The 115,343-nt window shown below is 57.1% G+C and carries 109 protein-coding genes, 1 tRNA gene and 1 pseudogene (1 of these 111 running past the window's edge); 50 read left to right on the forward strand and 61 right to left on the reverse strand.

The window, feature by feature from the left end; all coding sequences use genetic code 11:
* Positions 1-296: 296 nt before the first annotated feature.
* The 10 genes from LF252_RS15800 to rpmH all read right to left on the reverse strand — a co-directional run bounded on the left by LF252_RS15800 (position 297) and on the right by rpmH (position 9,731).
* Complete coding sequence (locus LF252_RS15800; RefSeq protein ID WP_226270555.1) at positions 297-1,586, reverse strand: serine hydrolase; 1,290 nt, start codon at positions 1,584-1,586, stop codon at positions 297-299.
* 107 nt (positions 1,587-1,693) lie between these two features.
* Complete coding sequence (locus tag LF252_RS15805; RefSeq protein ID WP_226270556.1) at positions 1,694-2,986, reverse strand: hypothetical protein; 1,293 nt, start codon at positions 2,984-2,986, stop codon at positions 1,694-1,696.
* Between the two features lie 57 nt (positions 2,987-3,043).
* Positions 3,044-3,877 carry an ion transporter gene (locus tag LF252_RS15810; protein ID WP_226270988.1) on the reverse strand — a complete coding sequence of 278 codons (834 nt, stop codon included), beginning with the start codon at positions 3,875-3,877 and terminating at the stop codon, positions 3,044-3,046.
* 25 nt (positions 3,878-3,902) lie between these two features.
* Entirely contained in the window at positions 3,903-5,219 is a 1,317-nt protein-coding gene (locus LF252_RS15815; RefSeq protein ID WP_226270557.1) for an APC family permease, read from the reverse strand.
* Positions 5,220-5,367: 148 nt separating this feature from the next.
* Positions 5,368-5,886, reverse strand: a complete 519-nt coding sequence (locus tag LF252_RS15820; RefSeq protein ID WP_226270558.1) for a DUF2480 family protein — start codon at positions 5,884-5,886, stop codon at positions 5,368-5,370.
* A gap of 55 nt (positions 5,887-5,941) precedes the next feature.
* Positions 5,942-6,643, reverse strand: coding sequence for a tRNA (adenosine(37)-N6)-threonylcarbamoyltransferase complex dimerization subunit type 1 TsaB (gene tsaB / locus LF252_RS15825; protein ID WP_226270559.1), 702 nt, complete (start codon positions 6,641-6,643; stop codon positions 5,942-5,944).
* 40 nt (positions 6,644-6,683) lie between these two features.
* The gene (locus LF252_RS15830; protein ID WP_226270560.1) at positions 6,684-7,157 is read right to left on the reverse strand and encodes a hypothetical protein; all 474 of its coding nucleotides are present in this window, start codon (positions 7,155-7,157) and stop codon (positions 6,684-6,686) included.
* Positions 7,158-7,292: 135 nt separating this feature from the next.
* Positions 7,293-9,005: a S41 family peptidase gene (locus LF252_RS15835; RefSeq protein WP_226270561.1), complete on the reverse strand. Its 1,713-nt coding sequence runs from the start codon at positions 9,003-9,005 to the stop codon at positions 7,293-7,295.
* Between the two features lie 95 nt (positions 9,006-9,100).
* Positions 9,101-9,535, reverse strand: coding sequence for a ribonuclease P protein component (locus tag LF252_RS15840; RefSeq protein WP_226270562.1), 435 nt, complete (start codon positions 9,533-9,535; stop codon positions 9,101-9,103).
* A gap of 37 nt (positions 9,536-9,572) precedes the next feature.
* Positions 9,573-9,731: a 50S ribosomal protein L34 gene (rpmH, locus tag LF252_RS15845; protein ID WP_045689549.1), complete on the reverse strand. Its 159-nt coding sequence runs from the start codon at positions 9,729-9,731 to the stop codon at positions 9,573-9,575.
* Between the two features lie 233 nt (positions 9,732-9,964).
* On the opposite strand from rpmH, the gene LF252_RS15850 reads away from it, so the two are divergent.
* Complete coding sequence (locus tag LF252_RS15850; RefSeq protein ID WP_226270563.1) at positions 9,965-11,698, forward strand: M61 family metallopeptidase; 1,734 nt, start codon at positions 9,965-9,967, stop codon at positions 11,696-11,698.
* Between the two features lie 197 nt (positions 11,699-11,895).
* Positions 11,896-12,702 carry a hypothetical protein gene (locus tag LF252_RS15855; RefSeq protein WP_226270564.1) on the forward strand — a complete coding sequence of 269 codons (807 nt, stop codon included), beginning with the start codon at positions 11,896-11,898 and terminating at the stop codon, positions 12,700-12,702.
* 61 nt (positions 12,703-12,763) lie between these two features.
* On the opposite strand, the gene LF252_RS15860 is transcribed toward LF252_RS15855, so the two are convergent.
* The 4 genes from LF252_RS15860 to LF252_RS15875 all read right to left on the reverse strand — a co-directional run bounded on the left by LF252_RS15860 (position 12,764) and on the right by LF252_RS15875 (position 14,818).
* Entirely contained in the window at positions 12,764-13,075 is a 312-nt protein-coding gene (locus tag LF252_RS15860) for a hypothetical protein (protein WP_226270565.1), read from the reverse strand.
* A gap of 186 nt (positions 13,076-13,261) precedes the next feature.
* On the reverse strand, positions 13,262-13,504 hold the full coding sequence (locus LF252_RS15865; protein ID WP_226270566.1) for a hypothetical protein: 243 nt from the start codon (positions 13,502-13,504) through the stop codon (positions 13,262-13,264).
* Positions 13,505-13,639: 135 nt separating this feature from the next.
* Positions 13,640-14,572, reverse strand: a complete 933-nt coding sequence (locus LF252_RS15870; protein ID WP_226270567.1) for a PfkB family carbohydrate kinase — start codon at positions 14,570-14,572, stop codon at positions 13,640-13,642.
* A 172-nt stretch (positions 14,573-14,744) separates the two neighbouring features.
* Positions 14,745-14,818 (reverse strand) — tRNA-His (locus LF252_RS15875).
* 219 nt (positions 14,819-15,037) lie between these two features.
* Between LF252_RS15875 and LF252_RS15880 the strand changes: the two genes are divergently transcribed.
* Positions 15,038-16,468, forward strand: coding sequence for a DEAD/DEAH box helicase (locus LF252_RS15880; RefSeq protein ID WP_226270568.1), 1,431 nt, complete (start codon positions 15,038-15,040; stop codon positions 16,466-16,468).
* Positions 16,469-16,555: 87 nt separating this feature from the next.
* Here LF252_RS15880 and LF252_RS15885 read toward each other — a convergent pair whose 3' ends face one another.
* The 3 genes from LF252_RS15885 to LF252_RS15895 all read right to left on the reverse strand — a co-directional run bounded on the left by LF252_RS15885 (position 16,556) and on the right by LF252_RS15895 (position 18,774).
* A complete protein-coding gene (locus LF252_RS15885; protein ID WP_226270569.1) occupies positions 16,556-17,014 on the reverse strand; it encodes a hypothetical protein in 459 nt (152 codons plus the stop codon).
* Positions 17,015-17,146: 132 nt separating this feature from the next.
* Positions 17,147-17,863: a uracil phosphoribosyltransferase gene (gene upp, locus LF252_RS15890; RefSeq protein ID WP_317197865.1), complete on the reverse strand. Its 717-nt coding sequence runs from the start codon at positions 17,861-17,863 to the stop codon at positions 17,147-17,149.
* On the reverse strand, positions 17,839-18,774 hold the full coding sequence (locus LF252_RS15895) for a GNAT family N-acetyltransferase (RefSeq protein WP_226270570.1): 936 nt from the start codon (positions 18,772-18,774) through the stop codon (positions 17,839-17,841). Before LF252_RS15895 ends, upp begins: the two co-directional genes overlap by 25 nt.
* Before the next feature lie 112 nt (positions 18,775-18,886).
* On the opposite strand from LF252_RS15895, the gene LF252_RS15900 reads away from it, so the two are divergent.
* The 11 genes from LF252_RS15900 to LF252_RS15950 all read left to right on the forward strand — a co-directional run bounded on the left by LF252_RS15900 (position 18,887) and on the right by LF252_RS15950 (position 30,002).
* Positions 18,887-20,794, forward strand: a complete 1,908-nt coding sequence (locus LF252_RS15900) for a hypothetical protein (RefSeq protein ID WP_226270571.1) — start codon at positions 18,887-18,889, stop codon at positions 20,792-20,794.
* A gap of 11 nt (positions 20,795-20,805) precedes the next feature.
* On the forward strand, positions 20,806-21,162 hold the full coding sequence (locus LF252_RS15905; RefSeq protein ID WP_226270572.1) for a hypothetical protein: 357 nt from the start codon (positions 20,806-20,808) through the stop codon (positions 21,160-21,162).
* Positions 21,163-21,592: 430 nt separating this feature from the next.
* Positions 21,593-21,955, forward strand: coding sequence for a hypothetical protein (locus tag LF252_RS15910; protein ID WP_226270573.1), 363 nt, complete (start codon positions 21,593-21,595; stop codon positions 21,953-21,955).
* Positions 21,956-22,552, forward strand: a complete 597-nt coding sequence (locus LF252_RS15915; protein WP_226270574.1) for a YceI family protein — start codon at positions 21,956-21,958, stop codon at positions 22,550-22,552. It begins immediately after the preceding gene.
* A gap of 35 nt (positions 22,553-22,587) precedes the next feature.
* Positions 22,588-23,511 (forward strand): DUF5777 family beta-barrel protein, encoded by a 924-nt coding sequence (locus tag LF252_RS15920; protein WP_226270575.1) that lies wholly within the window; start codon positions 22,588-22,590, stop codon positions 23,509-23,511.
* Between the two features lie 45 nt (positions 23,512-23,556).
* Positions 23,557-24,000: a CHRD domain-containing protein gene (locus tag LF252_RS15925; protein ID WP_226270576.1), complete on the forward strand. Its 444-nt coding sequence runs from the start codon at positions 23,557-23,559 to the stop codon at positions 23,998-24,000.
* Between the two features lie 139 nt (positions 24,001-24,139).
* Complete coding sequence (locus tag LF252_RS15930) at positions 24,140-25,984, forward strand: ABC transporter ATP-binding protein (RefSeq protein WP_226270577.1); 1,845 nt, start codon at positions 24,140-24,142, stop codon at positions 25,982-25,984.
* Positions 25,985-26,109: 125 nt separating this feature from the next.
* On the forward strand, positions 26,110-26,553 hold the full coding sequence (locus tag LF252_RS15935; protein WP_226270578.1) for a hypothetical protein: 444 nt from the start codon (positions 26,110-26,112) through the stop codon (positions 26,551-26,553).
* A 12-nt stretch (positions 26,554-26,565) separates the two neighbouring features.
* Entirely contained in the window at positions 26,566-27,156 is a 591-nt protein-coding gene (lpcA, locus tag LF252_RS15940) for a D-sedoheptulose 7-phosphate isomerase (protein WP_226270579.1), read from the forward strand.
* Positions 27,157-27,344: 188 nt separating this feature from the next.
* The gene (locus tag LF252_RS15945; RefSeq protein ID WP_226270580.1) at positions 27,345-28,883 is read left to right on the forward strand and encodes a YifB family Mg chelatase-like AAA ATPase; all 1,539 of its coding nucleotides are present in this window, start codon (positions 27,345-27,347) and stop codon (positions 28,881-28,883) included.
* A gap of 33 nt (positions 28,884-28,916) precedes the next feature.
* A complete protein-coding gene (locus tag LF252_RS15950; RefSeq protein ID WP_226270581.1) occupies positions 28,917-30,002 on the forward strand; it encodes a quinone-dependent dihydroorotate dehydrogenase in 1,086 nt (361 codons plus the stop codon).
* Positions 30,003-30,011: 9 nt separating this feature from the next.
* On the opposite strand, the gene LF252_RS15955 is transcribed toward LF252_RS15950, so the two are convergent.
* Complete coding sequence (locus LF252_RS15955; protein WP_226270582.1) at positions 30,012-30,677, reverse strand: DUF2306 domain-containing protein; 666 nt, start codon at positions 30,675-30,677, stop codon at positions 30,012-30,014.
* Positions 30,678-30,798: 121 nt separating this feature from the next.
* Positions 30,799-31,899, reverse strand: a complete 1,101-nt coding sequence (locus LF252_RS15960) for an acyloxyacyl hydrolase (protein ID WP_226270583.1) — start codon at positions 31,897-31,899, stop codon at positions 30,799-30,801.
* Between the two features lie 272 nt (positions 31,900-32,171).
* Between LF252_RS15960 and LF252_RS15965 the strand changes: the two genes are divergently transcribed.
* The 3 genes from LF252_RS15965 to LF252_RS15975 all read left to right on the forward strand — a co-directional run bounded on the left by LF252_RS15965 (position 32,172) and on the right by LF252_RS15975 (position 34,474).
* Positions 32,172-32,915: a porin family protein gene (locus LF252_RS15965; RefSeq protein ID WP_226270584.1), complete on the forward strand. Its 744-nt coding sequence runs from the start codon at positions 32,172-32,174 to the stop codon at positions 32,913-32,915.
* 173 nt (positions 32,916-33,088) lie between these two features.
* Positions 33,089-33,748, forward strand: a complete 660-nt coding sequence (locus tag LF252_RS15970; RefSeq protein ID WP_226270585.1) for a porin family protein — start codon at positions 33,089-33,091, stop codon at positions 33,746-33,748.
* A 129-nt stretch (positions 33,749-33,877) separates the two neighbouring features.
* The gene (locus LF252_RS15975) at positions 33,878-34,474 is read left to right on the forward strand and encodes a porin family protein (RefSeq protein WP_226270586.1); all 597 of its coding nucleotides are present in this window, start codon (positions 33,878-33,880) and stop codon (positions 34,472-34,474) included.
* 192 nt (positions 34,475-34,666) lie between these two features.
* Here LF252_RS15975 and LF252_RS15980 read toward each other — a convergent pair whose 3' ends face one another.
* From LF252_RS15980 to uvrA, 10 genes are all read right to left on the reverse strand, one after another.
* Positions 34,667-36,031, reverse strand: a complete 1,365-nt coding sequence (locus tag LF252_RS15980) for a dipeptidase (RefSeq protein ID WP_226270587.1) — start codon at positions 36,029-36,031, stop codon at positions 34,667-34,669.
* A gap of 79 nt (positions 36,032-36,110) precedes the next feature.
* Positions 36,111-36,533: a hypothetical protein gene (locus tag LF252_RS15985; RefSeq protein WP_226270588.1), complete on the reverse strand. Its 423-nt coding sequence runs from the start codon at positions 36,531-36,533 to the stop codon at positions 36,111-36,113.
* Between the two features lie 35 nt (positions 36,534-36,568).
* Positions 36,569-37,210 carry a glycerol-3-phosphate 1-O-acyltransferase PlsY gene (gene plsY / locus LF252_RS15990; protein WP_125433779.1) on the reverse strand — a complete coding sequence of 214 codons (642 nt, stop codon included), beginning with the start codon at positions 37,208-37,210 and terminating at the stop codon, positions 36,569-36,571.
* 163 nt (positions 37,211-37,373) lie between these two features.
* Entirely contained in the window at positions 37,374-42,491 is a 5,118-nt protein-coding gene (locus LF252_RS15995; protein ID WP_226270589.1) for a hypothetical protein, read from the reverse strand.
* Between the two features lie 335 nt (positions 42,492-42,826).
* The gene (gene prmA / locus LF252_RS16000) at positions 42,827-43,663 is read right to left on the reverse strand and encodes a 50S ribosomal protein L11 methyltransferase (RefSeq protein WP_226270590.1); all 837 of its coding nucleotides are present in this window, start codon (positions 43,661-43,663) and stop codon (positions 42,827-42,829) included.
* A 93-nt stretch (positions 43,664-43,756) separates the two neighbouring features.
* Positions 43,757-44,140, reverse strand: a complete 384-nt coding sequence (locus LF252_RS16005; protein ID WP_226270591.1) for a DUF6150 family protein — start codon at positions 44,138-44,140, stop codon at positions 43,757-43,759.
* 147 nt (positions 44,141-44,287) lie between these two features.
* Entirely contained in the window at positions 44,288-45,052 is a 765-nt protein-coding gene (tpiA, locus tag LF252_RS16010; protein ID WP_226270592.1) for a triose-phosphate isomerase, read from the reverse strand.
* 160 nt (positions 45,053-45,212) lie between these two features.
* The gene (locus LF252_RS16015; protein WP_226270593.1) at positions 45,213-46,043 is read right to left on the reverse strand and encodes a hypothetical protein; all 831 of its coding nucleotides are present in this window, start codon (positions 46,041-46,043) and stop codon (positions 45,213-45,215) included.
* A 44-nt stretch (positions 46,044-46,087) separates the two neighbouring features.
* A complete protein-coding gene (locus tag LF252_RS16020) occupies positions 46,088-46,549 on the reverse strand; it encodes a hypothetical protein (protein ID WP_226270594.1) in 462 nt (153 codons plus the stop codon).
* A gap of 137 nt (positions 46,550-46,686) precedes the next feature.
* Positions 46,687-49,578: an excinuclease ABC subunit UvrA gene (gene uvrA / locus LF252_RS16025; RefSeq protein ID WP_226270595.1), complete on the reverse strand. Its 2,892-nt coding sequence runs from the start codon at positions 49,576-49,578 to the stop codon at positions 46,687-46,689.
* A 224-nt stretch (positions 49,579-49,802) separates the two neighbouring features.
* Between uvrA and LF252_RS16030 the strand changes: the two genes are divergently transcribed.
* From LF252_RS16030 to LF252_RS16045, 4 genes are all read left to right on the forward strand, one after another.
* The gene (locus LF252_RS16030) at positions 49,803-50,198 is read left to right on the forward strand and encodes a hypothetical protein (RefSeq protein WP_226270596.1); all 396 of its coding nucleotides are present in this window, start codon (positions 49,803-49,805) and stop codon (positions 50,196-50,198) included.
* A 641-nt stretch (positions 50,199-50,839) separates the two neighbouring features.
* Positions 50,840-51,532, forward strand: a complete 693-nt coding sequence (locus LF252_RS16035; RefSeq protein ID WP_226270597.1) for a hypothetical protein — start codon at positions 50,840-50,842, stop codon at positions 51,530-51,532.
* Between the two features lie 142 nt (positions 51,533-51,674).
* Positions 51,675-52,103, forward strand: a complete 429-nt coding sequence (locus LF252_RS16040) for a hypothetical protein (RefSeq protein ID WP_226270598.1) — start codon at positions 51,675-51,677, stop codon at positions 52,101-52,103.
* 157 nt (positions 52,104-52,260) lie between these two features.
* The gene (locus tag LF252_RS16045; protein WP_226270599.1) at positions 52,261-52,884 is read left to right on the forward strand and encodes a hypothetical protein; all 624 of its coding nucleotides are present in this window, start codon (positions 52,261-52,263) and stop codon (positions 52,882-52,884) included.
* 13 nt (positions 52,885-52,897) lie between these two features.
* Here the strand turns inward: LF252_RS16045 and LF252_RS16050 are convergent, their stop codons facing one another.
* Entirely contained in the window at positions 52,898-53,590 is a 693-nt protein-coding gene (locus tag LF252_RS16050) for an SGNH/GDSL hydrolase family protein (protein ID WP_226270600.1), read from the reverse strand.
* A gap of 321 nt (positions 53,591-53,911) precedes the next feature.
* On the opposite strand from LF252_RS16050, the gene LF252_RS16055 reads away from it, so the two are divergent.
* From LF252_RS16055 to LF252_RS16065, 3 genes are all read left to right on the forward strand, one after another.
* Complete coding sequence (locus tag LF252_RS16055) at positions 53,912-55,399, forward strand: alpha/beta hydrolase family protein (RefSeq protein WP_226270601.1); 1,488 nt, start codon at positions 53,912-53,914, stop codon at positions 55,397-55,399.
* A 117-nt stretch (positions 55,400-55,516) separates the two neighbouring features.
* Positions 55,517-56,125: a hypothetical protein gene (locus LF252_RS16060; protein WP_226270602.1), complete on the forward strand. Its 609-nt coding sequence runs from the start codon at positions 55,517-55,519 to the stop codon at positions 56,123-56,125.
* Positions 56,126-56,212: 87 nt separating this feature from the next.
* On the forward strand, positions 56,213-56,947 hold the full coding sequence (locus LF252_RS16065) for a copper resistance protein NlpE N-terminal domain-containing protein (protein WP_226270603.1): 735 nt from the start codon (positions 56,213-56,215) through the stop codon (positions 56,945-56,947).
* A 220-nt stretch (positions 56,948-57,167) separates the two neighbouring features.
* Here LF252_RS16065 and LF252_RS16070 read toward each other — a convergent pair whose 3' ends face one another.
* Positions 57,168-58,460, reverse strand: coding sequence for an MFS transporter (locus LF252_RS16070; protein WP_226270604.1), 1,293 nt, complete (start codon positions 58,458-58,460; stop codon positions 57,168-57,170).
* A 212-nt stretch (positions 58,461-58,672) separates the two neighbouring features.
* On the opposite strand from LF252_RS16070, the gene LF252_RS16075 reads away from it, so the two are divergent.
* From LF252_RS16075 to nth, 5 genes are all read left to right on the forward strand, one after another.
* Positions 58,673-59,080: a hypothetical protein gene (locus LF252_RS16075; protein ID WP_226270605.1), complete on the forward strand. Its 408-nt coding sequence runs from the start codon at positions 58,673-58,675 to the stop codon at positions 59,078-59,080.
* Between the two features lie 48 nt (positions 59,081-59,128).
* Positions 59,129-59,713 (forward strand): DUF6799 domain-containing protein, encoded by a 585-nt coding sequence (locus tag LF252_RS16080; protein WP_226270606.1) that lies wholly within the window; start codon positions 59,129-59,131, stop codon positions 59,711-59,713.
* Between the two features lie 326 nt (positions 59,714-60,039).
* Positions 60,040-60,675 (forward strand): RNA polymerase sigma factor, encoded by a 636-nt coding sequence (locus LF252_RS16085; RefSeq protein WP_226270607.1) that lies wholly within the window; start codon positions 60,040-60,042, stop codon positions 60,673-60,675.
* Entirely contained in the window at positions 60,614-60,844 is a 231-nt protein-coding gene (locus LF252_RS16090) for an anti-sigma factor (RefSeq protein WP_226270608.1), read from the forward strand. The genes LF252_RS16085 and LF252_RS16090 overlap by 62 nt, the downstream gene beginning before the upstream one ends.
* A 111-nt stretch (positions 60,845-60,955) precedes the next feature.
* Positions 60,956-61,654 (forward strand): endonuclease III, encoded by a 699-nt coding sequence (nth, locus tag LF252_RS16095; RefSeq protein WP_226270609.1) that lies wholly within the window; start codon positions 60,956-60,958, stop codon positions 61,652-61,654.
* 43 nt (positions 61,655-61,697) lie between these two features.
* Here the strand turns inward: nth and LF252_RS16100 are convergent, their stop codons facing one another.
* Together LF252_RS16100 and gldB are read right to left on the reverse strand one after the other, a co-directional pair.
* The gene (locus tag LF252_RS16100) at positions 61,698-62,936 is read right to left on the reverse strand and encodes a glycosyltransferase family 4 protein (protein ID WP_226270610.1); all 1,239 of its coding nucleotides are present in this window, start codon (positions 62,934-62,936) and stop codon (positions 61,698-61,700) included.
* A 29-nt stretch (positions 62,937-62,965) separates the two neighbouring features.
* Positions 62,966-63,973, reverse strand: coding sequence for a gliding motility lipoprotein GldB (gene gldB / locus LF252_RS16105; protein ID WP_226270611.1), 1,008 nt, complete (start codon positions 63,971-63,973; stop codon positions 62,966-62,968).
* Between the two features lie 109 nt (positions 63,974-64,082).
* Between gldB and LF252_RS16110 the strand changes: the two genes are divergently transcribed.
* On the forward strand, positions 64,083-64,763 hold the full coding sequence (locus tag LF252_RS16110) for a porin family protein (protein ID WP_226270612.1): 681 nt from the start codon (positions 64,083-64,085) through the stop codon (positions 64,761-64,763).
* Between the two features lie 253 nt (positions 64,764-65,016).
* Here LF252_RS16110 and LF252_RS16115 read toward each other — a convergent pair whose 3' ends face one another.
* Together LF252_RS16115 and LF252_RS16120 are read right to left on the reverse strand one after the other, a co-directional pair.
* Positions 65,017-65,463, reverse strand: coding sequence for a carboxypeptidase-like regulatory domain-containing protein (locus LF252_RS16115; protein WP_226270613.1), 447 nt, complete (start codon positions 65,461-65,463; stop codon positions 65,017-65,019).
* Between the two features lie 35 nt (positions 65,464-65,498).
* Positions 65,499-65,903: a hypothetical protein gene (locus tag LF252_RS16120; RefSeq protein ID WP_226270614.1), complete on the reverse strand. Its 405-nt coding sequence runs from the start codon at positions 65,901-65,903 to the stop codon at positions 65,499-65,501.
* A 360-nt stretch (positions 65,904-66,263) separates the two neighbouring features.
* Here LF252_RS16120 and LF252_RS16125 point away from each other — a divergent pair, with 360 nt between their 5' ends.
* A complete protein-coding gene (locus LF252_RS16125; RefSeq protein ID WP_226270615.1) occupies positions 66,264-66,989 on the forward strand; it encodes a LytR/AlgR family response regulator transcription factor in 726 nt (241 codons plus the stop codon).
* Positions 66,990-67,013: 24 nt separating this feature from the next.
* Here the strand turns inward: LF252_RS16125 and LF252_RS16130 are convergent, their stop codons facing one another.
* The 4 genes from LF252_RS16130 to LF252_RS16145 all read right to left on the reverse strand — a co-directional run bounded on the left by LF252_RS16130 (position 67,014) and on the right by LF252_RS16145 (position 72,877).
* Positions 67,014-69,308 carry an ATP-binding protein gene (locus tag LF252_RS16130; protein WP_226270616.1) on the reverse strand — a complete coding sequence of 765 codons (2,295 nt, stop codon included), beginning with the start codon at positions 69,306-69,308 and terminating at the stop codon, positions 67,014-67,016.
* Positions 69,309-69,546: 238 nt separating this feature from the next.
* The gene (locus LF252_RS16135; RefSeq protein WP_226270617.1) at positions 69,547-71,154 is read right to left on the reverse strand and encodes an Rne/Rng family ribonuclease; all 1,608 of its coding nucleotides are present in this window, start codon (positions 71,152-71,154) and stop codon (positions 69,547-69,549) included.
* Between the two features lie 418 nt (positions 71,155-71,572).
* Positions 71,573-72,490 carry a tetratricopeptide repeat protein gene (locus tag LF252_RS16140; RefSeq protein ID WP_226270618.1) on the reverse strand — a complete coding sequence of 306 codons (918 nt, stop codon included), beginning with the start codon at positions 72,488-72,490 and terminating at the stop codon, positions 71,573-71,575.
* Positions 72,491-72,574: 84 nt separating this feature from the next.
* Positions 72,575-72,877, reverse strand: a complete 303-nt coding sequence (locus LF252_RS16145; protein ID WP_226270619.1) for an HU family DNA-binding protein — start codon at positions 72,875-72,877, stop codon at positions 72,575-72,577.
* Positions 72,878-73,078: 201 nt separating this feature from the next.
* Here LF252_RS16145 and mutY point away from each other — a divergent pair, with 201 nt between their 5' ends.
* From mutY to LF252_RS16170, 5 genes are all read left to right on the forward strand, one after another.
* Complete coding sequence (gene mutY, locus LF252_RS16150; protein ID WP_226270620.1) at positions 73,079-74,170, forward strand: A/G-specific adenine glycosylase; 1,092 nt, start codon at positions 73,079-73,081, stop codon at positions 74,168-74,170.
* A gap of 87 nt (positions 74,171-74,257) precedes the next feature.
* A complete protein-coding gene (locus tag LF252_RS16155; protein ID WP_226270621.1) occupies positions 74,258-74,677 on the forward strand; it encodes a single-stranded DNA-binding protein in 420 nt (139 codons plus the stop codon).
* Positions 74,678-74,828: 151 nt separating this feature from the next.
* Positions 74,829-75,425: a gliding motility lipoprotein GldD gene (gene gldD / locus LF252_RS16160; protein WP_226270622.1), complete on the forward strand. Its 597-nt coding sequence runs from the start codon at positions 74,829-74,831 to the stop codon at positions 75,423-75,425.
* Between the two features lie 74 nt (positions 75,426-75,499).
* Entirely contained in the window at positions 75,500-77,599 is a 2,100-nt protein-coding gene (gene recG, locus LF252_RS16165; RefSeq protein WP_226270623.1) for an ATP-dependent DNA helicase RecG, read from the forward strand.
* 781 nt (positions 77,600-78,380) lie between these two features.
* Complete coding sequence (locus LF252_RS16170; protein ID WP_226270624.1) at positions 78,381-79,829, forward strand: hypothetical protein; 1,449 nt, start codon at positions 78,381-78,383, stop codon at positions 79,827-79,829.
* Between the two features lie 120 nt (positions 79,830-79,949).
* Here the strand turns inward: LF252_RS16170 and LF252_RS16175 are convergent, their stop codons facing one another.
* From LF252_RS16175 to LF252_RS16215, 10 genes and pseudogenes are all read right to left on the reverse strand, one after another.
* On the reverse strand, positions 79,950-81,374 hold the full coding sequence (locus tag LF252_RS16175; protein WP_226270625.1) for a Glu/Leu/Phe/Val family dehydrogenase: 1,425 nt from the start codon (positions 81,372-81,374) through the stop codon (positions 79,950-79,952).
* A gap of 240 nt (positions 81,375-81,614) precedes the next feature.
* The gene (locus LF252_RS16180) at positions 81,615-83,402 is read right to left on the reverse strand and encodes an acyl-CoA dehydrogenase family protein (RefSeq protein WP_226270626.1); all 1,788 of its coding nucleotides are present in this window, start codon (positions 83,400-83,402) and stop codon (positions 81,615-81,617) included.
* A gap of 154 nt (positions 83,403-83,556) precedes the next feature.
* Entirely contained in the window at positions 83,557-83,943 is a 387-nt protein-coding gene (locus tag LF252_RS16185; protein WP_226270627.1) for a 50S ribosome-binding protein YggL, read from the reverse strand.
* A gap of 99 nt (positions 83,944-84,042) precedes the next feature.
* A complete protein-coding gene (locus tag LF252_RS16190; protein ID WP_226270628.1) occupies positions 84,043-85,221 on the reverse strand; it encodes an acetyl-CoA C-acyltransferase in 1,179 nt (392 codons plus the stop codon).
* Positions 85,222-85,281: 60 nt separating this feature from the next.
* On the reverse strand, positions 85,282-85,536 hold the full coding sequence (locus LF252_RS16195; RefSeq protein WP_262904997.1) for a four helix bundle protein: 255 nt from the start codon (positions 85,534-85,536) through the stop codon (positions 85,282-85,284).
* A 4-nt stretch (positions 85,537-85,540) separates the two neighbouring features.
* Positions 85,541-85,594 (reverse strand): annotated as a pseudogene (locus tag LF252_RS22880) (four helix bundle protein); the annotation flags it as partial.
* 78 nt (positions 85,595-85,672) lie between these two features.
* On the reverse strand, positions 85,673-88,081 hold the full coding sequence (locus LF252_RS16200; RefSeq protein ID WP_226270629.1) for a 3-hydroxyacyl-CoA dehydrogenase/enoyl-CoA hydratase family protein: 2,409 nt from the start codon (positions 88,079-88,081) through the stop codon (positions 85,673-85,675).
* Positions 88,082-88,225: 144 nt separating this feature from the next.
* Positions 88,226-88,702 (reverse strand): MarR family winged helix-turn-helix transcriptional regulator, encoded by a 477-nt coding sequence (locus LF252_RS16205; protein ID WP_226270630.1) that lies wholly within the window; start codon positions 88,700-88,702, stop codon positions 88,226-88,228.
* Positions 88,703-88,848: 146 nt separating this feature from the next.
* On the reverse strand, positions 88,849-89,490 hold the full coding sequence (locus LF252_RS16210; protein ID WP_226270631.1) for an outer membrane beta-barrel protein: 642 nt from the start codon (positions 89,488-89,490) through the stop codon (positions 88,849-88,851).
* Between the two features lie 170 nt (positions 89,491-89,660).
* Positions 89,661-91,442, reverse strand: coding sequence for an AMP-dependent synthetase/ligase (locus LF252_RS16215; RefSeq protein WP_226270632.1), 1,782 nt, complete (start codon positions 91,440-91,442; stop codon positions 89,661-89,663).
* Between the two features lie 205 nt (positions 91,443-91,647).
* Between LF252_RS16215 and LF252_RS16220 the strand changes: the two genes are divergently transcribed.
* The 4 genes from LF252_RS16220 to LF252_RS16235 all read left to right on the forward strand — a co-directional run bounded on the left by LF252_RS16220 (position 91,648) and on the right by LF252_RS16235 (position 94,762).
* Positions 91,648-92,835, forward strand: coding sequence for a formimidoylglutamase (locus LF252_RS16220; protein WP_226270633.1), 1,188 nt, complete (start codon positions 91,648-91,650; stop codon positions 92,833-92,835).
* 131 nt (positions 92,836-92,966) lie between these two features.
* A complete protein-coding gene (locus LF252_RS16225; RefSeq protein ID WP_226270990.1) occupies positions 92,967-93,227 on the forward strand; it encodes a cytochrome b5 domain-containing protein in 261 nt (86 codons plus the stop codon).
* Between the two features lie 24 nt (positions 93,228-93,251).
* Complete coding sequence (murQ, locus tag LF252_RS16230) at positions 93,252-94,052, forward strand: N-acetylmuramic acid 6-phosphate etherase (RefSeq protein ID WP_226270634.1); 801 nt, start codon at positions 93,252-93,254, stop codon at positions 94,050-94,052.
* 143 nt (positions 94,053-94,195) lie between these two features.
* Positions 94,196-94,762 (forward strand): hypothetical protein, encoded by a 567-nt coding sequence (locus LF252_RS16235; protein ID WP_226270635.1) that lies wholly within the window; start codon positions 94,196-94,198, stop codon positions 94,760-94,762.
* 144 nt (positions 94,763-94,906) lie between these two features.
* On the opposite strand, the gene LF252_RS16240 is transcribed toward LF252_RS16235, so the two are convergent.
* The 4 genes from LF252_RS16240 to era form a co-directional block, all read right to left on the reverse strand.
* Entirely contained in the window at positions 94,907-95,128 is a 222-nt protein-coding gene (locus tag LF252_RS16240; RefSeq protein ID WP_226270636.1) for a hypothetical protein, read from the reverse strand.
* A gap of 236 nt (positions 95,129-95,364) precedes the next feature.
* Complete coding sequence (locus tag LF252_RS16245) at positions 95,365-95,601, reverse strand: hypothetical protein (protein ID WP_125419179.1); 237 nt, start codon at positions 95,599-95,601, stop codon at positions 95,365-95,367.
* A 152-nt stretch (positions 95,602-95,753) separates the two neighbouring features.
* The gene (gene der, locus LF252_RS16250) at positions 95,754-97,076 is read right to left on the reverse strand and encodes a ribosome biogenesis GTPase Der (protein WP_226270637.1); all 1,323 of its coding nucleotides are present in this window, start codon (positions 97,074-97,076) and stop codon (positions 95,754-95,756) included.
* A 179-nt stretch (positions 97,077-97,255) separates the two neighbouring features.
* Positions 97,256-98,155, reverse strand: coding sequence for a GTPase Era (gene era / locus LF252_RS16255; RefSeq protein WP_226270638.1), 900 nt, complete (start codon positions 98,153-98,155; stop codon positions 97,256-97,258).
* A gap of 229 nt (positions 98,156-98,384) precedes the next feature.
* Here era and hemH point away from each other — a divergent pair, with 229 nt between their 5' ends.
* Positions 98,385-99,431 carry a ferrochelatase gene (gene hemH, locus LF252_RS16260; protein WP_226270639.1) on the forward strand — a complete coding sequence of 349 codons (1,047 nt, stop codon included), beginning with the start codon at positions 98,385-98,387 and terminating at the stop codon, positions 99,429-99,431.
* An 81-nt stretch (positions 99,432-99,512) separates the two neighbouring features.
* Here the strand turns inward: hemH and LF252_RS16265 are convergent, their stop codons facing one another.
* The 4 genes from LF252_RS16265 to glmM form a co-directional block, all read right to left on the reverse strand.
* Positions 99,513-99,998: a PRC-barrel domain-containing protein gene (locus LF252_RS16265; protein ID WP_226270640.1), complete on the reverse strand. Its 486-nt coding sequence runs from the start codon at positions 99,996-99,998 to the stop codon at positions 99,513-99,515.
* Positions 99,999-100,041: 43 nt separating this feature from the next.
* Entirely contained in the window at positions 100,042-100,695 is a 654-nt protein-coding gene (locus LF252_RS16270; protein WP_226270641.1) for a hypothetical protein, read from the reverse strand.
* A gap of 150 nt (positions 100,696-100,845) precedes the next feature.
* The gene (locus LF252_RS16275) at positions 100,846-101,985 is read right to left on the reverse strand and encodes a cysteine desulfurase family protein (RefSeq protein WP_226270642.1); all 1,140 of its coding nucleotides are present in this window, start codon (positions 101,983-101,985) and stop codon (positions 100,846-100,848) included.
* Positions 101,986-102,160: 175 nt separating this feature from the next.
* Entirely contained in the window at positions 102,161-103,549 is a 1,389-nt protein-coding gene (glmM, locus tag LF252_RS16280; RefSeq protein WP_226270643.1) for a phosphoglucosamine mutase, read from the reverse strand.
* A 163-nt stretch (positions 103,550-103,712) separates the two neighbouring features.
* Here glmM and mazG point away from each other — a divergent pair, with 163 nt between their 5' ends.
* From mazG to LF252_RS16325, 9 genes are all read left to right on the forward strand, one after another.
* Positions 103,713-104,519 (forward strand): nucleoside triphosphate pyrophosphohydrolase, encoded by an 807-nt coding sequence (gene mazG, locus LF252_RS16285; RefSeq protein WP_226270644.1) that lies wholly within the window; start codon positions 103,713-103,715, stop codon positions 104,517-104,519.
* A 278-nt stretch (positions 104,520-104,797) separates the two neighbouring features.
* Positions 104,798-105,679, forward strand: a complete 882-nt coding sequence (locus LF252_RS16290; protein WP_226270645.1) for a MotA/TolQ/ExbB proton channel family protein — start codon at positions 104,798-104,800, stop codon at positions 105,677-105,679.
* 73 nt (positions 105,680-105,752) lie between these two features.
* Positions 105,753-106,382: an ExbD/TolR family protein gene (locus LF252_RS16295; RefSeq protein WP_226270646.1), complete on the forward strand. Its 630-nt coding sequence runs from the start codon at positions 105,753-105,755 to the stop codon at positions 106,380-106,382.
* Positions 106,383-106,393: 11 nt separating this feature from the next.
* Positions 106,394-106,915: an ExbD/TolR family protein gene (locus tag LF252_RS16300; protein ID WP_226270647.1), complete on the forward strand. Its 522-nt coding sequence runs from the start codon at positions 106,394-106,396 to the stop codon at positions 106,913-106,915.
* Positions 106,912-107,742 (forward strand): energy transducer TonB, encoded by an 831-nt coding sequence (locus LF252_RS16305; RefSeq protein WP_226270648.1) that lies wholly within the window; start codon positions 106,912-106,914, stop codon positions 107,740-107,742. The genes LF252_RS16300 and LF252_RS16305 overlap by 4 nt, the downstream gene beginning before the upstream one ends.
* 231 nt (positions 107,743-107,973) lie before the next feature.
* Positions 107,974-108,795 carry an energy transducer TonB gene (locus LF252_RS16310; protein WP_226270649.1) on the forward strand — a complete coding sequence of 274 codons (822 nt, stop codon included), beginning with the start codon at positions 107,974-107,976 and terminating at the stop codon, positions 108,793-108,795.
* 183 nt (positions 108,796-108,978) lie between these two features.
* Positions 108,979-109,233: a hypothetical protein gene (locus tag LF252_RS16315; RefSeq protein ID WP_226270650.1), complete on the forward strand. Its 255-nt coding sequence runs from the start codon at positions 108,979-108,981 to the stop codon at positions 109,231-109,233.
* The gene (locus LF252_RS16320; protein WP_226270651.1) at positions 109,220-110,182 is read left to right on the forward strand and encodes a PstS family phosphate ABC transporter substrate-binding protein; all 963 of its coding nucleotides are present in this window, start codon (positions 109,220-109,222) and stop codon (positions 110,180-110,182) included. The genes LF252_RS16315 and LF252_RS16320 overlap by 14 nt, the downstream gene beginning before the upstream one ends.
* A gap of 47 nt (positions 110,183-110,229) precedes the next feature.
* Entirely contained in the window at positions 110,230-111,852 is a 1,623-nt protein-coding gene (locus LF252_RS16325; protein ID WP_226270652.1) for a tetratricopeptide repeat protein, read from the forward strand.
* A 77-nt stretch (positions 111,853-111,929) separates the two neighbouring features.
* Here LF252_RS16325 and LF252_RS16330 read toward each other — a convergent pair whose 3' ends face one another.
* The 4 genes from LF252_RS16330 to bamA form a co-directional block, all read right to left on the reverse strand.
* Positions 111,930-113,009 carry an RluA family pseudouridine synthase gene (locus tag LF252_RS16330; RefSeq protein ID WP_226270653.1) on the reverse strand — a complete coding sequence of 360 codons (1,080 nt, stop codon included), beginning with the start codon at positions 113,007-113,009 and terminating at the stop codon, positions 111,930-111,932.
* Positions 113,010-113,124: 115 nt separating this feature from the next.
* The gene (locus tag LF252_RS16335; protein WP_226270654.1) at positions 113,125-113,757 is read right to left on the reverse strand and encodes an OmpH family outer membrane protein; all 633 of its coding nucleotides are present in this window, start codon (positions 113,755-113,757) and stop codon (positions 113,125-113,127) included.
* Positions 113,758-113,802: 45 nt separating this feature from the next.
* Positions 113,803-114,483 (reverse strand): OmpH family outer membrane protein, encoded by a 681-nt coding sequence (locus LF252_RS16340; RefSeq protein ID WP_226270655.1) that lies wholly within the window; start codon positions 114,481-114,483, stop codon positions 113,803-113,805.
* Between the two features lie 36 nt (positions 114,484-114,519).
* Positions 114,520-115,343 carry the end of an outer membrane protein assembly factor BamA gene (gene bamA / locus LF252_RS16345; RefSeq protein WP_226270656.1) on the reverse strand. It continues 1,708 nt past the right edge of the window, so 824 of the gene's 2,532 nt are visible here — the last part of the coding sequence; its start codon lies off the right edge, out of view; its stop codon occupies positions 114,520-114,522.

Consider the following 115,343-nt stretch of genomic DNA (forward strand, 5'->3'; position numbering starts at 1 on the left):
AAGAAAACCGCGCGCTGGTGGCCCCAGTGGTTGGCAGCGGCCCGCTCCGCGTTTCGGATTGGGAGTGCAAAAGTGGCGGGTCGTATCCGCATTTCCAAACCCGCCCAAGAAAAAAACCCGTTTAAGGCTCGCTCTTATTTTTTATTTGCCTGATAATCACCTAGGATAATCTGCGTGACTTATTCTTGGGTTGTGCGGTCTCACTTGCAAGTAGCTCTTCGTCGAGGGTAAGTGACGGCAGATATATGTCATATATAGTGCCTGGGGTAGTTTTTTTACCTAGTAGCCGCGTGCAGCTATCGGATACTTTCTAATGCAAAATCATTGTAGGGGAAATGGGGGCTTCTATGATGTTGAGCCTCGTATTGGTAAATAGTCTGGCCCAAAGCCGCTAAAAAGGGCAGACCGATGGATTCATATTCATAGGCTCCATCATTGATAACGCCATCCTTGTTTACATACACAACTGCGCTAAGCATAAATTCGGTTTGGCGAGTCGAATCGGCGAAATATGCCACGTCGGCCAAGTAGCCGTGCGACATCCCTACTATATTATAGATGCGCAACCCGGATTGGGCCGCTATCTGTGGATTGCGGCCGTAGTACAAGTACTTCTTGTAGGCATCGAAATAACGTGAATGCTTATATGGCCCATAACCGGAGCTATGCGGGGTGTGGTGGAGATAATACCGCAGGAAAGCGTAATCATTGGGGGTTAGCTGAAACCGTTTACTTTCAGGAATATATTCCGGGAATAAGATGGCCTGCAGTACTTCAGTGACAACCTGCAACGGAAGATTATTGGCAGTGGTGAAGTCGTATGGTTGGGGAATGATGCGCTGGCCGGCTTGGTATGCCCGGCCTTTGGTTACGCGTCCGAGCGGAAACGTGTAGGGTTGATTATTAAACGCGGCGGGTTGTTGGTAGCAGAGTTGGCCGGTAACCGGATCTAGAAAATCGATGGGATTGGTGTGCCGGTTGGCGGCAGTGTCGCAGGGGGCGAATCGGCGAACAATGCGGGCATCGGTATATCCTAAATCGGAGAGACGCTGATTGAGATATCGCTGCCCCAAGAACTCGTACAGCCGATTGTAGGCTTGGTTGTCGCTGACCAGCAACATGCGCTTGGTGTAATTACCAACGGTATTGACTTGGTCAGAATCGGGGGATGAGACAAAGGGAGCGGCTGTCTGGCAACGAAATGCGACGCCGGTGCGCATGTGAGAGCGACGCGTAAGCCCCGGGCGGTGTAGTTTGTTTAGCTTTTCGAGGGCTAGCGCCACGGTGGGCAGCTTCACCATGCTAGCTGGGTTGAAGTACTGCCGGGAGTTGAGCCGGTAGGTATGCGGTATAAACGTGGGCCGTAACTGCTCGTCCCGGTTGATTTGAGTATAGATAATCTGCAGTTCATACTCTTCGGCTCGGTTAACTACCGGCACCAGAGCTGGTGAGGCATGAAGCAAGCTATCCAGTAACGGGCTGTCGGGAAATGTAGCCGCAACCGATGAGGAAGGAAGCACGGAGGGACTTAGGGCTGCTGCGGTAGTCAATAGAGTGGCTAGAAGCCCAGAAACAATACGTACCATATAGGAAGGTACAGTGAATTCAGCAGCTATACCCGCAATACTGGCTACAAAACACGAGAGCCACACCCCGTAGTGGGGCGTGGCTCAGTATATACTATATGTATAAGCTATTGCAGAACGGGCTGCCGGTGGCGGGCCAGCAACAGATTGGAATCGTTCTGGCGCCAGTTGTAGCCGGTCCCGAAGGGCAACGGACGAGGCGGGTTGGCTTTATCGGTGTAGGCAGCCGTGAGAGCCGGTTGGTACTGCTTCGCGAACAGATTGATAGGCCGTTTGTAGGTGCCGTAGTAGGTAAACTGCCAGTCCGTGGGCTTGAAGTACTTCATGGCAATACCAGAGTCGTCTTGGAGCACGTAATTACTGCGCTCCAAGATGAGGTTACGCACCTTGCTGAAATAGCTTTTGTGCATGAGGTAGGTGGCCGACTTTACATAGGTAGTAAGCGGGCCGAGGCTGCGCACGTATTTCAGCGCGGCTTCTTTGGTCTGGCCCAACTTCCAGTCGCTAAGGTCGGCGGAGAGGTACACCACGGTTTTCTCCTCGCCGGTTGTAGTCCGCAGTTTCACCTCTACCCCGGTTACTACGTTGGGTCCGGGCTTGCTTATCGTGGTGGAGTCAGCATCGGTAAGCTGGCCCTCAGGCGTGAGCTGCAGGTACCGGATGGATTCGACCTGATGGTTTGTACGAGCGGAGAAGAGCAGTAGCAACGGTACAACACCACCAATATTGAGGCGTTGGTTGTTTCTCTCAGCCGTTTTCAGAATTGAATTGGCCTTACTAAGCGTATTACTATCGGGCTTTTTCGTGTTCAACTCCACCGCCATATCGTTGGTGCGGAAGAAGCTAAAGTTTAGCACTGACCACAGGGAAGCCTTTAACGCTGGGAATAACTTGGGATTTTCGAGCGTAGCCTGATTAGGTACCATACCTACTGGCTCCAAGCCCATCAGCACGTACGTTTTGCTGGAGGGAAACATGGTAGTTACGTTCAGAAAATCGGGGCCGCTGAACGGGTAGAAAATGGTAGGGCTGGCAGTGCGGGCTGAATCTAGCTCTGAAGCGGCCCAGCTTTCAATTTTAGCGGTACGGGTAGTCTGGTAGTTGTTCCAGCTCTTGGTTTGGTCAGCAGCATAGGCTTGCCAGGCAGGCTGGGTCGTGAGACTTTTTAACGCACTGCCTTTACTCACAGGCAGACCCGCCAAATAGGCTGCTACATTATGAATAGTAGCCGTATCGGGGGTAGCCGGCGGAGTTGAGGGAGCCGTTGGGCGCGCGGCGGCAGTATCAGGGGCTGGAGTTGCTGGAGGGGCTTTCTGCTCGGCTGTGTTTTTTTGTTGATCGGAGCAGGCGGTTACTAGAGCTACCAAAACCGGCAGCAGCCGGACAGCGGAAAAACGCATAGCTGGGAATAGTTGAGGGAAGCCGAAAGGTAAGAAAAGCTACTTGATGAGCTTATTTCACAGCTTTTCGCCGCACCGCCAGCAGTATTCGGCCTCTGGCTTGTGGTCGGTAGCCTGACAGACATGGCAAACTACTTGTTTATACTGCGGAGGAGTCGCCGGGGGGCCACTAGCCATCTGGGCGGAAACAATACCTGTAGGTACTGCAATAATTGCGTAGCCCAGAATCATGAGAATGGAAGCCAGCGTTTGCCCCAGAATTGTGACCGGAGAAATGTCGCCGTACCCGACAGTAGTGACGGTTACAATGGCCCAATAGATACTCTTAGGAATACTACTGAAGCCATGTTGCCCACCTTCAACCACATACATCAGGGTGCCAATGACGGTGACGAGGGTGAGTACGGCCGTGAGAAATACCAGAATTTTAAAACGACTGGCTTTGAGGGCCGTCACAATGAACTCGCCCTCCCCTACAAACCGCCCCAACTTAAAAATGCGGAATACCCGCAAGAGCCGCAGCGTGCGAATAACGATGAGGTAGCGGCTCCCTACCATCAGCAAGCTAGCTAGTGTAGGAACAATAGCCAGAAAATCGATGATGCCCAGTAAGCTGAAAGCGTATGCGACGGGCCGCCGTACTACCAGCAGGCGCAGGGTATACTCCAGCAGAAACAGCCCGGTAAAAAACCATTCTACTCCCCGCAAATACTGACCATACCGGGCACTGATGCTGGAAACGCTTTCCAGCATAACGGCTACTACGCTCAGCACAATGGCTACTAGCAGCGCAATATCGAAGTTGCGGCCGGCGCGGGTATCCGACTCAAAGATGACTTGATACGCCCGCTTTTTCCAGGTAGATGCCGTTGCGGATGGACTGATTTCTATACCTAGTTATACTACAGGGAGTGCGCTATGTACGGACGGCAACCCGCCGACTACCCCAGTACACCAATAACCCTACACCCAACGTAGCCAGCCCATAGAGTGTTTCCAGCGGTTTGTCGCGGGCAATAAACCACAGCGTCCAGCCATTGAGCACCAGAAAGACCAATGGCGTAACCGGATAGCCCCACGCTCGGTACGGGCGCGGTAGCTCGGGCTGACGGATTCGCAGCACAAAAAGCCCTAGTACCGTCAGAAACGTGAATAGGTTGAGGATGAAGCCGGCATATACAACCACTTCCGCAAACGAGGATTTCAGCACGAAGACCAGGGTAAGCGCCGATTGAAACAGGGTAGCCCGCAGAGGTACTCCCGCCTCGTTGCGCCGGGCCAACCAATGCAGAGCCGGCAGGTCCTCGCCCATAGCCTGCACAATACGCGGCCCGGCAAAAATCATGGAGCTCACCGTGGAGACCAATAGTGCTGCAATGAGGCCGCCCATCAGCCGGCCACCGCTGGTACCAAACAGTGACGTAGCAGCCACAAACCCTACTTCAACCTGGCCTTTCAGTTGGCTGATGAAAGTGGAATACAGAAAGATAAAATTCAGCCCCACGTACAGTACCAGCACAATGGCCGTGCCTATAAGCAGAATGCGGGGAAGGTTTCGTTGAGGGTCTTGCACTTCACCCGTTAAGTAGGCCGCGGCGTTCCAACCAGAGTAAGCGTACGACACGAAGATTAGGGACACGGCGAAGGCTGGACTGAGCAGCTGTTGCCAATCGGCAGCGCCTTGAGGCAGGAATGCAATGGGTTGTGGTTCTGCTACCCATAGCCCAGCCCCAATAAAACCAACCAGTACTGCCACCTTCAACGCCGTAACGAATACCTGCACCCGGCTACCGGCTTTGCTGCTACTTCCATGTACTGCCGTAAGCAGCACCACTACCCCCACCGCCAACAAACGAGGCGGTAGCGTTGGCCATACACTACCAGCGTACCGCTCCAGGGCCAGAGCCGCTGCCGCCGTGGGGGCCGCAAACCCCACCGTAGCGGATACCCAGCCCGACAGGAAACCTAAAGCCGGATGATAGATGCGCGAGAGGTAGTGATATTCTCCACCCGAGCGGGGCATGGCCGCAGCCAGCTCGCCGTAGCACAGTGCCCCACATAGCGCAATAACGCCGCCCACTGTCCACAGCATCAACAGCGCAAACCCGCTTTGGATACTCTCTACCTGAAACCCCAGACTGGTGAAAACGCCAGTACCGACCATGTTGGCCACCACAATGGCAATGCCGGTTAGTACGCTGATTTTATAGGGAGACGCGGTGGAAGAAGCCATGTAAAACTGCTGTTGTAGGTCAAATATGCAGATGTTATTGACAATCACCCCTGCAGAAAGCCCATAACAAAGCCCCTCTCCCATCTCCAACCGGTATTGCTACAGATTGCTGACGGAAGAGGGGCTTGCCTTTACAAAGGGGGTGCTCCTATGCCTGAACGACTTTCGGGCGCTTGTACAGCGGCACCGTGCTGCACGGCTCCCCATACATGATGCTGCCAGCCACGGGCAGGAATTTCTGCATGATGGCCACATACGCATAGGTAGGCACCGGTTTTTCGCCACAGCCTTTAATTACCAGCTTAGCGTCGCGGAACTGTTCGGCATCAACCCCGGCAATTGCCTCCTGGAACAGCTCCTGCTCCAATGCCTCTAAAGGGCCAAATACGTAGCGGTGGGCGTGGTTCTGGAGCTTGCTGGCCAGCAGCATATAGGCCCAAGTGGGTACAATGGCGTCGGTGGAGCAGATGATGGCCACGTTCTTGCCGTCGTACTGCGCCCAGTCGTGGGTTTTGATGAACTCCCGGAAATCCTTTTCGCGCAGCATCAGTCCGTGAAACAGGTTATCCTTGATATCATACACCACCCGCTCCCCTGGGTGAATAAATTCCTCCAGGTTGAAAGTAATCAGGCCGGAATTGGCCACGCGGTTCACAAAATCTTCCATGGATATTGGTACTTCGTTAGTAGCGCCTAGCTCGCGGGCTGAGAAGCAGCCAGTGCTAAGCTTTGTTCTTGGGAGTAGTGGTGTACACCTCTTTTAAGTAAAAGGGCTCGTAGTAGGCTACACTGCGGAACTCCTGGCGCTGGTAGCCCCCCAGAGCCAACGCCCCAACGGCTACTGCCGATGGCTCGATACCCGCCAGAAAGCCGGCCCGCGGGTTATCGGCTACCAGCGGCAGGAATTTAGCAGCTCCGCTTCCGAAGAATAACAACGAATGCCCGGCTAATTGTTCGACCAGCGTGGTTTCATCGAGCAACAGCGGTGTGGGAGCCAATACCTCAGCGCCATCGGCGCGGTATACGCCGGCGTATACCTCCATTCGTCGGGCATCCAGCATGGGGCAATACAGGTATTGCTCGGGGCGAGCTGTAACAGTTGCCACCTGGTAGGCCAGGCTTTGCAGCGTGCTGATGGCCAGCAGCGGAATATCCAGGGCGTAGCACAAGCCCTTAGCTGCCGCCGCGCCAATACGCAGCCCGGTGTAGGAGCCCGGTCCATCCGAAACCGCCACTGCCGCCACATCTTGCAGCGTGTGCAAGGTGTTTTCCAGTAGTTGGTTGATAAGCACGCTTAGGTGTGAGGAGTGCGACTTTTCCAGCCGCAGTTCCGACTGGCCAACCAACCGGCCGGTTTCAAGATGGTGCAGCGCCACCGAACATACCGGCGACGAGGTTTCGAGGGAGAGCAGCAACTTGGACATAGCGCAAAGGTACAGCCAATAGCAGTACGCTTTATGGTGCTTATTTTTCAGCCCCGAGGTCTGCTACGGCCTTCTTCGTCCACTCCGCGTCCTCTAGCAGCTTATTTAAGCGGGGCTGAATAAACCATACCCCTACTGGCCAGAAAAGGAACAAGAGTAATGTCCCAAAATAGAAACCGAACTCAGGTTTGCGTTTCTTTTCAATAGCAACGAGCACTGCTGCTAAAAACCAGGGACCGTGAAACATTGCGAAAAAGATGTACAGCATGGGTAAAGCAGCTATACCTTCTGCCTGATAAGTTCGGCTATCTACTAGAATTAATAAGGCAGCTAGGCTAGCCGCAACTAAGATTGTATCAATTAGGAACCACGTTAAACTATAATCTGTATCACGCGGCAATAGGGGAAATAGCGTGTTACCTAATACTGCAAACCAAATGAAGTAAAGACAATAGCCTGCGGCCCCCATTATACCGGAAAAAAACACCTGATCTTCAATGGTCAAATGCATCATAGTCAACAGCATTACTGTCAACAGAAAAACTTGCCAATGCTTTGCACGCAATATGAATGTACCCATAATGAGTTTCGTTAAACAAAAAAAGCAGCCCTAATATCGGGCTGCTTTTTTTGTACCTCGTTCATTGGTCTACTGGCGGCCGCCAGCGGTGCTCCGCTTTGCCTCAGGGCGGGTTTTGGCCTCAACGGTGCCGGGCTTGAGCAGTGCTCCGTAGCGGGGCGCATCGTTTAGCACCGTCATGGCCATCAGGATATTGGGGTCGTCATCGAAGCTGGCTTCAATACTGCCCTTCTGGAAGTAGTAGCGCGACACAATTTCCTGCTCCAACAGCTCCTTAATTTCGGGCTTGAAGCGCATCAAGTCATTGGCCTTGTTGGTGGTTACCTTGCGGCGCATGGCTTCCAGTTCCAGCTTCACATCGTCGTAGTGCTTCTCGTCCTTCACCTTTTTGGTTAGGTCGGCCAGGGCTTTTTCGGCGTCGGTGCTGTAGCTGATGTCTTTGCCCTTTAGGTAGTCCACAAACTTCTGATAGTCGGCATCCGTGAGCTTAAACTGACGGGCGGGCGAAATGCTGGCGTGCTCGGCTCGGTAACGGGTAGCGTAATCGAAGAGGTAGCTTTTCTGGAGCAGCACCCGCGTGATGTCGGCAATTTCCCGGTCCACCACTTCCACATCGGGGGCCACGCCGCCGCCGTCGTACACGGTGCGACCGGCCATGGTTTTGAAAGCCGTACGTAGGGAGTCGGGCACTTTGCCCAGCGTGCCATCCTCGGCACGGTGCGAGTAGTCGATTTCCTGAATGCAGCGGCCGCTCGGAATGTAGTACTTGGCGGTCGTCACTTTCAGCTGGGAGTTGTAGCTCAGCGGACGGGTAGCCTGCACGAGGCCTTTGCCAAACGTCCGCTCCCCTACCAGCACTGCCCGGTCGTAGTCCTGCAGCACACCCGACACGATTTCGGAAGCCGAGGCCGAGCGGTTGGAGGTAATCACCACCATCGGAATCTGGGTGTCCAGCGGAGCGTCCAGGGCTTTGTAGGTCTTGTTCCAGTCAGAAACTTTCCCCTTGGTGCTCACGATGTCCTTGCCCTTGTCCACGAACAGGTTAGAGATATTTACCGCCTCATTGAGCAGCCCGCCGGGGTTATCCCGAATATCGAACACCAGCTTTTTGGCACCCTGCTCCTTGAGCTTGGCCACGGCCATGCGCACTTCTTTGCCCGCGTCTACCGTGAAACCCGAAAGCTGGAAGTACCCGATTTCGGGGGTGAGCATGCCATAGTACGGCACGTTGTCCACCTGAATTTTGTCGCGGGTGATATTGATTTCCACCGGGGCGTCCTGGCCGTAGCGAGTTACCATCAGCTTCACCTGGGAGTTGGCCTGGCCCTTCAGCAGCTTGCTGATATCGGCGTTGGACTTCTTCTCCACGTTCACCCCGTTGATGGTCAGGATTTCGTCGCCGGGCAGCAAACCAGCTTTTTGGGCGGGGTAGCCCTCGTAGGCAGCCTGCACCACCGTTTTGCTGTTGCGCTTCACTACTACGGCTCCAATGCCCCCGTACTGCCCGGTGGTCATCGTCCGGAAGTCCTCAATATCGTCTTCGGGGATGTAGTTGGTGTACGGGTCCAACGACTTGAGCATGGCGTCGATGCCCGTTTTCACCAGCTTGGCCGGCGGTACCTCATCCACATAGTACGTATTCACCTCCTTAAATAAGGTGGCGAAGATGTCGAGGTTCTTGGCAATTTCGAAGTACCGCTCATTGTCGGTAGCTGCGCGGAAGGATACGAGTAGGCCGGCACCGCCCAGCAGGGCAGCCACGGCCAAAGATTTTTTGCGCATAAACGGGGCTGAAAGCAACTAAAAGACCCTACGACGTACCGTGCGGCGGGTTTTCCTGCATTTACTAGAAAGCCAGCCCACAGCGCGTTTGTTTCTTACGAACCGGCAGAAGCCCCAGCCGGGGCGCCGGTTTCGGAGAGCAAACGCTCCAGCCCTGAAGTTAATTTCTTTTCGATAACCGACAACGGCTTTTTTTCCTTGCCAGTGTAGATAATGGCTAATTGCGCCACCGAGTGGCCACCTTCCGCTTCCAACAGCCGGTATTTGTTGAGGCGGTAGGCCTCGCGCATCAGGCGCTTGAGGTAGTTGCGGTCCACGGCGCGCTTGAAGTTGCGCTTGCTCACGCTTACCAACACCTGGGGCGGCGCAGTAGTAGGGCCTTCGGTGGGGCGCCACACGAGGCGCAGGGGATATAAACCAAAAGAAGAACCCCGGCCGAAAAGCTCTTCAATGAGCTTTTTGCGACACAAGTGTTCTTCTTTCGGAAACGAGTAGGAGCGCGCGCCCGGCGTTGTAACAGGAGAGTTCATCGGCGGGAGCAGCGGCGTTTCAGCCGCCAGCAGCGGCTTAGCGCTTATGACGACCTTCGTCAGATACGGTCAGGCGCTTGCGGCCTTTGGCACGACGACGAGCGATTACGCTACGGCCGTTAGCGGTTTCCATGCGCGAGCGGAAACCGTGCTTGTTGCGGCGCTTGCGCTGCGAGGGCTGAAAAGTACGTTTCATGGTATGGGTAAGTGACTCTGTTACAAGTAAGGCCGGCAAAGGTAACAGGTTGATTTGGAAAAGGCAATGCTTCACGCAGCTTTTTCCGGCCTTCTACTCTGCTACTTAGCAAAAACCGAGGCGCAAGATACGGTAGTTTCTTGGCTTATATCCGTACACTTTCCTGCATTCACCGCCGGGCAATCCGTACCTTTGCGCCGGGCTTTTCGGCCGTTGCCGTTTCCTCGCTTTCCATGATTCACTACCACGTTTCCTTCGAGAATCCGCTCACGTTTTACCTGCACGTTCAGATGACGTTTGAAGTGCCTGCGGGCACGGAAACGCCGGTAGAGCTGCAATTGCCCGCGTGGCGGCCGGGGCGGTATGAGCTGCAGAATTTCGCGCAGAAGCTGCAGCACGTGGTATTGGAGGATGCGGCTACCGGCGAGGCGCTGACAAGCCGCAAAATCACGAAGGACCGGTGGCAGCTGAGCGGCGCGGCCGGCCGCACGGTGCGGGTGCGCTACAACTTCTACGCCCACCAGATGGACGCCGGTGGCTCCTGGCTGGATGAGACGCAGCTGTACCTGAACCCAGTGCAGGCGCTGATGTATATTGAAGGACGGCAGGAAGAAACCTGCCAGTTGCTGCTGGATGTACCAGAGGGCTGGCAGATTGCCTGTGGCCTCCCCCAGCGCGGCCCTAACCTGCTGGAAGCGCGCAGCTTCGACCACCTGGCCGATTCCCCTCTCATTGCCAGCCCTACCCTGCAGTACCGTAACTATGAGGTAAATGGCCTACCCTTTTACATCTGGATTCAGGGCGAGTGCCCGGTAGACTGGGCCCGGCTGGTGGAGGATTTCCGGGCGTTCAGTGAGGAGCAGTTGAAGCTATTTGGCTCGTTTCCGGCGCAGGATTATCATTTCCTGAACCAGATTCTACCCTACAAGCATTACCACGGCGTGGAGCACCTCAACTCCACGGTGATTGTGCTGGGGCCGGCTGAGCTGCTGATGACCGAAGGGCTGTATAAGGAGCTGCTGGGCGTGAGCTGCCACGAGCTGTTTCACGCCTGGAACATCAAGAGCATCCGGCCGGCCGAAATGCAGCCCTACGACTACGCCCGGGAGAATTACTTCCGCACCTGCTTCATTGCGGAGGGCATTACTACCTACTACGGCGAGTACCTGCTGGCCCGCAGCGGCGTGCGCACCGCTGAGCAGTACTTTGCTGAGTTGAATACCGTACTGCGCAAGCACTACGACGACTACGGCCGCTACCATCTCTCGGTAGCTGATGCCAGCATGGACCTGTGGCTAGATGGCTATAAGCCCGGCGTGCCCGACCGCAAAGTATCGGTGTACCACAAAGGGGCCTTGGTGGCGCTGCTGCTGGACCTCACGCTGCGGCAGCTCTCCGGGCACCAGCGCAGCCTCGACGATGTGATGCGCCGACTGTGGGAGGATTTCGGCAAAACCGGCGTGGGCTACACGGAGGAAGATTATATCCGGGTGGTGAAAGAAGTGGCCGGGCGCGACATGCAGGCCTACTTCGATAAGTTTATCTACGGCACGGCCCCGCTGGAAGAACCCCTGAACCGGGTGCTCGGCTTTGTAGGCTGCCGCCTGCGCATCGACGAAAACCTGTCGGTTTCGGAAGGGGTGTATGGCTTCCGGACGGTGGTGAAGAACGAGCGGACGGAAGTAACCGACATCCTGCCCGACGCTCCCGCCGCCTTGGCCCTGACGGTAGACGACGAAATTGTGGCCATCAACGGCCGCCGCGTGGATATGAATCTGCAGACGCTGCTCAGTGACGGCGTCGACCACCACGAGGTAACCGTATTCCGCCAGAACCGCCTGCTGACAGTGCCGCTGGCTGCCGATGCGGGGCACCGTTTCTGGCAGAAGGTGACCATCGAAAAGCTGGCCTCTACCACCCCCGAACAGCAGACCAGTTTTCAGCAGTGGCTCGGGCAGAAATTTTAACGAAAATCCGGAAGTCTTTTCGGCCCTTTTCCACCCGTAGCCAGTATATAATCTCCACTAGCCTGCTGCGCATTTTATGCTGCCATGCGGGCAACAATTCCACTTACTGCGGAACTCTCCGCGGCCGCTTTTCTTTTCGTTCCCAGTCCGCCGCCCCCCAACGACGCGCCTTTCGACCCAAGCCTACTCTACTCCCCATGTTTCGGTTTCGTACCGTAGCTGCCGCCGCGCTTCCGCTGGTGGTGCTACCGGCCTGCTCGTTGCGTATGCAGCCCACCGAGAAGTCTCGGCCGAGCGTTGCATTGCCTCCCTTACCCCCGCCCAAGCCCCCGCGCATTTACCGCCTTCAGCACCTAGATACGTTGGTGCAGGTGCCGGGCCGGGTACTGCGCATTTACCCGGCGGCCCGGCAGGTGTACAGCCAGCTGCCAAGCCCCGAATGGGTAACGACCAAGCCGGCCTCAGCCGAGGAGGAGGACTCTTTTCTGGATTTTGCGGCCGAGGAAAAGCTGCGGCTGGCTAAATCCGGGCCGCGGGTAACCCGTACTGGTCGGGCATTGCGCCTGCGGCCCACGGCCGCGCCGGAAGTTCGCCTCGTGAACAACCCGGCCGAAGACGAACGGAACGTGGCGTATGAATACTTGGCCACGCTGCCCAGCATTCATCAGTGGCTGGTTTCGGTGCACCTGTATGAAGGTGGCTACTACATGCTGGTAGACCAACGGAGTGGCCGCCGCACCCAACTGATGGCTCCGCCCGTTATTGCCCCCGATGGCCAACACTTTGTGTGCGGTAACTCCGATGTACTGGCCCGGTTTGAGCCCAGCGGCCTGCAACTCTGGAGCCTTGATGATAAAGCGCCGCGCCTGCTCTGGGAACGGCAAACAGAATGGGGCTGCACCCAGCCCCGCTGGCTTGACAACAAGACCATTCTGTTTGAGCAGGACTTTTTCGACAAGGGCGACGTGGATACTCGCGTAGTCCGGCTGAAGGTGGTGCCGTAGCCTTCATACAGCAAAAAGCCCAGTCAGAACACATGGCGGGGCTTTTTACTATTTGTGATTCTTAATCAGCTTTGCGGCCGGGGCCTTTCTGGCTTTTGTCTACTGACATGGGCCAGTTGCCCTGGGGGTTGTTGCGCGGCTTGTTGGTGTTGCCGTGGCGCTGCTCGTAGGCATTCCCACCGGGGGTGTTGTTTTTGATCTGGTTACCAGCCTGCGTGAGGAAGTTCTGGTTCAGGTTCTGAGTTTGGTTGCCGCCGCTGCCAGAGTGGTTGCGCGTATCAGGGTCTACGGGGTTGGTATCGGGCCGGATGGCGTCCGGACCCATGGCCGTGTCGTGTTTCTGAGCCGAGGGCTTATTTTGTTGGTTTTTCATAGCAGTAGGAGCAAAAATGGAGCAGTGAATTATGCTCTTTTTACCCCCCAAGCCCAGTGCAGGGTTTACAAAATAAACAGGCTTTTTTCTAAGCTAAACACTAGATAAGCACAGCATTAGCGCTACGCTTAGCGTGAATTGCTCAGAAAAAAGCCTGCTTGTTATTCAGGAAGCTAGGCTGATAAATTAGTCGCCTTGCTTGCCGGGGCCTTTACCGCCACCTACCGACATCGGGTTGTTGCCATGCGGATTGCTACGGGTATTGTGCACGCCCTCGCCAGCCGAGTTACCATCGGTGGTGTTGCCGCGGGCCGATACGTCCATGGTGTTGGGGCTTTGTACCTGGGTGCTTTTCTTCTTGGTATTGGCAGCCGGGTTTACGGACGTTTTATCGTTGGTCAGGTCGGATTCTTTTTTGCTAATGCTCATGGCCGTGGGATTTACGGGTGGATGATACCTCCTTGTACCGGTTGAGTTACTGCTTGGTTGTGATAAAATTCGGGGCACAAAAAAGGCCCTGTCTACGCATAGACAGGGCCTTTCCAAAGTATATCCGCTGCTAGATTAGCTAGCTACAGTAGCCACAGGCTGCACGGCCACTAGGTCGCCGAACTGCTTCTCGCGGGCTTCAATTTCTTCCTGCGTCAGGTTCAGCAGACGCTCGGTGCCAAACTTCTCCACGCAGAACGAAGCCATAGCCGAACCGTGAATTACCGCACGCTTCATGTTCTCGAAGCTGATGTCGTCGGTGGCGGCCAGGTAGCCGATAAAGCCACCCGCAAAGGTGTCGCCGGCGCCGGTGGGGTCAAATACTTCCTCGAGCGGCAGGGCCGGGGCGAAGAAGATTTGGTTTTTGTGGAACAGCAGGGCGCCGTGCTCCCCCTTCTTGATGATAAGATATTTCGGGCCCATTTCCATGATGATTTTGGCGGCTTTCACCAACGAGTGCTGGCCGGAAAGCTGGCGGGCTTCTTCGTCATTGATGCTGAGCACGTCCACCATTTCAATAGTGGTTTTCAGCTCATCCAGGGCCACATCCATCCAGAAGTTCATCGTATCCATCACAATGAGCTTGGGGCGGTTTACGAGGCGCTGAATTACGAGGCGCTGAATCTGGGGCGTGAGGTTACCCAGCATCAGGTATTTGCAGTCCTGGTACGAGTCGGGCAGAATGGGGTCGAAGTCGGCTAGCACGTTCAGCTCGGTCACCAGCGTTTCGCGCGAGTTCAGGTCGTTGGCATACTTACCCGACCAGAAGAACGACTTCTCGCCCTGCTTGATCTGCAGGCCTTCGGTATCCACGCCATGCTCCTGCAGCATCAGGATATCGGACTGCGGGAAATCGTCGCCCACCACGGCTACAATCTTCACGGGCTTTACCGAGTAGGAAGCCGACAGGCTGATGTAGGTAGCAGCACCACCAACAATTTTGTCGGTTTTGCCGAAAGGCGTTTCCAGGGCGTCGAAGGCCACCGTGCCGATAACAACCAGACTCATAGGTTCAAGAGGGGGAAAAAAGTGGTTCAGGTTTCTACTTAATACAGCGCCCCAACACCGGCCACCGGTAAATCCTTCCCAACAGAGCCGGAAAACGAAGGGGCCGACGGAGTTGCCGGAAACAAAAAAGGTCTCTGCCGCTAAGGAGAGACCTTTTTTGTTCAAAACGGAGGGTAAGTAATGGGGCTCGAACCCACGACCTTCGGAATCACAATCCGACGCTCTAACCAGCTGAGCTATACCTACCGTGTTGGGTATTGGAGCCACAAAAGTAGGGGCCGCAGCCGTATTTGCAAAAAAACCGGTTAGTTTTTTTCTATCCGCTGGCTAACTAGCTGCTACGCAAATGGGTGGCTAAGCAGCGTAAGATGCTGATTTTCGCCGTTTGCTGGCTGAACAGTGCCCGGCAGCGGAGCCCGCCCCCGGATTCCGCGTACCTTTGTGGTTTACAATACGCTTTGCCCCATGTCTGACACGCCGCAGCCGCTTACTTTCGCCGATTTCAAGCTCAACAAGCAACTGCTGACGGCAGTGGAGGAAGCTGGCTTCACGGAGCCCACGCCCGTGCAGCAACAAACCATTCCGCTGCTGCTGGCCGGCCACGACGTGCTGGGCATTGCCCAAACCGGCACCGGCAAAACGGCTGCCTTCGGCCTGCCGCTACTGATGAAGGTGAAGTACGCCCAAGGCATCCATCCACGGGCCCTGGTGCTGGCCCCCACCCGGGAGTTGGCCATGCAGTTGGAAACCCACCTGAAAAAACTGGCCACTTACACGGACCTGCGCATTTTCGCCATTTACGGCGGTCTGGGACCCAAAACCCAGATTGAAACCATTGCCAAGGGTGTGGATATTCTGATTGCCACGCCAGGCCGCCTGATGGAACTGTACCTGAAGGGTGACCTGGTGCTGAAGGAGCTGAAAACCCTGGTGCTGGACGAGGCCGACAAGATGATGGACATGGGCTTCATGCCCCAGATCCGGCGCATCCTGGAGGTGATTCCGCGCAAACGGCAGAACGTGCTGTTCTCGGCTACCATGCCCGAGAAGGTGACCACGCTGAGCGAGGAGTTCCTGGAATTCCCGGTGCGGGTAGAGGTAACACCGGCCGCCACCTCGGCCCAAACGGTGCACCAGACGCTGTACGAGGTACCCAACCTACTCACCAAAATCAACCTGCTGGAGTACCTGTTCCTCGACTGGGACACCTTCCACCGCGTAATGATTTTTACGCGCACCAAGGAACACGCCGATAACGTGGCCAGCTTCCTGCAGCGCAAAGCCCACGGCGAGGTGCGGGCCATTCACGGCAACAAGGGCCAGAACATGCGCATCAACGCCATGGAGGCCTTTAAAGCTGGTGACGTGCGGTTTTTGGTGGCTACCGACGTGGCGGCCCGCGGCATCGATGTACCGCAGGTGTCACACGTAATCAACTTCGACGTGCCGCTGGTGTACGACGACTACGTGCACCGCATTGGCCGCACCGGCCGGGCCCAGCACACGGGGGCGGCCATTACGTTTGCCAACGAGGCTGAGATGTTCCATATGGAGCGCATTGCCGAACTGATTCGGCAGGAAATTCCGCTGGAACCTATTCCGGAGGGCGTGGAAATTGCCAAAACCAGCTTCGATGAGCAGCAGAGTATGGACCGGGAAAAGGACGAGCGGCGCAAGCGCGAAGACCCCACCTTCCAGGGGGCTTTCCACGAGCGGAAAGAGTGGGTGAAGCCCGGCGTTACCATCGATAAGCGCACCGGCCGCGAGTACGTGGCCGGCCCCAACCGCAGCCAGAAAGGCAAGAAGGTAAACCCCTCAAAGGGTAAATCCTCCTCCCCTGCGGCCAAGGCCGCCAAAGCCGCCAAAGGCCGCGCCGAGCATCGTCGCAAGCGATAAGCATTGGCGCAAAGCCAAGCAAAACGGCCTGTCATCCGAGAATATTCTGGATGACAGGCCGTTTTGCTTACAGGCAGACTTGCAGGCCTACCGGTAGTGGTCGAAGATGGGCAGGTGGCTGAAGCGCACCGCCAGCAGCGTGAAGGTGAAACCCCAAAAAGCGGCGCTCCAGGCCATATGCAGCAGAATGCGCCAGCGTGGCACGTGCAACTGCGTGGCAATAACGGTGCCCCCCACCGGGCTAAACAGGATGGGCGTAAGGAAGGCAATTCCCACCATACCAAAGCGCCGGTAAATGCTGACAATAGTACGGCTGCGGCGGTTGAACAGGGGTTTGCCCTTCTCTTCACGCTTACGCCGCATGTGCAGGGCCCACTGCCGGCCCAGCCCCGAAATCAGTACCACCGTCGTCATCATACCCGCCACCGACAGGCCCCACACCCAGGCCATGGGCAGCCCGGCGGCTACCCCGGCAATGGGCGCCGCCACAAACTTGAACATGCCAATGGCAAACACGGTGGCGTATTTAAGCAAATCGGGCAGCACGGTACTTGAATGCGTGGGAGAATGAAGATAACAGGTGCGCCGCGAAACGGTTAGTTCCGCCGGGTTAGCACTTTGTTATCAACCGATACTTGAACGTGTATCCTGGAGCTGTGCTTGCGGGTGCGCGTTCAATTATAGCTTGCTGCCGTACGACAGGTCGCCGGCGTCGCCGAGGCCGGGCACAATGTAGGCCTGCTCGTTGAGGCCCTGGTCGATGGCAGCAACCCAGAGAGTGGCTTCGGGAATTTCGCGGGTCACGTACTCCACGCCTTGGGGGCTGGCAATAACGGCGGCAATGTGCACCTGCCGGGGCGTACCGAAGCGCAGCATGGCCCGGTACGTTTGCACCAGGCTTTTGCCCGAGGCCAGCATAGGGTCGGCCAGAACCAGCACCCGCTCATCGAGGCGCGGGGCCGAGAGGTAGTCCACCTGCACCTGCACCTGGGCCGTGCCCTCAATGCGGTAAGCGGCGGCAAACGCGGAGGGCGACTGGTCGAAGTAGTTCAGGAAGCCCTGGTGGAAGGGCAGACCGGCCCGCAGCACGGTGGCCAGCACCGGAAAATCGTGGAGGTGCTTGCTGCTGGACTCGCCCAGCGGCGTTTTCACCGTTTTATCGGTGTAGCTCAGCTGGGAGCTGATTTTGTAGGCAATGATTTCGCCCAGACGCTGCAGGTTGCGGCGGAAACGCAGGGAGTCCTGCTGCACCGATACGTCGCGCAGCTCGGCCAGGAAGTGGTTGGCAACGGATGGCTCGGCACACACCACGTGTACGCGCGGGTTGGCGGCCGCAGCCGCGGCGGCGGAGTAATCAACGGAAGAAGGCGTCAGCGCATCCATTTCAGATACCAAGGGCGTTGGGTGAAGAATAGGGCCGTGTACGACACGGGCACGGCCCCGAAATTGGCGAAAAAACGGGCAATAGACGGTATCATGCCGCCCTCAAAATCGAGGATCAGCTCCGGCGTGCCCGCGTGCCGCCGGATGGCCGCATCTACCAGGGCTAACGGAGCCGCCAGCTTTTTACCTTCGGCAGAGGCCGCCGCGAACAAATAAATCAGCCGGGACCGGTACCGCACAAACAGTGCCCCGGCCAGCAGCTCGCCGCTACTGGAGTGACGCACTTCGTGCAGCTCCAGCAGCTGCCGGGCCTGCAGCGCGGCCACCAACCGGCGCAGAATGGTGTAGTGCCGATTTTTGAGGCGAGCGGCCGGGCCCTGAGTTTGCTGGAACAGTGCAAGCAGCGGCTCAACATCAGTGGTAGTCTGCACGGGGCCCAGCTCCGGAGCCGGCCGGCGCAGGCGGCGGCGGTAGTCGGCGCAGTAACCGGCTTGCAGTGCTTCGTAGGGCAGCTGAAGCGGTAAATGGTAAGTCTGGCGGGCCTGCACAGCAACTGGGGTTGGGGCGGCCACCAGTCGGTTTTGTTCGTTCAGCTGCGCGTAGAAGCGCGTGTAGCGGGGCTGCACCAGAGCTGGCCAGGAACCTACTAAGCTTGCGAACATCTTAGCCCCCACCGCGCCTAGTTGCTGCGTAAAGGGTGGCTGGTACACCTCCCGTCCCCAGGGCCACCACTTCACCGGCAACGGCCACACCGTCAGGTAACGGCCGGTTTCAGGCTCTATTTCTACCAGCGCATCCCAGCGGCCGGCCGTGGCCTGCAGCCACCAGCTGGCGGCGTACGGAACCGCCTGCGGGGCCGAATCGACGCAGGCGTCCCAGGCAGCCAGGTCCAGTTCCGAGAAGCGCAGCAGGCGAAACGACATGCCCAAAGGTACTGCCGGGCAGCATCCGGCGTTAGTAGTTGCGGCCAATCCTACCACAAACTCCGTAGGTTTGCTTATCCACGCGCCGGCTTCGCCGTACATGGCTCTGCTTATGAGAAATTCTTACCTATTCGCACTGGGCTTGCTGAGCCTGCTGGCTGCCCCCGCTGCCGCCCAGGATACGCCCGCCCGCCCCACCGACGGCCAAGGTAACTGGCTCACCTACGACCAGCCGCCCAAGCCTGCCAAGCCGGCCAAACCCGAAAACGTGGCGGCCACTAAGCCGCAGCCAGCCGTATCAGGCAAAACTACCATGGGTACTACCTACGTGCCCTTAGATGCCGATATCTACCGCCTGATTGACCGGTACGTGATTCTGCACGGGCCTGACTCGTTGGGCGACCCGCACACCTCGGTGCGGCCTTACACCCGCGCCGCCGTGGCCCGGCTGGCCGAGCGGATGCTGCAGGATTCCTCGGCCGGCTTGTCGCGGCAGGACCGGTTCAACATCCGCTACCTGCTGCGCGACAACTGGCACGATGCCCGGCTGGATTCGGCGGTGAACGTGCGGGAGCGGCCCATCCTGAAGTATTTCTACCAGCGGCCTTCCGACCTGTACAGCGTGGAGCAGCCGGAGTTTTCCCTGCGCGTGAACCCCGTGCTGGGCCTGAGCCTGGGCAACTCCGATGGGGCCAAAAGCTATTCCTTCCTCAACACCCGCGGGGTGCAGGTAGAGGGCACCATTGATAAACGGCTCGGTTTCTACGCCTTCTTGGCCGATAACCAGATGGCCGTGCCGCTGTACGTGCAGGATCGGGTGGATCGTGACCGGGCCGTGCCGCACGAGGGCTTCTGGAAACCGTTCAAAACCACCGGCGGGCAGTACGATTTCCTGTCGGCGCGGGGCTACCTCACGTATGCGGCCGGCCGCCACGTAAGCCTGCAGCTGGGCCACGACCGGAACCAGATTGGCAACGGCTACCGCAGCCTCATCCTGTCGGACTACTCCTCGCCCTACCTGTTTCTGAAGGTGCAGACGCGCATCTGGAAGTTCCAGTACCAGAACCTGTTTGCCCAGCTCATGGCCGATCCCGGCGACCTGGACGCGTCCTACGACCGGAAGTTTCTGGCCATGCACCACCTGAGCCTCGATGTACTGCCGAACCTCAACATTGGGGTATTTGAGAGCGTACTCACGGCCTCGTCGCGGCGGGATTCGGTGATTCGCAACGGGCAGGTGCAGGTGCAGCGCCGCAACACCTTCGATATTCAGTACCTCAATCCGGTTATCTTCTACCGCACCATTGAGCAAAGTACCGGCTCGCAGGACGGCAACGCCCTGCTGGGCCTCGACTTCAAGTGGAACCTCTGGCAGCGGGTGCAGCTATACGGGCAGCTAGTGCTGGATGAGTTTGTGCTGAGCCAGGTGCGCAGCGGCAACGGCTGGTGGGCCAATAAGCAGTCGGTGCAGTTGGGGGCCAAATACATCAATGTGGCCGGCATCCGCAACTTCGACCTGCAGGGTGAGTTCAACTTCATTCGGCCTTACACCTACCAGGCCCTCGACAAATTCCGGAGCTACCAGAACGCCGCTCAGCCGCTGGCTCATCCCATGGGAGCCAACTTGTGGGAGCTGATTGGCATTGCCAGCTTCCAACCCCTCCCCCGCCTTAATGTAGTGGCTAAAGGCTTCCTGGTGCGCCAGGGCCTCGACCCCGCTGGCCAGAACTACGGCTCCAACGTGCTGCTGCCCTACGATGACCGGCCCCGCGACGCCAACGGGCAGGTGCGGGAGTACGGCTTCTTCATAGGCAACGGCATCAGCTCCTACCTGCTGCACGGCGACCTGACCGGCTCTTGGCAGGCGGCCCACAACCTGTGGCTGGATGGCAAGGTCATCTACCGGCACCGCACCTACGAGGCCGGCCGTACGCCCCCGCCCAACTTCACGGCCGATGGCGGCGTGCTGGCCTCGGTGGGCCTGCGCTGGAACATTTCCCAGCGTCTGCACGAGTTTTAATAGGTTCCGCCATGCGCCACGAATCCGCCGTAACGCTGCTGTATCGCCCCGTGAATCAGGCTGAGCTGGACCTGATTGCGGCTTCGGGGTGGCTGGAGTTTCCGCCGCGCCTGCCGGAGCAGCCGTTCTTTTACCCCGTGCTCAATGAGCAGTACGCCGCCCAGATTGCCCGCGACTGGAACGTGCCCTATTACGGAGTGGGCTACGTGCTGCGGTTTGCCGTGGAAGCCGACTACGCCGACTCGTTTCCGGTGCAGAACGTGGGCAACCGGGAGCATAACGAGCTGTGGATACCGGCCGAGGAGCTACCCGAATTCAACCGCCACATCATTGGGCAGATTGAAGTAATCGGCGTGTTCGGCTCCTGACCCTATCCTTGTCCTTTCACACACAAAAAAGGGCCGTCGCGTTACTGCGGCGGGCCTTTTTTATTGGGTTTATCGTGCAAGGCTAGGTATAGTGTTGGCTGAACACATGGATACGGAACCCAGCCAACTCCCATTCTGAATAAAAGCCTGATTCGACATCTGTGAAACGCCGTTCGCCCTGTATAAAGCCCTGTTCACCTAATTTTTATAGTCATTCAGAGAAAGGAGAAATACAAACGCAGGGCTGTCACGTACGTTTGTCCGACTTCGGGAATCTTTCTCAATTTGGGAAAAAGATTGCTAGTGTTAACGCACGGCATGTCTTACCGAACTCGCTCAGTTTGCAGAATTACAACCTCTTACCCAAGCTCTAGCCAGCTTCCTGGCTTGGGTTCCTCCGCTTCGGCTTCCCAGCTCTTCTACCTCCTCTATGCCACACCGTTACTTTGCTTATCTCACCGTTGCTCTATTGAGTAGTTGTGCCTACGATAATGCCGCCAACATCAAACCAGCCGTAGTATGCAACACCCCAACCACGGTTAGCTACGCCCTGAATATTACTCCCCTGCTGGACCGTAATTGCCGCAGCTGCCACAATGCTGTGTTGCTCTCCGGCAACGTCAACCTTGAAGACTATAACGAAGTGCAGGCCCGGGCCAAAAGCGGCCTGCTGATGGGGGTGGTAACGCACGCTCCTGGTTTTCAGCAAATGCCCCAGGGAGGTGCCAAGCTCTCCGACTGTGACATTGCCCTCCTGCAGCAGTGGGTAACTGCCGGTGCACCCAACAACTAGATGGTCACCCACTTTGTACGCCGGGCAACACTTGCCAGATGGGGCACGCTGGCGTTGCTGAGCCTGGGCAGCCTGAGCGGCTATGCGCAGGGACGCTACATGACGCAAACCGGTTCGGTCAGCTTCTTCTCGACCAGCATCATCGAGGATATTGAGGCGCGTACCGAGGAGGTATCAGCCATTTTCGACCTGCAGAACGGGCAACTCGCCTTTAGCATCCCCATCAAGTCGTTTCAGTTCAAGCGCACCCTCATGCAGGAGCACTTCAACGAGAACTACATGGAATCGGGGCGTTTTCCGAAAGCCACCTTCCGGGGTAAGGTGTTGGACCTGGACATGAGCGGCCTGCTGAAAGGTGGCTCCCAGCGCGCCACGGTAGAAGGCGACCTTACCATTCATGGCGTAACGCGCCACATCACGGTGCCCGGCATTCTGGAGCTCAGCCAGGGTACCCTGCTGGTAAACGCCTATTTCAACGTGGCCCCAGCCGACTACAATATTGAGATTCCGCTGCTGGTGCGCGAGAATATTGCCAAGATAGTAGGCGTGAAAGTGCGCCTGGCCTGCGAGCCGGCCACCCAGATTTCGGCCAAGTAACCTCCTGTTTTCCCATTATCCTCACTTCTGCCTCTATGCGGCTACATTTCTACTATTCATTCCGTCGGTTGTGCGTGGCGCTGGCCCTTTTGCTGGGGCTGGCGGCTCCGGCCCTAGCGCAAGACGACGACCTGCTGGGCCAGCTGGAGAAGCAAACCAACGCCCAGCCCACCCGCGAAACCGTGCAGGCTACTTTCAAAAGCACCCGCCTCATCAACGGGCACACCGTGGAAACCCCGGGCCAGGGCACCCTGGTTTTTCTGATTTCGCACCGCTTCGGGACGCTTAACAGCGGCGCTTACAATTTCTTCGGGCTCGACCAGGCCACCATTCGTCTGGGGCTGGAATACGCCGTTACCGACCACCTGGAAATTGGCGTTGGGCGCAGCTCGCTGGGCAAAACGCTGGATGGCTTTGCCAAATACCGGGTCATTACCCAGTCGACGGGGGCGCGGGCCATGCCCGTGAGCCTGACGCTGTTTGGCAGCACGGCCCTGACCACCATCAAGTACAACGACAACATCGACCACACCCTGCCGCGCCGCCTTACCTATACTTACCAGGCCCTGCTGGCGCGCAAGTTCAGCGACAACCTCTCGCTGCAGCTCATGCCGACGCTGGTACACCGCAACCTGGTGATGGAAGGCCGGGACGCCAACGATGTGTACGCCCTGGGCGTGGGTGGCCGCCAGAAAATCACCAAGCGCACCTCCATTAACGTGGAGTACTACTACCTAATGCCCGACAGCAAGCCTACCGGTGTGCGCAATGCCGTGGCTGCCGGCTTGGACATTGAAACCGGCGGCCACGTGTTTCAGCTGCACGTGACCAACTCGCAGGGTATGATTGAAAAACACTTTGTAAGTGAAACCCGCGGCAACTTCTTCAAAGGCGACATCTATTTCGGCTTCAACGTGAACCGCAACTTCACGGTGCGCCCCAAGAAAGGATTCCGCTAACCCTTCAACTTCTCACCAACCATTTCCCTTTTTTCCCATTTTCTCATGCTACACAAAATTACTTCTCTAATTCTGGCCGCTGGCCTGCTCACGCTGGGTGCTTGCAAAAACGATGATGACAACAACCAGCCTGCCAGCAACACGGTAAACGTGTCAGCTACGCTGGATGGTAAGCAGGAAGTACCCGCCAACTCCTCGGCCGCTACCGGCACCATGACGGGCACCTACGACAAGACCACCCGCACGCTTACCTATAAAGTAACGTACTCCGGTATTACGCCCTCCATGGGCCATATTCACCAGGCAGCCCCGGGCGTAAACGGTGGCGTGATTGTGCCGTTCTCCAGCGTAGCTACCTCGCCCATCAGCGGCACGGCTACTCTCTCGGAGGCCGATGGGGCCAAGCTGCTCAGCGGCGAAACCTACGTGAACCTGCACACGCAGGCCTACACCGGCGGCGAAATACGCGGCAACATGACGGTAAAGTAATCTGCAGGCGAAATCGTTTGACGATACACAGCCCCCGGCGCGCAGGTGTCGGGGGCTGTGTGCGTTCCGGGGGTGCTACGGCTGGCCTTGCCACCGTATAGGCCTCGCCGCAGGTAATGCCGTACCTTTGCCTGTTCCGATGAAGACTTACCTCCGCATTCTGCAATACGCCCGGCCCTGGGCGGTGTTTCTGCCGCAGTACCTGCTGTTCACCATGCTGACCATCTTCTTCAGCATCGGCAACTTTACGCTCATCATTCCGCTGCTGAGCGTGCTGTTTGATAAAACGGACAAGGTGCCAGCCAAAGCCCCCAGCCACATTCCGGATTTTCACCCGACTATCCAATGGGTGACGGATACGTTCAACTTCTTCTTCGCGCAAGTGCTGGCGCAGCGCGGCAAGCTGGGGGCCCTTGCTTTTGTGTGCGGGGTGGTGGTGGTGTCGGTGCTGCTGAGCAATGTGTTCCGGTACCTGAGCCTGCGCCTGCTAGCCACGGTGCGGGCCCGCGTGATTCGGAACCTGCGCCGCGACCTGTATTACCGTATCTTGAGCCTGCCGCTGGGCTTTTTTGGCACCGAGCGGAAGGGGGATTTGATGTCGCGCTTCACGGCTGACGTGCAGGAGGTGGAAACCTCGGTGGTGAATACCATGACGGCCGTTATCAAAGAGCCGCTCACCATCATTGCCTACTTCGCGGTGCTGTTCCACATTTCCACGCCGCTCACGCTGTTCACGCTGATTCTGCTGCCAATTTCGGGCGGTATCATTGCCACCGTGGCCAAGCGCCTGCGCACCCAGGCCAAACAAAGCCAGAGCACCCTGGGCACCATGTTGTCGGTGATTGACGAAACGCTGGGTGGCATCCGGGTAATCAAAGCGTTCAACGCTCAGGAGTACATCAAAGGCAAGTTTGAGGACCAGAACGACCTGTACGCCCGCACGTCCCGGGCCATTGATAACACCCGGGACCTGGCCTCGCCCTTCTCGGAGTTTGCGGGCGTGTCGGTAGTGGCTGGGCTGTTGTATTTCGGAGGCACACTGATTCTGGGTGGCCAGTCGAGCCTCGACGGACAAACGTTTATCGGGTACGTAGTGCTGTTTTCGCAGGTACTCACGCCGGCCAAGGCGCTGTCGGCTTCGTTTGGCAACATCCAGCGCGGGCTGGTGGCCGGCGAGCGGGTGCTGAGCATCATCGACACCGAGCCGGCCATCCGCGACAAGCCCGACGCCCAGCTGCTGCCCGCCTTCGAGCACCAGATTGAGCTGCGCAACCTGCAGTTCGGCTACGCCGACGTGCCCGTGCTGCAGGACATCAACCTGACGATTCCAAAGGGCAAAACCGTGGCCCTGGTGGGCCCCAGCGGCGGCGGCAAGAGCACCCTGGCCGACCTGCTCCCCCGCTTCTACGACCCCACCGGCGGCCAGCTGCTCATCGACGGCCACGACGTGCGCGACTGCACCATTCACTCGGTGCGCGACCAGATGGGCATCGTAACGCAGGAAAGCATCCTGTTCAACGACACCATCTTCAACAACATCCGCTTCAACACCGAAGCAACCGAAGCCGAGGTGCTGGAAGCTGCCCGCATTGCTAATGCCCATGACTTCATTATGGCCTCGCCGGAGGGCTACCACACGATGATTGGTGACCGGGGTAGCCGCCTGAGCGGGGGCCAGCGCCAGCGCCTGAGCATTGCCCGCGCCATTCTGCGCAACCCGCCCATCCTGATTCTGGACGAAGCCACCTCAGCCCTCGACACGGAGAGCGAAAAGCTGGTACAAGAAGCCCTTACCCGCTTGATGCAGAACCGCACCAGCCTGGTTATTGCCCACCGCCTGAGCACCGTGCAGCACGCCGATGAAATTGTGGTGCTGCAGCACGGCCGAATTGTGGAGCGCGGCACCCACGAGGAGCTGCTGCGCCAGGGCGGCCTCTACCAGCGCCTCAACACGCTGCAGGCGACCAACGCGGCCTTGGTGTAGATGAGAGGCAGCAGAGATGACGCTGGTAGCTCAACACTGCGAAAGCGCTATATTTAATCCGTTCCAGTGGCTCCTGCGTATTACGGGCTACTTTCTCTCTCCTCCACCACAACCACCTGACGCTCATGCTTGCTCTTAAACGATTGGTAACCATCCTAGTGATGGTATTCTTGCTGCTGGCTCTGCTGATTCTGCTGGTACCCTCCGTGCAGAGTAGTTTTGCCAGCATGGCCGACTCCCGCGAAAGTCTGCTGTTTGGCCTGTTCGTAACGGCCACTGTTCTACTGGGCCTGCAGCTGCTCACCGAAAACCTGGACAGCGTGATGCTGCGCCGGGACGTGGCCGCCCGCGAAGGCAAAATCAACGAGCTGAAAGCCCGCCTCTACGACCACCAGCTGGAACAGCAGCGCACCGCCGACCGGCCGCCCGTAGTGCCCCGCACTGGTGTTACTACCTACCCGGAGCAACACCAGCCCACCTTTCCGGAATCGGACCCGGCCCTGCCCAACGCCCCCATCGACCAACCCAATTCCATCATTCCGCCGCGCAACCCTAATTATCCGGCGTAATTTCCGCGTTTCGTGACCCAACCTTCGCTTACCGGCCTCATCCAGGCCGAACTCAATGAGGCCCAGGCCGTGCTCGACCGGTTTGTGCAGAACCCGGCCAACTTGCAGGCCATTGAACAGGCTGCCCGCCTGATAGCCGCCAGCCTCGACGCCGGTGGTAAAGTGCTCACCTGCGGCAACGGCGGCTCCCTCTGCGACGCCCAGCATTTTGCCGAGGAGCTCACCGGCCGCTACCGCCAAAACCGCCGTGCCCTGGCTGCCATAGCCCTCACGGAGGCCTCCCACATGAGCTGCGTGGCCAACGACTTCGGCTACGACCACGTGTTCAGCCGCTACGTGGAGGCTTTGGGTCGCCCCGGCGACGTGCTGCTGGCTATCAGCACCAGCGGCCACTCGCCCAACGTGCTGTTGGCCGCCGAAGCGGCCCGCGCCGCTGGTATGCGCGTGGTAAGCCTCACCGGCAAAGACGGGGGCAAGCTGGCCGGCATTAGCGACGTGGAAATCCGGGCCCCGCACGCCGGCTACGCCGACCGGATTCAGGAAATCCACATCAAGGCCATCCACATTATGATTATGCTCATTGAGCAATTGGTGAAGCCGTAAGTAAGCGTAACTCCACTTTCAAGAACGTCATTCCGAGCGCAGCCGAGGAATCTCGCGTGCTGACGTCAGAATTACTTTGCAACATCAGCACGCGAGATTCCTCGGCTGCGCTCGGAATGACGTTCTTTTAGGTTGTACCTTCCGCTCTTGATACTATTCTATTCACCCGTTCTCTTTCGGCTTTATTCATGCTTACGAAAACCTTCGGCTCGGCCGTGCAAGGGGTTAATGCTTACACTATTACCATTGAAGTAGTTGTATCGCAGGGCACGGGCTTTTACGTGGTGGGCCTGCCCGATAATGCTATTAAGGAAAGCCAGCAGCGGGTTGAAGCGGCTCTGAAGTTTAAAGGGTACCGGATGCCCCGCACCAAAGTGGTAGTGAACATGGCTCCGGCCGACATTCGCAAGGAAGGCTCGGCCTACGATTTGCCCATTGCCGTGGGCATCCTGCACGCCTCCCAACAGCTCACCACCGAGCGGCTGGGTGAGTATGTAATCATGGGCGAATTGGCCCTGGATGGAGAACTGCGGCCCGTGCGGGGAGTGCTGCCCATAGCCATTCAGGCCCGAAAGGAAGGCTTCAAGGGCTTCATCCTGCCGCGGGAAAACGCCTTAGAAGCAGCCATCGTCAACAACCTCGACGTTATTCCGGTGGAAACTATGCAGGAGGCCGTGGACTTTCTGGAAGGCCGGCTGGCCATTGAGCCGGTGGTAGTGGACACCCGGGACGTATTTCAGCACTCCGCTAACCAGTACGCCGCCGATTTTGCCGATGTGCAGGGCCAGGAGAACATCAAGCGGGCCCTGGAAATTGCCGCTGCCGGCGGCCACAACGTGATTATGATAGGCCCTCCCGGCGCTGGCAAGACCATGCTGGCCAAGCGCCTGCCCAGCATTTTGCCCGCTCTGAGCATGCAGGAGGCGCTGGAAAGCACTAAAATTCATTCAGTAGCGGGTAAGCTGGGAGCCAATGCTTCGTTGCTGAATACCCGGCCTTTCAGGTCGCCGCACCACACGATTTCCGATGTGGCGTTGGTGGGCGGCGGGGGCAACCCGCAGCCCGGCGAAATCTCCCTGGCGCACAACGGCGTGCTGTTTCTGGACGAGCTGCCGGAATTTAAGCGCACCGTCCTGGAGGTGATGCGCCAGCCGCTGGAGGAGCGGCGGGTAACCATTTCGCGGGCCAAAGTCAGCATTGATTTCCCGGCCAACTTCATGCTCATAGCCAGTATGAACCCGTGTCCGTGTGGCTATTACAACCATCCGGAAAAGGAGTGCGTGTGCGGCCCTGGTGTGGTGCAGCGCTACCTCAACAAAGTATCGGGGCCGCTGCTGGACCGCATTGACCTGCACGTGGAGGTGACGCCCGTAACGTTTGACCAGATGACGGAAACCCGCCGCTCGGAGGACAGCCGCACCATTCAGGCGCGGGTGGAGGAGGCCCGCCAGAAGCAGGCCGAGCGGTTTCGGGAGTTTCCGGAAATCCACTCCAATGCCATGATGCCTTCCCAAATGGTGAAGGACATTTGCCGAATTGATGCCGCCGGCCTCACCCTCCTGAAAACGGCCATGGAGCGCCTCGGCCTCTCGGCCCGGGCCTACGACCGGATTCTGAAAGTGGCCCGCACCATTGCCGATTTGGCCAGCAGTGAGGATATCCAGCTGCCCCACCTAGCCGAAGCCATCCAGTACCGCAGCCTTGATCGGGAAGGTTGGGCAGGGTAAATGATGAAATAGTGCGTGAATGCCAGTTACTTCATGCACGCACTATTTCATCATCTCACTATTTCCCTGTTGCTTTGTGGCGTGCTATACAATGCCCTTGTCAAACCCCTGCTGTTCCGGCTGGACGCGGAGCGTGCTCACCATTTGGTATTTGAAAATCTGAAGCGGGCCTACCGGCTTCCGGGAGCAGCTGCGGCGTTGCGCAGTCTTTACGATTTCCGTCACCCCAACCTGGAGCGCGAAGTATTTGGCCTACGCTTTCGGAACCCGGTGGGCCTGGCAGCGGGCTTCGATAAAAACGCGGAGCTGACGGACGAGTTAGGGGCTCTAGGCTTTGGCTTCGTAGAAATAGGCACGGTTACGCCCCGCCCCCAATCCGGCAACCCGCAGCCTCGCTTGTTCCGCCTGCCGCAGGATGCAGCCCTCGTGAACCGCATGGGCTTCAACAACCACGGCGTGCAGGCCGCCACCACCCGCCTGCACCAGCGCCGGAATCGGGACCTGGTTATTGGTGGTAACATTGGCAAGAACAAGGATACCCCCAACGAGGATGCCGCCCACGACTATGTAGCCTGCGTGGAAGCTCTACATGAGGAAGTGGATTACTTCGTGGTGAATGTATCCTCACCAAACACGCCGGGGCTGCGGCAGCTGCAGGAGCGGGAGCCGCTGATTCAGCTGTTGCAGCAGGTGCAGGAACGCAACCAGTCGCTGCCCAAGCCTCGCCCCCTCCTGCTCAAAATTGCGCCCGACCTAACGGACCCGCAGCTGGACGATATTCTGCTCATTGCCCGCGAAACCAACCTTAGCGGTCTGGTTGCCACCAATACCACCACCAGCCGGGACGGGCTTGCCACGCCAGCCGCGCAGGTGGACGCCTTGGGTGCGGGGGGCCTCAGCGGCCGCCCCCTGCGTAAGCGGGCTACCGAGGTTATCCGGTACCTAAGCCAGCACAGCCGGGGGCAGCTTCCCATTATTGGGGTTGGCGGCATCTTCTCGCCCCAGGATGCCCGCGAAAAGCTGGAAGCCGGGGCTTCCCTACTGCAGCTTTATACGGGTTTCATTTACGAAGGCCCGGGTCTTGTTGGCCAAATCAACCAAGCCCTGACGAAGGCTTAGCTTACTGCCTCAGGCCGACGTTATTACCCGATTGGGTACGCCACCGGCGGGCACGTAGCGCCGCTGCAGCCAAATCAGCAGTGGTACCAGCACCAGGGTGGGCCACAAGAAGTTGAGCGGAAAGGTAATGAACTTAAGGCTGGTAGCCGAAAACGCGGACACTGCTGCAATGTAGGAACCCACAAAGCCCGAAATGTGGTTGCGCAGCCATTGCCCGGCCGGCCAGCTGCCAGCCCGCCGGAAGCCCCGCAACTGCCGCAAAGTGGTCATTAGCCCAATTGCGCCAAAAACTACCATGGCCAGATTGAAGGGCCGGTGCCAGATGCCGTACGCCAGTGTACCGGCGAAAATCAGCAGCCCCAGGCCGGTACTAACCCAATCATAAAGGCTGGGCTGCTGCCCCTGGCTCATGCGTTTGTGCTGCAACGAGCGGTACCCAAACTGCGCCAAGTACAAGCTAAATACGCCCGTAAGCAGCAGAAAGGTCATACTATGCAGGCTGGCCGAAATAATGGCCGTGCAGCCGGCTACCAGCATTGCATAGAAGAACACCCGCCCCCACAGTCGGTGCGCCGGGCCGCCTTTACGCACGATCAGGGCCACCGGGGCCACGAAGAATCCGGTAAAACCGGCCGCAATGTGCAGCCAGCGGTTCAGGAGCAGGAAGGTTTCCATAGTGAGCGGAGGACAGTAGTGGGGTGACGGCGTAAAGGTGCGCAGTTGGTTAGCCCACTGCAACCAACGGTTACCGAAGCACCATTTCAGCCCGCTGAAACCTCCAAAATAGCCCCTCAGCTTATAGCTTCACTCCTACCCGGCACTCAATTACATCGGCCGCGCCCCGGTGAATCTTCAGGTCTACGTTGCCGAACAGGCGGTCTGTGAAGTGGTATTTCAGCCCCAGCCGCTCGTAGTAGAACTTGTTGGATTTGTACGGATTGTAGAGGTAGAACCCCAGGTGCGACACAAACGCCAGCCGGCCAAATAGCAACTCGTGGCCCACGTAGGCCCCGGCCTTTTTTACGTCGGGCAGCCGGTCGCCGGCCCGTGCTGTATCCTGGAGCTGAGCCAGCAGACTCCGGTCGTAAAAGCCCTCTACGCCCGCTACAAGGTTACTTTTGCGGTTCACGCGGCGGCCCACCGCCAGCGTTACGGAGTTTACCAGGTAGCGGCGGTTATCGGTGGTGTTGCGCTGCTTCCAGCCTACTGAGGTGCTCAGGTTGATAAAGTTGCGCCCCAGCTCGGCAGGCTCTGGCTCGGGAGCGGTGCTCAGCGGCCGGAACGGGCGTTGCTGATGGTAGTTGAGTCCTAACAGCACCGTGGGCAGGTTGATGCCAAAGTTGGGCTTAGTGGTAGCGCCGTTGGAATAATGGTTCAGGCCCAGCCCCAGCAGCAGCCCCACGTGCTCCGACAGGGCTACATCGTACTCCAGGCGGGTTTGCAGCGTGGCGTTCAGGCGGGAGCTGACGATGGTGTTTTTGTGATTGGTGTCCTGGTTGTAGCGCACCGGGAAATAGCCCACGCCGGTGCCAATCCGGAAGTTCAGCTCCTGCCGCCGGGTGTGCCAAAAGGGCTTGTTGATGTACATGCTGGCCGCGTAGGATTTGCCCAGCACCGGGTTGTGGTAATCGTAATACACCAGCGCCAGGCCCACTTTGGGGTACTTGTACCAGGCGTGCCAGGGCTCCGAGCCGTTAGTTTGGCGCTGCAGGTTCACCTCCACGCCCGTGGGGTGTGACACCGCAAGATGTTTCACGGCAGGCGTGTGCGCAATAATGAAGCTCCCCTGCCCGTAGGCTCCTACCACTAGCGGCGCGGCGGACTGTTGCGCCCAGACTGGCGAAAATCTACTACCGATGAGTAGCGCGGCCAGGAGCCACCGGTTCCAACGCGTCATAAAGCTAAAGCATGCACTGAGGCCAAAAGTAGCAAAATCAGGCTGTTGGCCCACCGGAAACTGTTGACTTTCCGGCGTACGCTAACCATCTGCTACTGTAGAGCTTAACTGGAAACAGCCTCTTCTTTACATTGTTAATTTTAAATAAAATATGATTCTTCCCGCAACCCTATATCCGAAACTTACGCTATGAGCCCCTGAAACCACGAAGGACGTGGCTGTGCAGTTGAAAAGAGGCCGTTGGTCTGTGCGTTCAAACATCCCCTATTGACATGAAAAACTTTGCTCTCCTGGCCGCCCTGGGCGTGGCCTCTATTTCCGCCGTGCACGCCCAAGACGCTGGCGGCTTCCGCCTTGGTGTGAAAGTAGGTGGTACCTACTCTAACATTTCCGGCAACAACGTGAGCCAGATTACCGGCCCCAACTACAGCACCGACCTCGGCGACTACAAGCTGGGTTACAACGTGGGCGTAAGCACCAGCATTCCGCTTTCTTCGGATGGTTTCTTCTCCTTCGCTCCCGAGCTACTGTACAACCGCAAGGGCTACGAAATTCAGACCAAGCAGACCACTGGCCTGGCTGCCGGCGTGAAATCGGTAGAGCAGGAGCAGCAGCGCGTGCTGCACTACTTGGATGTGCCGCTGCTGGCCAAAATCAACGCTGGTGGCCTGTTCTTCGAGTTGGGCCCGCAGGTGAGCTACCTGTTCGGGTCCAAAAACAAGTCGCAGACTACTACCAAGTACACCAACGGCGACAAGGATAAGGTTGAAAATGATGGCAACTTTCTCGATTACACCGGTGTAAGCCGCGACAAAGCGTACAAGTCTGACCTGGCGCAGTTCGACATCAGCGGCGTGGCCGGTGTAGGCTACATGACCGACGGTGGCATCAGCCTGGGCCTGCGTTACGCCCGCGGCTTCAACTCTCTCATCGATACCAAAGACCAAGACAACGAGCCGAAAGCCTTCAATAACGCTTTCACGCTGCAGTTGGGCTATCTGATTCCGACTAAATAAGGCATCCTACCCGCCCGGTAACGGCCTCCCTCAACGGGGAGGCCGTTATTTTTTTCAGCTGATTCATACGCCTTTTGCCGGCAACAGCCGTTAAAGGCATCGAGCTGGCACATTTTTGGTGCGGCTGGCTCTCGTGCAATTCCCCCTTTTCTCACTCCAACTTCGTTGCACTCATGAAAAAATCCCTACTGGCCGCTGCGGCCCTCCTCGCCACCGTTGCTGTTTCTGAGTCCAAAGCCCAGGGTATTCGTTTCGGCTTGAAAGCCGGCGGCAACATGTCTAATCTCTCCGGCGACCTGACTGACGAAAGCCGCTACGAAAACAAGTTCGGTTTCCACGGTGGGGCCATGCTCAACATTGGCCTGCTCGACGACGGTTTCCTATCGGTGCAGCCCGAAGTTCTGTTTTCGCAAAAGGGCTTCAAGTTTGCTGAGAATAAGGCCTTCGGTTTGTATCAGTACAGCGGCAGCCGCACCTACAACTACATTGATGTACCGGTGCTTCTGAAAATCAATGCTGATGGATTCTTCTTTGAGGCCGGCCCGCAGTACAGCTACCTGATGAAGGTAAAGGATGAAACCAAGCGTAGCCTGAACGGCACTGTATTTACCAACTACTCCGGCACCCAAAATCTGGATAACGTAAACCGCAACGAGATTGGGTACGCCGCTGGGTTGGGCTATCAGTCGGATGCGGGGTTCCTAATTGGCATCCGCTACAACGGTTCCTTCACTGACTTTGCTAAAGACGGCTACACCGGCGACGCCGACGTGCGCAACGCCCGCAACTCAGTGTTCCAGGCCTCAGTAGGTTTTCTGCTGCCCGGCAAATAAGCTGCACTAGCTCTCTTAAAACGGCCCTGCTTCCGGTTGGAGGCAGGGCCGTTTTGTTTCTGATACCGGGTGAAGCCCGCTTTTGCGTGTAGTTTCGCGGCTTGTTCCGTTTCTCCTTTCCTTCGTTCTATGCAGAAAGCAGTTCTTTCTTTTCTAATGATAGTCGGCGTGGGCGGCGTGGCCCACGCCCAGCGCAACGTGTCGATCGGGTTGAAAGCCGGCGGTACGCTCTCCAATTTCACCGGCAAGCAGGCCGAGGCCTATAAAAACACGTTTGGTTTTCAGGCGGGCGGCTTCGCCAACATTGGCTTATCAAAGCTGTTCGCCTTTCAGCCTGAGCTTATCTATTCCCGCAAAGGCGCCAAGCTGCCTGTTTCGCCCGAGGTAACTACCCGGCTTGATTACGTGGATATGCCGCTGGTTTTCCACATTAACGTGGACGGCTTGTTCTTTGAAGCCGGTCCGCAGGTGGGTTTTCTAGTGTTGGCCCGCGACAAGACTGACAACCAAAGCATCGACGTGAAACCGCGCTACAACGCTGTGGATGCGGGCTACTTGTTTGGTTTGGGCTATCAGCGTAAAACCGGCCTGGGCGTGGGCCTGCGCTACAACGGCGGGGTTATTGACATCGAAAAATCGATGCTAGCGGGTAGCACCAAAGTGCAGAACAACATCCGCAACAGTGCATTTCAGTTGTACCTGACGTACTCGTTCCAGGGTAATTAGCTCCGCCGCCGGCTGATTTGCTGGTATAAAGGCGCGACACTTTGCGTCTCGCCGTTGAGGATGTTGTTTTTACCTGGCGCGGTTTCTGACCGTTCAACGGTAAGACGCGAAGTGTCGCGTCTCTACATCGTTCTACACAACAACGCCCAGCTACTGCAGTAGCCGGGCGTTGTTGTGTGGGCAAATTTTCTCCTAGCCTTTCACGGCGGCCGCGTAGTTGCGGTAGAAGTGCGGAATGGTTTCAATGCCCTTCAGGAAGTTGAACACGCCGTAGTGCTCGTTGGGCGAGTGGATGGCGTCACTGTCTAGGCCGAAGCCGAGCAGCACGGTATCCAGGCCCAGCTCGCTCTTGAACATGGCTACAATGGGAATGGAGCCGCCCCCGCGCGTGGGGATGGGGCGCTTGCCGAAAGTGGTTTCCATGGCATCGGCGGCGGCTTTGTAGGCCACCGAGTCGGTGGGGGTTACTACCGGTTCACCGCCGTGGTGGGGCTTTACTACCACCGTTACGCCGCTGGGGGCAATGCTTTCGAAGTGCTTCTGGAACAGGGCCGTAATTTCGTCGGACGTCTGGTTAGGCACCAGGCGCATCGAAATTTTGGCGTAGGCCTTGGAGGCAATAACCGTTTTAGCGCCCTCGCCGGTGTAGCCGCCCCAGATGCCGTTCACATCCAAGGTGGGCCGGATGCCGATGCGCTCTACGGTGGTGTAGCCCTTTTCGCCATAGGTGTCGGGCAGGCCGATGCTCTTCTTGAACTCGTCGTCGGAGTGCGGCACGCGGTTCAGCTCGGCGCGCTCCTCGTCCGTTAGCACGGCTACGTTGTTGTAGAACTCGGGGATGGTGATATGGTTGTTCTCATCGTGCAGCGAGGCAATCATCTTGCAGAGCACGTTGATGGGGTTGGCCACCGCGCCGCCGTAGAGGCCAGAGTGCAGGTCCCGGTTGGGGCCGGTTACCTCTACCTCGTGGTAGCTCAGGCCGCGCAAGCCCACCTCAATACTGGGCTCGTCGTTGGCCAGCATGCCGGTATCGGAAATCAGGATAACGTCGGCTTTCAGCTTCTCCTTGTTAGCGCGCACGAAGATGCCGAGGTTGTTGGAGCCGATTTCCTCCTCGCCCTCAATCATCACCTTGATGTTGCAGGGCAGGCCGCCCTCCTGGTTCATTACCTCCAGGGCCTTTACGTGCATGTACACCTGGCCTTTATCGTCGCAGGCGCCGCGGGCGTAAATCTTCTCGTCCTTGATAACGGGCTCGAACGGGGGCGAATCCCACAGCTCGTAGGGGTCGGCGGGCTGCACGTCGTAGTGGCCGTATACCAGCACGGTGGGCAACGCGGGGTCAATGATTTTCTCACCGTACACGATGGGGTTGCCGGCCGTGGGACACAGCTCCACGTTTTCCAGGCCAACTTCCATGAAGCGGGCTTTCAGATACTCGGCGGCCCGCAGCACGTCGCCGTGAAACTTGGGGTCGGCGGAAACCGACGGAATACGGAGCCAGTCGATGAGTTCAGTGAGGAAACGCTGCTGGTTCTGCTCGAGGTAGGAAGCCATGCGGGGTGGTTTAGGGGTTGGAAATGCGGGGGTAAAAGTAGTGGATGCAGTTCAGCAAGCAGAATTTTACTCTGCCTGTTTAGAATCCAAAGAGGTCATGTAATACATGCGACACTTTAGGCAGGAAGTAATATTTCCTACCATCCCGCATTTCCACCACATATAAGTTGATGAACACACTGTGCATGGAGTTGATGGCAGCGCGTGGATATATCACTTCTTTACTGTAACGCTTGAGTATTACCTCCTCATCCGTCAGGAACACAAAGTGCAATAGATAGCTGATGGCTACTGCAAGGAGCAGCAGCCCCGCCAGGGAGGCTATTACGGGCACGTACGCTTCAGCCGGAATCTTATCCCAAAGTGCCAGCAGCGTTACGGCGAGAATAGCTAGGAGCAGCATAACCGGCACTCCATATTTAGGCCAGTACGTCAGCAAAGTGTGTTGCCTTATTCCTAAGCCTACCAGCCCGGCCGGTGTGTCCGCTTTTCCTGAAGCCATGTAGTTGGAGTCAACGAATCAATTCAGATACTGCTCTACTTCTTATCCCAGGGCATGGGCACGCGGCTTTCGGTGCCGGCGCGCAGGCGCTGGATGTTGGCGCGGTGAGTGTAGATGAGCAGCCCGGCCACCACGAAGCCAAACCATACCAGCAGCTGGTTATCGGGGCGGAACGGGGGCAGCAACTGCAGCAGGGCAAACACCACCCCGGCCGACATGCTGCTCAGGGACACGTAGCGCGAGGCCAGCAGCACCGCAATAAATACCAGAATGCACACGCCCACGGTGGCCGGGGCAATGGCCAGCATCACGCCCAGAATAGTAGCGACGCCCTTTCCGCCCCGGAACCCGGCCCAGATGGGGTAAATGTGCCCTACCACCGCCAGCACCCCGCAGGCCAGCTGGTAGTACAGCAGCTGCGAAGGCAGAATAGCGCCCTGATTCAGCATCACCGTAGCCAGCGAGGTAGCCACCCAGCCCTTCAGCACATCCACAGCCATTACAAAAGAACCCGGCTTCTTGCCCAGCACCCGGAAGGTATTGGTGGCCCCGGAGTTGCCGGAACCATGCTCCCGGATGTCCAGCCCGAAAAACGCCCGCCCCACCCACAAGGCCGTGGGGATGGAGCCAATGAGGTAAGCGGCCACCAGCAGGCCGAGCACTAAGGGGAGATTCATGCGGGAAGAGAGAGTAGCGGTTCAGTCGATGGGGGTAAAGATAACCATTGTCATTCCGAGCAAAGCGAGGAATCTGGGTGCACCTCTTACGGAAAACTCAGATTCCTCGCTTTGCTCGGAATGACAACACAACGCCCCGGCAGTGGCTGCCGGGGCGTTGCGGTTATTCGTCGCCGAAGGGGTCGTTGGCGTCTTTCTTCTTTTTCTTCTTCGATTCCTTCTTGTTTTCCTCCACCGGGGCATCGGTGGGGGCCGGGGTGGCCTCTACGGCCTCATCCTTTTTCTTCTTCTTTTTGCCCGTGTCCTCGGCGGGGGCTTCGGTGGGCGCGGGAGCCGTCTCTACGGCTTCATCCTTTTTCTTCTTCTTTTTGCTGCTGGGTTCCTCTACCGGCGGCTCGGCGTTGGGGTCATAGTCCAGGGCATCCTGCACGGGGTCCTTCTTCTTCTTTTTCTTCTTGTTGGCGTCCTGGTCGAAGTCGAAGTTGCCGGTGGGCTCAGGTTGCGTGATGTTGACCTTCTTCTTGCTGGTGTCCTTGAGGTAGTCCTTGCGGAAGTGGTTGAGGAAGGTTTGCACCTCCTGGTCGTCGCCGAGGTAGAAGCCGTATTGCGTGGCCGTGTTGTAGTCACCCTTGGCTTTGAGGCCCACAATCTCGTCGTAGGAGCCGTGCTGGGCTTTGGTCAGCAGCACGTTGTTGGAGTACTTAAGGTAGTACCACGTCTGGGGTTCAGCTTCCAGGTACAGCTCCACGGCGTCGCCGGTGGTTTCCTTCTTGATTTCGATGTAGCCGTCGATGAGGGCGTTAATGTCCTTCTTACCCACGCTCACTAGGCCAATCTTACCCACCGAGTACCAGGCCTTGAACTTATTGTCCCAGCGCAGATTTACCTGGCTCAGCACAATGGTGTGCAGGAACTTGGCCGATACCTTCTGCAGCGGCACGTAGCCGCCCTTGCGGGTGCTGTAGTCCTGCACGGCTTTGTTACCGATAAACTCGCCCATTTTGTAAAGCTGAGCCGGCGAGCCGGTGAGGGCTTCGGGCGCGCCCTTAGCATTATTGGCCATGTCTTGCCCCATGGCTTCGATGGCCTTCTCGGGCAGCACAATGTCAAAGGCCATGAAGGTGTCCAGGTCGTAGCGGTTGCTGTCGGGCTTGGCGGTGCCCAGGCCGGCGGCCGTGAGGGTGTAGTCCTTATTGGAGTTGATGAGGTTGAGCTTACCGCGGAAATCCATCTGGCCCGTGGAGTCCTGCAGCGTCAGCACCGAGCCCTCGTACACGTCGGGGTCGTTGGGGTTGTGCTGGCTGATGGCGTACACCTTCTTCCTGATATCGTAGGTAAGGTTGCCGTTCACCTCAAACAGGTTCATATCCGTTACGCCGGGCTTGGGAGCCACAAACAGCGGGTAGATTTTGTTGGTCCCCTCCGAGAGGAACAGGCCCGTCATCATCGGCGTGCCATCTTCGGTTTTGGGACTACCCAGCTTGAGGCGGATGGCTTTGGGGTCGATGGTATCCTGCACGGCAAACCACTCCGAAGCCGTCGGCGACTTCACGAAGTTGATTTTGGCCTGCCCATCGAAGGTGAAGCCCTTTTTCTGGGAGTTCATGGTAATGCCGCCCCGATAGGCAATGCGCGGAGCCAAGTGGAACTTGTCGGTAGCCGTGAGGTTAGCCACGGCAATAGTGGGCGGCGAGGGTGGCAGGTCGTCGCCGGCATCGGGCCCGCGCTTCAGCAGGCCTTTAGTAATTCCGGCCCCGCCCTTCCGGCCCGCCGAGGCCATGGCCGTAGCCGTAGAGTCGACGTGGAAGTTGGCAAACTTGATGGCGAAGGAGTCGGCCGAGGTTTTGTAGCTGTATAGGGCGTTGCCAGTGAAGGCCGTGCGCGACTGTACCCGGATTTCACCCTTGTACAGGTTGTGGTATTTGCGCAGGGTGTCCATCACAATGCCGGCGTTCTGGAAGCCACGCATTTCGGCATTGGGCAGGATGTACACCTTGCTGGAGTCGGGCATAATCCAGGCGTCGGCCGAGGAAATGCGCGGTACTCCGCCAGCTACCAAGCGGTAGCGGCTCAAATCGTACTGGCCCGTGGCGGCCTGGAACTTAAGCCCGTGCTGCTCGGGCTTGGTGCTGTAGAAGAACGAGCGGGACGAGTCGGCGCCGGGCGCTACGCGCAGCTGCACCAGCTTCTTCTTGAAGTCCCACTTCCCGCCCGACAGCGTGGTGCGGTACTGGGAATAGGGCAGGTCAATGCTGGATTTGCTGTCGTCAGCCTCCCGGGCAAACTCGGTGTTGCCGTTCTTCAGGTCGTAGGTAAAGCTTACGTTGTTGGCCGTGAGGGCCGGCTTGTTCACCTCCGCCGATTTAATGTTCAGCGTAGACTTGCTGCCGGTATAGCGCGTTGGCTTGAAGGCAAACGAGGTAGAGCGGATAAACGACTGGGGGCCGTCCATGCGACCGTCGCCGAACAGGCCAGTGGGCGTGTATGTAAGGGTGCCCTTGAAGCCGTTAACCAAATCGTACATTTTGAAAGCTTCACCCTTGTCCTGCGTAGTCAGGTACATGGAGTCCTGCTTCACGGCCCACTTCATCTGGTAGCCGGGCAGGAAGGTCACCTTGGCAAACTCCGTCCCGTTGAGCGGCCCCGGCAGGATGGTAGCCGATTTACCCACCGTCACTACCGAGTCCCGGTAGAACACAAACTGGTCGCTCTTAAAGTCGCCGGTAAGGTACTTGATGTTGCCGATGCCTTGGAAGCCGTGGTTGTTCATGGCTACCTTATTGAAGAGGCGGCCTTTGCCCCCATACAGCGGGAAGCCGTCCTTGGGCACGTCGTACACGAAGCCCAAGGAGCCGTCGTCCTGCATGCTCAGCTTGGTATCGAAGTTGGGCACGATGCCCCCACTCACGAACGTACCCTTAAAGCCCACGGCCGCCCGGTTCTTGTTGTTCAGGGAGTCAAGCTTGAAGGGCGGAATATCGAAGTACATGGTGGTATCGTAAGCTCCACCGAGTACTTCCGGCTTATCGAAGAACACGTACGCCCCGGTGCTGGCATCAAATGACGGATACGCCCCCAGCTTCTTGCGACCCGATTTGTTGTTGGGCGCGTTGATGTAGAGGCGGCCGGCCGAGTTCTTTTTCTTATTGGTCAGCGTCCAGTCCAAGTCCTTGCGGGCCTTCATCACCGAGCCCTTCGAGCCCTTGCCCTTCACAATGATGGAGTCAATCTTCACCAGGTCGATGTAGAATCCGTCGTAGTCGAACTTGAACTCCTTGCCCTTGAACACGAAGGCCGAGGCCACCACCGTACCGTTGAACAGCACGCCGCGGTTTTTCTGAATGCGAATCACCGACGAATCCGGCTTCACAAACACCGTCACGGAGTCGTCGGAGAAGTTGAACCGGTCTACACCCCGCACAATCAGGTCGTTGGTGTTCAGATCTAAGGTGGCGTTTTTACCGTTGGGCGAGAGGCTCTTGATGGCAATATGGTCGTAGTCCTTCTTGCCTCGCGAGGAGTTCACGTAGTGCAGCGCTTTCGGCAGCAGCACAATTTGGTCGGTGGCGGGGTACCAAGCTACGTACCCGTCGCGGGCCAGGCCAGCCACGGCCGAGCGCACGTTATCGGGCTTGAGCTGGCGGAAAGTGGCAATATCCTGCACCGTAAACAGGCGCTTGTTGCCGTTTTCCATGCTGTAGCCCACCACCATCTGCAGTGGGTGCAGCTTGTTGATGGCCTTGATTTGCTGGTAGCGGGTGTTGGTGTAAAACTCCTTGCTCTCGAAGTTGGCCGTTACCTGATTTTTAGCCGTAAGAATAGAAAAATCAATGTAGGGCGTACGCACGGGCCAGGTCAGCAGCTCGGCGGCTACCTCCATTTGGTGGTAGGAGTCGTAGTAGGGCGTCGACTTATACAGGCCGTCCTCGCGGGCCAGCTGCAGAATCTGCTTGCCCTTGTTGTACTTCAGCTTCACGCCGGGGTGCGTCAGTGAGTCCTGCTTGTCCTGGAAAATGGATACCTGCGCGTGCTGGGCCGTAATAATAGAGTCGCCAAGCACGTAAGCCCGCGACGAGGCCCGGAACTTGGGCTTGCCATCTACGTCCACAATGATGCGCGACAAAGCCCCATCCAGCGAAGCCGACAGTGCCCGGTTACCCGTGAGCGAGAAGCCCCCGAAGTAGCGAATATTGTCGCCGATGTTCTTTACCCGGGCATCATTGGTGGCCGAAATAAAGCGCGGGTACCCGGTTTGTACACCCGGTTTGCGCTGCACACTCTTGTAGGCAAACCACCCTTTGATGGGCGCTTCCAGTACGGCCGGATAAGTGAGCGTAACGGGGTTAGCCACAAACTCGGCCTTCAGGATATCAAAGTCGTAGCTGGCCAGGGCCACTGAGGCGGGGTTATTGTTCACCTGCCAGGCAAACTCACCCCCATACCCCACAAAACGGTTGGTATTAGCTACTACCGCGCCGCTGGTTTTGCGGATATACACCGAGTCAGAAGGCGTCACCATGAACAGGTCGGCATCCTTGAGCATGATGGCCGGGCCCCGAGAGGGCGGCGGCAGATAAGAATCGTACGCCACCGGAGCCGCGGCAGCATCCCAACCGGAGTCGGCGGGTTTGGCGGCAGCAGTGCTGGTGCTCTTCTTGGAAGGCGTGCCCCAGCCGTCATCGGTGCTGCTCCAGGGGTCATCATCGCCCCAGCCGTTGTTTTTCTTAGAGGTTTTGGTGCCGGTTTTAGTATTCAGTGGCTTGGTGCTAACGGTAGGCGTAGGCGGGGCCACCGGGGCCGGAGCCGGTGGGGCCAGGGAAGGCATATCCTGGGCGTGGTAGGCAAAGCTGAACGTGCCGCCCACTACCTGCAGGGAGCTGTAGCGCGACTTATGCAGGAACTTGGTATCCAAGAACGAAGCGGCGGCGGCCAGAAACTTCTCGGCATCGGTGGGCTGCTCCTTTTCAAGGGTTTTGCCAGCCACGTCCAGAAACTCCGTCATCTGCTGGTCAGAGAAATTCTGCACCAGCACCCCAGCGGCAATGGCCGTGTAGAACTGCTCGAAGTGGGGCTTAGGCCGGAACTTGCGGCCCAGCATGTACTGGCTCAACGCCACAATGTAGCGCTGCTGGGTGGCCGTAAGCCGATTACTGGCCCACACCTGCTGCAGGCGGGTGCCAGCGGCTTTAGCGGCCGTATTGTTGGTGGTGGCCATCATCGACTGCACATCCACCATAAACTGCTCGGGCTCGGAGCTGAGCTTGCCCGTGAACTTAGGCAAAGCCGGCGCTACCGGGGCCGGGTCGCCTTTTTTAGCTGACTGGGGCTTTTGCTGCGCCCAGGCCGGAGTACCAACCCCTAACCCTATTAGCAGGGCGCAAACCCATCTAAAAGTAAAATGCCTCATATCCTTTTCCGCAGAAACCTGATTACTCGCCTACAATTTCAGTAAAAGACAGCACTTTTCGGTGCTCAGAGGCCTCTGCCTCACCACAATCATACTTCGCCCGTTTTTCGTTCAATTCTGACTAACAGCCGTTTTCAGCCAAAAACCCTCCGCCCGGACGTATGCAGTCCGGGTCGGAGGGTTTTTGACTAAAAGCCAGAATGACGCCGTTACGCCGGCTGGCGGAACACCGCTGATACCCAATGATTCTGAGTGCGGTGGCTCTCGTACCGGAAGCCAGCCTTTTCGGCGGCTTCCCGGATCAAGGGCAGGTCATCCTCGTAGAAGCCGCTGAACAGGATGGGGCCGCCGGGCTTGAGGTACTGGGCGTAGGCGCCCATGTCCTCCAGCAGCACGTTGCGGTTGATGTTGGCCAGAATGATATCGAAGGGCTTCTCCCCTTCCAGAGCAGTTACGTCGCCGAGGCGGGCTTCCACTTTGTCCTGCACGTGGTTTTCCTGGGCGTTGTCGGCGGCGTTTTCGGCCGTCCAGGGCTCCACATCCACGGCCAGCACGTAATCGGCGCCCAGGTGCACGGCCATTACGGCCAGAATGCCGGTGCCGCAGCCCATATCCAGCACCCGCTTGCCCTGGTGGTCAATGTCGAGCTGGTTGGTAATCATCAGGGCCGTGGTGTCGTGGTGGCCGGTGCCAAACGACATGCGGGGCATGATAACAATTTCGTACTGCAAATCGGGCCGGGCCTCGTGAAAGGGCGCGCGCACCGATACTTTATCGGCAATTACTAGGGGCTGGAAGTTCTTCTCCCACTCGGCGTTCCAGTTCTGGCGGGTAATCACGCGGTGCGAGAATTCCAGCTCGCCCAAGCCCTCGTAGCGGCTCATTACCTCGGCTACGGCATCCTGGTCGAACTGGTCTTCGTCGATGTAGGCGCAGAAGCCCTCGTCGTTATCTTCGAAAGTATTGTAGCCCACTTCGGCCAGCTCGGCCACCAGTATGTCGCTCAGTTCGCGGGGAGCCTGCACGCGCAGTTCAACGTAATCCATTGCAGCAGTTCAGCTAGAAATTCAGGGAAACAAAATCGTCCCGCGCTAGGCCGCGCGGGACGACAAAGTTCGGAGGAAAAAATGGCTCCGCGGTTACTGCTTACGACAGCCGGCGTGGCCCCGCACTTTGGTGTAGTGGAATGAGAAGTCGGCCAGGTTGCGGTTGTCCGTCATGAAGAGCACGTAATCGGCGAAGTCGCGGGAGTCGGCCAGGTACCACAGGCCCACCTTGTCGGCGAAGAGCTTATTGGTTTCGGAGTACACCAGCAAGTCGGCAAAAGCTTCGTCGGGCTCCTGATACACCACCCCAAAGCACTGACCCCGGCGGCGCGGATCGGTTTCCAGGTACACCGTGCCATATAGCCGGCAAGGGTCCACGGAACCCACAACGGCTGGCAACGCCAGTGGCACCCGCGGCTGCGGAGCGGCAAACGGATTCAGAGCCAGCAGGCCGGAGAGCAGTAGTGTGGGAAGCATGGAAAATGGCTAACGTCGCCTTAAAAAATTTGTCATCCTGAGGCGGTAGCCAAAGGACCTTATCACGCGGAAACGGCAATTTTCGTTCCAGCGTTGATACGGTCCTTCGGCTACCGCCTCAGGATGACAACATGGGCTATGATCAGCCTAGAACGACTTGATAATCTCCGTGAAGTCGCGGGATTTGAGGGAGGCGCCGCCGATGAGGCCACCGTCTACGTCGGGTTGGCTGAACAGCTCACGGGCGTTCTGGGCGTTGGCTGAGCCGCCGTAGAGGATGCTGGTGTTCAGGGCAGCCTCGGCGTCGTAGGCGCGGGCAATCTGCTCCCGGATGAAGGCGTGCACCTCTTGCGCTTGGGCGCTGGTGGCCGTTTTGCCGGTACCAATGGCCCAGATAGGCTCGTAGGCAATTACAACCTGGTCGAACTCCTCATTGCTGAGGTGGAACAGACCGTCTTTCAGCTGCTTTTCGATGAAAGAGAAGGTCTCGTCAGCCTCGCGGGTTTCCAGGCTTTCACCCACGCAGAAGATAGGCTTCAGGCCGGCAGCCAGGGCCGCTTTCAGCTTCTGGCTCAGCAACTCGTCATCCTCGTGGAAGTACTGGCGGCGCTCCGAGTGACCCAGAATCACGTACTCCGCGCCCACTGACTGCAGCATCTTGGCCGATACCTCGCCGGTGTAGGCGCCGCTTTCCTTCTGATGGCAGTTTTGCGCACCCAGGTGGAAACGGCCACCTTCGGGAAGCTGCTTGCCAATGGCCGTCAGGAACGGGAAAGGCGGGCACACCACCACCTCTACCGAGGAGTTGGTCACTTCGTCCTGCACCATGTTTACGATTTCGGAAATCAGCGCCTGACTGTCCTGGAGTGTGGTGTTCATCTTCCAGTTGCCGGCCACAATATTCTTACGCATAGCGGAGAGGGTTGAGGTTGGGAGTTGGCCCGCAAGTTAGGGGAATAGGGAGGAGAACTTAGAACTAAGAGGTGAGAACTGAGAGCTTACGACTTAACAGTGGTTCTAAGCCGAAGCCCAGAGCGCTGCCTACTTTCTCCCTTGCTCTTACTTCTATGTTCTAAGCTCTAACTTCTAAGCTCTCTTTTCGCCCCCACCATACCAGCACCACGCTCACCACAGCTACCAGCACCGCCGCGGCCAGGGCCATCCAGGCCAGCACCAACGTATCCGGTGTGCCGCGACGGGCGGCCCAGATGCCTACCAAGCCCCAGGTAACAGCGGCCGGGTAGGCCAGCTCCCGAAACCGCTTGGTTACATTCAGCGCTAGGCCAGCGGTAATACCCACCAAAATAATGGCTATTTCGATGCTTTTGGCCTCGCTGACTTCCCAGCGCGTACCCAAAGCTAAGGTAAGATTCACGACCAGCGCCACCGAAATCCAGCCCATAAACAACCCAAACGGCAGATTCACCCACACGGGTACCTCGCCCCGGCGGCTGAAATGCCGCACGCGGCCGTACACCACCGCCAGCCCGGCCAGAATCCCGAGCATCACTAGGGCGCTGGGCACCAGTAGCTCATAGGCAAACACCACCAGCCACAGGCCCGTGAGCAGGTTGACCAGCACCACCGGCCGGGCCACTGCATCGGGCAGGGGGTTGCGGCGCTGCGCGGGTAGCAACTGCCACACCGCGTAAGCCAATAGGCTCAGAAAAATCAGGCCCCAGATGCTGAACGCGTAGCCGGCCGGCGTAAGCGGCGTGGGGTACTTGTAGGATACCTGCGCGTTGGTCTGCCCATTGAAAGGAAACCGCTGCGAAACATAGTTCAGGGCAATATTCTGCACAATAGCCGCCGAAGCGGCCCAGCGCCAGGTGCGGCTGTCGGTGGGGGCAGAGAGGTAATTGAAGGCCGCCGTGGCCGTTGAGGAGGTAGAGGAACCGGGCATAGCGCGAAGAAGCTAAAAAAACCGGTTCGGCTGTACGCGGCGCGCTATTGTGGAGTTCCGACCCGCATTGCGTTCTGCTCCCATTCGTCCCACAAAGCCGGGTGGTGCGGCACTTCTTCCAGCAGCCAGTGAAATGCGGAGGCTACATCCGTGAAAAAATGCAGCTCAAAAGACAGCTGCAGGTTGGCGTCGTGCACCGGAGTTGTGGCCACCAGATAATTGTGCATATCGGGTGGCAGTACTAGGGCCAACTGCTGCACGGATGTGCGAGCCATGTCGGCAAACCACTCCTGCCCAATCCAGGCCTGCTCGGCGGAGCCTAGCGGCGGAATGTTGTGCATATCAATCAGCCAACGCGTTACGTGTTGCTCCCGACTAAACTGCGTCAGAGCCTCCAAGGCCGGCCGAAACCGCTCCAGCGGCTGACCGGCTACCCAAGCCGCTCGCAAAAAACTGGCGGCTTCATCGTACTGCACCCGTACTCCCCGTTGTTGCTCCACCATCATGGCTGTACGGTTTTTTGAGTCTTCTTATAAGTTACCGATTATCAGGCAGACAAGTATCGGGCCGCACTGCCCTATTAACCAAACCGCCCCGCCTGAATAGCTCAGGCGGGGCGGTGTATACTGTTCAGTTGGTTGCGCTACAGCTTTTCAGCCAGGAAGCGGGCGGTGTGGTTGGTGTCCTTGAACTTCACCATTTCCTCGGGGGTACCTTCAAACAGCAGGTGGCCGCCGTTGATGCCACCCTCGGGGCCCAGGTCAATAATCCAGTCGGCGCACTTGATAATATCCATGTTGTGCTCGATGATGAGCACCGAGTTGCCCTGCTCCACCAGCGCATTGAGGGCCGTCATCAGCTTGTTGATGTCGTGGAAGTGCAGGCCGGTGCTGGGCTCATCGAAGATGAACAGGATTTTATCGTTCTGCAGGGTGTTGCCCTTGGTCAGGAACGAGGCCAGCTTCACGCGCTGGGCTTCCCCGCCCGACAGCGTGTTGGCCGACTGCCCCAGGCGGATGTAGCCCAGCCCCACATCATCGAGCGGCTTGAGGCGCTCCACAATCTTGGGCTGGTCCTTGAAGAACTCAATGCTGTCTTCGATGGTCATTTCCAGCACATCGTTGATGCTCTTGTCCTTGAACTGCACGTCCAGGATATCCTGCTTGAACTTGCGGCCTTCGCAGGCTTCGCAGGTCAGGTAGATATCGGCCATAAACTGCATTTCAATCTTCACCTGGCCCTCGCCCTGGCACACCTCGCAGCGGCCCCCATCAATATTGAAGGAGAAGTGCGAGGGTTTGAAGCCGCGGGCCTTGGCCAGCTGCTGGTCGGCAAACAGGGTCCGGATGGCGTCGTAGGCCTTCACGTAGGTAACCGGGTTCGAGCGGCTGCTCTTGCCGATGGGGTTCTGGTCCACAAACTCCACATGCGTTACCTGCCCGTTCACGCCCATCAGCCGGTCGAACTTGCCGGTAGCTTCGCCCGCGCCGCCGCCCAGCTGCTTGAGCAGGGCCGGGGCCAGAATCCGCCGAATCAGCGTGGATTTGCCTGAGCCAGATACGCCCGTTACCACCGTCATGACGTTCAGCGGAAACTTCACCGATACGTTTTTGAGGTTGTTTTCGCGGGCTCCGGTCAGCTCCAGCGCATTGCGCCAGGGGCGGCGCACCTTCGGCACGGCCACCTGCATGCGGCCGCTCAGGTACTGCCCGGTATAGGTGTCCGACTCCAGTACTTCCTCATACGAGCCCTGGAACTGCAGCGTACCGCCGCCCGAACCGGCTTCGGGGCCGATGTCGATAATCTGGTCGGCCTGCTCCATCATCTTGTCCTCGTGCTCCACCACAATAACGGTGTTGCCGAGTTCCTGCAAGGAGCGCAACACCCCAATCAGCTGCTCGGCGTCCTTGGGGTGCAGGCCGATGCTGGGCTCATCCAGAATGTACATGGAGCCCACCAGCGCCGAGCCCAGCGAGGTTGCCAAGGAAATCCGCTGGCTCTCCCCGCCCGAGAGCGTGCTGCTGAGGCGGTTGAGGGTGAGGTAGCCCAGGCCTACTCGGTTCAGGTACTCTAGGCGGTTGGTTACTTCCGTCACGAGGCGCTCGGCTACTTTGGCTTCGTGCTCGGGCAGGTCCAGGTTCTGGAAAAACTCCAGCGCCCGGCTCACCGGCAGCAATACCAAATCAGTAATGCTCTGGCCCTGAATTTTGACGTACTGAGCGTCTTTGCGCAGGCGGGTGCCTCGGCAGTCGGGGCAGGTGGTGCGGCCCCGGTAGCGGCTTTGCAGCACCCGGTACTGGATTTTATGCGTCTGCTCACTCACCCACTTGAAGTAGGCATCCAAGCCGTCGAAGTACTTGTTGCCCTTCCACAGCAGGTTCCGCTCGGCTTCACTCAGCTCGTTGTAAGGCCGGTGAATGGGGAAATCGAAGCGGATGCCGTTTTTCAGCAGGGGCTTCAGCCACTCGCTCTGCTTGTCGGTGCGCCAGGGGGCAATAGCACCCTCGTACACCGTCAGGCTTTTGTCCGGAATTACCAGGTCCTCGTCAATGCCCAGCACCGAGCCGAATCCTTCGCAGGTCTGGCAGGCACCGTAGGGGTTGTTGAAGGAGAAGAAATTGACGCTGGGCTCCTCGAATACCAGCCCGTCCAGCTCAAACCGGTCGGAAAAAATCCGAGTTTCTGGTTTCTGGTTGCTGGTTTCTGGTTGATTTTCCGAACTAGAAACCAGCAACGAGGAACTAGAAACTTGCACAATGCAGGTACCGTGGCCTTCGAAGAAGGCCGTCTGCACCGAGTCGCTCAGACGGAACATCAGGTCTTCGTCGCCGGGCTGGATGGCGGCGCGGTCCACCATGATGAACACCTCCCCTTCCACTTCGGGCTGGCCCTCGGCAATCAGCTCCTCAATAAAGGCCGTTTCGCCGTTCACCACTACCCGGCTATAGCCTTTCTGCAGCAGCAAATCCAACTCTTTGCTCATGGGGCGGCCAGCCTCCGAAGGCAGCAGCGGGGCCAGCAGCATCACGCGGGTACCTTCGGGCAAGCGCATGAGGTAGTCCACCACGTCGGCCACGTTGTCCTTCTTCACCTGCTCCCCACTCACGGGTGAGTAGGTACGGCCCACCCGCGCAAACAGCAGCTTCAGGTAGTCGTAGATTTCGGTGCTGGTGCCCACCGTGGAGCGGTTGTTCTTGATGCTGACCTTCTGCTCAATGGCAATGGCCGGCGAAATGCCCCGGATGTAGTCCACGTCGGGCTTGTCCATGCGGCCCAGAAACTGGCGGGCGTAGCTGCTCAGGCTCTCAACGTACATGCGCTGGCCCTCGGCGTACAGCGTATCAAACGCCAGCGACGACTTGCCCGAGCCCGACAGGCCCGTAACGACGATGAACTTATTGCGCGGCAGAGCCACGCTGAGGTTTTTCAGGTTGTGAACCCGGGCGTTTTTAATCAGGATAAACTCGCGGGGGTCGAGCTGGTCAATCGGGTCGGCCGCGGGGGCGGCTACTTGCAGAGCGGAATTATCGGCCATAGGTTCTTAAACAGCCCGGAGGCCGGGTTTGGTTTCCGGCCGTTGCGGTTTGATGCAGACGAAGGTACGGCGGGAGCGGTTGAGATGCTTTATGCTAGCAAGGCCAAGATGCTAAGTAGTGAATATCGTGCTACCATTGGTCTTCTTTACGCTACTATATTGCGTCTAGAAAACAGATTGTCGCTATAGAAGTATCGGCAATACAGATATTAGCACCAGTAATAATGACAACACGATTTGAAGATATAGATTTGAAAATTGAGAAACTGGTTTTTCTTCTGAATGCAGAAGAAGGAAATCCTGGTATATATGAACTAACGTGGGAATTGGGACGCTTCAATCTTACACTTGAAGACACGTACAAGGTTGCAAGAATTGTACTGACCGAAATTTTGAAAGAAGATTTGGTAATTCTTGAAAAATACAAGGACTTAACATTAGACGATAAAATAGAAACAATTAGCAAACACGAAATTGACAAACTACTTAACAACCCTTCGTATTGGTATCCTTGCAATGAAATTCTATCAATATGTTTAACAAGGAAAGGCAAAGAATATTTGGATAAAGAAATACTAAAGTATGCAGATAAGATTAATGAAAGAATAAGCAAAAAATAGAACTGCTGGTACTAATAGCACCTCGCTGAAAGGCGGAGCGCGTGCTCCGGAACAACCCATTAGGCGCGAGTTTAGCGAAGCGTAACTCGCGCCGGTGGAACCAGTCTTCAGAACAGTGTACAGACGCGGATTCGCGTCTCGTCGGCCGCGCCGCCTGGGGTGGTTAGGGGCGGTTTCGGCCGTTCAACGACGGGATGCGAATACGCGTCTCTCCATTGCACACCTGCCTTTACCCGAAACATCCGGGCGTGGGCCCAATGCCGCCCCCGCTTGTCCCGGCTCCTCCCCCGCCCCGCCCAAACCGGCCACCACCAGCGCCAACGCAGCGCCCGGCCTGCCCGAAGTTCCGGAATTATCGCCGGGAATGGCTTCGGACTCGCCGGGAACGGCTTCGGGGAGGCCGGGGGAAGCTTCGAGCGGGCCGGGAGGGGCTTTGGGGGCGGCTGGAACGGTTTCGGGGAGGTCGGAGGGGGCTTAGCGACGGCCAGGGGACATTTCGGGTGGGCCGGGAGGAGCTTGGGATGCGGCAGGCGCAACCTCAACCGTAGTGTAGGAAAACGTGGGGCAAACCGGTAGCTTGAGGGGCCGACAGCCGCTCAAGCGGGCGGCGGGCTATTCTACCACATCCCTTACCTATTCTTATGCTTGACAAAAACCCGATTGCCGAGTATCCCTCTACCCAGGCCGCGCTGTGGCAGCGCAGCCTGGACTTACAGCCCGCCCTCGACCGTGACGCGGCTGTGCTGGCCCAGCGCGGCGTGACGGCCCAGCGCATCCAGAAGTTCAAGGCCGACACGGCCGAATTCGGGACGATGGAACCCGACACGGTAATGCGGCAGGAAAGCGTGACCGTAACCGAAGAAAAGGAGGCCGTGCGCACGGCCCTGGAGACAGCTATGCAGCAGGTGCTGGGCATTATTGCCACCCAGGATGATACCCGCTCAGCCCGCTACAAGCGGTTCGGCGTCTCGGATGTATCCAGCCTGGGCGACGCCAAGCTGCACCTGGCCGCTACCATGCTGGTGAAGCAGGGCCGCAAGTACCTGGCGGAGTACGCGGGTGTGGGCCTTACCGAGCAGATGCTGGCGGCCATCGAAAGCCAGAACGCCGATTTCGTGGACAGCCTCACCGACCGCCGGGAGGCTGAAAGTACCCGAGCCGGGGCTACGCGGGCGCGCATCCTGTTTGGCAATGGCCTCTACCGGCAGCTGGTGCAGCTGTGCGCTACCGGCGAAGCCTACTGGCGGATGACCGACGCCACTAAAGCGGCCGAGTACGTGGTGGAGGCCGGCCCCGTCCTGCAGCCCATTCCGACTCCTTCACGGCCCAGCTAGCCCCATTGCGGCGGTGGCGCGTTTCAGTAATTCCGGGCCCGCTGTGCGCTGCATGGCGGGCCTGTTTGTGCTTGGCCGGGCGGGTATGCGCAACCCCCACCCCTGCGCGGCAGTATGCCAACGACACCTTCAACCAGCACCTATGGACGCAGCTGCTGCCCACGAAATCGACCAGCTACTGGAAAAAGCCAAAGCCTCGGGCCAAACGGAAGACCTAGCTGCCTTATGGCAAGCCGTCTTGAGCTTGCCGCAGTGGCATTTCATCACCCGGCAGACGGCCAGCCTGGAAGACCGGAAACCGTTCGTGGGCGTGCTGGATGGAAAACCCTGGGCCTTTGTATTCACGGACCGGCAACGAGCCCAGGAGTATGCCAGAACCATTCCCGGCGGTGGGTTTGTAGATGCCAGCGGCAACGTGCTGGTGATATCCACGGAAACCCGGAAGGCTGTGGAGTACCTGCTGGCCCTGGCCGCACAGGGCGTGTACGGCGTGCGGTTCAATGAGCTGAATGGCTGGTTTTCTCCGCTCCAGAATCTGCCGGCCATACTGCAACACGTGCAGAAGAGCTGAGCAGGTCGTCAGCGGCGGCGGGACCTGTACGGGGTAACGAAGCCGAGCGCCTCTTTCGTAAATGATTCAGCTATGGCGGCTGCATGCACGGTGTAGAGACGCATACTTGTGTCTCTACACCGTGCATGCAGCCGCTTTACCCTAATTTGTTTTCAGGATGAAACAGATCTGCACGGTTTCCGCCTCCCTGTCCCAGTTGCTGCTTAGCGGCTTCCTGGCTTTATTGGCTTGTCAGGAGAAAGGCAACCCCGCGGAGCAAGCCCAAACCCTGCCGCAACGCCCCGGTGAGGCCGCCGCGTCGGCCGACTCGGCGGCCTCACCGGCCGCTACCACACCAACGGCGCCCGGCTCAACCGAGTCAGCCGTGGCGGCCATCCGGCAGGAGTTTACCCGCATCAATGCCGCTCCACTGGACAGCCTGAAAAAGCCGTTCCGCTGCGACACCGATGGTACTGTCACTTTCTACTCGGAGCGGGGCAACGTAGTTAAGGTGGTTATCGCCTGGGGTTTCCTGGGCGACGGGTCTACTACTTCCGAATACTATTACCAGAACGGCCGCCTGATCTTCTTCTACGAAACCTATACCGGCGGCTCCGCCGGGGAGCCGGAAACTACCAACGACGAGCGGATCTACGTGCAGAACGACAAGGCCATCCGCTTCCTGAAAAACCAACGGGAAGCGCTCTGCTCACCCTGCGCGTTTAGCCACACCTCGCGCCCCTACCGGATTCTGGCCGCTTTCGACGGCGGCAGCGTGGAAGCGGCCCTCTGTCAGCAATAGGCAGCCGGCTACCTTATTTCTTTAGCCGCTTCCCTACTACCCGCGTCCACACGCTGTAGCCAGCAGGCGTCATGTGCAGGCTGTCCGACACGTAGAATTGCGGCTGCGGCTTGCCATTCGGGCCCAGGAGCGGCGTGGCCGTATCCACGTAACGCAGGCGTTTGGGATGCGCCTGTATATACTCTCGAATCAGGCGGTTGGCTTCCTGCACTTTCGGGTATAAGGCCCAGCGCGAAGGACTGGGCTTGATGGCTAGAAACACCAGCGGCACCTTGGGCAGCTTTTGCTGCATCAGCTTCTCAAATGTCAGAAACGACTGAAACACCTCCTGCGGCGAGGCTCCGGAGCCAATGTCGTTGTCGCCCTCATAGAGTATCACCTGCCGGGGCTGGTAGGCCACCACCAGCTTATCGAAGTAGTACAGCGCATCGGGGAAGCGGGAGCCACCAAAGCCCCGGTTGAGCACTGGGCGACCCGCAAAATCCTGCCGCAGGGTTTCCCACTTCCGAATAGAGGAGCTGCCGTAGAATAGGATGGGGTGCGCGGGTGGGGGCGTGAGGCTGTCTTGCCGGGTAAAAGCACGGAGCTCGTCGGTCCACTGGGCGGGGTTGATGGGCGGAGCCTGGGCAGCGGCCACCTGCGCCGCACTAGCTAACAATACGCTTGCCACACCACGCAGCAGCCGACGACCGAAAGTTGAAATCATAGCAACAGTAAGCAGAACAGTAGAAAAACGCCGTAGCGAAAAAATGTGTAGTAAATAATAAAGTCAACAACCGGCTCAGGAGGTTGCGCCGCTGTTCAGCTTGCAGCGTGGCAGACAGTGCGGTTCAAACATAGCGCTGGCGTTATACAGGAAGTAGGCTGTACTGCGCAGACAGCCGAAAGTTTTTTCGGCCCTAGCGGCGGCTATTCCCCATTCTGCGGAAAGTTGCGAAACCCAGACTGGCATGTATGCGTCAAGTTTGATATTTTCAGACTCGTGTTGCCCTGGCGACAGTAAAATACCCTTCTTGTTTTTCATTTTATGAAGAAACTCTTACACGTATTTTTTCTGCTTGGGCTGCTATTCTGGTTGTCTCCCACTGCCGTGCAAGCCGCCGATGCTCCGCTGAACGGCCAGTGGAAGGGCCCGCTGAAAGTACCGGGTGGTCAACTCACGCTCATTATTACGCTGGTGCCACTTTCCAACGGTACCTACTACGCTGCCCTCGATGCTCCCCAGCAGCGCATCAGCCGCATGCCGGCCGAGGTAACTCTGAAGGGTACCGATATTACCATCAGCATTGAGCAGGCCGGCAGCAAGTTTGTGGGCAAAGTGAAAGATGGGGGGACCACGTTCCAGGGCACCTGGACCCAGCCGGGTCTCACGGCTCCCCTCACCCTTACCCGGATGGCCGCCGTCAAGCAGCCCGTAGCCGCCAGCAAGCCCCGCCTCACCCCGCCCTACCGCGAAGAGGAAGTTAAATTTCTGAACACCAAAGCCGATTTGGCACTGGCGGGTACCCTTACCATTCCGGCGGGTCCCGGCCCGTTTCCGGCCGTGGTACTGCTCACCGACAATGGCCCCCAAAACCGGGACGTGGAGCAGCAGGATTACCGCATGTTCGGGGCCTTGGCCGACCACCTCACCCGTCGCGGCATTGCCGTATTGCGCTTCGATGACCGGGGCGTGGGCAAGTCGCAGGGCAACCACTTCACTACTACCACCATTGACCTGGTGAGCGATGCGCAGGCTGCTATGGTGTACCTGCGGGCCAAGCCCCTCATTGACCAACGCTACATTGGGCTGGTAGGCCACGGCGAAGGAGCCAACGTGGCCCTGCTAGCGGCCGCCGAGCAGCAGCCGGCCACCCCGGCTTTCGTGGTATCCTTGTCGGGCTACGGCGTGCCGGGCCGCGACGTGATTATGCGCCAGCAACTGGAGATTATGCGCCTCATCGGCTCCAACCCAGCCCAAGTGAAGGCCGCGCTGGAGCTGCACAAGGAAATGGTAGAGATTATCCGCCAAACGCCCAACGACAACCAGGCCCGCGGTAAAGTAGCCGCTACCCTGCGCTTCAACAATACCGATATGGACCCCCACATGGCCCGGGCCCGGGCCGTCCAGCTTACTTCGCCTTGGTCGCGCTACTTCCTGGATTTCGACCCCACCCGCTCACTGGCCGATGTAAAATGCCCGGTGCTGCTGCTGGGGGGCTCCAACGACTTGCAAGTGGACTCGCACCAGAACATGGGGCCGCTGAAATCGGGGCTGAAAAATGCCAAGGTAAAATCGGCGAAGCTGGCCGGAGTAAACCACTGGTACCAGCCCGAAATGAAGGACTGGCCCGTAGTAAATGGCGAGCAGCAGCCCGTATTCTCGCCCAAAGCACTGGACACGATGCGCGAGTGGATTTTTGCCAACACCGAACGTCCGCAGCCCGCTCCTACTACCGGCGGCCCCGCCGAGAAGTCTTCGGCAGCTACCAAAGCAACTCGCAAAGCTTCCAAAACAGCCCAGGCCAGTCGTTAGGTCAGCCCTCAACACGCACAATACTGAAAGCACCAGCGGAAAATTCCCTGGTGCTTTTTAGTGCCGTTTGCTCAGCTATCCGGAACCTGATACCGCCCACGGTAGTTACTTGCTCCCATGTCCACTCTCCGCGCCGATTTACACGATTTGTTAGCTTTTGAGATGCTGAGCCGGCATACGCTCGACATCCTGCAGCACAAGCACGGCGTGAATGAAGGTGAGTTATTTTCGGCCCTGATGCAGGTGTTGCGGGAGAAAAAGACCAGCAGCGGGCCGCCCGAGTTAAGCCGGTCTACCAACACGCTGGTGTGCGGCCCCGATGAGCACATCTGCCGGCACTGCGGCGACATTTTTCCGAAGCAGGCCGCCATGAAACACCTGTGGCAAGCCCACGACCTGATCGTGCGCCGCTACCCCGAAAAGCACTACACCACTGACATCCGGCTGGCGGCGCTGTACCGGGAAGCCCGGGCCGCTAACACCGACCCACGGCTGGTAGTCTCGGCCTGGGAGGCATTGTTGTCTGCCGACCAGCAGATACCAACCATCCGGCCCTGGCAACAGCGGCAGTACCTAGTGCGGCGGCGCGGCTATACCATGCTGGTAGTGGGCGACTCTGCCCTCAACGGCCGATACCAGCGCCACGACCTGAACCGGGACAGCCAGCGGTGGGGGTTTGCCCGCTGCCTGCGGGGCACGTTTGTGCTGGTACCCATGCGGGCATAAGTGACCCAGTGCCCTGCCGGGCGCTGTGCATCCAACCCCGGCCGCTTGCGTAGCAGGAAGTATTCACCTCTGTTTTTACTCTCCGCTATGCCCCGTTTTACTTCTGCCGCCTCGTTGCTGCTGCTCTTGGCGGCCTGCCAGGGCCGGGAACAGCCCTTTGGCACCGGCTCCCAGAACACCGCCCCCGATAAAGATGCTGGTGCCGCCACCCAGCCGTTGGCCGGCGTGTACGCCGATACTGTGCCCTGCAACGACTGCCAAGGTATTGCCACGCGCCTTACCCTCAAACCCGACAGCCTGTACGAACTGCAGGAACTGTACATAGGCCGTACCTCGCCCGTGAATTACCGGCGGGGTCCGTGGCGGGTACGCGGGCAGGTTGTTACCCTGGAGCCCAGCGGCAACGACCCGGTGCGCCGCTACCAGGTAGCCACTGGCCGTATGTTACAGCTGCTGGATGCTAACGGCAAGCCCCTACCCACCTTCGACCTGCGCTACCGCTCCGACGGCAACCTGAGCGAAGTCGGCACCCGTCGTGAGTTCACCGGCAAATACACCTACATGGCCGATGCGGCCATGTTTGAGGAGTGCGGCTCGGGGCAGAAATACGCCGTGGCTTTGGCTAGCGGCGTGAATGCTGAGCTGGAAAAACGCTACGCCAATACGCGCAAAAATGCTGGGCAGCCAGTATTTGCCCGCGTGCAGGGAGAACTACAAAGCCAACCTGGCACCAACGAGCAGGCCCTGGTAATCAGCAAAATTCTGGAAATGAAGCCCGACCCAATTTGCCCTCAGGCGCAAAAGCAGGCTTTTCAGAAATAGATATGGAAGCTGTCCGGGAAGTTGGCCAAAGGCTATAGAGACGCATACTTGCGTCTCATCGTCTGCGCCAATCGGCTGATTTCGTTCAACTACGAGACGCGAGTATGCGTCTTTACAACGCGCTGACGACTTTCTAAACAGCTTCATGAATAGACACCAAAGAAAAGCCCGCTGCCTCGTTACGAGGTAGCGGGCTTTTTACTTATGTCAGCCTATTAGCTCAGGTTGCCGGCTTCTTTTCAGGTGTCATGTCCAGCTGCCGCAGCTTATCAGCTTTCAGGGCCGTGATACCCACCACCACAATGGTCATGATACCGCCGAACACCACCGAGGCGGTAGTGCCCAGCCACTTGGCCATGGCTCCCGACTCGAAGGCCCCAATTTCGTTGCTGGAACCAATAAAAATGTTGTTCACCGCCGACACGCGGCCTTTCATGTACTCCGGGGTAAAAGTCTGCAGCAAAGTGGCCCGCACAATTACCGATACGGAGTCAAATACCCCCGTCAGAAACAGCAGCCCCAACGACAGGTAGAAGTTGCGCGACAAGGCAAATCCAATGGTAGCTAGCCCAAACCCGGCCACGGCCCACAACAGCTTGCGGCCCGCAAACCGCCGCAGCGGAAAATAAGTAAGCAGCAACGCCATCAGCACGGAGCCCACGGCGGGGGCCGCCTCCAGGTGGCCCAGCCCGGAGGCGCCCACTTTCAGAATTTTCTCGGCAAATACCGGCAACAGGGCCACGGCCCCGCCAAACAGCACCGCAAACAAATCCAACGACAAAGCGGCCAGCACCAACTGATTGCCGAAAATAAAGCGCAGCCCGCCGCTGATACTTTCCACAAAATCCGGGGCTGCACCCTCGCGCTTCGGTAGCGGGTGCGAGGCCAGGCTACTAAACAGGGCCAGGGATACCACAAACAGCCCAGTGGCAATGGTGTAGGCATTGGCTACTCCCAAGTGCGCAATGAGATACCCGCCAATCACCGGCCCAATTACCGAGGAGCCCTGCCAGGTGGTGCTGTTCCAAGTAATGGCGTTGGCCAGCTTTTCCCGGTCGGGTAATAGCTGGGGCATGTAGGAAAACAGCGCCGGCCCCAGAAAGCCCCGGGCAATGCCGCTCACGAATATTACCGCGTAAATCGGCAGCGTACCCATTTGCCCAACATTCAGCAGCTGTTGCTGCACACCCCACGATAGGGCCGCCAGCGCACCCGCGCACAGCAGCAGTACCGCTACGGCCGCCACAATGATGTTTTTGCGCTTCACCGAATCAGCCACGTGCCCCGCATACAACGACACGGCAATGCTCGGTACGGCTTCCGTGAGGCCAATCAGGCCCAGCGCCAGCGGGTCGTCGGTGAGCTTGAACAGCTGCCAGCTCACCACCAGCCCCTGAATGCGCGTGGCAATAACAAAGCTGGCCCGCGCCCCGATAAACCGTCGGAAATCGGGTACGCGCAGGGCGGTGTAGGGGTCGTAGCGTGGAGTACCGGTGGAGGAGGAATCAGCCATAGCAGCGAGGCACCGGGAAAGAACCGGCCGGGCAAAGGTAGCCCCAGCCCCTTGCTCCCAAGCTCAGCCACAGCGTTTTTTATCGGGAATTGCGAGGGGTAACTACCAAGCCAGGCAAGCCACAACCGGGGGTTTTGCGTATGCTTGAGAAAGGACTATTCCCACCCGGTTATTTCCAAGCCGGCCACGGTAGTCTGTCAGAATTTCCTTCTATGTCGGCATTTCCCTCGTTTCTATCAGTGCAGGTACGGCCTGAGCTGGATATTACGGTTATCCGATGGCTGCGGCCCGTATCGGCGGCGGAGCTGATGCAGGGCTACGAAACACTGCTGCAGCACACGCGCACCGGCTGTTACTGGCTGGTAGATGTGCGCCAGCGCGGCCCCGCCAGCGAGGACGATACCCATTGGGTGCTCACGCAGTTTGTGAGCAGCTTGGCCCAGCACACCGGCCAGCGCATTTACCTTGCCTTCGTGGTAGCAGCCAGCCAGCTCAGCGCCGACCAGCAGCATTCCGGCTCGCCCATGGTACAAAGCGCCCAAGCCCACGTGCGGCTGTTCAGCGACGAAGTGCCCGCTCTGCACTGGCTGGCTGGCCGGCGGCAGCACCATAGCGCATAGTTTTTTTAGCAGTCAATCCTTCCCGGCTTCCACTACACCCCTGATTTTATGGCTCGCTTCTCCTCTCTTTTCTGCGGTTTGCTGCTCGGCAGCCTGTGCTCACTTGCCTCCCTCTCTGCAGCGCAGGCCCAGACAACAACTGCCCCAACAGCCCGAGCAACGGCCCAACTTAAGGACGGCGCATACCGGCGCGACGGCAAAACCTTCCGGCTGCAGGCCGGGCAGTCTTTCCCGCTGTCAGCCCCGCTACGGTTTACCAACGGCCTTACCCTCCGCCCCGATGGCATTATGGTGAGCAAAAACGGCAACCGCCAGCTGCTGGAAAATGGAAAGGCCATCAACATGCAGGGCGACGTGGTGATTTACCGCGACGATATGATGACGCCCGAGGCTATTGCCCGCCACGACGAGCAGGCCACCGGCTCATCTGGTACCACCACGGTAGAAATTCCGGCCTCGGCTAACCTGTCTGCCCTCAACACCGAGTTGCAGCGCACAACCCAGCGCCTCGACCAACTACGCCAGCTCAGCCAGCTGCTCGACCAACGCGTTACCGCCGCCGCGGCCGGCACCGCTCCAGACGCCACCCTGGAAGGCCGCATCCGCGAACTAAGCCAGCAGCTACGGCCGTAGCGCACGGTTCTTGCAATGTTGTTTTTTAGGGGTCTGGTTTTCTGAATGGGTATCGGAAAACCAGCTTTTTTCGTCGGCAGCCCATTGTAGGAGTTGCCCGGCCGGGGTATACCAGAGTATTCTATATTCAAAATGGTAGATACTAGGTTTTACAGTGGACGAAAAAAATTTTGTCATTTCCGGGCGCTGGGCGTTGTGTTTCGGGTGGCGGTTTTCTACATTTGATTTTACCTCCATTCTTCACCCGTTCTTCACGAAGAAACTTCCACCGGCAACTGCACTCTATGGCCTAAAGCTCTACGTCCCCTTCATTTTTCGTAGTCTTTATGGAAACCATGCAGCCGAGCGACTCCGCTCTCATCTCGCTCTATATTGCCGGCCAAGAGGATGCCTTTGCTCAGCTACTTGAGCGGCACAAGGCCCGCGTATTCACTACTATTATGCTTATTGTCCGCGACGAAGACGTGGCGGAAGACCTCCTGCAGGATACTTTCATTAAAGCGGTGCACACCATGAAAGGTGGGCGCTATAATGAAGAAGGTAAATTCTCGTCTTGGATCTGCCGGATTGCGCATAATTTGGCTATTGACTGCTTCCGGCGAGAAAAACGCAGTCCTTTATTGAACCTTGATACAACAAGTCATGCGTTCAATTCGTTGTCGTTGGCAGAAGAGGGGGCTGAGGCAGCGCTAACCCGGGAAGAAACCCACGCGCGGCTTCGGGAACTGATTCAGGAGCTGCCCGCGGCGCAGAAAGAAGTCCTGATCATGCGCCACTACGGTGACATGAGCTTTCAGGAAATTGCCGATGCAACGGGGGTCAGCATTAATACCGCGCTGGGGCGTATGCGCTATGCGCTGATTAACCTGCGGAAAAAAATGGCCGCACAACCCGTTTTCTATGATCAAAACCTTTACCCACGAGACGCTGCTCCGGTACGTATACAACGAATTGCCAGCTAAGGAGCATCAACAAGTAGAGCATGCCCTGCAGCACGATGCCGAACTAGCGGCTTCCTGCGCCGATTTGCTGCTGGCCCAGCGCGCCCTTAATGGCCTCCGCCGTGCCCCCAGCCAACGCACCACCGATTCCATTCTGCAATACTCCCGCACGTTCCTGCGTAGCGAATAACGCCGATTTATACTTGAAAATTTACAGCGCCGCGAAGCTACCTGCTCGGTAACTTCGCGGCGCTGTGCTATTTGGCACCGCCTCATCCGCCGTTGTTAGTTGCCTTCAGCCATGCGCAAGCCTGAGCGTTACCGCCATTTCATCGAATATTTCACCACGCACTTCCCGGAGCCCAAGACGGAGCTGCACTACCGCAACCCCTACGAGCTGATTGTGGCCGTGGTGCTAAGTGCCCAGTGCACCGATAAGCGCGTGAACCAGGTGATGCCAGCCCTGCTGGAGCAGTTCCCTACGCCGGAGCAACTGGCCGCAGCATCGGCGGAGGATATTTTCCCGTTCATCCGCAGCGTATCCTACCCCAACAACAAGGCCAAGCACCTGGCCGGACTGGGCCGCCTACTGGTGCAGGAATTTGGCGGCGAGGTACCCAGCACTATCGAAGAATTGCAGCGCCTGCCGGGCGTGGGCCGCAAAACGGCCAACGTAGTAGTTTCCGTCATCTACAACCAGCCCGCCATGGCCGTGGATACGCACGTGTTCCGGGTATCGCACCGGTTGGGGCTGGTGAGCAAAGTGGCCACCACGCCGCTGGCAGTAGAAAAGGAATTGGTGCGCTACATTCCCACGGAATTGATACCCAAAGCCCACCACTGGCTGATTTTGCACGGACGCTACATTTGCCTAGCCCGCACTCCTAAATGCGCTGTTTGCCCGCTGCAGAGTTGGTGCAAATACTACTCAGATGTAGTAGTGAAGTCTGCAGAAACATTTGATAAAACGGCCAAGAAGCCCTCTAAACCAATTAACTAACTACCAATCGGCACAACTTAGTATAAAAGTAGTCTTCCTGAGTTTATAAGTTCCGGGCTGATTTGGCAGCCTCTTCCAAGAGCACCTGCATTCGGCTGGCTATCTGCTGGCGGTCGAACTGTTGTTGCGCGGCTTGTTGGCCTTGCTCGCCAGCGGCACGGAGTTGCTCTGGGTTAGCGAATAGCTGGTGCAGAAGCTCCGCCAGAGCCGGCGCATTGCTGGCCGGTGAGTACCAGCCGCACTGGTATTGCTCCACAAAAGATTTGGTCCAGCCAGGGTTGGTGACGATAACCGGCGTACCTACCGCCAAGCTGTCGTAGAACTTGGCAGGAGAGTTGGTATCCAGCACCGGTAAGCCCAGGAAGGGGGCTACCGACACATCCGACAATCGGAACCACGCAAACACCGCGTGGCGCGGCTGCGGCGGTACTACTTTAATAAACGGATGCTGGGCTGCTGCCTGGGCCACCGCTGCATCGTGAAAGCCGTGCCCCATAAATAGCCATACTACATCGGGGTGGCTGGGTGCCAGCGCAACAGCTGCCGCTAGCAGCAGCGGAATATCGTTGGCCCGCCCGAAGGTACCCGCATACAGTATTACCCGCTTGCCCGCCAAATTCCAGCTACGGCGTAGGTTCTCCACGGCCGCATCGGTGGCCAACTCGGCCAACTCCAAGTCAGTCCCGTTGAGTAGAGTATGCACTTTCTGGGGCGCGAAGGGATAACGGGTACCGGTGGCCTGCCCTACCTCTCGCACGTACGCCGTCATATCCGGCGACAGGGTTACCACGGCTTGCGCCTGCTGGTACATGCGGCGCTCCATACGATACAGAGCCCGTTGCAGCTGCGGATTGGGTACGGCACCCATGGCTATGGGGAAAGCCGGCCACAGATCCTGCACCTCAAACACCCACGGCACCCGACGCCAGCGGGCCACCTGCGCCGCGGCCCAAGCCGCCGTAAGCGGCGTGCTGATGCCCCAGATAACGTCTGGCTTATCGATGCGCACCCCTTCCCGCAAAGCGTAGGCAGCGTACTGCGCAAAGGCCAGCCCGCGCCGGGCCACGCCCATGCGGTTTTCGTAGGGTACGGCGGCGGCGCGCAACTCTACCCCGGCCGGCACCCACGCAAAATCGTGCGTGAGGCGCTGTGTTTCCCAGGTATTAGTAGTAATGAGCGTGACGCGGTGTTGCTGCGCCAGCTGGGCCAACAGGGAATAATGCCGGCTGGTGGCTGGACAATCGGGGTTGGTGTGGTACTGGCTAAAAACGGCAATGTGCATCTGCTCAGGTAAAAACTGCCGCGCTTCAATTAGCTCACCCGCCCGCGGTTCACCTTGGGCCGGTAGTGCGAGTCGTTGAGGATGCGCTGGGCGTTTTTATCGGCCATGAGCTGCTTCAGCGTCACGTTGGGGTGCTCAGCCATGTATTTGCGCACAATCTGCCAGCCAATCCAGGCCCCTACCCTACCAGGGCAGGTTTTATCAATTTCTGGGATGTTGGGCCGCTCCCCGATGTACTTCTGAATAGTGAACGGCGCCGTGTTATACAGCAGATTCTTCTCAATGAAGTGGGACCAGATTTTGCCTTCGTTGAAGTGCACCCCAGCCATTTCCTTATCAGTATAGCCCATCAGCAAGGAGTCGGCGGTGCAGGGCAGTACCTTTTCGGCGAAGTACAGAGCTTTGCCAAACTGCACCATTTCGCCCAGCATGGTCTGGTTAGTCAGCTGTTTCTGATTGTACTTGCTGCTGATGGCCAGCGCAGTTGTGGGCACCAGGTGGTCGGGCGTGTAGCGCCGCAGAATGTAGCCCGGCACGTTGGGCCGGTACGCCGCCTTGGGACCCACAAAAAAGTCGGTGCTGAGCACCATCAGGCTGTCATTCACAAACAAATCCTGACTTAGCCCGCTCACGAAAGTTTTGACGGGGGGCACCCGGAAATCGGGAAAGTAATAGCGGATATACTGAAACATGGGCTTCAGCTGCTGCTCCAGTCGGGTAGTGGTAAATGTGCTGTCGGCCTGGCGGCCCAGCTTTTGCAGGCCGGCATTGGTGGCCAGGCGCGTAAGCGTGGAGGCCAGCACCGGGGCCGGATACTGCGCACTCTGCAAATACTGCCGGGCAAACAGCCCGTGCTCCTGCACAAACCGGCTGGCGTCGGCGGTGTTCTTGATTTGGAAGAAAGGTGCTTCCAAGCGTTCCAGCTGCACTGGCGCCGAAACCTTGGCTATTTCGGGGTTCATCTCGCAGCTTTCCTGGTTGCTGCCGCAGGCCAGCACCAGAGGAATGGCCGCTACCAAGGCGGCCAGAGTACGCAAACGGGCAGGAATATGCATCACGCTTCTATCTTTAAGGCGAAATTAGCCAAAACCAAACGGCCTTTGGCCGTGGCTTCGTGTTTCTGCTCATCGTAATTCTGTAGCTGCCATGAAAAAAGCCCTGCTTGCCCTCGTTTTCAGCGGTACAACCATTGGGGCGGCGTCGGCCCAGGTTGAAATCGGCCTGAAAGTTTCTCCCTCTATCTCGCTGCTGCGCGCCGATTCGCCCAGCGCCTACGGCTTTCAGAACCAGAAATCCAAGATGAGCATCGGCGGCGGTATTATTGTCGATTATTTCTTCGGGCAGAATTACGCCTTCAGCACTGGGCTGGAACTCACCGGCAAGGGTGGCACTATCACCTACTTCGACCCCAACGTCGGCACCAACGGCCAGCGCATTGAACAAAAAATCGGGCTGCAGTACCTGCAGGTGCCCGTTACGGTGAAGCTGTTCACCAACGACATTGCCACCGACACCAAGCTGTATTTCCAGCTGGGGGGCTCCCTGAACGCCGCCATTGCCGGCCGCATCAACGGTGATAAGCGCTACACTGACCCCGGCAATGGTCAGGAATCCAAAGCAGCCAAGCACGTTATCATTCCGGATGCTGCCTTGCGGGGGGGCTTCGGGGTAGAATACCAACTCGGTCAAAGCACCAAGGTACTAGCCGGCTTCAGCTACCACCGCGGCCTGTTCAACATCGATAATTACTTTAAAGACGTGCGGAAATTCAAGGATGTAGAACTCAAAAACAGTGAGTTTGCCCTGGACCTGGGCCTGAAATTCTAGGGCTACTGTTCTGCATCACGCAATAAAAAAGCCCGCTGCTCTGGCCAGAGCAGCGGGCTTTTTTATTGCCCAGCAAATCCCACGCGGGTAGTAACTCGCCCGCCGGCTACCAGCAACGGCTGCCGGGTGGTAGGCACAGGCCGGAAGGCGGCACAATGAGCACAATAGTAGGCCCCGCCTAAACAGCTGCCGGCTACCACCAGAAACTGTAGCCAGTTGATGATTCGTCTCAATGGCATATACAAGCCCAAGCTTAGTGCCGACGGCGGGTTGCGGCCACGGGCAGGTTAAAGAAAAGCACTTCCCGCTGGTTAGGCGCCACTAGTAGCTCTTGTTGCTGCTGCGCTCTACCGTAGCCGCAGGAAATGCTCACGGCAGCATTGCTGGGCAGCGTGAACGTGAAATCCCCCGCCGAATTGGTTACTGCCACTACTTGGGGTGCATTGGTCAGCCACACGGTAGCACCCGGCAGCGGCATACCATCGGCTCCGGTTACGGCACCTGTAATAGTTACCGAAGTATTGGTGCGCGCAGCTTCCACCGGAGCTGCAGCCGGCCGCGGCGCTGTTGCTGCTGGCTGAACTGCTTCAACTTTGGCCGGAGCCGCCGTTTTCTTCTTGGTGATGACCGGGCCTGCGCTGGCATTAACCTGACACAAGCAAGCCACTACTACCGCACAGAGGAGTTGAACAGAACGCATGATGCAACAAGAAAAGACAGTGGGAATAAGTTGCTTTACCGCTGAGCGCTACCGACCGTAAGCGGGCTTTGCAACAGGCCGGATACGGGCTGTCTGTCTTCCAGCCACCGGAAAGTACTGTACTGCCCGGCACTCAGGATGCGCAGCAGGCAGGCATCGTAGTGAGCCAGCGCTTGGTTGCCTGTGAGAGCCTGCTGCTCCTGCAACTCTCGCAGCGTTGCCCGGCGTACTTCGGCAGCCTGCTGGCTGTTCAGCCGTAGCATGTCGGTCAGGTAGCAGGTGAGCTGCAACGAGCGGGCCTGCAGTTCCGCCGCGTCCTTACCCGCACTCTTCTGCAGCTGCTCAACTTTTGTCACTTTGCGGTGCACCGGATGCGTAGCGGCCGTGGCCGAGGCGTTCAGTACGGATACCAGCAGGAGGGCGTGTAGAGTCTTTTTCATGAGAGCAGGTGTAGTAGCAGGTAACAGATGGCCGAAGCGTTGAACTTGCACCAAACGTAACAGCCGCTAGTCACCACCGCCTACCCAATTATCCCAATGCGGGAAAAACCTTCCTGAACGCCCCCTTTTTTTATGTGAGCAGGTAGTACTCCATGCCCAATCCGCGCTGGCACCGAGCTACGTACGTCCCGGCCTACACCGGATTTGGCGAGTCAAATACCGGGTTGGGCTGTTTTCTCGCTGGCGCATTATTTGCGTCTGCAGCGCGGCTACTAACTTGCGGCGGCTGAGCTTCAGGCCTTTCCCAAAAAGAAACACGTGGCATATCCAGCCGGTTGATCCACTTTCTACTACTGCTCTATGGCTCCCTCTTTTGCTTGCGTAATTGTTGATGACAACGAAATCAATCGGTTGACGCTAGAGCACATGGTGGAGCTAACTCCGGAACTCAACCTGGCGGCTTCATTGCCGGGTAGCCTAGAGGCGCTGCAGTATTTCCGGGAAGGAGGAACAGCCGATTTGCTGCTGCTGGATATTGAAATGCCTCACCTCACGGGCCTGGAGCTGGCTCGCCTGCTGCCCCAGCCGGCACCGGCAGTTATTATGGTAACCACGCACCGGGATTTTGCCGTGGACGCCTTTGAGCTTCAGGCCGCCGACTACTTGGTGAAGCCCGTGGATTTACCCCGTTTCACGCAGGCCGTAACCCGAGTGCTGGACCGGCGACAGCCACAGCCTGCTCCGGCAACCGCTCCTGCTGCCGCTGATACCAGTAGCTCCGAGCTTTTTATCAAAGTGGGCACGAAAATGCTCCGGTTGAATTTCGACGACGTGCTTTTCATCGAAGCCATGTCGACCTATTCCATTCTGGTGACGGCCACGCAGAAGCACATCATATACCTTACGCTCAAAGCCCTCACCGACCGGCTTCCGTTTGCTCACTTTGTGCGGGTACACCGCAGCTACATTGTGAATACGCAGCGCATTGATGCCATTGAAGACAACATGCTGCAAATGGGCAAGTACGAAGTGCCCGTGGGCAAATCGTACCAGGAGGACTTCTATCGTCAGTTGCGCGGCCTCTAAACGCGCCGAACTCTGCTCATTGATTTATTCGGCGGGCAGTTCGCGGGGCAATTCCTGTAGTGCCCGCTTTACCTGGGCTACTAACCGAGCTACGGCTTCGTGTGATGGGCCCTGCTCCGAGCCTTTCGCGGGAATATGCTGCTCCAGCTGCAGCAGAGCGGCACTTACGTCCCGCACGCCCAACGATTCAATACCGGGCTTGATGTGATGCACCACGGCGGCTACCTGGGCCCAGTCGCCGGTAGCGGCGGCAGCCTCCAGTTGCACCAAGCTGGCGGGCACGTTGCTCAGGAAGGAGCGGATAATCTTCAACACAAAAGCTTCGCGCCCGTGCGATAAGGCCCGCAGCCTGGTAAGGTCGTAGCTACTGGTTACGGCGGGGCCAGCACTGTGCATGAGTCTTTCCAGGGAATGATACAGGTCTGCTTCCTCGAAGGGCTTGGTCAGACAATCATTCATACCTGCCGCCAGGTATTTGGCATTGTCGGCCCGAAATGCATTAGCCGTCAGGGCCAGAATTGGCACGTTGGCTTTGCTGGCATCCGGCAGTTGCCGGATCAGGGCGGTAGCCTCTAGCCCGCTCATGCCGGGCATTTGAATATCCATCAGCACCGCATCGTACAGCTGCTGCTGGTACATATCTACGCCCTGCCGGCCATTTTCGGCCTCATCAACGGCCACGCCCCATTCTTCCAGCAGCATCCGGGCCACGTCCCGGTTAATTTCATTGTCTTCCACCAGCAGTACCCGCCGGCCCTGCAACGCCCCAGTATCGAAGGTGGAGGCTGCCAGGGCCGTGCTTACTGGCGCGGTGCGCGGCAGCGTCAGCTGAAACCGAAATGAGCTTCCTTTGCCAACCTCGCTTTCCACCTGCAGCGTGCCGCCTAACTGGTCTACAATGGCCCTGGAAATGCTCAGCCCTAAGCCAGTACCGCCAAACCGCCGGGTTGTATCGGCGTAGGCCTGGGTAAAGCCCTCAAAAATGCGCTGCTGCTGCTCTGCCGGAATACCTATGCCAGTATCAGTCACGGAAAATTCCACGGTTAATGTTTCCGGCGTTTCGTCCAGCTGCCGGCCCATTACATCAATATGGCCGCCTCGCTCCGTGAATTTTACTGCGTTGGCCATCAGGTTAATCAGCACCTGGTTCAGGCGGTACGGGTCGCCGGTAACCCAAGGCAACGGGCACGAGGTTTTTAGCGGAGTACCCGATACGGTAATGCCTTTTTCGATGGCCTGATGCACCAAGGGCTGAATGGCTTCCGCCATGGAGTCACAGAGGTTGAAGGCCGTTTGCTCGAACTCTAGCTTGCCGGAAGTAATCTTGGCCATGTCCAGCACATCATTGATGATGCTGAGCAAATGCTGCCCGGAACTCCGGATTACCCGCAGGAACTCCAGCTGCCGGGCATCCAGACGGGTTTTGCCCAACTGCGCGGCCATACCCAGCACACCATTCATGGGCGTACGGATTTCGTGGCTCATGTTGGCCAGGAAGTTCTCCCGGGCCCGCACGGCCGCCTCCGCTTCGTCGCGGGCATGACTGAGTTCCTGCTCTACCCGGATGCGCTTGGTGATGTTGACAAGGTACAGATTCACGTAGCCCTCATCGGGAAAGGGCATCACAAACACCGTGTAGAAACTGCTGCCCACCGGAATATCTACTTGCCAAGGCGCGTTCTGCTCCAAGGCCGTAGCGGCCAGTCGTTGTGCTTTAGTCAGTAAGCGCGCTTGGTCTACCTCGTCGAGGGCCGCGTGCAGCGCGCTGGCAGCCGGGTTGTTGTATAGTACCTGCCCCTCCGCATCAATCCGGAAAATCGGGTTAGGATTCTGCCCCGGAATGCTGGCTACCGCCCGCAGTTGCTCGGTAGCCCGATGGTATTCCGTTACGTCCCGCACCCGCGTCATGCTACGGGCACCTATTTCGTTTACAGCCAGTACCGGCACAAAGTCCCGCTCCAGAATCCGGCCGTCATTCAGGTACAGCAGTTCATTGAATACTGGCTCACCCTTCGTCCGCAACTCATGAATGCGCCGCTCGAAAGCGGGTACGTCGGCTACCATCCGCAGCATTACGGTGGCTAGTTCCTGCCAAGGTCGGCCCAGCCAGTACGCTGCCGGTTCTGGTAGCTCCCACAACGTACAGAAGTGGTCATTGAGCAAGGCAATCCGGCCCTCCGGCCCCACCAGTACCACGCCCTCCTGCACTTGGTTAATCAGATACTGCAGACGGGTTTCCACCGTCTGGGCATCTTTTTTTACCTGCTGCAGTTCCTGCTCCAGCTCCAGAATCCGCTGGTAGGCGTGAGCGGCGTCCAAAAATTCAACAGGAACAGGTACGGGCGAAATCATGCTGATGAAAAAAGTGCTGCCTCGCAAGTACGCAACCCCTCGCCGAATGGTCAACTCTTCTGGCTGAATGCATCATTTTGCCCTGTAAATACTAGCTCTCGGTAGCTAAATACCTAAGCCATCCATCAGCAAAAACGCCCGTTACACTTCCAGTGCAACGGGCGTTTCTTCTATCAGGAGGAGTTTTTTTCGCAGAAAAAATCCGTCAGTCAGTTATTTCCAGTTCCCGGTCCTGCAACCGGCTCATGGCCGCCGCGGCCGAGTGCAGCTCGATTTCCTCGCCGTGCTCGTCCTCAATGCGGTACTCAGTGAGGCCCAGACTCGTGTCCTTCATCACTTTTACCCACTTGTAGTACTTCAAGTACCATTTCATCTGCCGGCTTACCAACCCTTTGGTGTAGTAGGCGTGCAGGAAAGGATGCACCGAAAGCGTAATACCCGACTGGTTTTGGGCTACCAGCAGGTCGTCAATGCTGTTGTCGATTTCGTCCGTCACGAGGATGGAAGCGGAAATCTTACCCGTGCCACCGCAGGTAGGGCACACCTCACCGGTGACAATGGCTTCGGCCGGCCGCACGCGCTGCCGGGTAATCTGAAGCAGGCCAAACTTGGTGATGGGCAGAATGGTGTACCGTGCCTTATCATGTTTCATGATGCTGTGCACGGCATCTTCTACCTTCTTGCGGCTCTCGCCCGATTTCATATCAATGAAATCGACGACGATGATGCCGCCCATGTCGCGCAGCCGGAGCTGGCGGGCTACTTCTTTGGCAGCCGCGAGGTTTACGTGCAGGGCGGTGGCCTCTTGGTCGCCTTCTTGGTTGCTCTTGTTACCTGAGTTTACATCGATAACGTGCAGAGCTTCCGTGTGTTCCACCACCAGGTAACCGCCTCCGGGCACCGTTACGGTTTTGCCAAACAGCGTTTTCAGCTGTTTCTCAATACCGTACTGCTCGAAGATTTTCACCTTACCGGTGTGCAGCTTCAGCAGCCCCAGCTTATCGGGGGCAATCTGCTGCAGGTAGCTGCGCATTTCCTCATACATCGGCGCCGAGTCCACGGTAATGGCATCGAACGACTCGTTGAGCATGTCGCGCAGCATAGAAGAGGTGCGGCCCAGCTCGCCCAGAATCTTGTCGTTGGGTTTCCCCGTCTTCAGGTTCTGGAACAGCGTGTTCCATTTCTCCACCATATTCGTCATATCCCGGTCGAGTTCAGCCACTTCGCGGCCTTCGGCCACGGTGCGGATAATCACGCCAAAATTATCGGGCTTGATGGAGGCAATGAGCCGCTTAAGCCGCTCCCGCTCCGTTTTGCTGACAATCTTTTTGGATACGCTGATGGTATTCGAAAACGGCACCAGCACCAAGTAGCGGCCAGCCATGGAAATATCCATTGACAGGCGCGGCCCTTTGGTGGAAATCGGCTCCTTGATGATTTGCACCACCAGTTGCTGGCCCTTTTTCAGGACGTTGTCGATTTTGCCGACTTTGTCGAGCGTCCCGTCAAACTGAAAGGTTTTCAGGGGCCCAACGGGTATTTTCTGCGAGTGGACGCCTTTGCCCCACTTCACCAAAGAAGGAAAATTCTCCCCCAGGTCGCCGTAGTGCAGGAAGGCGTCTTTTTGGTACCCGATGTCAATGAACGCGGCGTTCAGACCGGGCATAACTTTCTTGACCGTGCCCAGGAAGATGTCACCCACCGAGTAGGCGGTGTCGTTGCGGTCGAAATGATATTCGATGAGCCGCTTGTCCTGTAGCAGGGCAATCCGTTCTCCGTCCTGAGTAGAATTAATGATTAATTCGTTACTCAATGGATTAAGCGGTTAGAGTAGAATCCCTGGCGGAGCAGCCCCTTGTGGGAAGCGTGCCCCCCGAAACCCGTAAAGGGAAGCCAGCGCACGGGGCGCCGGCTTCCCTTCCAAGCCACGGGGAAAGCAAACTTATGGCCACTCTCAGAGAACCTAAGTGAAAGATAGACGGGTACGGTTTCCGCTTAGGAAATACCCGCCAGCAAACCCCGGCAGGGCTTACTTCTTCTTGTGACGGTTCTTGCGCAGACGCTTCTTCCGCTTGTGAGTGGCAATCTTATGACGCTTTCTTTTTTTACCGCAAGGCATGTTGATGTGGGTTAAGTGGTTGAATGATTCTTTTTCTTTTAATAATCACCAATAATTGGTTGTCGGCTATTAGATGAACCTAGCAATTGACAACCAACAACTGGTAACTACTTTACTGTAGCTTCTTTAGCTCTTCATCCACCGTAGCGGCCAGGGCCGGGTCGGGGCTGATGCTTTTGGCTTTCTGGAAGGCTTTGCGGGCTTCTTCCTTCGCGCCGGTTTTGGCTAACGAGACGCCAAGATAAAACTGTCCGTCGACGTTTTCGGGGTTTACTTTCACAAGCTCCTCAAAACGCTCTACTGCCCGGCTGAACTGACCGCTCTTAATAGCCAGCAAACCAAGGTTATACAGCGTTTTCTCGTTTTTCGGATCAGCTGCCAGCACTTCCCGCAATAGGCCTACGCCTTTCATGGGGTTGCTGGTGTTCATGTACGCCATACCTAGGTTGTTCTTGGCGTCGAGGTTGTCGGGGTTGTTTTTCAACACCCGCTCGTACAACTCCCGGCACTTGGCACCCAGCAGGTTCTGGCGCTCCTCAGTGGTGGCAAAGCTAAACGCTTCGAAGTACGCATCGGCGGCCCGTTTCCAAGTTTGCTCGCCGGGGCGGGCCACGGCAACTTGCTCCAGGTAATAGCCGGCACTGTCGAAACGCTCCACACCCTTGTACTTATCAGCCAGTTGCTGCGCCAGGCGCAACTTCGCCGACTGTTCGGTTTCGGCCGTGAACTTACGCACCAACGCAGTAATTTCCTGACGCTGAGCGGCCGGCACCGCCATGTGTGGCTGCTCGGGGGTAGCCTCATGGCTGCCCACTGGGTGGCCGTGCTCATCCAAGCCGCTAGCGGCCGTGGAAGGAGCGGCGGCCCCTTGGTCACGGTTGGCGGTGCGGGCGGCGCTTTGCGTCAGCGACTCTTTGCCCTCCTTGGGCTTCACAATTACCTTCGGCAACAAAAACAAACCGGCCACCAGCGCAAACGCCAGGGCCAGAACAAGGATTTGATGCTTGGAAGATGCGGTAGTGGATGCCATCAGCACGGGAAAAAAGCCGGCCGCCGGGTTGCCTTAGCAGGGCATGCCCGGCGGCTCAGCCGGCAAACAAATGAAACGGGATGCTTAGGCAGCCAGTTCCTTGATTTTTTTGCTGTTTTTGATCTTACCAATGAAGGTCTTCGACGGCTTGAAGCTGGGGATGAAATGCTCGTCGATGATAATCGACGTGTTTTTCGAGATGTTGCGGGCTACTTTTTTCGCGCGTTTTTTGTTTACGAAAGAGCCAAAGCCACGCACATAAATGTTGTTGCCTTCAGCCATCGAGTCCTTCACGACTTTGAAGAAGGCTTCTACGGTAGCCGAAACTTCTGCTTTCTCGATGCCGGTCTTGTCGGCAATTTCGGCAATTACTTCTGCTTTAGTCACGCTGGTAAGTGTACTAGGGAGTGAAAAATGTTCTGGTTGGCAAAAAAGATGCCGCTCCTCAAAACGTAAGCACTTGCCCGGTAAGAGTTTGCCTGCGTTTTGAGGGGCACAAAGGTAGTCCCCTTTTTCGGTTTTACAAACGGTTTTCCTGCAATCTGACCGGGTGTCACGGTTGCATCCAACTTATTCTTTCTCAAACCCTTGAGCCCATCCCCAACAGACTCCTCCCGCTCCTGGTTTTCGACGGCCCTGCTGAATTGGTACCCCCGCCACCGCCGCGACCTGCCGTGGCGCCACACCCGTGACCCCTACGCCATCTGGTTGTCGGAGGTGATTTTGCAGCAAACGCGCGTGAAGCAGGGTCTCCCCTACTACCTCGATTTCATCACCTCCTACCCCACCGTGCAGGATCTGGCGGCAGCCCCGCAGGACGAAGTACTACGGCACTGGCAGGGGCTGGGCTACTACTCTAGGGCCCGCAACATGCACCATACGGCTCAGCAAGTAGTGCAGCAATATGGGGAGCAGTTTCCGGGCAGCTACCAGGAACTGCTGCAACTGCGTGGCGTGGGGCAGTACACGGCAGCGGCCATTGCTTCCTTTGCTTACGATGAGCAGGTGGCCGTACTGGATGGCAACGTGTTTCGGGTGCTGGCCCGGGTGTTTGGCTTGAGCCAGGATATTGCCGTGCCCGCCAGCCGCAAGGTGTTTCAACAGCTAGCCGACACGCTGATTCCGGCCAGCCAGCCAGCCGAATTCAACCAGGCCATTATGGAGTTTGGGGCTATCCAATGCACGCCCCAGAAGCCCGACTGCCTGTTCTGCCCGCTGCAGCAGCACTGCTTCGCGTTTCAACGAGGATTGGTGCAGGAGTTGCCCGTTAAGAGCAAGGCCAAAGCGGCCCGCACCCGCTACTTCCATTACCTCGTGCTGCGGTACGCGGATACGGTGTACCTGCGCAAACGGGGGCCCAAGGACATATGGGAAGGGTTGTACGACTTTGCTTTGCACGAGGCAGATACCGCCGACTTACCTGCATTGGCGGTAGTGGAGGCCGTGGAAAGCCTGGGTGGGCGTATGCTCACTAACACAGCCGAAGAGCCCGTAGCCGCACTGCGCCACGTGCTGAGCCATCAAAAAGTAGAAGCCAAATTTCACCCGGTATGGCTGGAGGCACCTTTGTCAGCAGAGGTGCTGCAGCGCACAGGTTTGGCACCTTATCAGGCAGCAGCCATTGAGGACTTACCCAAATCAATTTTAATAACTAACTATATTAGCAATATTAACATATAAATAGCCAATTATTTTGGCATTATATGTTCTTTTTCGTATCTTTAAACCACTGAATAATAATCTGCTTCTTCTTAAAAGAACATTCTAATGGCAAGCGTAAACAAGGTTATTCTGATTGGGCACTTGGGCAAAGACCCCGAGGTGCGGCACTTGGAAGGTGGCAACACGGTGGCTAATTTCACTATGGCCACCAATGAGTACTATAAAGACAAGCAAGGCAACCGCGTAGAGCGTACCGAGTGGCACACTATTGCTGCGTGGCGTAGCTTGGCTGAGCTGGCCGAGAAATACCTTCGGAAAGGCCAGCAGGTGTATGTAGAGGGCCGCATCCGTACCCGGCAGTACCAGGATAAAGACAACCAGACGCGCTATGTGACGGAAATTGTAGCCGAAGAAATTTCCTTACTGGGCAGCCGCTCTGCTGCCGATGCCGGGCAGCCTGCACCGGCAGCCGAAGCACCGACCACGTTCCGGCAGGAGCCGGAACTGGACCAGCTCCCTTTTTAGCATCTACTCTGCTAGCCGGCGCTTAGTGCCGTCCTATGCTATATTCAGAAAGCCCCGGCAGTAGCCGGGGCTTTCTGCACATTAGGGAACGGGTGCAGACATGGCACTGGTTTCTTGGTACCTTTACCTGCTCATCCGACCCCGCTTCCGCATGGCCGTTTCCTCTTTCTTGCGCGCTACCGGCGCGGTGTGTTTGCTCACGCTGCTAGCTGCTGGCTGCACCACCACGCCCGACTTCACACCCAAACCCAAGGGTTATAACCGCATCGACCTACCGCCCCATGCTTACCAACAGCTGGCGCCGGGGCACCCGTATACATTTGAGTACTCGCGTTACGCCAAAATTCTGCGCGACTCCTCGTATCTGGCGCAGCCGCACTGGATCAATGTGTACTATCCGCAACTCAAGGCCAATGTGCAGATTACCTACGCCGACCTCAAGAGCCGGTCGCAGCTATATGGCAAGCTGCTGGAAGATGCCCGCAAGCTCACCAGCAAGCACGAAATCAAGGCCACGGCCATTGACGAATCGGTGCTAAAAACCCCAAACGGTATGCGCGTAGCGGTGTTTGAGCTGCAGGGCGAGGTACCCAGCCAGTTTCAGTTTTACACTACGGATAGCACCCGCCACTTCTTCCGGGGGGCCCTGTATTTCCGTACCGCTACGGCCAACGACTCGTTGGCCCCGGTGATTGAGTACGTGAAGCAGGACGTGGTACGGTTACTTAATACCTTGAAGTATCGGTAAAACCGGCTGCCAGCCGCTTACCAGCCACCCACTAAACCAAACAGCCATCAGCCAGTAGTTACCAGCTGATCAGGATGAGTAATTTCTTTCAGACTAAGATTGAGTACCTGCGGGGAGTAGGCCTACAACGGGCGCAGCTGCTGCAGAAAGAACTGAATCTGTTCACGTACGGTGACCTGATTCAGCGCTACCCTTTCCGGTACCTCGACCGCACCCAGTTTTACAATATCTGCGACCTGCACGACGACCTGCCGTTTGTGCAGGTGAAGGGCATATTGCGCGGCCGTGAGGTGATTGGCGAGGGCCCCAAAAAGCGCATGGTGGCCAAAATAGTGGATGCCAGCGGCGAGTTAGAGTTGGTGTGGTTCAAGGGCGTAAACTACCTGGAGAAGATTATTAAAAATCACCAGGAGTACATTGTATTCGGCAAGCCCACCATGTTTCAGGGCCGCCCCCAGATGGCTCACCCGGAGCTGGAAGAGGTAACCGAGCAGAAAGCCGGCCAGAGCTACCTGCAGCCCGTATATAATACCACCGAAAAGCTCAAGAATTACCACCGCGTAGACAGCAAGGCCATTGCACGCATGGCCAGCGACCTGCTGAAAATTGCGCTGCCGCAGGTCCAGGAAACCCTTTCGGCCGACCTCATCCAGCAGTATGGCCTGATGGACAAAGCCACGGCGCTGCAGCAGATTCACTTTCCGCAAAACTCTGATCTGCTGCAGAAGGCCCGTTTTCGGCTGAAGTTTGAGGAGTTGTTCTACGTGCAGTTGAAGCTACTGCGCCAGCGCGACCAGCGCAAAGTGACGCTGGCCGGCCAGATTTTCAAGGAGGTGCCCACCTTGGTGCACTTCTACAAAAACGTGATGCCCTTCGACCTCACTGGAGCACAGAAACGGGTGATTCATGATATCTATAAGGATTTCTGCGCGGGCAAGCAGATGAACCGACTACTGCAGGGCGACGTGGGCTCCGGAAAAACCATTGTGGCCTTCATCAGCATGCTCATGGCCGCCGACAATGGGGCCCAAAGCTGCCTGATGGCGCCCACCGAAATCCTGGCCGACCAGCACTACGTGGGCCTGAAGGGCTTTGCCGATTTGCTGGGGCTCAAAATTGGCAAGCTTACGGGCAGTACCCGCACCGCCGAGCGGCGCGTGCTGCACGAGCAGCTCCGCTCCGGCGAGATGCACATGCTGGTGGGCACCCACGCTTTGCTGGAAGATGTAGTGCAGTTCAAGAATTTGGGTCTCACCATCATGGACGAACAGCACCGCTTCGGGGTGGCCCAGCGTTCCAAGCTCTGGCAGAAAAACCCCCACGTAATCCCGCACGTGCTGGTAATGACCGCTACGCCCATTCCGCGTACTCTGGCCATGACCCTCTACGGCGACCTTGACGTATCTGTCATCGACGAGTTGCCGGCCGGCCGCAAGCCCATCGTGACGGTGCACCGCTTCGACTCAAACCGACTCAAGGTATTCGGCTTTCTGCGTGACCAGATTCGGCTGGGCCGGCAGGTGTACATCGTGTACCCGCTGATTGAGGAAAGCGAAACCATGTCCGATTACAAGGACCTCATGGATGGCTACGAAAGCGTGGCCCGTGCCTTCCCCGAGTTTCAGATCAGTATTGTGCACGGCCGCATGAGTGCCGCCGAGAAGGACGCCGAAATGCAGCGCTTCCTCAAAAACGAAACGCAGATTATGGTGGCTACCACCGTAATTGAAGTAGGTGTGAACGTACCCAATGCCTCCGTAATGGTGATTGAGAGCACCGAGCGGTTTGGCCTTTCGCAGCTGCACCAGCTGCGGGGCCGGGTGGGCCGGGGTGCCGAGCAGAGCTACTGCATCCTGATGAGTGGCTATAAGCTCAGCAAGGATTCGCGCACCCGCATTGAAACCATGGTGCGCACCAACAACGGCTTCGAAATTGCCGACATCGACCTGAAATTGCGCGGCCCCGGCGACCTAATGGGCACGCAGCAAAGCGGGGTACTGGACCTGCTGATTGCCGACTTAGCCAAGGACGGCCGCATTCTTACGGAGAGCAGGGCGGCGGCCCAAGCTATTCTGCACGATGACCCTGGCCTAAGTAAACCGGAAAATCTGGCCATCCGGCGGCACATCGAGAGCCTGCCCGCTACGGCCGTAAACTGGAGCCGCATCAGTTAACGACTCAGGTTGTAGATACAATAAGGCCCGGCCGGTTTCATGAATGATGAAACCGGCCGGGCCTTATTGTATCTACCCAAGCATAAAAAAGACGACTTAAAGTCGTCTGGCAGAGGAGCTATTCAATGGAAGTGGCAGTGACGGCAGGAGCAGTAGCCTGCCAAAAGGACGACCCGCCTCCCGTCTTTCGCTTGACGGCCGGTGAGCTTTGCAACAGCGAGGCTGTCCGGGCCGGGAGTTGCCAGGTAGCACGAGTCGGCTTGGCAACCATTTCCGGGCTCAGAGCCTGCTGATTCAGCTTACCCAGGACAACCAGCGAAATCATAAGAGAAAAGCGTAACAAAGACTTCATAACAAATGGCCAACGTTAAGTAGTCGCAAGCGGGCACAAATTTCAGACCAATGGTTTTGAAATCCTACAAACCCTCCTTAAAAACTACAGAAAAATCAAAGAAAAAGCCTCTGCATACCATTTAAGCCCAAAACGCACAGCACATCTCACAAACATTGAATATACAAAATATTCATTTTGCTCGATAAAGCCGAACGTGTCCCGGCTGTTGTGATTTTGCCCTTTGCCTATACATTTTGTATTACAAAGTACGGCTATACTCTTCACCTCTGACGTCCGTTTGACGTTAAGAAAGCATGAACTATTTGCCGGAGGCGTATCCTATGGCTGCAAAGCGGGGGTGTGTACGAACTACACCACAAGTTGGATACCTTTGGAGAGTACATTTTTTTGAGAATCTGACTTCCCTTCACGTAACTGTCTTTACCTGTGCGTTTTTCTTTTTTGTTGACTGCGGGAATTTCGGCAGCTTTGTTTCTGTCGGCCGCTCCGAAGGTGTTGGCGCAACGCGTTAAATCAGCAGCTTTCAGCTACCTTCCAGAGCAGTCAGAGGACCGGTATAACCAACGTGTTACCAAGAAAACGCTGCCGCTCACGGCGGGCAGCTTTATAATACTGGCGCACAAAGCGGGCACAGAATACGCCGTGGAGCGCTACGACGCCGACCTGAAGCGCCTGTGGAGTACCACCTTACCCTTGGCGGCCGGGGAAAGTATTGATGGCTTCACGCGCAGCAACGGCCAGGCCACGGTGGTGGTGCATCAGGGCGGCAGCGCTCAGCAGCTCACGGGCTACACCATTGATCTGACGTCGGGCCAGAAAAGCCCGGCGAAAAAGCTGCTGGATGCCGGCCTGCGCGAACGGCGGCCAGGCGTATCCTTTTCCCCGGATGGCACCAAGCTGGTGGTGTGGCGCTACCTCACGCAGGGCAACCAACTGAAAGCTATTACCGCCAGTATCTACGATGAGAAGTTGCTGAAACTGAAAGACCGCACCTTCGACTTTCACGACCAGGGTGGCTTCTTCTCAACCACTGTGCACGTGGGGAACGATGGCTCGCAATATGTAACGCTGGTGGGTGATGAGATGAAGAAGCTCAGCGTGCGCCGCTACCGCAACGATTCGCCCGATGTAAAAGTGATGTCGGTATCGGTGGGTGGCACGTTTGGCGGTAAGGTTGTCAACGTGTTCGACTCCCGGTTCCAGCTGCTGCCCGATAATACCTTGTACGCGGCCGCCATTTGCAACGAGCGGGAAGGCGGGGCCTACTACAGCCTGAAGGCCGTAAAGTTTGACTTTTCGGGCGAAGGCGACATGAAGTTTGCGCCGGAATTCCGCTTTACTCCGGAATATTTGGCTGAGGTAAATAAGGCCAGCAGCACCCAGGCGAAACGCTTAGAAGACGTCTACCTGACCGACTTACTGCTCAACGATGAGAAGCAGCTGGTAGTAGTAGCCGAAAAGAAGTATGAAGAAGGGGGCGACGACTCGCCTGGCCACACTCGTGAGTTGCATCTGTTCGGCTACAACGAGTTTCAGACGCCAACCTGGCACAGCATTATCGCTAAAGACCAAGTAGCCCCCGCCGCCGAGGGATTTAGCAGCATTGGGTACCGGGCTGCCGTGTTTGGCCAAGACCTGCAGGTAGTAACCTGGGAAAAGCTCAAGAACAAATCGGACTTGTACCTGCGCCGCGTGAATGTGCAAACGGGCGTGGTATCGGAGCCGAAAGGCCTGGGGCTGAACGTGGCCGCCGACCAGAACCCCTCCTACGTGAAGGACTTCACGACTTGGCTCGACGCCAAGACTATCCTTGGTGTCAGCCGTCCCAACAAAAAATCGGCAGCACTAATGCTGAATAAGATAGTGGTTAAATAAATCACGGATGCAGAGGATGGCACTGATGCCGCAAATCTGTTCCGGCACGTCTGTTTTGATGCAAAAAGGCCGCTCCTGTTCCTAGGGGCGGCCTTTTTGTGGGCGGATATTCCTGCTGGTTTACGGAAAGATGCCCAATGACTGGTAGCTCACGCCAATTTTTTCAATAGCGTTGTAGAAGGCGGCCGTGCGCAGATCGGTGATGCCGGGCACGTCGTCCATCACTTTACGGATAGAATGGTAAGCCGTAATCATGGTGTCTTCAAGGCCGGAATGCACCAAGTCAATTTCATCGGCGCCGTGCACAATGAGTTGGCGCTCCTGGTCGGTGATGGCTTTGCCGGTAGTTCGCTCAATAGTTTCTACCAAGCGGCGCATGGCACCTTCTTCGGCCCGCTTGCCCATGCGTCCGAAACGCACGTTCGACAAGTTTTTCAGCCACTCAAAGTACGATACCGTTACGCCGCCGGCATTCAGGTACAAGTCGGGCAGGATGATAACGCCCTTATCGAGCAGGATTTTCTCGGCGGCCTGGGTGGTAGGCCCATTGGCTCCTTCCGCAATGATTTTGGCTTTGATGCGGTCCGCGTTACCTTCATGAATCTGATTTTCCAAAGCGGCCGGAATCAGTACGTCACACTCCCGCTCCAGCAAATCCAGCGACTCGGCCAAGTCTTCGGCCCCGGCAAACCCCAGAATGGTGCCGCCCTGCTGCCGGTGCCGGAATACAGCATCTACATCCAGGCCGGCTTCATTGTAGATTCCACCTTCCCGCTCGGCAATACCGATGATGAGTGCCCCAGCTTCCTGACAGAATTTGGCCGCGTAGTAGCCCACGTTGCCCAGTCCCTGCACAATAATGCGCTTGCCCGCCACGCCGCTGCTCAGGCCCACTTTGGCTAGTATTGGTTCGTCCAGCAGCAGCTCGCGCAGGCCGTAGAACACACCCAGACCTGTGGCTTCGGTTCGCCCCCGAATACCGCCCTGCCCTACCGGCTTGCCGGTCACGCAGCCTAAGGCGTTGGTGTCACCGTATTTGAAGGTCATGTAGGTATCGGCAATCCAAGCCATTTCGCGGCTGCCCGTACCGTAGTCGGGTGCCGGCACGTCCATACCGGGGCCGATAAGATTTTTTTTGATTAGCTCCGTGGCATAGCGGCGGGTCACGCGCTCCAGCACGTGCTCGGGCGTGGTGCGCGGGTTGATTTTCACGCCGCCTTTCGCCCCACCAAACGGCACATCCACAATGGCGCACTTAAACGTCATGAGCGTAGCCAGCGCCATTACTTCCTCCTCATCCACGTACACGCTGTAGCGGATGCCACCCTTGCTGGGCAGCTTGTGGTGACTGTGCTGCACCCGGATACCCTCGAACACCTGCACGTGGCCGTCGACTTCCACTGGGAAATTTACTTTGTAGATGCTGTTGCAGGCCCGGATCTGGGCCAGAATACCGGGGTCGAGCTTGGAGAAACTGGCCGCGTGGTCGTAAAACCGCAGCACGCTCTCGTAAAAGTCTTTACCCTGTACCTGTTCGTTGGCCATAGCTGGAGGGAGTTGAAGGTGGGAGTATCTACCTGCAAACGGTACCCCGGCCACTGGCGTTGTGCACAACCAGTATTAAGTGCCATGGCCTACTTCCAAAATGCAGCAAGCCGCCCCCGAAATGGGAGCGGCTTGCTGTTTCTCTGATTCTCGTCAGTTTCATGACCCGCAGAAAGCGCCTGCCAGCACCGTCCACAAAATCCGTGAAATTCGCGAGGAATCCATGTTAATCAGTGGTCCTTAGTATACGTACTCGTTGGCGGCAATCAGCTTATCGGCAATGCGGCGACGAGCGTCTTTGGCGTTGAACAAGTCGGCCTTGGTGAAGCGCTTGAGGCCCATGGCCAGCAGACGCTGCTCATCGCCTTCCGTCATGGAGGCAATGGCATCTTTGCCGAACTTGTTTACCTGGTCTACGGTGTCGGCCAGGTACACGCGGGCAATATCAATCTGCGTCGACAGTTCCTCCTCGCCTTTCACGCCGGCTTCTTTCTCCACGCGCAGCAGGGTGCTTTCGGCGGTGTACACTTTGATGGCCATGTCGGCAATGTTCATCAGTACCTCCTGCTCTTTGGCCAGGGAGTTCATGTACTTCTGTACGGCCGTACCGGCTACCATCAGAATGGCCTTTTTCAGCTTGGCAATAGTCTTTTTCTCGGTGGCAAACAGGCCGGTTTCTTCTTCCAGGTTGAAGTCCGGAATAGCCATCAGCTCCTGCTGCACAGCCTGAGCCGGGCCCATCAGGTCCAGCTCCCCTTTCAGGCCTTTCTTCAGGATCATATCCACCGCCAGCATGCGGTTGATTTCGTTGGTACCCTCGAAGATGCGGTTGATGCGCGAATCCCGGTAGGCGCGGTCCATGGGGTAGTCGGCCGAGAAGCCGTAGCCACCGTACACCTGCACGCCTTCGTCCACCACGTAATCCAGCACTTCCGAGCCTTCCACTTTCAGGATGGCGCACTCCACGGCAAACTCGCGGGCAGCACCCAGCAGGGCTTCGTTGTGGCTCTGGCCCTTGCCGAGCAGTTCCTGCTCCATGTGGAAGATGTCCATACCGGCCCGGTAAATAGCCGATTCTACGGCGTAGATACGGATAGCCTGCTGGGCCAGCTTGTACTTGATAGCGCCAAACTTGCTAATGGGCAGCTTGAACTGCACCCGCTCGTTGGCGTACTTCACGCTCAACGTAGCCGCCATTTTAGAGGCACCCAAGCAAGCCGCGGCCAGCTTGATGCGGCCGATGTTGAGGATGTTGAAAGCAATGAGGTGGCCTTTGCCAATCTCACCCAGCACCGCCGACTTCGGCACCTTCACGTCCGACAGGAACACCTGACGGGTCGAGGAGCCTTTAATACCCATTTTGTGCTCCTCGTTGCCGAGGCTCAGGCCGGGCGTGTTTTTCTCCACGATGAAGCCGGTGAACTGCTCCCCGTCAATCTTGGCGAATACGATGAATACGTCGGCGAAGCCGCCATTCGTAATCCACATTTTCTGGCCGTTGAGTACATAATGCTCCCCGTCTTCGGTCAGCACGGCTTTGGTTTTAGCGCCCAAGGCGTCGGAGCCCGAGCCGGGCTCGGTGAGGCAGTAGGCACCCATCAGCTCGCCCGAGGTCAGGCCGGGCAGGTACTTCGCCTTCTGCTCCTCGTTGCCGAAATACAGAATGGGCAGCATAGCAATGCCCGTGTGGGCCGCAAAAGCTACCGGGAATGAGTGGCCGCCGCCTACCCCTTCCGTCACGCGCAGCGACGTGGGGAAGTCCATATCCAGTCCGCCGTACTGCTCAGGAATGCTCACCCCGAACAGGCCCAGCTCACCTGCCTTTTCCATCAGGCTGCGCATCAGGCCTTCCTCGTGGTTATCGAGGCGCTCCAGCAGCGGCTGCACTTCCTTCTCCACGAAGTCCAGCGCCGTCTGGTGCATCATGTTCTGCTCCTCCGAAAAATCGGCGGGCGTAAATACGTCTTGGGCGTTGGTTTCCTTAATGATAAACTCGCCGCCCTTCACAAGCTGGTTGGTTACTTCCATGGCTGGGTGAGATGTTGATGTGGGAAAATGTCGAAGTCAAAAAGCTGAAACTGCTCGGCTTGCCTACTATTTACCGACAAGCCAGCCCGGTTGTTTCCGCGTACCGAAAGATATAAAAAATTGTTATGCTTGCCGACTAATTACAGCAAAAGAGTTACGCGTGGCTGATTCCAGCCATGCGCAATATGTGCACAGCTACCTTGTTAGGTATAGGTCCTTTCATCTTCATACCGCCAGTATTTCCATACCAACCATCTGTCAGCGGTCCTACGGTCACCAAGCCAACTTGAGGATGTCTCTTCAGCCAATTTTGCACGGTATTTCGGTCACCTTCTGTTAGCGAGACATTGACTCTATACACGTAAAAGTCGTCCATGCTACCACCCATAAACATACCTAGTGATTCGACGAAGTCAAGGACGTGTTCCTCCAGTTCTGCTAAATCAGACGTTTCGGGAAGCTGAACGGGTTGATATCGAACCCGAAAGCATAATTGCCGAAACTCTTTGACACGCAGTTTCTTACGGATACGTTTTTTCATAATCAGATTTACCTAAGCTTTGGCTTGTGCCGTGAGCGGGTGAGTTTTCCGGAAGCCCCCAGGCTGCCAGTCCGCCCACGGCACAGGCTAAAGCATGTGCTACTTCAGAAGCTCGTAGATGCCGGCTACGCCCTGGCCACCACCCACGCAGGCGGTTACCATGCCGTACTTCTGGCCCCGGGCGCGTAGCTCGTGGAACAGCTGAATGCTGAGCTTGGCACCCGAGCAGCCCAGCGGGTGACCCAGGGCAATAGCGCCGCCGTTCACGTTGAGCTTATCGGGGTTGAGGCCCAACTCCCGGATTACACCGAGGCTCTGCGAGGCGAAGGCCTCGTTCAGCTCAATCAGGTCGATGTCGTCTAGCTTCATGCCGGCCTGCTTCAGGGCTTTGGGAATGGATTTGATGGGACCCATACCCATGATGCGCGGGTCGATGCCCTCAGTGGCGTAGGTTACCATGCGGGCAATGGGCTCCAGGTTCAGCTCTGTCACCATGCGCTCCGACATCACCAGCACGAAAGCAGCACCATCGGAGGTCTGCGAGGAGTTGCCAGCCGTTACCGAGCCGTTGGCGGCAAATACAGGCTTCAGCTTGCCCAGGGCTTCCATCGACGTATCGGCGCGGGGACCTTCGTCGGTATCCACCACGAAGGAGCGGGTTTTCTTCTTGCCGGTGGCCTGGTCGAGGTAGGTTTCCTCCACGGTAATCGGCACAATCTGCTCCTTGAACTTGCCTTCCTGAATGGCCTTGATGGCCTTCTGGTGCGAGTTGTAGGCAAACTCGTCCTGATCTTCGCGGGTGATTTTGTAGTCCTGGGCTACGGCTTCGGCGGTGAGGCCCATACCGAGGTAGTAGTCGGGGTGCTTCTGGGCCAGCTTGTAGTTGGGTACCGTTTTCCAGCCCACGGTAGGCACCAGGCTCATGCTTTCGGTACCGCCGGCCACGATGCAGTCGGCCATACCAGCGGCGATTTTACCGGCGGCCATGGCAATGGTTTCCACGCCCGAGCCGCAGTAGCGGTTCACAATCAGGCCCGACACGTTCATGGGCAAAGCCAGCAACGAAATCAGGCGGCCCATCTGCAGACCCTGCTCGGCCTCCGGTACGGCGTTACCCACAATCACATCGTCGATGCGGGTGGGGTCCAGCTGGGGCACCGAGGCCACCAGATGCTTGATGACATCGGCGGCGAGGTCATCGGGGCGGGTGAAGCGGAAACCGCCGCGGTTGGCTTTGCCAACGGCCGTACGGTAACCAGCTACGATATATGCGTTCATGTTTTTTAGTACTGAGTAGTGAGACGTGAGTAGTTAGATGCTGTTCTCCGGTCGGAGATGTTAAATCAGTGACTTTTGTAGACCGAACAGCATTTTCTGCAATTCTGTGAGTTGCGAGGAAATGGTATTGAGATTCTCTTCTGAAACATAGCCGAAGGAAGCCGCCAGCAGAAACTGGGTTTCCAGTTCATAAGCAGAGCCGTTTGCTATAGCCAGAAACTGCCGGAATTCCGGCTTGGAGTTCCGGCCGGCACCTTCCGCAATAATTGGAAGGCAACGACACGGCGGCACGGCGCATTTGCGACACCAGCCCATACCGCTCATTATCCGGAAACCCGGCGCAAAGCTGATATGTGAGCTTGGTTATGCTCATCGCCTTCTGCCAAACCTTCAGCTCCTTATACTGATGCACAGCCAGAAAATCTCAATACTCAATACCAACTACTCACTACTAATTACGAAGCGGTTTGCCGGTGGTGAGGATGCTCTGGATACGTTCCAGCGTTTTCCGCTCGCCGGTGAGGGAGAGGAAGGCTTCGCGCTCCAAGTCCAGCAAGTATTGCTCCGATACTTCCGTGGGGCTGCTCAGGTCGCCGCCGCACATGATGTAAGCCAGCTTATTGGCAATTTTCAGGTCGTGGTCGGAGATGTAGCGGCCCTCCTTCATGGCGTGCGTACCCGTCATGAACATACCCAGCGCGCCTTTGCCCTGCACCTTGATGTTGGTTTTCTGTACGGGCTGGGTGTAGCCATCCTCGGCCAGTTCAATGGCAGCGGCTTTGGCTTGCGCCAGCACCCGGTTGCTGTTTACTACCACTTCATCACCGCGGCGCAGGAAGCCCAGGTCGAAGGCTTCATGAGCGGAGGTAGACACTTTGGCCGTGGCAATAGTCATGAAGGAGTTGCGCAGCAGGTTGTATTCCGGCTCCCCTTCCTCGTACTTCAGAGCGGTGCGCAAAGTCATTTCCTTCGAGCCGCCGCCGCCCGGAATCAGGCCCACGCCAAACTCCACGAGGCCGATGTAGCTCTCGGCTGCCGCCACTACCCGGTCGCAGTGCAGGTTCAGCTCGCAGCCGCCGCCCAACGTGAGGCCGTGGGGGGCACCCACTACCGGAATGCTGCTGTAGCGCATGCGCATCATGGCCTGCTGGAACTGGGCAATCATCAGATTCAGCTCGTCGTACTCCTGATCCAGCGCGAACATGTACACGAGGCCCAGGTTAGCACCAGCAGAGAAGTTCGGCGCGTCGTTGCCGACTACCAGGCCGCGGAAGTCCTTTTCGGCCAGTTCCACGCCTTTCAGCAGCCCTTGGATTACGTCGGAGCCCAAGGCGTTCATCTTGCTGTGGAACTCCACGTTCAGGATACCGTCGCCCATGTCGAGCACCGAGGCCCCGGCGTTTTTCCACAGCACTTTGCCGGTGGCGCGCAGGTTATCCAGAATGATGAAGTTTTCCACGCCCGGAATGGCTTTATAGCCTTTCGAGTCGATATCGTAGAACTGCTTCACCCCGGCCTCGCTCACTTTGTAGAAGCTGGTATGGCCGGCGGCTACCATTTCCTCTACCCAGGGAGCCACGGTTTTGCCTTCTGCCTTGGCTAGCTCCAAGCCCTTCTGCACACCCAGGGCATCCCAGGTTTCGAAGGGGCCCATGTCCCAGCCGAAGCCGGCGCGCAGGGCGTCGTCAATCTTGTAAAGCGAGTCGGTAATTTCCGGAATCCGGTTGCTCACGTAGGCAAACAGGCCGGCAAACGTCTTGCGGTAGAAATCCGCCGCTTTATCCTTGCCAGCTACCAGCACCTTGAACCGGTCGGCCAGCTTCTCAATGGGCTTAGTCGTTTCCAGGGTGGCAAACTTCACCCGGGCGCTGGGCTTATATTCCAGCGTGTTCAGGTCGAGGGCCTGAATTTCCGACTTACCACCTTCGCCGCGTACTTTCTTGTAGAAGCCCTGGCCGGTTTTGTCGCCCAGCCACTTGTTCTCGGCCATCTTCTTGATGAAGTCCGGCAGCTGGAACACGTGCTTGGCTTCGTCGTTGGGCAGGTTCTGGGCGAGGCCGTTGGCCACGTTGATCATCGTATCCAGACCCACCACGTCGGAGGTACGGAATGTGGCTGACTTGGCGTGGCCGATAACCGGGCCGGTGAGCTTGTCTACTTCCTCTACCGTGAGGCCGAGCTGGCTCATTACCTGCACCACGTCCATGATGGCGAAAACGCCCACGCGGTTGGCAATGAAAGCGGGCGTATCCTTGGCCAGTACCGTGGTTTTGCCCAGGTACAGGTCGCCGTAGTGCATCAGGAAATCCACCACCGACTGGTCCGTGTCCGGGGTCGGGATGATTTCGAGCAGTTTCAGGTAGCGCGGGGGGTTGAAGAAGTGCGTGCCGCAGAAATACTTCTTGAAGTCGTCGGAGCGGCCCTCCGTCATCAGGTGAATCGGAATGCCCGAGGTGTTGGAGGTGATGAGCGTGCCGGGCTTGCGGTACTGCTCCACGCGCTCAAACAGGCTCTTTTTGATGTCGAGACGCTCCACTACCACCTCAATCGTCCAGTCGCACGAGGCAATGTCCTTGAGGTTATCGTCGAAGTTGCCGGTTTTGATGCGGCTCACGTCCTGCTTGCGGTACAGCGGCGAGGGGTTGGCCTTCACAGCGGCTTCCAGCGAGCTGTTCACGATGCGGTTTTTTACCGCCGGCGAGTCCAGCTTCAGGCCTTTGGCCTCTTCGGCTGGCAGCAGTTCCTTGGGGGCAATGTCGAGCAGCAGCACCTGCACACCGATGTTGGCGAAGTGGCACGCAATGCGCGAGCCCATCACACCGGAACCCAGCACGGCTACTTTTTTGATGGTACGATTCATTCTTGGGGAGGAATGAGGTGGGTGAGAAATGAAGAATCAACTACTGGGTCAGCTGCCCAACTACTCGTCATGCCGAGTTTATAGAAACACGAACGTCCCTATTCTGGTTGGGCGTCTGACGAAACAGAAACTCCAAGCCGCCGGCTAAGCCGGCGACTCGGAGCGCAAGGGTTTCAGCTTAAAATCATCGAAGAGGGTTTTGCCCTCAATCATGCCGGTAATCTGGCTAACTACCTTGAAAAATACCGTTAGTTCGCTCTGGGGGATTTTCTCGCGCACTTTCTGGTTGAAGTGGCGCACCGTTTGGCGGGAAATTTCTTTTTTCTTGAGACCTTCTTCCGTCAGAAAAATGCGCACTGAGCGTTTGTCCTGCGTATCGGCTTGCTTGTAGATCAGCCCCTTTTCCTCCATGCTCCGTAGGATTCGGGTGAGGCTCCGGGTTTCCAGTCCCAGCAGCGGCGCTATCTTGGTGGCCGGGGTGCCGTTCTCCTGGTCGATGTTCAGCAACACAAAGCCGATGCTGGTGGTAATATCGTGCTTGGCAGCTTGTACATTGTACATGCGCGAAATGGCGTGCCAGGCAACTTTGATGTTGTAATCGACGGTTTCTTCGGGAGTCATGGGAAGGTACTGCAAGTCCGGTAAACATACAGAAAACTGTTATGCTTGCATACTAGTTTCACAAAAAAGTTTTGGCCTTCTCAAAAAGCAAGACCCCATCACTACAAAATGACAGGGCCCTGAGGTTTTTAAGCGTGTTTTTGCGCTTAGCCGAAATGGTAGTTGAAGCCCAGCCCCACCGAGTAATAGGCAAGCCAAGAGCTCTGGTTGATGTGCCCGCGCGTGGGCCGGTTCAACAGCATTTCGGCGGCCCCAGACCAATGTGGTGAGAGCCGCTTGGTAAGGCCCGCTCCTACGCTTAACTGGGTCTGGGTCAGCTTATCGGGCCGTGAGTAGGTTTGACCGGTGCTTACTAGGCGCTGGGTAACTGTGCGGCTGGAATGTAACACCGTTGCTCCGCCAATTACCTGCAACTGTAGCCGGTTGCCTGGCTGCCGGCTGAGGCTGTAGCGTGCCAGCAGTGGCACTGAAAAGCTTTTGAAACCTGGGCTGTTGGTTTCAACTGTTCCGTCAGGGTTAGACAGTAGTTGATCCTGACCAGAGGATTTCCGGTAGGCCAAGCCGGTTTGCAGCCCTAGCCGGGGCGTAAGCTGATAACCGGCTACTACCTCAACGGGCAGAATAGTCAGCTCATTTTGGCCAGTGAAAGAGTAGGTTACAGCGTACCGCTGCACGGCCGCTCTGAGCCCAATCGACCAAGGATTAGTAGCTGAGGGTTGTTGCGCGAAAACAGGACCACACAACAGGCTCAGCCCCAGGCCAGCCCATATTCTTGTAGAAATAGTCATTCCGTATTGCTGTAATAAATACAATGTGCACAGCAAACCTAGTAAAATGCCGGAAGCTCCGCCACTCATCCGCCACAAGAAAACGCCGGTGCGTAATCAGGTAGTGGTGATGAGCAGTGGAGCTTCCGGGTAGCTCAAGAGGCCCGTATGAAACCGGGCTATTCTAACAGTTACCGATGGCCGTCCTGATGATAGAGGCTGTCGATGATTTCCTTGTTGTTTTCAGTGATGACTTTGCGCTTCACCTTCATAGTAGGCGTCATTTCGCCGGTTTCCACGGTCCAGAGTTTCGGCAGCAGGGCAATCTTTTTAACCTGCTCCCACTGGGCAAAACCGGTGTTGTACTTGTGCACGAGGTCCTCGTACATCTTCACCACCTTCTCGTTTTTCACGAGCTCTTCGTTGGAGCAGTTGCAATCCACGCCGTTGCGCTTGCACCAGCCCTTCAGATCATCAAAGGAAGGTATAACCAAGGCTGAGGGAAATTTCTGGCCGTCGCCGACTACCATGCACTGCTCCACCAGCGGCGACTCCTTCAGCTTGCCCTCAATCACCTGCGGAGCAATGTACTTGCCACCCGAGGTCTTGAACATCTCCTTCTTGCGGTCGGTGATTTTGAGGAAGCGGCCTTCCACCAGCTCGCCAATGTCGCCGGTGTGGAACCAGCCGTCGGCGTCAAACTCCTTGGCCGTCAGCTCGGGCTTGTTGTAGTAGCCTTTCATCACCGACTCCGACTTGGTGAGGATTTCGCCATCCTGGGCAATCTTCACCTCGGTGTTGTCGATGATGGGGCCTACGGTGCCAATCATGTTGTTTTCGGGTTCGTAGCCACCTACGGCAATTACGGGCGAGGTTTCGGTGAGGCCGTAGCCCTCCATCACCCGGATGCCACCGGCCCAGAATACGCGGGCCAGGCGGGGCTGTAGGGCGCCGCCGCCACTTACAATGCACCGCAGGTTGCCGCCCAGGGCTTCGCGCCACTTGCTGAAGATGAGCTTATTGGCCAGCGCCAGCTGAGTGTTGTACAGGAAGCCGCCGTCTTTCTGGTTGTCGTACTTCAGGCCCAGGTCCAGGGCCCAGAAGAACAGGCTTTTCTTGACACCGGTTTGCTCGTGGCCTTTCGCCACAATCTTGTCATATACCTTCTCCAACAGGCGCGGCACGGTGGTGAAGATTTCGGGCTTTACCTCGCGCAGGTTGTCGGCAATGGTTTCCATGCTCTCGGCGTAGTAGATGCTCACGCCGTTGATGAGGTAGAGGTGGGTTACCATCCGCTCGAAGATATGGCAGAGCGGCAGGAAGCTCAGGGCTTTATCGTCTTTGGTAACCGGCACAAAACGCTGGGAGTTGCGGCAGTTGCTGAGCAGGTTGTTGTGGGTGAGCATTACGCCCTTGGGCTGGCCGGTGGTGCCGCTGGTGTAAATGAGCGTGAGCAGGTCGTCGGGCTGCACGGCAGCTTTCAGGGGCTCCAGGTCTTGGGCGTTGCCCTTCTTGCCTAGCTCCAGCAGTTCGTCGAAGTGGCGGGCCCCGTCAATCTTATCGAAGGTGAAGACGTTTTCGGCGGGGATATTCAGGCCTTGCGTGGCCTCGCGCACTTTGTCCAGCAGCTTCTTATCCGAGACAAAAACGGCTTTTACCCCGGCGTCCTGGAAGATGTACTTGTAATCCTCCACGGTAATGCTGGGGTACATGGGCACGCTAGTGGCCCCCAACTGCGCAATACCGAAGTCAGAGAACATCCACTCCGGGCGGTTCATCGAAATAATGGCCACTTTATCGTCTTTGCCAATGCCCAGGCTACGCAGCCCCAGGCTCACTTGGTTGACTTTCTCCACCACCGTATCGGTGCTGATGGGCTGGTACTGACCGTCGATTTTGGCGGCGAAACAATCAGGCTTATTATACTTCTGCTGCAGGTTGGGCAGAATGTCGAACGTACGGCGAATATCCATGCGGAGAACGGGCACTTGGTGGGGTTGGCAGTAAAGGGAAAGAGGTACTGGCTAGCATGATACGAGCAAATACCTCAACAGTAACGGGAAACGCTGCTTAAATAACTATTTTTTTCCGGGTAAAGCGCTATTCAGGGCCGAAATGAGCCTAGGGCAGTGGCCAGCTTTTGCGTAGCTTTGTCGGAGTCCGCACCCGCCGCGCCCGATGAACCTGGCCATCTTTTTTGACCCGATCAGCGAAGAGCTGGTTTCCGCTGCACCCGCTTCTACTACGCTAGCAAGCTACGCAACGCCATTCCTAGACACGTTTCCGGACTGGCGGGCGGCCGACCTCGCCCTGATTGGGCTGGATGAATGGCGGGGCAGCGCCGAAGGCGCGCCGGCCCAGCACGGAGCCGATGCTGTCCGCAAGTGCTTGTATCAGCTACAGAAAGGCTCCGGGCCCTGCCGGCTGGTTGATTTGGGCAACCTACGCCCCGGCCTGACGCTGGAAGACACCTACCAGCGCCTGCGCGAAATCATTGCGGCCCTGCTGGAGCACAACACCGTTCCGTTGCTGCTGGGCGGCTCCCACGACCTGGATTACGGGCAGTTTCTGGCCTACGAAACGTTGGAGCGGCCCATCAGCTTTGCCACCATTGACGCCCGCGTGGATATGGCCGAGCCGGATGGCGCAACGCCCGAGGACAGCCACCTGCGCCGGATGCTGCTGCACGAGCCCAGCTTCCTGTTCAACTTTGCGCAGCTGGCTCACCAGCAATACCTAGTAGCTCCCGATGTGCTGGCGGCCCTGGAGAAACTGCACTTCGAAACCCTGCGCGTGGGCCAGGTACGCGACGATATCCGGCAGGCCGAGCCGCTGCTCCGCCAGGCTGATTTTGTGACGGTGGATATTGCCGCGCTGCGCTGGAATGATGCTCCCGGCTATTACCCCGCCAACCCCTTCGGCCTCACCAACGAAGAAGCCGCCAAGCTGGCTTGGTACGCGGGCTGTAACGACCAGCTTTCCTCCTTCGGCCTCTACGGCTACCGCCCCGACTACGACACGCACGGCCTCGCCGCCATGGTACTGGCCACTATGCTGTGGTACTTCATTGAGGGATACTACCACCGCCGCCGCGAAACCGACTTCCGGGGCCCCAGCTTTGTGCGGTACGCCGCCGGCCTGCATGGCCCACCCGACTACAGCACCCTCGATGATGACCAGGTAGAAGAAGGGCCCGACCGGATTGTATTTTACAAGTCACAGCAGACAGACCGGTGGTGGATGGAAGTGGTGAACCTGGCCGGTAATGCCAAACGCATTGTACCCTGCAGCTACCAGGACTACCTGCACGCTGCGCAAGGCGACGTGCCACACCGCTGGATTCTGACGCAGGCTTTGCTGGGGTAAACACTGAGTTTCTGGTTGCTAGTTGCTGGTTTTTAGTTTGAGTAATGCAAATGCCTATTTCGCCCGAGAAGTCCTCTGCAACCACACCGCCTGACGCTGACAATAAGGGTGCAGAGGCTGCCGCTTCTGGCTTGGCCCAACCAGCAACCAGCAACCAGCAACTAGAAACGTATACCCGCGGCCAACTGGCTCTGCGTAATGGGCAAGACCGGGACGAAATCTGGGTAGCGTACCGCGGGCTGGTGTATGATGTGAGCCGCTCCCGCCTCTGGAAGCGCGGCAACCATTACGAGCACTGGGCCGGCCAGGACCTGACCAAAGAGCTGGACCAGGATGCACCACACACGCCCAACGTTTTCGACAAATTCCCGGTTATTGGCCAATTAGGCTAATTCTGCCGCTACTTCCTCTTTTCCATGAGCACCACTGAAAGCACTTCCCTTTTCAACCACCTGGAAACCCTGTCAACGCACGAGCTGCTGGCCGGCATCAACAGCGTTGACCAAACCGTGCCGCAGGCGGTAGCCAAAGTACTGCCGCAGATTGAAGCACTGGTGGAAGCTACCGTTGAGCGGCTGGGCCGGGGTGGGCGGCTGTTTTACATCGGGGCTGGTACCAGTGGACGGCTTGGCATTCTGGATGCCTCGGAGTGCCCACCCACGTTTGGGGTGCCCCACGGCGTAGTGATTGGGCTGATTGCCGGCGGCGACACCGCCATTCGGAAAGCCGTAGAAAATGCTGAGGATGACGCTGAGCAGGCTTGGAAAGATCTGCAGGCGTACGACATCAATGAGAAAGACATTGTAGTGGGCATTGCCGCCTCGGGCCGCACGCCCTACGTAATTGGCGGACTGGAGCAGGCCCGCCAACACGGCGTGGTTACCGGTTGCATTGTGTGCAACGCTGGCTCCCAGGTAGCCGCCGTGGCCGAGTTTCCGGTGGAGGTAGTAACCGGCCCCGAGTTCGTGACTGGTAGCACCCGCCTGAAAGCCGGAACTGCCCAGAAACTGGTACTGAACATGCTCACTACCGCCACCTTTATCCGGCTGGGCCGCGTGAAGGGCAACAAAATGGTGGACATGCAGCTCAGCAACGCCAAACTAGTGGACCGCGGGGAACGGATGCTCATGGACGAGCTCCACATCAACCAGGAAGAAGCGGCCGCCCTACTCCGCCAGCACGGCTCGGTTCGGGCGGCGTTGGATGCGCATCGGTAGCGCAAGTAGTTCAGGTAGTGAAGGGCCGGGTTTCTGGAGCCAACTTTCAGGTGGCTCCAGAAACCCGGCCCGCTTATTCAGAGTTAGCCAAGAAGAACTGCCAGCCCAGGCTCCGGTATGGGCTTTTCCCTTCTGTTTCTTCTATGCATACCATCGAGCCGCACTACGCCTGGCTGGAACAGTACCAGGCTTCTGAAGACCCCCGCTCTCCCCTGTTCGAGGCCGAAAACAGCCTTGACACCTACACCAATACCATTTACGGTTACTACATCCACCCGCAGTGGGACAGCCTTGATTCCGACACGCTGTACCTGAAAATTCTGTTTGTGGACTACGACCTGGGTGCGGCCATCATTGAGTTTATTGGCGAGTGGAATGATGCCATTGAAAACGACATCATGCTGCTCAAGCGCAACATCGTGGATTTGATGACCCATGAGGGTATCCGCAAGTTTGTGCTCATCGGCGAAAACGTGTTCAACTTCCACGGCTCCGACGACTCGTACTATGAGGAGTGGTTCGAGGATGTAGAAGACGGCTGGATTGCCGCCGTAAACTTCCAGGAGCACGTTATCCGCGAAATGCGCCAGTACAACATTGACTCCTACGTGAACTTCGGTGGCCAACTAGATGAAATGCCGTGGCGCACGTACCCACCCCGCAAGCTGTTTGAGGTGGTTGATAATTTGCTGCAGCGCCGCTTGGGCTAGATTATTTTATCAATCCGAATGGATAGTCAGCAGGACTAACCGCTAATTGATAAACCTAGGCTCCTCGCTTTGCTCGGAATGACAATAAAAAAGGGCCGCACCTTTCGGAGCGGCCCTTTTCTGTGCGCCGAGAGGCGCGCCTGCTTACTTAGCGTCAGCCGAGTCAGCAGCGTTTTCCATAGCGTCAGCTTTAGCGTCAGCCGAGTCACGAACGGCGTCAGCCTTTTCTTCCATGGCGTCAGCTTTAGCTTCGCCAGAAGCTTCTACGTTTTCAGCAGCTTGCTCCTGAGCATCTTCTTTCTTGCTGTCGCAAGAAGCGAAAGAGAACGAAGCGGCAGCCAGGGCGAGGAACAGTACTTTTTTCATGATGAGGTTTGGTTGAGAGAATGAATTCGTTTTTTGTTGAATCAGGCCGCTTTTCACGAGGAACAGCGGCGAAATTCAGCTCTTTATTCCCGCATGTTGAGAAGGTAACCCAACAGTAGAATATTTTTTTCTACGGGGCTGTCTACCTGAGCAGTGCCCAGCATTACACCAACCAAAAAAGCCTGCCCTCCGTGGGGAGGGCAGGCTTTTAGTCGGGCGCCGAGAAGCGCGCCGGCTTACTTGGCGTCTTGCGCGTCAGCAGCGTTTTCCATAGCGTCAGCTTTGGCTTCGGTAGCGTTTTCTACCGAGTCAGCACCAGCTTCGTTGCCAGCAGCTTCCATAGCGTCGGCTTTAGCTTCGCCAGCCTCTTCTACTTTCTCAGCCTGAGCTTCCTGAGCGTTTTCAGTCTTGCTGTCGCAAGAAGCGAAAGAGAACGAAGCAGCAGCCAGGGCGAGGAACAATACCTTTTTCATGGTGGGGTAAATTGAGAGAATGAAATTTCAATTGGAGAAGATTCACCGGTTTCTGCCGAGAATCGAGGCTTTATCTGGGTTTAGCCAGAAGGTAACCCACTCCCAAAAGAAATTTCATCTTTTCTTCATCTGCTCCACTATATAGCGCCACTCTACTTTTTGCGGAACACGATACCGATGGGCACGCCGGTGAAGTCGAAGTTCTCGCGCAAGCGGTTCTCGAGGTAGCGGGCGTAGCTTTCCTTCACGTATTGGGGCAGGTTGCAGAAGAATGCAAACACCGGGTTGTGCGTGGGCAGCTGGGTGGCGTACTTGATGCGGACCATTTTGCCCTTCTGGATGGGCGGCGGGTACTTCTCAATTTCCTTCAGCATCACCTCGTTCAGTTCCGATGTAGGAATTTTGCGGCGCTTGTTCTCGTACACGTCAATGGCCGTTTCAATGGCCTTGTGCACGCGCTGTTTGTTGAGCACCGAAATGAAGATGATGGGCGGGTAGCTGATGGGGGCAATTTTCTCCCGAATCTTGTCTTCGAACTCCTTGGCTGTGTTGGTTTCCTTGTTCTCGATGAGGTCCCACTTGTTCACCAGAATCACCAGGCCCTTACGGTTCTTATCGGCTAGGCCGATGATGTTCAGGTCCTGGGCCTCAATGCCGCGGGTGGCGTCGAGCATCATGATGCATACGTCTGACTCTTCGAGGGCCCGGATGGAGCGCAGCACCGAGTAGAACTCCACGTCTTCGTGCACTTTGGTTTTGCGGCGCAGCCCGGCCGTATCTACCAGCATAAACTCTTTGCCGAAGGCATTGTAGCGAGCTTGGATGGAGTCGCGGGTAGTGCCGGCAATGTCCGTCACGATGCTCCGGTCGGTGCCCAGCAGTAGGTTCACGAACGAGGACTTACCCACGTTAGGACGGCCTACTACGGCAATTTTCGGGATGCCCAAGTCGGGCTCTTCTTCCCCTACTTCCTCAAAGTGGCTGATAACGGCATCGAGCAAGTCACCGGTACCCGAGCCGCTCTGCGAGCTGATGGGGTAGATTTCGCCGTCGCCAATGCCCAGCGTGTAAAACTCACCGGCGGCATGGGCACGGGCGTTGGTATCGGCTTTATTAGCGACGATGTAGATGGGCTTTTTGCCCTGGTAGCGGCGCAGCACGTTGGCAAACTCCTCATCGAGGTGATGCACACCGGCGTCCACGTCCACCATAAACAGCACCACATCGGCTTCTTCAATAGCCAGCTTTACCTGCTTGTTGATTTCGCCTTCGAAGATGTCGTCGGAGTTGTGCACGTACCCGCCCGTATCGATGACGGTGTAGTAGGTACCGGTCCACTCGCCGTAGCCGTAGTGTCGGTCACGGGTTACGCCGCTCTCGTTGTCCATGATGGCCTTGCGCTGGCCTACGAGGCGGTTGAACAGGGTGGACTTGCCCACGTTGGGACGGCCCACAATAGCAATGGTATTCTTCATGTGTCTGACTCCAGCCGCCGGCCCGACCAGTTTCGGCAGTGCCCGGAGTAGTTAAGTGAGTGTGAGGTCGGAGGTATGGTGTGTCAGAACGAGTACCCCGGAGCCATGCTCCGGCTCGCGCCAGGCAGGTAATTACCTTCTTAAGCGGGCCGGAGCACAGCTCCGGGGTACTTGTTCTGTTACTGGCTGTACCCGAAGCGGTTTAGAGCTTTCGGGTCGGTGCGCCAGTTTTCGTTGACTTTAACGTGGATTTCGAGGAACACTTTTTTCTGGAAAAACTTCTCCATTTCCTCGCGGGCCCAAGTACCAACCTTCTTCAAAGCCGCGCCCTGCTGGCCGATGATGATACCTTTCTGGCTGCTGCGCTCCACGAAAATGGTGGCCCGCATCCGAATAATATCCTCGTCTTCCTTAAACTCCTCAATGCCTACCTCGCAGCTGTAAGGCACCTCTTTTTTGTAGAGCTTGAAGATTTTCTCCCGAATCATTTCGGCGGCAAAAAACCGCTCCGGCTTGTCCGTTAGTTCGTCCTTGGGGTAGTATGGGGGGTGCACCGGCAGGTAACTCAGCACTAAGTCCAGCAGCTCGCCCGTACCAAACTTCTCGAGAGCTGAAATGGGCAGTACCCGGGCCGCATTGGGTAGGTGCTGCCGCCAATATTCCACCTTGGCTTCCACCTCGGCCTGATCGGCTTGGTCAATCTTGTTGACGAGCAGCAGAATGGGTGTATCTACCATCTTGCGCAGGCGCTCCACCACCGGCTCCTCGTCGTGCTTTTCGTAGATGTCCGTCACGAACAGAATCACGTCGGCGTCCTCCAGCGACGAGTACACAAACGACATCATGGCGTTGTGCAGCTCGTATTTGGGCTGGATGATGCCGGGGGTATCGGAGTAGACCAGCTGAAAGTCGTCGCCGTTCAGGATGCCCAGGATGCGGTGGCGCGTGGTTTGGGCCTTGCTGGTAACGATGCTGAGCCGCTCGCCCATCAGAGCGTTCATCAGCGTAGACTTGCCCACGTTGGGTTTGCCGATGATGCTCACGAAGCCGGCGCGGTGCGGTTTGGGGTCGGTATTCATTTCAGAATCTGAAATTTGGGGTGCAAAGGTACGGGTTTTCGGTGGCCCTTTTGCTGCCCGGCCGAACATTGGCCGGGAGAAGTTTGTCTAGCTCGCGGAAACCTGACTAGGATCAGTTTTCTGTTGCCAGTCAATGTGCGACCTTTGCGCCTTTGTCAGGCAGCAAAGCCGCCACGGCGGTTGTTTCTGTACGCATCGTTGGCCATAATGGCCGGCTTATCACCTCTTTATGCCCTCATCTGCTTCTTCCAAAGGCCGCATTGGCGTGCTCCTCGTGAACCTGGGCACGCCCGACTCGCCCAACACGCCCGACGTGCGCCGCTACCTCAACGAGTTTCTGACGGATGCCCGCGTAATTGACATGCCGGCCGCCGTGCGCTACCCCTTGTTCCGGGGCCTGGTGGTGCCGCTGCGGGCCCCCAAATCGGCTAAGGTGTACCAGCAGCTCTGGGATAAGGACCGGGGCTCTCCTCTACTCTACCACGGCCTCGATTTGCAGAAGCTGGTGCAGGAGCAGCTCGGCCCCGATTACCTGGTGGCCTTTGGCATGCGCTACCAGAACCCCAGCATTGAGCGGGCGTTGCAGGAGCTGCGCGACGCGGCGGTGGAGCGCATCATTGTGCTGCCGCTGTTTCCGCAGTACGCCGCCGCCAGCACTGGCTCGGTGCAGGAAAAGGTGATGGACATTGTGAGCAAGTGGTGGGTGGTGCCCAGCATCAGCTTCATCAGCACGTTTGTGGATGACCCAGGCTTTATCCGCAGCTTCGCAGCCTTGGGTAAGGCGGAGCTGGACAAGCATAACTACGACCATGTGGTGTTCAGCTACCACGGTATTCCGGAGCGGCACGTGCTGAAGGGCAGCCACAAAGGCTACTGCAAGCTGGGCAACTGCTGCAACAGCTATAACAAGAACAACCGCTACTGCTACCGGGCCCAGTGCTTTGAAACCTCGCGCCAACTGGGCGCGGCTTTAGGCCTCAGCCCCGAGCAGTACACCACCTCCTTCCAGAGCCGCCTGCAAAGCCGCCTGCGCGACCCGTGGCTGCAGCCCTACACCGATGAAGTACTGAAAACCTTCCCGGAGCGGGGCATCCACAACGTGCTGGCTTTCAGCCCCGCCTTTGTGGCCGACTGCCTGGAAACCACTATTGAGGTGGGCGAAGAATTCAAGGAAATGTTTGAGGAAGCCGGCGGCAAACACTGGCAGCTTGTACCCAGCCTCAACTCCTCCCCTTTGTGGGTAGAAGCCGTAACGGATATGATTCGGCACCACTAATCTTTTACATGCAAGCCTACAGAAAAGCCCTGCAATATCACGTTGCAGGGCTTTTCTTTTGGTTAGGAAGGGGCTGATAGTTTATCCTAGCTTGCGGCGCTGATAGAAGGAAGAACCATCATACACCGGTTGTCCATAAAAATCGGCGCTGGCCGGAGCTGGCAGTGGCAAATTCAGGGCGCGTAGCATAGCTTCCTCGTACTGGCGGGTAATCTGAATTTCCACATAGGGCGGATACTCTAGTACACTCTGGGCCGTGAGGGAGGGTACAAACACGTTGTTAGCCTCTTCATCCAGCGCAGCCACGCCAATTGGCAGCAAAATATGCCGGTCCCGCTCATTTATGCTCAGGCTGTCGTCCAACTCAATATCCAAGTAGCGCACCTTCAGTGCGTCCTCATCTACAATCAGTTCGTATACCTGCCCAAACTGCCGGCCATCGGCCCCGCGCACCGACCAGCCCCGCACATCGGGGTTGCCATCGGCTACTTCAAATTCAGTTAGGTCGCGCAGGCGGCGCAGGTGCATTCCTTCGGCAGACGGTATCGGATCAGGCGTAGTATCCATAGGGCAAGAATGACTCGGCGGAAATGAGTATGGCGGAAAAGGATTATTGAGGCGGCTCGTTCAGGGCCTGTACCAACTCAGCGGCCTGCTGAAAATAGGCTTTCACCTGCTGCTGCTCCTCGGAGGTTGTGCTGCGGCCACTGAGGCCCTCCGTAAGCGTGGCAAGCTGCCGAACGGCTTTTTCCTGTTCAGGGTAGGCTTTTTGCTGGATTGCCTGTATCAGGGAAGCAGCGGCTACATAGCCGGGCCGCAGGCTGGTACCGGCTTCGCCCAGGCGGCTGGTGGCACTGGTCAGGTCGTCGCGGCGGGTCTGCACCGTGGGGTCCTGCAGATCAACCCGGTCGGCCAACTCTACCAGTGCGGAGGTCAGAAGCCGCAGTCCTTCTTGCCCATACGTTGGCTTAGACGCGTCGCCTTGGGCAAAAGCCGTCAGCACGGCTGGCGTAACCGGCGCGGCCTCCTCGGCCGCCATATCGCCCACGGCGTCGTTAGCTGGGGCTGGACCGGTTTCAGCGCCAGTCGTGCTATCAGGCGGGGCTGGAATGCCTGAGCCAGCAGGGGCTCGCTCATCGGTAGGCGGCGCAGTTTCGGCCCGAAACAGAAAGTACGCCCCGATGCCTACCACCGCCAGCACTATCAGCAGCAGCAACCACGGACTAGGAGTATTTTTTTTGCGTTGAATATTGATATCAGCCATATAACCGGAAGAGAAGAAAAGACGCGAGACCTTACGTGGCCGGGACAAATTATGATGCATTGGCCAAATCCCCATCTTTCCAAAAACAAGCAGGCCCCGCACCTGACTAGCAGAGCGGGGCCCGGAAAACAGGTTAACACAGCCACGGACTTACGCTGGCACCTTGCGGTACATCTTGGCCAGTTGCTCAACGGCGTAATCAACTTCCTCAGCCGTATTGTACTTGCTCATCGAGAAGCGGATGGTGCCCCGGTTGGGGTCGGCGTTGAGGGCATTGAGCACGTGCGAGCCGGCATTAGCCCCGCTGGTACACGCTGAGCCACCCGATACTGATACGTGGTTGATATCGAGGTTAAACAGGAGCATCTCGTTCAGCTCCGAAGGTGGCAGGCTTACGCTCAGCACCGTGTATAGGCTCTGGTCGGCGTCGGCAGAAGTGCCGTTGAACTCCACCCCATCAATCTCCTGCCGTAGCCGCTCAATAAACCGGTCTTTTAGCCCCTGTATGTGGCGCTGATGCTCAGCCATCTCACGGTAGGCAATTTCCAGCGCCTTGGCTAGACCTACAATTCCGTACACATTTTCGGTACCAGCCCGCTGGTTACGCTCCTGTGAGCCGCCATGTATCAGAGCGTCTACCGTTTGGCCCGAACGACGGTACAGAAACCCGATGCCTTTGGGGCCATGAAACTTATGGGCCGAGCCTACCAGAAAGTTAGCCTTTAGCTGCTGCACATTGTGACGGTAGTGGCCCATCGTCTGCACCGTATCAGTATGGAATACGGCGTTGTGCTGGGCACAGATTTCGCCAATAACCTGAATATCATTGAGGTTGCCAATTTCATTGTTGGCGTGCATTAGGCTCACAAACGTACGCGGGTTGCTGGCCAACAGCTCATCGAGGTGGGCCAAGTCGAGGCGGCCCTGCGCATCGTGGCGCAGGTAGCTCAGTTGCATACCTTGTTTTTCTAGGGCCTGCATGGTGTGCAGTACGGCGTGGTGTTCCAGCGGCGAGGTAATGCCATGCTGCAGGCCTAAGGTGCGTACCGAGCCAAAAGCAGCGTAGTTGTCAGCCTCAGTTCCGCAGGAGGTAAATACAATTTCGGCCGGCGCAGCATTGATCAGGTGCGCAATGGTTTTGCGGGCGTTTTCGATGGCGGCGCGTACTTGCCGGCCGTGACCGTGAATGCTGCTGGGGTTGCCGAAGTGATTTTGCAGAAACGGCAGCATGGCATCCAGCACTTCGGGGTCCAGCGGCGTGGTAGCGGCGTTGTCGAAATACACGTTCATAAACAAAACGGAAAGCAGATGGAAACGCAGGAAGGAAAAGCGCCCGCAAAAATAGTGGTTTCCATTGGGCCAAGCCGCACAAGCTGCACCCGAACAAGCAACGAGCCATCTGCTCCCGCTAGTATTTGGGGCAGATGGCTCGTTTAATCGGCTTCCTCAGGAAACCGGTCGCAGCTTACTGGCTGATTATTTCCTTGATGTCGCCGATGATTTTGTTTGCCAAATGGTCGGCCGTGGCATTCGAGTCCGACTCGGCGTAAATCCGGATAATGGGCTCCGTGTTGGACTTGCGCAGGTGCACCCACTCCTTGTCAAACTCGATTTTCACCCCGTCGATGGTGTTCACCGGCTGCTTGGCGTAGCGCTTCTCCATTTCTACCAGCACCTGGTCGGTATTGATTTCGGGGGTCAGCTCAATCTTGTTCTTCGAGATGAAGTAATTCGGGTACGAAGCCCGCAGGCGCGTCATGGTCAGGCCGGTTTTAGCCAGATGACTCAGAAACAGCGCAATACCCACCAAAGAGTCACGACCGTAGTGCAGTTCGGGGTAGATGATACCACCGTTGCCCTCGCCACCAATTACAGCACCGGTTTCCTTCATTTTATTCACCACGTTCACCTCACCCACCGCGGCAGCGGCGTATTGGCCGCCGTGCTTTTCGGTCACGTCGCGCAGGGCGCGGGTGCTGCTCAGGTTGCTCACGGTGTTGCCACCGCCCAGTTGCTGCAGCACGTAATCAGCCACGGCTACCAGCGTGTATTCCTCGCCGAACATAGTACCGTCTTCATTCACCAGAGCCAAGCGGTCCACGTCGGGGTCTACCACAATGCCTAGGTCAAACGAGCCTTTTTCCAGCACCCGCGCAATGTCGCGCAGGTTCTCGGGTAGCGGCTCGGGGTTGTGGGCAAAGTCGCCGGTTGGCTCGCAGAACAGCTTTTCAATCACCTCCACGCCCAGTTGCTCCAGCAGCATGGGCACTGCAAAGCCACCGGTGGAGTTTACGGCATCCACCACCACCCGGAAGTTCTTGGCCTGAATAGCCGCCTTGTCTACCAAAGGCAGGGCCAGAATGGCGTTGATGTGCTCTTGCAGGAAAGTATCGTCGGTGGAGTAGCTGCCCAGTTTGGTCACGGGAGCAAACTCGAAGGCCTCTGAGTCGCCAAGGTTCAATACTTGCTTGCCCTCCACATCCGAGATAAACTCGCCCTTGCTGTTGAGAAGCTTCAGGGCATTCCACTGCTTGGGGTTATGCGAGGCCGTCAGAATAATACCGCCGCCCGCATGCTTGGCCGGCACGGCCATTTCCACGGTTGGGGTAGTGCTCAGGCCCAGATCAATAACATTGATGCCCAGGCCCTGTAGTGTCGCCGCTACCAGCCGGCTTACCATGTCTCCGGAAAGCCGGGCGTCGCGGCCGATGATGATGGTATTGTTATCGGTTTGCTGTAGTACCCAGGTGCCAAAAGCGGCTGCGTACTTCACCACGTCAATGGGCGTCAGACCGTCGCCGGCGGCTCCGCCAATGGTTCCCCGGATGCCCGAAATAGATTTGATCAGTGCCACTGTAGAGTTGCTGTGTTGAGGTGCGAAACGCAGGAAATGAGGCCGCAAAAGTAGCCAACTAAAGCTGGTTTCCCTACGAAAGAATTGGGCTGACGGATGTTCTGTCTGCCCCCGCTTGCATGTAGGAACAGTGAAAGCCGCCGAGCGTTGTATATTTGAGGTAATGGAATACACTTCTTCTGCCCGTCGGCCTCAGCAGCTGGTAGCCTTTGGCCGGCTGCTTGATGTGCTGGACCGCCTCCGGGCTGAGTGCCCCTGGGACCGGAAACAAACCCTGGAAAGCCTGCGTCACCTCACCATTGAGGAAACCTATGAACTCAGCGACGCCATCATCCGCCACGACCTGCCCGACCTGAAAAAGGAGTTGGGCGACGTGATGCTGCACCTGACGTTCTACGCTAAGATAGCCAGTGAACAGGGTGCCTTCGATATTGCCGACGTGCTAAACGCCCAGTGCGAAAAGCTCATTTTCCGGCATCCGCATATCTACGGCAACGTACAGGCTGATGACGAGGAAGCCGTAAAGCGCAACTGGGAGCAGCTTAAGCTGCAGGAAAAAGGAAATTCCTCCGTATTAGGTGGCGTGCCTTCCTCGTTACCGGCTCTGGTAAAGGCCATGCGCATTCAGGAAAAAGCCCGTGGGGCTGGCTTCGACTGGGAGAAGCCGGAGCAGGTATGGGAAAAGGTGCAGGAGGAGTTGGCCGAGTTTCAGCAGGAATTTGCCGCCGACCCCACCGAGGCAAGCTTCGAGCGGGCTGCTGCCGAGTTTGGCGATTTGCTGTTCTCCCTCATCAACTTTGCCCGACACGCGGGCATCAACCCTGAGGAGGCCCTGGAACGCACTAACCGTAAGTTCATTAAGCGCTTTCAGCACTTGGAAACCCAGGCAGCGGCCGATGGCCATGCTCTGCGCGACCTGACCCTGGCCCAGATGGATGTGTACTGGAACCAAGCAAAACAATTGCCGTAGTCAGCTTGCCAAAACCGCAAACAAAATAGCCTTTTTTTGAGGTGCACATGGTTTTAAAGCGTTTAAACCCATTTTTCATTTGGCGGCACTCAGGTTTTTTAATTAGGTTTGCCAAGGCTAGTTCTGTTTTTGTCACTGACTTTGCTCACGAGCAGACCCATCCCGCGTTAGTGGGGTGCGGGTGAGTAACTTTCCCGGCAAAACCGAACAGCCACTTTTTTTCATTTTTTCACACGTACGTCAACCTTTCACCAACAACCCACTAATTCTCCGGAACAATGGAACAAAAGAATGCCATGAACAAGCCCGCGGCCCGGCCCGCTGCTGCTCCAGCGCCGAAGGGCGATGCTAAAAGCGGTGGCTCGTCTGCGTTTGCAATTTTCGCCATCCTGTTTGCCCTCGTTTTCAGCGTAGTTATCTACGTATTCGTAATGGGCGACGGCAGCCACTTCCAAGGCGGCAACCACGATAACAACCCCGTTGCTGGTGACTACTTCGGCATCGTGTACAAAGGCGGTGTACTGGTACCCGTGCTGATGACCATGTTCCTGTGCGTAATCATCTTCTCGATTGAGCGCGCTCTGACTATTGGTCGTGCTAAAGGCACCAAGAGCATTGAAGCTTTCGTACGCACCGTGCGTCAGAAGCTGAACGTAAACGACATCACCGGTGCTATTGCCGCCTGCGACCAGCAGAAAGGCTCGGTAGCTGCCGTAGTGAAAGCCGGTCTGGGCAAATACCAGGAGATGGCTCGTGAGCGCAACATGGAGAAAGACCAGAAAGTACTGGCTATCCAGAAGGAAATCGAAGAGTCGACCGCTCTGGAACTGCCCATGCTGGAGAAAAACCTGGTTATCCTCTCTACCCTGGCTTCTATCGCCACGCTGGTAGGTCTGCTGGGTACGGTATTCGGTATGATCAAGGCCTTCTCGGCTCTGGCTCAAGGTGGTGCTCCTGACGCAGTAGGTCTGGCTAACGGTATCTCGGAAGCTCTGATCAACACCGCTCTGGGTATCGGTACCTCGGCTATTGCCATCGTTGCCTACAACTTCTTCACCAGCAAAATTGACGAGCTGACCTACAGCATCGACGAAGCTGGCTTCAGCATCATTCAGACCTTCGCTGCGCAGCACGGCGAAACCGAACACCACGCTGCGTAATTTTTAGTGCTCAGCTGAGCACTAAAGCGCACGCCAATTCGTTTCTGAAGTACGCTTTTCAACAACACCAGCAATGCCTAAAGTAAAGCCTCATAGAACCTCGCCGTCGTTGGATATGACCCCGATGGTGGACTTGGCCTTCCTGCTGGTGACCTTCTTCATGCTCACCACCAAGTTTGCCCCGGAAGAGGCCGTGGTGGTGGACACGCCGTCTTCAACCTCGGAAATTCGCCTGCCGGAGTCGCACGTAATCACCATTGCGGTGGACGACCAAAAGCGCGTGTTTTTCGGTGTTGATGACGACGCTATCAAGTCTGATTTGCTGACGCAAGTGGGCGCGAAATACGGTGTGAGCTTCACGCCTTCGCAGATCCAGGCCTTTAAAGGCGTTGCCTCCAGCTTTGGTACCCCTATCGAGAAAATGCCTGCCCTGCTCAGCCTCGACAGCGAGCAGCGCAAGAATGTAAAGCAGGAAGGTGTTCCGGCTGACTCGGTAAACAACCAGCTGATGGAATGGGTACAAACCGCTCAGCGACTAAGCGTGAAATCAGCCTACGGTAAGCCGGCTTTCGTTGCCATTAAAGGTGACAGCAAGACCGACGTACCGACTGTGAGAAAGGTCATCCAGCTGATGCAGGAAAAGAACATTAACAAGTTCGAACTGATTACCGACCTGGAAACGAAACCCGTAGCCGGTAAGTAACCCGCACAGACATGGCAGAAATACAACAACAGGCCGACTCCGGTAAAGGAGGTAAGAAGCGGGCCAAGAAAATGTCGACCAAAATCGACATGACCCCGATGGTGGACTTGGCCTTCCTGCTTCTGACCTTCTTTATGTTGACGACGACGTTCAGCAAGCCTACCGTTATGGAAGTAGCCATGCCGGTAAAGCCGAAGCCGAACGATCCGGAGCCCCCGGCAATCAAAGAATCCAATGCTCTGACGGTACTGTTGGGCGAGAACAACAAGGTCTATTACTATGATGGCCTGTTGAGCGCTTCCCAAAAGCCAGAGCTGAAACTTTCCAACTATAGTGCCGATGGCATTCGGAAAGTGCTTTTGCAGCGCAACCGCAACCCGCAACTGGTTGTGCTGATCAAGCCAGTCGACAAGTCGAACTATAAGAACATGGTCGATATTCTGGATGAGATGAACATCACGAATACCAAAAAGTATGCGCTGGTGAACATCACGAAACCCGACGAAGAACTTATTCAATCTTCTGGATTATGATGGACAACGCACAGTTGGCCAAAGCAACTCTCGACGACATCGTTTTCGAGGGGCGCAATAAGGCCTATGGAGCCTACGTAATCCGGCGGATCTACGGCAAGCACGTTACCCGCGCCGTTCTCATCTCTATTGCGCTGTTTGCTCTTTTCATTGCGTTTCCTCTGGTGGCGCGTATGCTGAAGAAAGACGAAGTAGTGGCGGATGAGAAAATGCTGAAGGTAAACGTGCTGGAAGCGCCGCCGCTGGATGCGACTAAGCCGCCACCCCCACCGCCGCCACCACCAGACGCGCCGCCACCACCGCCACCCAAGCTCACCACGGTAAAATTTGTACCGCCGGTTATCAAAAAGGATAACGAGGTGCAAAAGCAGGAAGAAATTCCGGACCAGGAAGAGCTGAAGGAAAAGGTGGTAGCTAACGAAACCGTGAAAGGCAACACCGACAACCCCGCCGACTTGGCTGGTTTGGAACCCGGTGAAGGCACGAAAGCGGTAGAGGAAGTGGTGGAAACTAAGCCTTACACCTACGTTGAACAAATGCCGGTATTTCCCGGTGGCCAGGAGGCACTGCTCAAGTACATTGCTGAGCACATCAAGTACCCCGCCATGGCACTGCGCAACCAGGTTGAAGGCCGCGTATTTATCAAGTTCGTAGTAGGTCCCGATGGATCGGTTACGAATGCGGAAGTACAGAAGGGTATTGGTGCCGGTTGCGACGAAGAGTCGCTACGGGTTATCAAAAACCTGCCCCGCTTTACTCCTGGTAAGCAAAATGGTCGCGCTGTATCCGTGTATTACACGGTGCCCGTAACCTTCGCTATCAAGTAAGCTACCTGCTCAGCGGCTCCGGCCACTGACACTCAGAAGCCCCGAATCAGGCAGAAGCCTGGTTTGGGGCTTTTGCTTTCTGTACCGCTGAAAAAATTATGCGGCACACATACTATCGCCTCATATATAGCCGTTGAGTAGTTGAAAGCCAGCCGATAAGAATCCGTTATGCTATAACTGGCTAGGTAAGAACTTGTGCCGATTTCTTCATTCACTTATCCCTTATATATCATGACCACATCCCCACACACCGCCCTCCCCTCCCTCGACGACATTGTATTTGAGGGGCGCAACAAAGCGTATGGAGCGTATGTGCTCCGCCAAACGTATGGCCAGCATATCCGAAAGGCCTCAATCATCGGGGTTAGTTTGGCCGCCCTGCTATTAGCTGTGCCAGTAGTGGTACAGCGCATCTGGCCCGCCGCTCCGCCGGTGGTTGAGGTTCCGGTAGAAATACCGGTAGTAACGCTCATTCGAGACCCCAAGATTGAACAGACGGTGCAGCCAGTGGCACCAACTGCCCGCCCCACAATAGTGGTGACGCCGCCTCGTGTCTTTCCAAGCCGTATTGTTCCGGATGACCAAGCCCCCATCGACAAGCCGGAAGACCAGCTTACTGCGTCACCCATTGACGGCCCGGTAGCAGTTGGTACGGTTCCCCAGACTGGTATTGGGGGCTTGGAAGGTATTGGCACGGGCAATGATACAGCCTCAAAACCTGCCGCCCCAGCCGTAACCGAGCCTTTCATCCATGTAGAGGAAATGCCGGAATTTGCAGGCGGAACGGCCGCTTTGACCAAATATCTGCAGCGTAATCTGCATTATCCGTCCCAGGCGCTTCGGGCCGGGGTGGAGGGCAAAGTGTTTATTTCCTTCACTGTGAATGCCGATGGCACCATTCAGGATGTAACCGTGCTGAAAGGGCTGGGATTTGGCACTGACGAGGAGGCCAGCCGCGTAATCCGGCAGATGCCGGCTTGGAAGCCCGGGTATCAGAATCACCATGCGGTGCCGGTACGGTATTCCCTGCCCATCACCTTCAAATACGAGTAGGCCTGGTTTACATATAGCCGTAGTTGAATTGATTTTTAGGAAGTCAAAAAATAGCTGGTTTGCTTTCAACCAGCTGTTTTTTGGCTTTTTTTGCGGTGTAATCCGTAGCTGGGTAGTAACCTGCTGAACAAAATAGCCGCAAACTGGCGTTTACTGGATACTTACCTGCTCATCTTACCTACTATGTCTGACCTGCCTCCCACCCACGAACGACTTGGCAATCGTAGCCAATCGTCAGTGGTCCGTTATTTTACGCTCGTTATGTCGGTGCTTTACGTAGCCTTGGGGGTAGTCCTCTGGCTGGCACCGGCTGGGGCGTTCAATCTTCCTACTACGCCTCGCTATCTGCTGGCGGCAGTCTTCGTATTTTACGGAATCATTAGATTTGTCCGCACCTATCGGCAACATTTCAAAAAAAACCAAGATGACGCACGCTAAGATTTTAGGTGCAGGCGCCTGCCTCGTGTTAGGCACTTGGCTGACGGGCTGCGGTAATAACTCATCTTCCGGCTCCTCGCAGCCGCTTGATACCCCTACCAGCGGTACTATCCGCATTGGGATAGATGAAACGTTTGCGCCTATCCTGAAGTCACAGGTTGATACCTTCCAGAAGCTGTACCCGGATGCCCACGTAAATGCCAGCTACCGGCCCGAGTTAGACGTAATGCAGGCGTTTATGGCTGACAGTATTCGGCTGGCCGTAGTGGCCCGGAGGTTATCGGCTGATGAGGAAAGCCGGTTTCAGCAATTAAAGATTGTTCCCCGCGCCATTCGGATTGGGGTTGATGGAGTGGCTATTATAGTGCACCCCAGCAACCCTGACTCGTTGATGACCATGGCGCAGCTAAAAGGCATTTTTACGGGCCAGTTCACGCAGTGGAAACAGCTCAGCGGTACCAATACACTGGGTGGCATTACGGCGGTGTTTGACAATAACAACTCCAGTACTGCTCGCTTCGTGCAGGACTCCGTTACGCGGGGCGCGGCTCTTACGAAAGGAGTATATGCCTCCAAATCGAACCCAGCGCTGCTCGATTACGTTGCTACTCATCCCAGCGCTATTGGCGTAATTGGAGTGAACTGGATTAGTGACCGGGACGACTCAGCTGTGCAGAAGTTTCTGAAGCGCGTGCGCGTGGTGGCAATTAGTCCGAAAGCCACCGGGTCAACTCCCGAAGACTATATTCAGCCCTACCAAGGATACTTAGCTCAGAAGAAATATCCGTTGCGCCGAGAGCTGTACGTAATAAGCCGGGAAGCTAGGGCCGGACTTGGCACCGGTTTTGCATCCTTCCTGGCAGGAAATAAAGGTCAGCTCATTATGCTGAAATCGGGCTTGATGCCTGCAACCGGTCAGGTTCGCATGGTAGAAGTAAAGCCCAACTAAGTTTGCTCATCTCCCTCTCCAACGACTTTTCACTAAACCTTTTGCACATGAACCTCAAGCCCTGGAAGCTCACGCTCCTCGCCGCTTTATCAGTTACCGGTTCGGCCGCTCTTGCTCAGACTAGCCCCCAGAAAGCCATTGAATTGGAACGCTACGGTGAGGCTCGGTCCGCACTACTCCGTGCTCCGCAGTCGAATGAAACGAACTTTGAGTTGGGTCGCCTGTATCAGATGCGCGACATGCCCGACTCAGCTGCCTACTACTTCAACCGGGTTTCGCTGAACCAGAAGGACCCCATGACGATGGTAGCCGCTGGTCGCGCTGCCTTGGCGCAGGGGAAAACTGCCGAAGCTGAAATTCAGTTTGACAACGCCGTGAAGGCCTCTAAAGGCAAAGACCAGAAGGTGTACACGATGATTGCGCAGGCTTACGCGGAATCCAATGTGAAAGACACCGGCAAGGCTTTGCAGTACGTGAGTGCTGGCGAAAAGCTGAACAAAGGCAAAGATGACCCAGCTCTGATGATTGCGCGCGGCGACATCTATCTGAAGTCGGAAACGGGTGGTGGTGAAGCCATGAACAGCTACGAGCGGGCCTCACTGGCCGACCCCAATAACGTGCAGGCGTACGTGCGTAAGGGTCAGTTGAACATGCGTGCTCGTACGTACAACGAAGCAAAAACCAACTTCGACAAGGCCATCAGCATCGACCCCAACTACGCCCCGGCTTACAACTCGCTGGCTGAGACGTACTACTTCGCGGGCCGTTACGACGATGCTTTGTCGCAGTTCCAGAAGTATACCTCGTTGGCTGAGAAGTCTTCGACCACAGATGCTAAAAACGCGTCCTTCTTGTACCTGACCAAGAAGTATCCGGAAGCACTGACGGAGGTAGACAAAGTGTTGGCGAAAGACCCCAAAAACCTGACCATGCTTCGTCTGCGGGCCTACAGCCTCTACGAAACCGGCAAAAACGACGAGGCCCTGGCTGCTATGCAGCAGTACCTGGACGTAGCTCAAGCCAACAACAAAGTAATTACCGAGGACAACGTGTACTACGGTAAGATGCTGATCAAAGGTGGCAAAACCACTGAAGGTGCAGCCATCATCAAGAAGGCTATCGACGCTGACCCCAAGAAAGCGTCAGAGTTGCAGAACGAGCTGGCGCAGGCCTACCTGGCGGCTAAGGATTACCCAAATGCCATTACTACTCTGAAAGCCCGGATGGCTGCTAACAAGGGCGGTGAGCTGACGGATAAGGTGTACTTGGGCCGTGCATATGAGCTGAATGGCCAGTATGCCCAAGCCGACAGTCTGTACGGCGTAGTACTGACGGAACGTCCGAACTACATTCCCGGTTACCAGATGCGCGCCCGCGCCAATGCTAACCAGGATAAGGACTCGAAGCAGGGTCTTGCCAAACCGTACTATGAGCAGTACATCAAAGTAGCTGGTGCCGCTGAAGATGCAAGCAAGTATAAGTCGGGCCTGATTGAGGCCAACAAGTACCTGGGCTACTACTACTACCAGAAAGGCGACAAGACTACTTCGCTCCCCTACTGGCAGCAGGCCCTGGCATTGGACCCTAACGACCAGCAAGCCAAAACGGCCATTGCTGAAATTACGAAACCAGCCAAAGCCCCCGCTAAGGCGCCTGTGAAGCGCAAATAATTAGCGCGTACAGTGCAAGAAAAAGGCCCGCTACTTGGTAGCGGGCCTTTTTGCGTTTACAACGGCTACTAAGCGCCTTATAGGTGCTCGGCGGCGTACTTATCCCACTCAGCCAGCACGGCTTCAAAATCAGCGGGCAATTCGGCTTCAAACTGGACAAACTCACGCGAGATTGGGTGCTCGAAGCCCAACGACTTGGCATGAAGTGCCTGCCGGGGCATTAGCTCCAGCATTTTTTCCGCGAATGCTTTATAGGACCCTGTACGCTGACCGTAAACAATCTTGTCGCCGCCGTAGGTGGCATCTCCGAACAGGGGGTGCCCAATGTGCTTCATATGTGCCCGTATCTGATGGGTACGGCCGGTTTCTAGGTTGCACTGCAGCAAAGCCACTTTGCCGAAGGAGCGTAGCACTTTATAATGCGTTACGGCATGCTTGCCCTGCTCCCCATCTGGGTACACCGCCTGCACCTTCCGGTCCTTGAGGCTGCGCCCGATATGGCCCCGGATGGTACCGGCTGCTTCTTTGGGTACACCCCACACCAAGGCCAGGTACGTACGCTCAATGGTGTGGTGGAAAAACTGATTGGAAAGGTGCGTCATGGCAAATTCCGTTTTACCAATCACCAGCAGCCCCGACGTATCCTTGTCGATGCGGTGCACCAGGCCCGGACGAATTTCTCCGTTTTTTCCGGTAGGCAGGTTCTGAAGGTGATACGCAAGGCCGTTGACTAGCGTACCGTTCCAGTTGCCGAACGCCGGGTGCACTACCAGCCCGGCCGGTTTATTCACAATGAGCAGCTCGGCATCCTCGTAACGAATATCGAGGTCCATAGGCTCGGGTACTACCTTAAATTCCCGCGGAGGCTCGGGCAGCGTAATGGTAATGGTGTCGCCGGGCTTGACGCGGTAGTTAGACTTCACCGGCCGGTCGTTCACCTGCACAGCTTCAGCTCGAATAGCGTTCTGAATACGGGTGCGCGAGGTGCTGGGCAGACGGTTCAGCAGGAACTTATCCAAGCGCAGCAATTCCTGACGCCGGTCGGCCGTGATGCGGTGGTGTTCATACAACTCATCCCCTTCCTCTTCTATTTCCACGTCCGGCGGCACGGCAGCAGTAGGTAGCAAGGACGTGGTCAGGTCTTCTTCGGGCTCCATTATAAACGCGGAATTGCAGCCTTACACCGTAAGACCGGGGTTCTATAAAACAGTAACAGCCGGAGCAAATGCTCCGGCTGCACGGTTGTGAGAATGTTTCAGAAGTGGCCGGGCCTTACTTCTTAGTCTTGGTTTTGGTTTTGCTGGCGGCGGGTACGGCCGAAGGAGCCTGGGCAGCGGGCGTTGTTACTTTAGGAGCAGCCGGGGCAGCAGCACCGGGCGTAATGCCCATTTTCTTCAGAATCAGGTCCGATACGTCGCCGTCTTTAGGGCCGTGCAGCAGCACCGGGCTGGCTCCGTCGGAGTTCAGGATGTACGTATAGCCGTTTTCTTCGGCCACCGCGTCAATATTCTTCTGCAGCTTGTCCAGGGCCGGCTTCAGCAAGGCCTGCTGCTTTTGCTGCAACGACATTTCGGCGTTCTGCTGGAACTCCTGCATCGACTGCTGCAGGTTCTGCAGTTCCTTCTCCTTATCGGCTTTCACAGGGTCAGGCATGGTGGCACCGCCCTTCTGATAAGCTTCCAGCTTCGTGCGAAAATCGTTTTGCTTGGCATCCAGCTGGTTTTTGAGCTGGGTGCTGTAATCTTTCAACTGCGACTCAATCTGCTTGCTCTCGGGCATCTGGCTCAGCACGTATTCCACGCTGGTATAGCCAATTTTCAGCGGTGCGGCCGTCTGTGCCATCGAAGCCGTTGCCGTAGTGAAGGTGAGGGCGGCAGCAGCCAGCGCAACGCGGAATTTGTTCATGGTGGTCATCAAAAAGAAAAAGGTCAGAGAGTTAGATGCGTAAAGTTACTTTTTTCGGGTAGATGGCCGCGCCGGCATTTTGGCGGGTTGCTTCCCGGCTACCGGTTCCTCCTCCGCGTTAGCATCGGTGGCGGGTGTCTGGGGGGTAGCCACGGTTTTCACGGGTCCTTTCTGGCCGGGCTGGTTGCGCTCCTCCGAGGCTAACCCCAGTTCCTCCAACACAAACTCCGTGTAATCATGGATGGGGTTGGTGTAGAGCATAGTCAGGTCGCCGGACTTGTCGAACACAATGGCCAATTGCTTTTTCTTGGCTACTTTCTCGATGGCCTCAAACACCTTGTCCTGCACCGGCTTGGTGAGTTCCTGGCGCTTCTTGAAAAGCTGACCTTCGAACCCAAAGATTTTGTTCTGGTAGGCTTTGATATCCTGCTCCTTCTTCAAAATCTCATCCTGCCGCTTTTTTTTCATGGCTTCCGTAAGAACCACTTCTTCGGCCTGATAATTCCGGTACAGCTTATCCAGGTCTTTTTTTTGCGTCTCAATGTCCTTCTGCCAGTTAGCCGACAGGGTATTGAGTTCCTGCTGAGCCTGCGTGTAGGCCGGCATCTTGCTCAGAACAAACTCTGAATCGACGTAGCCAAACTTTTGTGCCTGCGCTTGGTGCGGCACTGCAGCAGTTCCCAGCAAAGTCAGCAACGCCACCACCCATAATCCAAACTGTTTCATACTGATACGTGAAGATAAGCAGTGGCGCCGGCGGGATTAGCGCAGCTGCTGCCCGATGATAAAATGGAACATGCCTTTGTCCTGCTTCTGCCCGGGGGTAGAAACCGGCACTTTGTCGAAGCCCCAGCCGTAGTCGAAGCCTAGCAAACCAAATGCCGACATGAAAATGCGGGCCCCTACCCCGGCTGAACGGTACAGTTTGTAGGGGTTGTAGTTGGTGTATTGTTCAAAGGCGTTACCGGCTTCTGCGAAGCTGAGCACGTACACCGTGGCCGCCGGGTTGAGGCTTACCGGATAACGCATTTCCATCACGAATTTATTGTACACCACCCCCCCGGCCGATGATTGACGGGAAGGCGGCAAGGCGTTATTATCGTTGGGGTCGGCGTAGCCACGTAGGCCGATGTATTCGGTACCGGCAATGAAGTTGCTAGAGCCACCATAGCCCAAGCCCGAGCCACCCAGTTTAAACCGCTCGAACGGCCCAATGGGGCGGCTGCTGTTGTAGCTGCCGATAAATCCGAAGTGCGCGCGGGTATTGAGTACCAGTTTGCCTACTACCGGCGAGAACCACGAGGCGTCGAACATCCACTTGTGGAATTCTACCCACTCCGTTACGCTGGGGTGCGCCCCTGGGAACAGCGAGTAGGGCGGCGTCAGGTTCACGCTCAACGACAGCGAGGAGCCGCGCCGCGTGAACGTCGGGTTGTCAATACTGTTGCGCGACAACGTGGTGTTGAACGTCACGTTGGTAGCATTACCAGTGCCGTTGGGGAAGAAGTTATTACCCAGCGCGGTGTAATTCTGCAGCTTATACTGCGTCACAGACAGGGCATTGCTCAGCGTGAAGTAGTCATCGG

The organism is Hymenobacter pini (genome assembly GCF_020421205.1).
In the GTDB taxonomy this organism is placed as follows: Bacteria; Bacteroidota; Bacteroidia; order Cytophagales; family Hymenobacteraceae; genus Hymenobacter; species Hymenobacter pini.

Coding starts and splice junctions, on each gene's coding strand:
- LF252_RS15800 (WP_226270555.1), bottom strand. CDS start 1,586: ATGGTACGTATTGTTTCTGGGCTTCTAGCCACTCTATTGACTACCGCA.
- LF252_RS15805 (WP_226270556.1), bottom strand. CDS start 2,986: ATGCGTTTTTCCGCTGTCCGGCTGCTGCCGGTTTTGGTAGCTCTAGTA.
- LF252_RS15815 (WP_226270557.1), bottom strand. CDS start 5,219: ATGGCTTCTTCCACCGCGTCTCCCTATAAAATCAGCGTACTAACCGGC.
- LF252_RS15820 (WP_226270558.1), bottom strand. CDS start 5,886: ATGGAAGATTTTGTGAACCGCGTGGCCAATTCCGGCCTGATTACTTTC.
- tsaB (WP_226270559.1), bottom strand. CDS start 6,643: ATGTCCAAGTTGCTGCTCTCCCTCGAAACCTCGTCGCCGGTATGTTCG.
- LF252_RS15830 (WP_226270560.1), bottom strand. CDS start 7,157: ATGATGCATTTGACCATTGAAGATCAGGTGTTTTTTTCCGGTATAATG.
- LF252_RS15835 (WP_226270561.1), bottom strand. CDS start 9,005: ATGCGCAAAAAATCTTTGGCCGTGGCTGCCCTGCTGGGCGGTGCCGGC.
- LF252_RS15840 (WP_226270562.1), bottom strand. CDS start 9,535: ATGAACTCTCCTGTTACAACGCCGGGCGCGCGCTCCTACTCGTTTCCG.
- rpmH (WP_045689549.1), bottom strand. CDS start 9,731: ATGAAACGTACTTTTCAGCCCTCGCAGCGCAAGCGCCGCAACAAGCAC.
- LF252_RS15850 (WP_226270563.1), top strand. CDS start 9,965: ATGATTCACTACCACGTTTCCTTCGAGAATCCGCTCACGTTTTACCTG.
- LF252_RS15855 (WP_226270564.1), top strand. CDS start 11,896: ATGTTTCGGTTTCGTACCGTAGCTGCCGCCGCGCTTCCGCTGGTGGTG.
- LF252_RS15860 (WP_226270565.1), bottom strand. CDS start 13,075: ATGAAAAACCAACAAAATAAGCCCTCGGCTCAGAAACACGACACGGCC.
- LF252_RS15865 (WP_226270566.1), bottom strand. CDS start 13,504: ATGAGCATTAGCAAAAAAGAATCCGACCTGACCAACGATAAAACGTCC.
- LF252_RS15870 (WP_226270567.1), bottom strand. CDS start 14,572: ATGAGTCTGGTTGTTATCGGCACGGTGGCCTTCGACGCCCTGGAAACG.
- LF252_RS15880 (WP_226270568.1), top strand. CDS start 15,038: ATGTCTGACACGCCGCAGCCGCTTACTTTCGCCGATTTCAAGCTCAAC.
- LF252_RS15895 (WP_226270570.1), bottom strand. CDS start 18,774: ATGTCGTTTCGCCTGCTGCGCTTCTCGGAACTGGACCTGGCTGCCTGG.
- LF252_RS15900 (WP_226270571.1), top strand. CDS start 18,887: ATGAGAAATTCTTACCTATTCGCACTGGGCTTGCTGAGCCTGCTGGCT.
- LF252_RS15905 (WP_226270572.1), top strand. CDS start 20,806: ATGCGCCACGAATCCGCCGTAACGCTGCTGTATCGCCCCGTGAATCAG.
- LF252_RS15910 (WP_226270573.1), top strand. CDS start 21,593: ATGCCACACCGTTACTTTGCTTATCTCACCGTTGCTCTATTGAGTAGT.
- LF252_RS15915 (WP_226270574.1), top strand. CDS start 21,956: ATGGTCACCCACTTTGTACGCCGGGCAACACTTGCCAGATGGGGCACG.
- LF252_RS15920 (WP_226270575.1), top strand. CDS start 22,588: ATGCGGCTACATTTCTACTATTCATTCCGTCGGTTGTGCGTGGCGCTG.
- LF252_RS15925 (WP_226270576.1), top strand. CDS start 23,557: ATGCTACACAAAATTACTTCTCTAATTCTGGCCGCTGGCCTGCTCACG.
- LF252_RS15930 (WP_226270577.1), top strand. CDS start 24,140: ATGAAGACTTACCTCCGCATTCTGCAATACGCCCGGCCCTGGGCGGTG.
- LF252_RS15935 (WP_226270578.1), top strand. CDS start 26,110: ATGCTTGCTCTTAAACGATTGGTAACCATCCTAGTGATGGTATTCTTG.
- LF252_RS15945 (WP_226270580.1), top strand. CDS start 27,345: ATGCTTACGAAAACCTTCGGCTCGGCCGTGCAAGGGGTTAATGCTTAC.
- LF252_RS15950 (WP_226270581.1), top strand. CDS start 28,917: ATGCACGCACTATTTCATCATCTCACTATTTCCCTGTTGCTTTGTGGC.
- LF252_RS15955 (WP_226270582.1), bottom strand. CDS start 30,677: ATGGAAACCTTCCTGCTCCTGAACCGCTGGCTGCACATTGCGGCCGGT.
- LF252_RS15960 (WP_226270583.1), bottom strand. CDS start 31,899: ATGACGCGTTGGAACCGGTGGCTCCTGGCCGCGCTACTCATCGGTAGT.
- LF252_RS15965 (WP_226270584.1), top strand. CDS start 32,172: ATGAAAAACTTTGCTCTCCTGGCCGCCCTGGGCGTGGCCTCTATTTCC.
- LF252_RS15970 (WP_226270585.1), top strand. CDS start 33,089: ATGAAAAAATCCCTACTGGCCGCTGCGGCCCTCCTCGCCACCGTTGCT.
- LF252_RS15975 (WP_226270586.1), top strand. CDS start 33,878: ATGCAGAAAGCAGTTCTTTCTTTTCTAATGATAGTCGGCGTGGGCGGC.
- LF252_RS15980 (WP_226270587.1), bottom strand. CDS start 36,031: ATGGCTTCCTACCTCGAGCAGAACCAGCAGCGTTTCCTCACTGAACTC.
- LF252_RS15985 (WP_226270588.1), bottom strand. CDS start 36,533: ATGGCTTCAGGAAAAGCGGACACACCGGCCGGGCTGGTAGGCTTAGGA.
- plsY (WP_125433779.1), bottom strand. CDS start 37,210: ATGAATCTCCCCTTAGTGCTCGGCCTGCTGGTGGCCGCTTACCTCATT.
- prmA (WP_226270590.1), bottom strand. CDS start 43,663: ATGGATTACGTTGAACTGCGCGTGCAGGCTCCCCGCGAACTGAGCGAC.
- LF252_RS16005 (WP_226270591.1), bottom strand. CDS start 44,140: ATGCTTCCCACACTACTGCTCTCCGGCCTGCTGGCTCTGAATCCGTTT.
- tpiA (WP_226270592.1), bottom strand. CDS start 45,052: ATGCGTAAGAATATTGTGGCCGGCAACTGGAAGATGAACACCACACTC.
- LF252_RS16015 (WP_226270593.1), bottom strand. CDS start 46,043: ATGCCCGGTTCCTCTACCTCCTCAACGGCCACGGCGGCCTTCAATTAC.
- LF252_RS16020 (WP_226270594.1), bottom strand. CDS start 46,549: ATGATGGTGGAGCAACAACGGGGAGTACGGGTGCAGTACGATGAAGCC.
- uvrA (WP_226270595.1), bottom strand. CDS start 49,578: ATGGCCGATAATTCCGCTCTGCAAGTAGCCGCCCCCGCGGCCGACCCG.
- LF252_RS16030 (WP_226270596.1), top strand. CDS start 49,803: ATGACAACACGATTTGAAGATATAGATTTGAAAATTGAGAAACTGGTT.
- LF252_RS16035 (WP_226270597.1), top strand. CDS start 50,840: ATGCTTGACAAAAACCCGATTGCCGAGTATCCCTCTACCCAGGCCGCG.
- LF252_RS16040 (WP_226270598.1), top strand. CDS start 51,675: ATGGACGCAGCTGCTGCCCACGAAATCGACCAGCTACTGGAAAAAGCC.
- LF252_RS16045 (WP_226270599.1), top strand. CDS start 52,261: ATGAAACAGATCTGCACGGTTTCCGCCTCCCTGTCCCAGTTGCTGCTT.
- LF252_RS16050 (WP_226270600.1), bottom strand. CDS start 53,590: ATGATTTCAACTTTCGGTCGTCGGCTGCTGCGTGGTGTGGCAAGCGTA.
- LF252_RS16055 (WP_226270601.1), top strand. CDS start 53,912: ATGAAGAAACTCTTACACGTATTTTTTCTGCTTGGGCTGCTATTCTGG.
- LF252_RS16060 (WP_226270602.1), top strand. CDS start 55,517: ATGTCCACTCTCCGCGCCGATTTACACGATTTGTTAGCTTTTGAGATG.
- LF252_RS16065 (WP_226270603.1), top strand. CDS start 56,213: ATGCCCCGTTTTACTTCTGCCGCCTCGTTGCTGCTGCTCTTGGCGGCC.
- LF252_RS16070 (WP_226270604.1), bottom strand. CDS start 58,460: ATGGCTGATTCCTCCTCCACCGGTACTCCACGCTACGACCCCTACACC.
- LF252_RS16075 (WP_226270605.1), top strand. CDS start 58,673: ATGTCGGCATTTCCCTCGTTTCTATCAGTGCAGGTACGGCCTGAGCTG.
- LF252_RS16080 (WP_226270606.1), top strand. CDS start 59,129: ATGGCTCGCTTCTCCTCTCTTTTCTGCGGTTTGCTGCTCGGCAGCCTG.
- LF252_RS16085 (WP_226270607.1), top strand. CDS start 60,040: ATGGAAACCATGCAGCCGAGCGACTCCGCTCTCATCTCGCTCTATATT.
- LF252_RS16090 (WP_226270608.1), top strand. CDS start 60,614: ATGATCAAAACCTTTACCCACGAGACGCTGCTCCGGTACGTATACAAC.
- nth (WP_226270609.1), top strand. CDS start 60,956: ATGCGCAAGCCTGAGCGTTACCGCCATTTCATCGAATATTTCACCACG.
- LF252_RS16100 (WP_226270610.1), bottom strand. CDS start 62,936: ATGCACATTGCCGTTTTTAGCCAGTACCACACCAACCCCGATTGTCCA.
- LF252_RS16110 (WP_226270612.1), top strand. CDS start 64,083: ATGAAAAAAGCCCTGCTTGCCCTCGTTTTCAGCGGTACAACCATTGGG.
- LF252_RS16115 (WP_226270613.1), bottom strand. CDS start 65,463: ATGCGTTCTGTTCAACTCCTCTGTGCGGTAGTAGTGGCTTGCTTGTGT.
- LF252_RS16120 (WP_226270614.1), bottom strand. CDS start 65,903: ATGAAAAAGACTCTACACGCCCTCCTGCTGGTATCCGTACTGAACGCC.
- LF252_RS16125 (WP_226270615.1), top strand. CDS start 66,264: ATGGCTCCCTCTTTTGCTTGCGTAATTGTTGATGACAACGAAATCAAT.
- LF252_RS16140 (WP_226270618.1), bottom strand. CDS start 72,490: ATGGCATCCACTACCGCATCTTCCAAGCATCAAATCCTTGTTCTGGCC.
- LF252_RS16155 (WP_226270621.1), top strand. CDS start 74,258: ATGGCAAGCGTAAACAAGGTTATTCTGATTGGGCACTTGGGCAAAGAC.
- gldD (WP_226270622.1), top strand. CDS start 74,829: ATGGCCGTTTCCTCTTTCTTGCGCGCTACCGGCGCGGTGTGTTTGCTC.
- recG (WP_226270623.1), top strand. CDS start 75,500: ATGAGTAATTTCTTTCAGACTAAGATTGAGTACCTGCGGGGAGTAGGC.
- LF252_RS16175 (WP_226270625.1), bottom strand. CDS start 81,374: ATGGCCAACGAACAGGTACAGGGTAAAGACTTTTACGAGAGCGTGCTG.
- LF252_RS16180 (WP_226270626.1), bottom strand. CDS start 83,402: ATGGAAGTAACCAACCAGCTTGTGAAGGGCGGCGAGTTTATCATTAAG.
- LF252_RS16185 (WP_226270627.1), bottom strand. CDS start 83,943: ATGAAAAAACGTATCCGTAAGAAACTGCGTGTCAAAGAGTTTCGGCAA.
- LF252_RS16190 (WP_226270628.1), bottom strand. CDS start 85,221: ATGAACGCATATATCGTAGCTGGTTACCGTACGGCCGTTGGCAAAGCC.
- LF252_RS16195 (WP_262904997.1), bottom strand. CDS start 85,536: ATGGGCTGGTGTCGCAAATGCGCCGTGCCGCCGTGTCGTTGCCTTCCA.
- LF252_RS16200 (WP_226270629.1), bottom strand. CDS start 88,081: ATGAATCGTACCATCAAAAAAGTAGCCGTGCTGGGTTCCGGTGTGATG.
- LF252_RS16205 (WP_226270630.1), bottom strand. CDS start 88,702: ATGACTCCCGAAGAAACCGTCGATTACAACATCAAAGTTGCCTGGCAC.
- LF252_RS16210 (WP_226270631.1), bottom strand. CDS start 89,490: ATGACTATTTCTACAAGAATATGGGCTGGCCTGGGGCTGAGCCTGTTG.
- LF252_RS16215 (WP_226270632.1), bottom strand. CDS start 91,442: ATGGATATTCGCCGTACGTTCGACATTCTGCCCAACCTGCAGCAGAAG.
- LF252_RS16220 (WP_226270633.1), top strand. CDS start 91,648: ATGAACCTGGCCATCTTTTTTGACCCGATCAGCGAAGAGCTGGTTTCC.
- murQ (WP_226270634.1), top strand. CDS start 93,252: ATGAGCACCACTGAAAGCACTTCCCTTTTCAACCACCTGGAAACCCTG.
- LF252_RS16235 (WP_226270635.1), top strand. CDS start 94,196: ATGCATACCATCGAGCCGCACTACGCCTGGCTGGAACAGTACCAGGCT.
- LF252_RS16240 (WP_226270636.1), bottom strand. CDS start 95,128: ATGAAAAAAGTACTGTTCCTCGCCCTGGCTGCCGCTTCGTTCTCTTTC.
- LF252_RS16245 (WP_125419179.1), bottom strand. CDS start 95,601: ATGAAAAAGGTATTGTTCCTCGCCCTGGCTGCTGCTTCGTTCTCTTTC.
- der (WP_226270637.1), bottom strand. CDS start 97,076: ATGAAGAATACCATTGCTATTGTGGGCCGTCCCAACGTGGGCAAGTCC.
- era (WP_226270638.1), bottom strand. CDS start 98,155: ATGAATACCGACCCCAAACCGCACCGCGCCGGCTTCGTGAGCATCATC.
- hemH (WP_226270639.1), top strand. CDS start 98,385: ATGCCCTCATCTGCTTCTTCCAAAGGCCGCATTGGCGTGCTCCTCGTG.
- LF252_RS16265 (WP_226270640.1), bottom strand. CDS start 99,998: ATGGATACTACGCCTGATCCGATACCGTCTGCCGAAGGAATGCACCTG.
- LF252_RS16270 (WP_226270641.1), bottom strand. CDS start 100,695: ATGGCTGATATCAATATTCAACGCAAAAAAAATACTCCTAGTCCGTGG.
- LF252_RS16275 (WP_226270642.1), bottom strand. CDS start 101,985: ATGAACGTGTATTTCGACAACGCCGCTACCACGCCGCTGGACCCCGAA.
- mazG (WP_226270644.1), top strand. CDS start 103,713: ATGGAATACACTTCTTCTGCCCGTCGGCCTCAGCAGCTGGTAGCCTTT.
- LF252_RS16290 (WP_226270645.1), top strand. CDS start 104,798: ATGGAACAAAAGAATGCCATGAACAAGCCCGCGGCCCGGCCCGCTGCT.
- LF252_RS16295 (WP_226270646.1), top strand. CDS start 105,753: ATGCCTAAAGTAAAGCCTCATAGAACCTCGCCGTCGTTGGATATGACC.
- LF252_RS16300 (WP_226270647.1), top strand. CDS start 106,394: ATGGCAGAAATACAACAACAGGCCGACTCCGGTAAAGGAGGTAAGAAG.
- LF252_RS16305 (WP_226270648.1), top strand. CDS start 106,912: ATGATGGACAACGCACAGTTGGCCAAAGCAACTCTCGACGACATCGTT.
- LF252_RS16310 (WP_226270649.1), top strand. CDS start 107,974: ATGACCACATCCCCACACACCGCCCTCCCCTCCCTCGACGACATTGTA.
- LF252_RS16315 (WP_226270650.1), top strand. CDS start 108,979: ATGTCTGACCTGCCTCCCACCCACGAACGACTTGGCAATCGTAGCCAA.
- LF252_RS16320 (WP_226270651.1), top strand. CDS start 109,220: ATGACGCACGCTAAGATTTTAGGTGCAGGCGCCTGCCTCGTGTTAGGC.
- LF252_RS16325 (WP_226270652.1), top strand. CDS start 110,230: ATGAACCTCAAGCCCTGGAAGCTCACGCTCCTCGCCGCTTTATCAGTT.
- LF252_RS16330 (WP_226270653.1), bottom strand. CDS start 113,009: ATGGAGCCCGAAGAAGACCTGACCACGTCCTTGCTACCTACTGCTGCC.
- LF252_RS16335 (WP_226270654.1), bottom strand. CDS start 113,757: ATGAACAAATTCCGCGTTGCGCTGGCTGCTGCCGCCCTCACCTTCACT.
- LF252_RS16340 (WP_226270655.1), bottom strand. CDS start 114,483: ATGAAACAGTTTGGATTATGGGTGGTGGCGTTGCTGACTTTGCTGGGA.